107 protein-coding genes, 3 tRNA genes and 1 pseudogene (2 of these 111 cut by a window edge) are annotated in these 115,343 nt (G+C 65.8%); 48 read left to right on the top strand and 63 right to left on the bottom strand.

Translation table 11 applies throughout. The features are described 5' to 3' along the window. The 3 genes from OHB26_RS16345 to OHB26_RS16335 all read right to left on the bottom strand — a co-directional run. A protein-coding gene (locus OHB26_RS16345) for a Gp37-like protein (protein WP_330185008.1) crosses the window boundary here: on the bottom strand, positions 1-164 show its beginning. The gene continues 1,546 nt to the left of window position 1, outside the view; the window shows 164 of its 1,710 coding nt (coding positions 1-164); its start codon is at positions 162-164; its stop codon lies beyond the left edge, outside the window. Continuing rightward, complete coding sequence (locus tag OHB26_RS16340; protein ID WP_330185007.1) at positions 161-913, bottom strand: phage tail protein; 753 nt, start codon at positions 911-913, stop codon at positions 161-163. Before OHB26_RS16340 ends, OHB26_RS16345 begins: the two co-directional genes overlap by 4 nt. A gap of 862 nt (positions 914-1,775) precedes the next feature. After that, a complete protein-coding gene (locus OHB26_RS16335; RefSeq protein ID WP_330185006.1) occupies positions 1,776-3,278 on the bottom strand; it encodes a hypothetical protein in 1,503 nt (500 codons plus the stop codon). Positions 3,279-4,067: 789 nt separating this feature from the next. Here OHB26_RS16335 and OHB26_RS16330 point away from each other — a divergent pair. Next, positions 4,068-4,577: a WD40/YVTN/BNR-like repeat-containing protein gene (locus OHB26_RS16330; RefSeq protein WP_330185005.1), complete on the top strand. Its 510-nt coding sequence runs from the start codon at positions 4,068-4,070 to the stop codon at positions 4,575-4,577. A gap of 304 nt (positions 4,578-4,881) precedes the next feature. Here the strand turns inward: OHB26_RS16330 and OHB26_RS16325 are convergent, their stop codons facing one another. The 6 genes from OHB26_RS16325 to OHB26_RS16300 all read right to left on the bottom strand — a co-directional run bounded on the left by OHB26_RS16325 (position 4,882) and on the right by OHB26_RS16300 (position 8,350). Continuing rightward, positions 4,882-5,286, bottom strand: coding sequence for a hypothetical protein (locus OHB26_RS16325; protein ID WP_330185004.1), 405 nt, complete (start codon positions 5,284-5,286; stop codon positions 4,882-4,884). A gap of 113 nt (positions 5,287-5,399) precedes the next feature. Continuing rightward, positions 5,400-5,738, bottom strand: coding sequence for a hypothetical protein (locus OHB26_RS16320; protein WP_330185003.1), 339 nt, complete (start codon positions 5,736-5,738; stop codon positions 5,400-5,402). 38 nt (positions 5,739-5,776) lie between these two features. Beyond that, entirely contained in the window at positions 5,777-5,944 is a 168-nt protein-coding gene (locus tag OHB26_RS16315) for a hypothetical protein (protein WP_330185002.1), read from the bottom strand. A gap of 98 nt (positions 5,945-6,042) precedes the next feature. Then, positions 6,043-6,993: a hypothetical protein gene (locus OHB26_RS16310; RefSeq protein WP_330185001.1), complete on the bottom strand. Its 951-nt coding sequence runs from the start codon at positions 6,991-6,993 to the stop codon at positions 6,043-6,045. 178 nt (positions 6,994-7,171) lie between these two features. Then, positions 7,172-7,891, bottom strand: a complete 720-nt coding sequence (locus OHB26_RS16305; RefSeq protein ID WP_330185000.1) for a hypothetical protein — start codon at positions 7,889-7,891, stop codon at positions 7,172-7,174. 15 nt (positions 7,892-7,906) lie between these two features. Continuing rightward, on the bottom strand, positions 7,907-8,350 hold the full coding sequence (locus OHB26_RS16300; protein WP_330184999.1) for a hypothetical protein: 444 nt from the start codon (positions 8,348-8,350) through the stop codon (positions 7,907-7,909). Positions 8,351-8,895: 545 nt separating this feature from the next. On the opposite strand from OHB26_RS16300, the gene OHB26_RS16295 reads away from it, so the two are divergent. After that, on the top strand, positions 8,896-9,345 hold the full coding sequence (locus OHB26_RS16295) for a hypothetical protein (RefSeq protein WP_330184998.1): 450 nt from the start codon (positions 8,896-8,898) through the stop codon (positions 9,343-9,345). 26 nt (positions 9,346-9,371) lie between these two features. On the opposite strand, the gene OHB26_RS16290 is transcribed toward OHB26_RS16295, so the two are convergent. Then, positions 9,372-10,922 carry a DUF4185 domain-containing protein gene (locus OHB26_RS16290; protein ID WP_330184997.1) on the bottom strand — a complete coding sequence of 517 codons (1,551 nt, stop codon included), beginning with the start codon at positions 10,920-10,922 and terminating at the stop codon, positions 9,372-9,374. Positions 10,923-11,462: 540 nt separating this feature from the next. Between OHB26_RS16290 and OHB26_RS16285 the strand changes: the two genes are divergently transcribed. Continuing rightward, positions 11,463-11,705 (top strand): hypothetical protein, encoded by a 243-nt coding sequence (locus tag OHB26_RS16285; protein ID WP_330184996.1) that lies wholly within the window; start codon positions 11,463-11,465, stop codon positions 11,703-11,705. On the opposite strand, the gene OHB26_RS16280 is transcribed toward OHB26_RS16285, so the two are convergent. The 4 genes from OHB26_RS16280 to OHB26_RS16265 all read right to left on the bottom strand — a co-directional run bounded on the left by OHB26_RS16280 (position 11,673) and on the right by OHB26_RS16265 (position 14,268). Further along, positions 11,673-12,470, bottom strand: coding sequence for a PE-PPE domain-containing protein (locus tag OHB26_RS16280; protein WP_330184995.1), 798 nt, complete (start codon positions 12,468-12,470; stop codon positions 11,673-11,675). The two genes, OHB26_RS16285 and OHB26_RS16280, sit on opposite strands and share 33 nt — an antisense overlap. Before the next feature lie 124 nt (positions 12,471-12,594). Continuing rightward, positions 12,595-13,047 (bottom strand): hypothetical protein, encoded by a 453-nt coding sequence (locus OHB26_RS16275; protein ID WP_330184994.1) that lies wholly within the window; start codon positions 13,045-13,047, stop codon positions 12,595-12,597. Further along, positions 13,047-14,012: a hypothetical protein gene (locus OHB26_RS16270; protein ID WP_330184993.1), complete on the bottom strand. Its 966-nt coding sequence runs from the start codon at positions 14,010-14,012 to the stop codon at positions 13,047-13,049. The genes OHB26_RS16275 and OHB26_RS16270 overlap by 1 nt, the downstream gene beginning before the upstream one ends. Then, entirely contained in the window at positions 14,002-14,268 is a 267-nt protein-coding gene (locus OHB26_RS16265) for a hypothetical protein (protein WP_330184992.1), read from the bottom strand. The genes OHB26_RS16270 and OHB26_RS16265 overlap by 11 nt, the downstream gene beginning before the upstream one ends. 472 nt (positions 14,269-14,740) lie before the next feature. Between OHB26_RS16265 and OHB26_RS16260 the strand changes: the two genes are divergently transcribed. Then, on the top strand, positions 14,741-15,145 hold the full coding sequence (locus OHB26_RS16260) for a helix-turn-helix domain-containing protein (protein WP_330184991.1): 405 nt from the start codon (positions 14,741-14,743) through the stop codon (positions 15,143-15,145). A gap of 26 nt (positions 15,146-15,171) precedes the next feature. Here the strand turns inward: OHB26_RS16260 and OHB26_RS16255 are convergent, their stop codons facing one another. Beyond that, a complete protein-coding gene (locus OHB26_RS16255; protein WP_330184990.1) occupies positions 15,172-15,645 on the bottom strand; it encodes a hypothetical protein in 474 nt (157 codons plus the stop codon). A 290-nt stretch (positions 15,646-15,935) separates the two neighbouring features. Beyond that, complete coding sequence (locus OHB26_RS16250; protein ID WP_330184989.1) at positions 15,936-16,514, bottom strand: LppP/LprE family lipoprotein; 579 nt, start codon at positions 16,512-16,514, stop codon at positions 15,936-15,938. Between the two features lie 148 nt (positions 16,515-16,662). Between OHB26_RS16250 and OHB26_RS16245 the strand changes: the two genes are divergently transcribed. Then, the gene (locus OHB26_RS16245) at positions 16,663-17,415 is read left to right on the top strand and encodes an SDR family NAD(P)-dependent oxidoreductase (protein WP_330184988.1); all 753 of its coding nucleotides are present in this window, start codon (positions 16,663-16,665) and stop codon (positions 17,413-17,415) included. A 70-nt stretch (positions 17,416-17,485) separates the two neighbouring features. Here OHB26_RS16245 and OHB26_RS16240 read toward each other — a convergent pair whose 3' ends face one another. Together OHB26_RS16240 and OHB26_RS16235 are read right to left on the bottom strand one after the other, a co-directional pair. Beyond that, complete coding sequence (locus tag OHB26_RS16240) at positions 17,486-17,992, bottom strand: hypothetical protein (RefSeq protein WP_330184987.1); 507 nt, start codon at positions 17,990-17,992, stop codon at positions 17,486-17,488. A 178-nt stretch (positions 17,993-18,170) separates the two neighbouring features. After that, positions 18,171-19,568, bottom strand: coding sequence for an MFS transporter (locus tag OHB26_RS16235; protein WP_330184986.1), 1,398 nt, complete (start codon positions 19,566-19,568; stop codon positions 18,171-18,173). A 552-nt stretch (positions 19,569-20,120) separates the two neighbouring features. Between OHB26_RS16235 and OHB26_RS16230 the strand changes: the two genes are divergently transcribed. Together OHB26_RS16230 and OHB26_RS16225 are read left to right on the top strand one after the other, a co-directional pair. Then, the gene (locus OHB26_RS16230) at positions 20,121-20,768 is read left to right on the top strand and encodes a type IV toxin-antitoxin system AbiEi family antitoxin domain-containing protein (RefSeq protein ID WP_330184985.1); all 648 of its coding nucleotides are present in this window, start codon (positions 20,121-20,123) and stop codon (positions 20,766-20,768) included. Continuing rightward, the gene (locus tag OHB26_RS16225; protein ID WP_330184984.1) at positions 20,758-21,516 is read left to right on the top strand and encodes a nucleotidyl transferase AbiEii/AbiGii toxin family protein; all 759 of its coding nucleotides are present in this window, start codon (positions 20,758-20,760) and stop codon (positions 21,514-21,516) included. The genes OHB26_RS16230 and OHB26_RS16225 overlap by 11 nt, the downstream gene beginning before the upstream one ends. Before the next feature lie 290 nt (positions 21,517-21,806). On the opposite strand, the gene OHB26_RS16220 is transcribed toward OHB26_RS16225, so the two are convergent. Beyond that, positions 21,807-23,021 carry an alpha/beta hydrolase family protein gene (locus tag OHB26_RS16220; RefSeq protein WP_330184983.1) on the bottom strand — a complete coding sequence of 405 codons (1,215 nt, stop codon included), beginning with the start codon at positions 23,019-23,021 and terminating at the stop codon, positions 21,807-21,809. A 479-nt stretch (positions 23,022-23,500) separates the two neighbouring features. On the opposite strand from OHB26_RS16220, the gene OHB26_RS16215 reads away from it, so the two are divergent. Next, entirely contained in the window at positions 23,501-23,746 is a 246-nt protein-coding gene (locus tag OHB26_RS16215; protein ID WP_330184982.1) for a hypothetical protein, read from the top strand. Positions 23,747-23,843: 97 nt separating this feature from the next. Here the strand turns inward: OHB26_RS16215 and OHB26_RS16210 are convergent, their stop codons facing one another. The 8 genes from OHB26_RS16210 to OHB26_RS16175 form a co-directional block, all read right to left on the bottom strand. Beyond that, on the bottom strand, positions 23,844-24,245 hold the full coding sequence (locus tag OHB26_RS16210) for a VOC family protein (protein ID WP_330184981.1): 402 nt from the start codon (positions 24,243-24,245) through the stop codon (positions 23,844-23,846). Between the two features lie 1,416 nt (positions 24,246-25,661). Continuing rightward, positions 25,662-25,735: transfer RNA gene (locus OHB26_RS16205), tRNA-Leu, on the bottom strand. Between the two features lie 272 nt (positions 25,736-26,007). Further along, positions 26,008-27,474, bottom strand: coding sequence for a peptide MFS transporter (locus OHB26_RS16200; RefSeq protein WP_330184980.1), 1,467 nt, complete (start codon positions 27,472-27,474; stop codon positions 26,008-26,010). A gap of 140 nt (positions 27,475-27,614) precedes the next feature. Further along, a complete protein-coding gene (locus OHB26_RS16195; RefSeq protein ID WP_330184979.1) occupies positions 27,615-28,577 on the bottom strand; it encodes a Ppx/GppA phosphatase family protein in 963 nt (320 codons plus the stop codon). Between the two features lie 76 nt (positions 28,578-28,653). After that, the gene (locus tag OHB26_RS16190) at positions 28,654-29,205 is read right to left on the bottom strand and encodes a DUF501 domain-containing protein (protein ID WP_330184978.1); all 552 of its coding nucleotides are present in this window, start codon (positions 29,203-29,205) and stop codon (positions 28,654-28,656) included. Beyond that, positions 29,202-29,888 (bottom strand): FtsB family cell division protein, encoded by a 687-nt coding sequence (locus tag OHB26_RS16185; RefSeq protein WP_330184977.1) that lies wholly within the window; start codon positions 29,886-29,888, stop codon positions 29,202-29,204. Before OHB26_RS16185 ends, OHB26_RS16190 begins: the two co-directional genes overlap by 4 nt. Before the next feature lie 108 nt (positions 29,889-29,996). Continuing rightward, the gene (eno, locus tag OHB26_RS16180; RefSeq protein WP_330184976.1) at positions 29,997-31,283 is read right to left on the bottom strand and encodes a phosphopyruvate hydratase; all 1,287 of its coding nucleotides are present in this window, start codon (positions 31,281-31,283) and stop codon (positions 29,997-29,999) included. A gap of 229 nt (positions 31,284-31,512) precedes the next feature. Further along, on the bottom strand, positions 31,513-32,271 hold the full coding sequence (locus tag OHB26_RS16175) for a lytic transglycosylase domain-containing protein (protein ID WP_330185670.1): 759 nt from the start codon (positions 32,269-32,271) through the stop codon (positions 31,513-31,515). 225 nt (positions 32,272-32,496) lie between these two features. On the opposite strand from OHB26_RS16175, the gene OHB26_RS16170 reads away from it, so the two are divergent. The 6 genes and pseudogenes from OHB26_RS16170 to OHB26_RS16145 all read left to right on the top strand — a co-directional run bounded on the left by OHB26_RS16170 (position 32,497) and on the right by OHB26_RS16145 (position 39,947). Continuing rightward, positions 32,497-33,570: a TauD/TfdA family dioxygenase gene (locus tag OHB26_RS16170; protein WP_330185669.1), complete on the top strand. Its 1,074-nt coding sequence runs from the start codon at positions 32,497-32,499 to the stop codon at positions 33,568-33,570. 33 nt (positions 33,571-33,603) lie between these two features. After that, complete coding sequence (locus tag OHB26_RS16165; protein WP_330185668.1) at positions 33,604-34,566, top strand: ornithine cyclodeaminase family protein; 963 nt, start codon at positions 33,604-33,606, stop codon at positions 34,564-34,566. Between the two features lie 85 nt (positions 34,567-34,651). Beyond that, positions 34,652-36,046 carry an alanine racemase gene (locus OHB26_RS16160; RefSeq protein WP_330184975.1) on the top strand — a complete coding sequence of 465 codons (1,395 nt, stop codon included), beginning with the start codon at positions 34,652-34,654 and terminating at the stop codon, positions 36,044-36,046. A 71-nt stretch (positions 36,047-36,117) separates the two neighbouring features. Beyond that, positions 36,118-37,158: pseudogene (locus OHB26_RS16155) on the top strand (PLP-dependent cysteine synthase family protein); the annotation flags it as partial. A 299-nt stretch (positions 37,159-37,457) separates the two neighbouring features. Then, positions 37,458-38,876 (top strand): MATE family efflux transporter, encoded by a 1,419-nt coding sequence (locus tag OHB26_RS16150; protein WP_330184973.1) that lies wholly within the window; start codon positions 37,458-37,460, stop codon positions 38,874-38,876. A 132-nt stretch (positions 38,877-39,008) separates the two neighbouring features. Then, on the top strand, positions 39,009-39,947 hold the full coding sequence (locus OHB26_RS16145) for a phosphodiesterase (RefSeq protein ID WP_330184972.1): 939 nt from the start codon (positions 39,009-39,011) through the stop codon (positions 39,945-39,947). Between the two features lie 52 nt (positions 39,948-39,999). Here OHB26_RS16145 and OHB26_RS16140 read toward each other — a convergent pair whose 3' ends face one another. Next, a complete protein-coding gene (locus tag OHB26_RS16140) occupies positions 40,000-41,430 on the bottom strand; it encodes a stealth family protein (protein ID WP_330185667.1) in 1,431 nt (476 codons plus the stop codon). Positions 41,431-41,875: 445 nt separating this feature from the next. On the opposite strand from OHB26_RS16140, the gene OHB26_RS16135 reads away from it, so the two are divergent. Together OHB26_RS16135 and OHB26_RS16130 are read left to right on the top strand one after the other, a co-directional pair. After that, entirely contained in the window at positions 41,876-42,367 is a 492-nt protein-coding gene (locus OHB26_RS16135; protein ID WP_330184971.1) for a hypothetical protein, read from the top strand. Between the two features lie 146 nt (positions 42,368-42,513). Further along, positions 42,514-43,089, top strand: coding sequence for a TerD family protein (locus OHB26_RS16130; protein WP_330184970.1), 576 nt, complete (start codon positions 42,514-42,516; stop codon positions 43,087-43,089). 63 nt (positions 43,090-43,152) lie between these two features. Here the strand turns inward: OHB26_RS16130 and OHB26_RS16125 are convergent, their stop codons facing one another. From OHB26_RS16125 to mfd, 3 genes are all read right to left on the bottom strand, one after another. Further along, complete coding sequence (locus OHB26_RS16125; RefSeq protein WP_330184969.1) at positions 43,153-43,857, bottom strand: sensor domain-containing protein; 705 nt, start codon at positions 43,855-43,857, stop codon at positions 43,153-43,155. A 110-nt stretch (positions 43,858-43,967) separates the two neighbouring features. Continuing rightward, on the bottom strand, positions 43,968-44,636 hold the full coding sequence (locus tag OHB26_RS16120) for a MazG family protein (protein ID WP_330185666.1): 669 nt from the start codon (positions 44,634-44,636) through the stop codon (positions 43,968-43,970). Between the two features lie 65 nt (positions 44,637-44,701). Continuing rightward, positions 44,702-48,319, bottom strand: a complete 3,618-nt coding sequence (gene mfd, locus OHB26_RS16115; RefSeq protein WP_330184968.1) for a transcription-repair coupling factor — start codon at positions 48,317-48,319, stop codon at positions 44,702-44,704. Positions 48,320-48,427: 108 nt separating this feature from the next. Between mfd and OHB26_RS16110 the strand changes: the two genes are divergently transcribed. Further along, positions 48,428-48,838, top strand: a complete 411-nt coding sequence (locus OHB26_RS16110; protein WP_330184967.1) for a DUF1801 domain-containing protein — start codon at positions 48,428-48,430, stop codon at positions 48,836-48,838. A gap of 154 nt (positions 48,839-48,992) precedes the next feature. On the opposite strand, the gene OHB26_RS16105 is transcribed toward OHB26_RS16110, so the two are convergent. Both OHB26_RS16105 and OHB26_RS16100 read right to left on the bottom strand, forming a co-directional pair. Continuing rightward, positions 48,993-49,640: a TetR/AcrR family transcriptional regulator gene (locus OHB26_RS16105; protein WP_330184966.1), complete on the bottom strand. Its 648-nt coding sequence runs from the start codon at positions 49,638-49,640 to the stop codon at positions 48,993-48,995. 208 nt (positions 49,641-49,848) lie between these two features. Continuing rightward, on the bottom strand, positions 49,849-50,472 hold the full coding sequence (locus tag OHB26_RS16100; RefSeq protein WP_330185665.1) for a TetR/AcrR family transcriptional regulator: 624 nt from the start codon (positions 50,470-50,472) through the stop codon (positions 49,849-49,851). Positions 50,473-50,793: 321 nt separating this feature from the next. Between OHB26_RS16100 and OHB26_RS16095 the strand changes: the two genes are divergently transcribed. From OHB26_RS16095 to OHB26_RS16075, 5 genes are all read left to right on the top strand, one after another. Next, positions 50,794-50,864, top strand: a tRNA-Gln gene (locus OHB26_RS16095). A 108-nt stretch (positions 50,865-50,972) separates the two neighbouring features. Beyond that, a complete protein-coding gene (gene glmU / locus OHB26_RS16090) occupies positions 50,973-52,475 on the top strand; it encodes a bifunctional UDP-N-acetylglucosamine diphosphorylase/glucosamine-1-phosphate N-acetyltransferase GlmU (RefSeq protein ID WP_330184965.1) in 1,503 nt (500 codons plus the stop codon). Beyond that, the gene (locus tag OHB26_RS16085) at positions 52,472-53,452 is read left to right on the top strand and encodes a ribose-phosphate diphosphokinase (protein ID WP_067570015.1); all 981 of its coding nucleotides are present in this window, start codon (positions 52,472-52,474) and stop codon (positions 53,450-53,452) included. The genes glmU and OHB26_RS16085 overlap by 4 nt, the downstream gene beginning before the upstream one ends. A gap of 212 nt (positions 53,453-53,664) precedes the next feature. Continuing rightward, complete coding sequence (locus OHB26_RS16080; protein WP_330184964.1) at positions 53,665-53,982, top strand: hypothetical protein; 318 nt, start codon at positions 53,665-53,667, stop codon at positions 53,980-53,982. Positions 53,983-54,156: 174 nt separating this feature from the next. Further along, the gene (locus OHB26_RS16075) at positions 54,157-54,789 is read left to right on the top strand and encodes a DUF2461 domain-containing protein (protein WP_330184963.1); all 633 of its coding nucleotides are present in this window, start codon (positions 54,157-54,159) and stop codon (positions 54,787-54,789) included. Between the two features lie 61 nt (positions 54,790-54,850). On the opposite strand, the gene egtD is transcribed toward OHB26_RS16075, so the two are convergent. The 4 genes from egtD to OHB26_RS16055 form a co-directional block, all read right to left on the bottom strand. Then, a complete protein-coding gene (gene egtD, locus OHB26_RS16070; protein ID WP_330184962.1) occupies positions 54,851-55,822 on the bottom strand; it encodes an L-histidine N(alpha)-methyltransferase in 972 nt (323 codons plus the stop codon). Beyond that, complete coding sequence (locus OHB26_RS16065) at positions 55,819-56,733, bottom strand: class II glutamine amidotransferase (RefSeq protein WP_330184961.1); 915 nt, start codon at positions 56,731-56,733, stop codon at positions 55,819-55,821. The genes egtD and OHB26_RS16065 overlap by 4 nt, the downstream gene beginning before the upstream one ends. Further along, a complete protein-coding gene (egtB, locus tag OHB26_RS16060; RefSeq protein WP_330184960.1) occupies positions 56,733-58,073 on the bottom strand; it encodes an ergothioneine biosynthesis protein EgtB in 1,341 nt (446 codons plus the stop codon). The genes OHB26_RS16065 and egtB overlap by 1 nt, the downstream gene beginning before the upstream one ends. Before the next feature lie 402 nt (positions 58,074-58,475). Continuing rightward, entirely contained in the window at positions 58,476-60,062 is a 1,587-nt protein-coding gene (locus OHB26_RS16055; RefSeq protein WP_330184959.1) for a glutamate-cysteine ligase family protein, read from the bottom strand. Positions 60,063-60,185: 123 nt separating this feature from the next. Between OHB26_RS16055 and OHB26_RS16050 the strand changes: the two genes are divergently transcribed. Continuing rightward, positions 60,186-61,358 (top strand): aminotransferase class V-fold PLP-dependent enzyme, encoded by a 1,173-nt coding sequence (locus OHB26_RS16050; RefSeq protein ID WP_330184958.1) that lies wholly within the window; start codon positions 60,186-60,188, stop codon positions 61,356-61,358. Between the two features lie 109 nt (positions 61,359-61,467). Then, the gene (locus OHB26_RS16045) at positions 61,468-63,114 is read left to right on the top strand and encodes a fatty acyl-AMP ligase (RefSeq protein ID WP_330184957.1); all 1,647 of its coding nucleotides are present in this window, start codon (positions 61,468-61,470) and stop codon (positions 63,112-63,114) included. A 49-nt stretch (positions 63,115-63,163) separates the two neighbouring features. Here the strand turns inward: OHB26_RS16045 and pth are convergent, their stop codons facing one another. The 3 genes from pth to OHB26_RS16030 form a co-directional block, all read right to left on the bottom strand. Then, positions 63,164-63,745, bottom strand: a complete 582-nt coding sequence (gene pth / locus OHB26_RS16040; RefSeq protein ID WP_330184956.1) for an aminoacyl-tRNA hydrolase — start codon at positions 63,743-63,745, stop codon at positions 63,164-63,166. A 21-nt stretch (positions 63,746-63,766) separates the two neighbouring features. Beyond that, positions 63,767-64,375, bottom strand: a complete 609-nt coding sequence (locus OHB26_RS16035) for a 50S ribosomal protein L25/general stress protein Ctc (RefSeq protein ID WP_330184955.1) — start codon at positions 64,373-64,375, stop codon at positions 63,767-63,769. Positions 64,376-64,625: 250 nt separating this feature from the next. Continuing rightward, positions 64,626-65,294, bottom strand: coding sequence for a lysophospholipid acyltransferase family protein (locus tag OHB26_RS16030; RefSeq protein ID WP_330184954.1), 669 nt, complete (start codon positions 65,292-65,294; stop codon positions 64,626-64,628). A 108-nt stretch (positions 65,295-65,402) separates the two neighbouring features. Here OHB26_RS16030 and OHB26_RS16025 point away from each other — a divergent pair, with 108 nt between their 5' ends. Both OHB26_RS16025 and OHB26_RS16020 read left to right on the top strand, forming a co-directional pair. Then, positions 65,403-65,984: a TetR/AcrR family transcriptional regulator gene (locus OHB26_RS16025; protein WP_330184953.1), complete on the top strand. Its 582-nt coding sequence runs from the start codon at positions 65,403-65,405 to the stop codon at positions 65,982-65,984. 50 nt (positions 65,985-66,034) lie between these two features. Then, the gene (locus tag OHB26_RS16020) at positions 66,035-67,660 is read left to right on the top strand and encodes a peptide chain release factor 3 (protein ID WP_442942957.1); all 1,626 of its coding nucleotides are present in this window, start codon (positions 66,035-66,037) and stop codon (positions 67,658-67,660) included. Between the two features lie 111 nt (positions 67,661-67,771). Here the strand turns inward: OHB26_RS16020 and OHB26_RS16015 are convergent, their stop codons facing one another. Together OHB26_RS16015 and OHB26_RS16010 are read right to left on the bottom strand one after the other, a co-directional pair. Next, complete coding sequence (locus OHB26_RS16015) at positions 67,772-68,296, bottom strand: nuclear transport factor 2 family protein (protein ID WP_330184952.1); 525 nt, start codon at positions 68,294-68,296, stop codon at positions 67,772-67,774. Positions 68,297-68,411: 115 nt separating this feature from the next. Then, positions 68,412-69,239 (bottom strand): DUF4393 domain-containing protein, encoded by an 828-nt coding sequence (locus OHB26_RS16010; RefSeq protein WP_330184951.1) that lies wholly within the window; start codon positions 69,237-69,239, stop codon positions 68,412-68,414. A gap of 327 nt (positions 69,240-69,566) precedes the next feature. Here OHB26_RS16010 and OHB26_RS16005 point away from each other — a divergent pair, with 327 nt between their 5' ends. Both OHB26_RS16005 and OHB26_RS16000 read left to right on the top strand, forming a co-directional pair. After that, positions 69,567-70,889, top strand: a complete 1,323-nt coding sequence (locus OHB26_RS16005; RefSeq protein WP_442942955.1) for a hypothetical protein — start codon at positions 69,567-69,569, stop codon at positions 70,887-70,889. After that, positions 70,880-71,740: an Abi-alpha family protein gene (locus OHB26_RS16000; RefSeq protein ID WP_330184949.1), complete on the top strand. Its 861-nt coding sequence runs from the start codon at positions 70,880-70,882 to the stop codon at positions 71,738-71,740. Before OHB26_RS16005 ends, OHB26_RS16000 begins: the two co-directional genes overlap by 10 nt. Positions 71,741-71,852: 112 nt before the next feature. Here the strand turns inward: OHB26_RS16000 and OHB26_RS15995 are convergent, their stop codons facing one another. The 3 genes from OHB26_RS15995 to OHB26_RS15985 form a co-directional block, all read right to left on the bottom strand. Continuing rightward, positions 71,853-73,640, bottom strand: coding sequence for an ABC-F family ATP-binding cassette domain-containing protein (locus OHB26_RS15995; RefSeq protein ID WP_330184948.1), 1,788 nt, complete (start codon positions 73,638-73,640; stop codon positions 71,853-71,855). Positions 73,641-73,719: 79 nt separating this feature from the next. Beyond that, positions 73,720-74,655: a 4-(cytidine 5'-diphospho)-2-C-methyl-D-erythritol kinase gene (locus OHB26_RS15990; protein WP_330184947.1), complete on the bottom strand. Its 936-nt coding sequence runs from the start codon at positions 74,653-74,655 to the stop codon at positions 73,720-73,722. A 24-nt stretch (positions 74,656-74,679) separates the two neighbouring features. After that, positions 74,680-75,432 carry an SDR family oxidoreductase gene (locus OHB26_RS15985; protein ID WP_330184946.1) on the bottom strand — a complete coding sequence of 251 codons (753 nt, stop codon included), beginning with the start codon at positions 75,430-75,432 and terminating at the stop codon, positions 74,680-74,682. 81 nt (positions 75,433-75,513) lie between these two features. On the opposite strand from OHB26_RS15985, the gene OHB26_RS15980 reads away from it, so the two are divergent. From OHB26_RS15980 to OHB26_RS15960, 5 genes are all read left to right on the top strand, one after another. After that, complete coding sequence (locus tag OHB26_RS15980) at positions 75,514-76,125, top strand: TetR/AcrR family transcriptional regulator (protein WP_330184945.1); 612 nt, start codon at positions 75,514-75,516, stop codon at positions 76,123-76,125. A gap of 100 nt (positions 76,126-76,225) precedes the next feature. Next, positions 76,226-76,432, top strand: a complete 207-nt coding sequence (locus OHB26_RS15975) for a heavy-metal-associated domain-containing protein (RefSeq protein WP_330184944.1) — start codon at positions 76,226-76,228, stop codon at positions 76,430-76,432. Beyond that, positions 76,433-77,326: a hypothetical protein gene (locus OHB26_RS15970; protein ID WP_330184943.1), complete on the top strand. Its 894-nt coding sequence runs from the start codon at positions 76,433-76,435 to the stop codon at positions 77,324-77,326. Then, positions 77,326-79,581 carry a heavy metal translocating P-type ATPase gene (locus tag OHB26_RS15965; protein ID WP_330184942.1) on the top strand — a complete coding sequence of 752 codons (2,256 nt, stop codon included), beginning with the start codon at positions 77,326-77,328 and terminating at the stop codon, positions 79,579-79,581. The genes OHB26_RS15970 and OHB26_RS15965 overlap by 1 nt, the downstream gene beginning before the upstream one ends. 134 nt (positions 79,582-79,715) lie before the next feature. Then, entirely contained in the window at positions 79,716-80,213 is a 498-nt protein-coding gene (locus OHB26_RS15960; RefSeq protein ID WP_330184941.1) for an LpqN/LpqT family lipoprotein, read from the top strand. A 46-nt stretch (positions 80,214-80,259) separates the two neighbouring features. Here the strand turns inward: OHB26_RS15960 and rsmA are convergent, their stop codons facing one another. The 3 genes from rsmA to OHB26_RS15945 form a co-directional block, all read right to left on the bottom strand. After that, positions 80,260-81,141, bottom strand: coding sequence for a 16S rRNA (adenine(1518)-N(6)/adenine(1519)-N(6))-dimethyltransferase RsmA (gene rsmA, locus OHB26_RS15955; protein WP_330184940.1), 882 nt, complete (start codon positions 81,139-81,141; stop codon positions 80,260-80,262). A gap of 104 nt (positions 81,142-81,245) precedes the next feature. After that, on the bottom strand, positions 81,246-82,418 hold the full coding sequence (locus OHB26_RS15950) for a lipase family protein (RefSeq protein WP_442942954.1): 1,173 nt from the start codon (positions 82,416-82,418) through the stop codon (positions 81,246-81,248). Positions 82,419-82,519: 101 nt separating this feature from the next. Continuing rightward, entirely contained in the window at positions 82,520-83,680 is a 1,161-nt protein-coding gene (locus OHB26_RS15945) for an alpha/beta fold hydrolase (protein ID WP_330184938.1), read from the bottom strand. Between the two features lie 159 nt (positions 83,681-83,839). Here OHB26_RS15945 and OHB26_RS15940 point away from each other — a divergent pair, with 159 nt between their 5' ends. Then, the gene (locus tag OHB26_RS15940) at positions 83,840-84,607 is read left to right on the top strand and encodes an SDR family NAD(P)-dependent oxidoreductase (protein ID WP_330184937.1); all 768 of its coding nucleotides are present in this window, start codon (positions 83,840-83,842) and stop codon (positions 84,605-84,607) included. A gap of 88 nt (positions 84,608-84,695) precedes the next feature. Here the strand turns inward: OHB26_RS15940 and OHB26_RS15935 are convergent, their stop codons facing one another. Continuing rightward, entirely contained in the window at positions 84,696-85,823 is a 1,128-nt protein-coding gene (locus OHB26_RS15935; RefSeq protein WP_330184936.1) for a transglycosylase family protein, read from the bottom strand. 63 nt (positions 85,824-85,886) lie between these two features. Beyond that, positions 85,887-86,714, bottom strand: a complete 828-nt coding sequence (locus tag OHB26_RS15930; protein ID WP_330184935.1) for a TatD family hydrolase — start codon at positions 86,712-86,714, stop codon at positions 85,887-85,889. Between the two features lie 66 nt (positions 86,715-86,780). Between OHB26_RS15930 and metG the strand changes: the two genes are divergently transcribed. Further along, positions 86,781-88,340 (top strand): methionine--tRNA ligase, encoded by a 1,560-nt coding sequence (metG, locus tag OHB26_RS15925; protein ID WP_330184934.1) that lies wholly within the window; start codon positions 86,781-86,783, stop codon positions 88,338-88,340. A 6-nt stretch (positions 88,341-88,346) separates the two neighbouring features. Here metG and OHB26_RS15920 read toward each other — a convergent pair whose 3' ends face one another. Then, positions 88,347-89,276 (bottom strand): SMP-30/gluconolactonase/LRE family protein, encoded by a 930-nt coding sequence (locus OHB26_RS15920; protein ID WP_330184933.1) that lies wholly within the window; start codon positions 89,274-89,276, stop codon positions 88,347-88,349. Positions 89,277-89,573: 297 nt separating this feature from the next. Here OHB26_RS15920 and OHB26_RS15915 point away from each other — a divergent pair, with 297 nt between their 5' ends. The 7 genes from OHB26_RS15915 to OHB26_RS15885 all read left to right on the top strand — a co-directional run bounded on the left by OHB26_RS15915 (position 89,574) and on the right by OHB26_RS15885 (position 98,270). Further along, positions 89,574-90,623, top strand: a complete 1,050-nt coding sequence (locus OHB26_RS15915) for a 3-oxoacyl-ACP synthase III family protein (RefSeq protein WP_330184932.1) — start codon at positions 89,574-89,576, stop codon at positions 90,621-90,623. Between the two features lies 1 nt (position 90,624). Continuing rightward, entirely contained in the window at positions 90,625-91,536 is a 912-nt protein-coding gene (locus tag OHB26_RS15910) for a hypothetical protein (protein WP_330184931.1), read from the top strand. Continuing rightward, positions 91,533-93,446 carry an AMP-binding protein gene (locus tag OHB26_RS15905; protein ID WP_330184930.1) on the top strand — a complete coding sequence of 638 codons (1,914 nt, stop codon included), beginning with the start codon at positions 91,533-91,535 and terminating at the stop codon, positions 93,444-93,446. The genes OHB26_RS15910 and OHB26_RS15905 overlap by 4 nt, the downstream gene beginning before the upstream one ends. A gap of 5 nt (positions 93,447-93,451) precedes the next feature. Then, positions 93,452-93,727, top strand: coding sequence for a hypothetical protein (locus tag OHB26_RS15900; protein WP_330185663.1), 276 nt, complete (start codon positions 93,452-93,454; stop codon positions 93,725-93,727). Next, positions 93,727-94,785 (top strand): NAD-dependent epimerase/dehydratase family protein, encoded by a 1,059-nt coding sequence (locus tag OHB26_RS15895; RefSeq protein ID WP_330184929.1) that lies wholly within the window; start codon positions 93,727-93,729, stop codon positions 94,783-94,785. The genes OHB26_RS15900 and OHB26_RS15895 overlap by 1 nt, the downstream gene beginning before the upstream one ends. A gap of 28 nt (positions 94,786-94,813) precedes the next feature. Then, entirely contained in the window at positions 94,814-96,001 is a 1,188-nt protein-coding gene (locus OHB26_RS15890) for a peptide synthetase (protein WP_330184928.1), read from the top strand. A gap of 136 nt (positions 96,002-96,137) precedes the next feature. Next, positions 96,138-98,270, top strand: a complete 2,133-nt coding sequence (locus OHB26_RS15885) for an MMPL family transporter (protein WP_330185662.1) — start codon at positions 96,138-96,140, stop codon at positions 98,268-98,270. Between the two features lie 123 nt (positions 98,271-98,393). Here OHB26_RS15885 and rsmI read toward each other — a convergent pair whose 3' ends face one another. After that, a complete protein-coding gene (gene rsmI / locus OHB26_RS15880; RefSeq protein ID WP_330184927.1) occupies positions 98,394-99,251 on the bottom strand; it encodes a 16S rRNA (cytidine(1402)-2'-O)-methyltransferase in 858 nt (285 codons plus the stop codon). A 531-nt stretch (positions 99,252-99,782) separates the two neighbouring features. Here rsmI and OHB26_RS15875 point away from each other — a divergent pair. After that, on the top strand, positions 99,783-101,387 hold the full coding sequence (locus tag OHB26_RS15875) for a dolichyl-phosphate-mannose--protein mannosyltransferase (RefSeq protein ID WP_330184926.1): 1,605 nt from the start codon (positions 99,783-99,785) through the stop codon (positions 101,385-101,387). 133 nt (positions 101,388-101,520) lie between these two features. Here OHB26_RS15875 and OHB26_RS15870 read toward each other — a convergent pair whose 3' ends face one another. Together OHB26_RS15870 and arcA are read right to left on the bottom strand one after the other, a co-directional pair. Then, complete coding sequence (locus OHB26_RS15870; RefSeq protein ID WP_330184925.1) at positions 101,521-101,889, bottom strand: GntR family transcriptional regulator; 369 nt, start codon at positions 101,887-101,889, stop codon at positions 101,521-101,523. A gap of 6 nt (positions 101,890-101,895) precedes the next feature. Continuing rightward, positions 101,896-103,125 (bottom strand): arginine deiminase, encoded by a 1,230-nt coding sequence (arcA, locus tag OHB26_RS15865; protein WP_330184924.1) that lies wholly within the window; start codon positions 103,123-103,125, stop codon positions 101,896-101,898. 75 nt (positions 103,126-103,200) lie between these two features. Between arcA and soxR the strand changes: the two genes are divergently transcribed. After that, positions 103,201-103,716, top strand: a complete 516-nt coding sequence (gene soxR, locus OHB26_RS15860; RefSeq protein WP_330184923.1) for a redox-sensitive transcriptional activator SoxR — start codon at positions 103,201-103,203, stop codon at positions 103,714-103,716. Between the two features lie 111 nt (positions 103,717-103,827). On the opposite strand, the gene OHB26_RS15855 is transcribed toward soxR, so the two are convergent. The 7 genes from OHB26_RS15855 to OHB26_RS15825 all read right to left on the bottom strand — a co-directional run bounded on the left by OHB26_RS15855 (position 103,828) and on the right by OHB26_RS15825 (position 111,557). Next, entirely contained in the window at positions 103,828-104,778 is a 951-nt protein-coding gene (locus OHB26_RS15855; RefSeq protein WP_330184922.1) for an SDR family oxidoreductase, read from the bottom strand. A gap of 88 nt (positions 104,779-104,866) precedes the next feature. Beyond that, positions 104,867-106,732: a putative bifunctional diguanylate cyclase/phosphodiesterase gene (locus tag OHB26_RS15850; RefSeq protein ID WP_281180206.1), complete on the bottom strand. Its 1,866-nt coding sequence runs from the start codon at positions 106,730-106,732 to the stop codon at positions 104,867-104,869. Positions 106,733-106,748: 16 nt separating this feature from the next. Continuing rightward, the gene (locus OHB26_RS15845; protein WP_330184921.1) at positions 106,749-108,911 is read right to left on the bottom strand and encodes an Rv1355c family protein; all 2,163 of its coding nucleotides are present in this window, start codon (positions 108,909-108,911) and stop codon (positions 106,749-106,751) included. 2 nt (positions 108,912-108,913) lie between these two features. Further along, positions 108,914-109,669: a hypothetical protein gene (locus OHB26_RS15840; protein WP_330184920.1), complete on the bottom strand. Its 756-nt coding sequence runs from the start codon at positions 109,667-109,669 to the stop codon at positions 108,914-108,916. Between the two features lie 252 nt (positions 109,670-109,921). After that, entirely contained in the window at positions 109,922-110,353 is a 432-nt protein-coding gene (locus tag OHB26_RS15835; protein ID WP_330184919.1) for an effector binding domain-containing protein, read from the bottom strand. Then, the gene (locus OHB26_RS15830) at positions 110,350-110,793 is read right to left on the bottom strand and encodes a GyrI-like domain-containing protein (protein WP_067570090.1); all 444 of its coding nucleotides are present in this window, start codon (positions 110,791-110,793) and stop codon (positions 110,350-110,352) included. The genes OHB26_RS15835 and OHB26_RS15830 overlap by 4 nt, the downstream gene beginning before the upstream one ends. Before the next feature lie 101 nt (positions 110,794-110,894). Beyond that, positions 110,895-111,557, bottom strand: coding sequence for a trimeric intracellular cation channel family protein (locus OHB26_RS15825; protein ID WP_330184918.1), 663 nt, complete (start codon positions 111,555-111,557; stop codon positions 110,895-110,897). 113 nt (positions 111,558-111,670) lie between these two features. On the opposite strand from OHB26_RS15825, the gene OHB26_RS15820 reads away from it, so the two are divergent. Together OHB26_RS15820 and OHB26_RS15815 are read left to right on the top strand one after the other, a co-directional pair. After that, complete coding sequence (locus OHB26_RS15820) at positions 111,671-112,393, top strand: uracil-DNA glycosylase (RefSeq protein WP_330184917.1); 723 nt, start codon at positions 111,671-111,673, stop codon at positions 112,391-112,393. Between the two features lie 96 nt (positions 112,394-112,489). After that, positions 112,490-113,080 carry a TetR/AcrR family transcriptional regulator gene (locus OHB26_RS15815; RefSeq protein WP_330185661.1) on the top strand — a complete coding sequence of 197 codons (591 nt, stop codon included), beginning with the start codon at positions 112,490-112,492 and terminating at the stop codon, positions 113,078-113,080. On the opposite strand, the gene OHB26_RS15810 is transcribed toward OHB26_RS15815, so the two are convergent. Then, complete coding sequence (locus tag OHB26_RS15810; RefSeq protein WP_330184916.1) at positions 113,062-113,904, bottom strand: phosphotransferase; 843 nt, start codon at positions 113,902-113,904, stop codon at positions 113,062-113,064. The genes OHB26_RS15815 and OHB26_RS15810 overlap by 19 nt on opposite strands. Before the next feature lie 197 nt (positions 113,905-114,101). On the opposite strand from OHB26_RS15810, the gene OHB26_RS15805 reads away from it, so the two are divergent. Continuing rightward, positions 114,102-114,174: transfer RNA gene (locus OHB26_RS15805), tRNA-Ala, on the top strand. 258 nt (positions 114,175-114,432) lie between these two features. On the opposite strand, the gene OHB26_RS15800 is transcribed toward OHB26_RS15805, so the two are convergent. After that, positions 114,433-114,681 (bottom strand): hypothetical protein, encoded by a 249-nt coding sequence (locus tag OHB26_RS15800; protein ID WP_330184915.1) that lies wholly within the window; start codon positions 114,679-114,681, stop codon positions 114,433-114,435. A 316-nt stretch (positions 114,682-114,997) separates the two neighbouring features. On the opposite strand from OHB26_RS15800, the gene OHB26_RS15795 reads away from it, so the two are divergent. Further along, positions 114,998-115,343 carry the 5' portion of a DUF4232 domain-containing protein gene (locus OHB26_RS15795; protein ID WP_330184914.1) on the top strand. The gene runs 146 nt beyond the window's last position, so 346 of the gene's 492 nt are visible here — the first part of the coding sequence; the start codon lies at positions 114,998-115,000; its stop codon lies beyond the right edge, outside the window.

Below are 115,343 nucleotides of genomic sequence, written 5' to 3'. Positions count from 1 at the left end.
GTCCAGCGGAAGTCGGCGCTGACCTCCGCACCGCTGACCCCACGCAGCACCCAGTTGCCGTCCCATAGGCGGACCAGCGGGCGGGCGTACCGCTGTGTCTTGCGCTGAACCTTGGCCTTCTGTGCGGCGGAATAGATTTGGGGCAGGTCGGTCACATAGGTCACTGCAACCCCCACGGCCGCGACCAGTTACGCGCCTGCACGACCAGCACCGAAGCGCCCGCGGGCGCACCGTCCACCGTCACCGGCAGCGCGGTCGCCGGGGTGTACGGCGGCACCGGGTACATGAAGCTGACGCCGTTCATCTGCGCCCACACCGGAGTGTTGTCCCGCGCGACGATCATCTCCTCCATCGGATCGGTGTCGATGGTCAGATCCTGGCCCGAGTTCACCTGCGGCAGCACGACGGTGCGTGCGGCGAAAGCATCTGCGGCCCATGAGAAGTCGGGCAGAGTCCACTGCCCCGGCGCGGAGCAAACCCAGCGCAGCCACATGGGCTGATCGGTCGGGTTGGAGACCGTCACGGTGCCGGAGCGCGCGGGGTTGGCCCCGGTGGTGTCGGCGGGCGACACCCAGGTCGCCGTCGCATCGCTCTCCACCCACCACGGATTGCCCGCGGTACAGGTCATGACGACCTTGGCCAGTTGCTTGAGATGCGGATCCTTCACCGGCTTGAAGTCCGGCTGTTCCGACATCCGCAGTGCGAGCGACCGCGCACCGAAATCGGTTGTCACGGTGAGCACGCAGTCGCGGTCGTATGCCCACGCCTTGCGCCAGGCACTGTCCACAGCCTCCCAGCTGCGGCCCGCCGACTCGAAGATGTTCACCCCGAACACCAAGTCGCGCTTATTGGTTCGGTAGCCACCGAACGAAGATCCGGTCTGGAACGCCGACTGATTCCAAATGGTCGTCACGGGCGCGTCATACAAACCGCTGGGCGCGGTCCCGAGCTCGACCCCCTCGCGGCCGCGTCCCGGCCCGGCAAGAGTCCACGTCGACCCATCGACTCCCGTCAACGTAATCATGGCAGCATTGGGCGCCACAAGTTCACCTCTGTTTCTGTAGGAAATTCGACTGAAGTGCGACCAGTCGACCGATACGCGGAATCACGCGAAGTCGAAATGCGCCTCTACACATCGAAATCGACACGGCGGCAACATGACTCACTGGTACTGTAAGCCTATCCCGCAGGCCGCGACGAGCTCCGGATTTGCCCAACAGCCGGGTTGTCCGGCCGGGGAAGTGCGCGGCGATACATCCTCACCGCATAGCGATGCGGTGCCCGACATCGATAACGATGCGAGGACCGCAATAGTGTGTTCGCCTACCGCCCGGCGGTACCCGACTCAGCGATGATCGTCCAGCCGCACCTGCGGCGCGATGTTACGCAGGACCGCGGCCAGTTGAGCGGTATCGACTTTCCAGCCGTCGATACCCTTGGCGCACTGCATGAGTCGCTCATCGCGCGCGCTCGCCCGGTAACGCAGCACATTTCCGCCGAGAGTGATTCCGGATCGATCGACGCGCAGCGCAACCTTGTGGGACAGGAAGCCCGCGAGCGCCAGCAGGCCACCAGCCGAACAGGAGCAAAGTGCCGATACGCAACCCCGAGGACATGCCGGGCGTGAGGATCGCACCTGCCACGAACGCCACCGCGATGAGCAGTATGACAATCGTCTTCGGGTTGAAGCCGCAGCGCTCTTCGCAGATCATCCGCATACCCGGCACAGGACCGGACACTCCTGCGCCACAAGTTAACGCGGCCGGGTGACCAAATCAGTCCAGCAGAGCGTGCCGCTGCTCCCAGAGCTTGGCCTTCGCGAATGCCTCATGCACGTCATAGGTCGAAACCCGCACTGTCATGGAGCGATCCACATGCTCACCGCGACCATTCGGGGTGACGCGGACCTTGGTCAGCGCGGCGGCGACCATGGTCTCCATCTGCTGGGTGTACTTCTTCATGTACAGCGGATCGTCGTTGATCGCCTTCAGCAGCGGCCGGTTCACGGACGCCGAGGCAGCGTTGACGACGAATTCGCCATCGGACAGGTACGCGGGGATCTTGTCGCCGATCGACGAACCTGGCCCCCTCACCGCACCGGCTGATATGTCACCACCCGCGGCTCTGTTGAGTGGGTAGTGCTGCTGCATTGTCATCGCATGCGCGACATGATTCGGGTCATCTCGAAAGCTGTAGGACATATCAGTACTGCCGGCCACTCCGGTGACATCAACATCGCCAGTCGTCCCATAATCAATATAATTTCTGCCGACGCCAATCTGATGCGCCATGCGCATAAACTCAGCAGCAGTCAGATCCGCGAGATGCCCGATATTCACTTTTCCATTGAGCTTATAGGTCAGGGGCTGATCATCGAATTTATAGTGATCCCATTCCTTGGCCTGGAAATGAACCTCATAATTATCCGCACCCCCATCGGCACCGCGATGCACCACGATGTATCCGTCCGCGCCCTCATGAAAATGCCCCAGGGCGTGATTGACGTCCGGATTGTCCTCGTTAGCGGTGTCCGCAGGCGTACGGAGCCAATCGACACGCATCGGAATCTTCGTGTCGTATCCAGCCTTCTGATCATGAACGTCCTGTATTGCCCGGTTGACCTTATCGAGAATGCCGTCCTGATGGATCGTCGGATTATTCTGATTCTGCTGGTCCGGTCCGGTGAAATACTCCGGTTCATCCCGAGCATCATCGCCACGATGCGCCACCCAATGCAGGTCTTGGCCGTAGAACAGAGCGCTTCGCCCCCATATCGTGTTGAACACGGCCTCCTGCGTCTCCGCATTCGTCAACTGGAGGGACTTGGAGTTATTGTTCAGGAAGGAATTCATCAAGCGGGCCGACATATTCCAGCCGTGCGCCTTCATATCCGCCTGAATCGACCGACCAGCGATTTCCAACTCCGGTACATAATCCGTGTTCCACCATTGCGACCGATATTTCGGCTGCCCGTGTATGTAGTCGCCGCCGGGCTCCTTGAATCCCGGATGCAATCGATCGTCCTCGTGTGCGGCGTCATCCGGCGTCACGGGAAGACTGCCGAGAACGTTTTGATCGGCCAGGTCGGGAGAGTCTCCGGAATCATTGATGAATCGAATAGGCGATGAGGGCTTGCCGAGTAGCTGACCGAGGATGGCCGAGCCCGCCCCTCCCAGCGTGGACCACCAGTTCGACGGCGCGTGCCCAGCCGATGGTCGGATCGGCGCCGCCGCTTTGGGCGCCGAAGCGGTTACGCGGCGGATATCGCTGGGTGGCATGGTGATTCACTCTTTCGCTCGTCACATGCGCTGATGCATGTGATAACAGTGGGAGTCGAACCGCGAACCGCGAGCCGTTCGGCACGCGGTCACGGACACGGACACGGAGGGCGTTGCATGCGCAGATGGAGACTTGCGGGCCTCGCCGCGGCCTGCGCCACGGGAGTTGTCGCATGGGCGATCGTGACCCATCATCCGGCCGAAACAGCCCAAAGCTTTCAGCCGACATCGGTCACCTTCGTATCCAACGGCGAGGGGTGGTCGATCGGCACCACCACGTCACCATGCTCCGAAAAGCTCTGCGCGACAGTGGAGCACACCATCGATGGCGGCCGAACCTGGAGCGTGCTTCCCGCCCCGCAGCCAGTTGTGAACAACCACGATCGCCCACTCATCCGATTCGCGACCGCTGCCGACGGCTGGGCCACGATAGGTGCGACAAAGTGGGCCACCCATGACGGAGGGTCCACCTGGTCGCCGACCGACTACCCCGGTAACGGAGTAGACACGGTCCGGCCGCTTCCGGTGCCGGCCACTGATTCCGATCAGATCTTCGAAGTATCCGCCGCGACAGCGCCGGGTACCGTGGAAGTCCTCACGAGCCCTGTGACGCAACAACAGTGGACGTCTCGTTTCGCGCTGCACACCGACCTCGGAGGCGCCCGCGAAATTCGATCGTCGGCGAGTGTGGTGCGCAACGGAGACAGCGCCTGGGTGAATGTGGACCGTCAGATTTACATTTCCGGAGCAAACAACGACTCCGCTGGACCATCCACCGGCGCCCGCCTGATGGACGGGAGGTGGGCGGCCTGGACGACCCCGTGCGCCGATATCAATGGGCGATTCGCGGGTATGGCTGCTCCAACACCCCTCGACCTCGTACTGCTCTGCGGCACCCGAGCACCGGTCGACGGTGGCTACCGCCTGTACACGTCGAACGACGGTGGGCTGAGCTATGTCGACCGCGGCGTTGTCGGTGACGGTCACCCGGTTCGGCTCGTCGGCGCGGCCGACCCGAACCGCATAGTGATTTCTGTGAACAATCCGGGCAGCCGTACCCGCCTGCTCACTTCGCAGGATGGTGGTAAAACCTGGTCTCCATCATTCGAATCGTCTTCCGGGACAACCGACTTTCCCGGAATCGGTGATGCCGCCTTCACCAGCTCGACCGACGGCTACGTACTGCAGCTCCAAGAGGACGCGGCACCGATGGCTTCGGGGTTCGCGCCACATAGTCGGCTGCTATTGACCCATGATGCGGGCCGCACCTGGACACCGGCGAAATTCACACGCGGCTGAACCCGAGGATCGCCGCGCGGCTCGGCGTCAGCGCCGAGCCAGTGACGCGTGCATCAGGGCGGTGCGGGACTCGTCCCGAGATATTGTACGGGTGCGGGTCATCTGACTGAGCACGACATTGATCCTTTCATCTCGCAGTACTTGCCGATTCGAGCCGAATAGTCCTCGCGATCCGGCGAGCGGCTGGGTGGGGACGAGCATCGGGGCGGGCGGGAAGTCGGTCATCGGATTGCCTCCGAGCGTCTAGGTGGGAGCGAAACCCTTTGATGCACAGGGTGGTTCGTGGCCTGCCGGGGTTGAGCGGTCACCAGGACCAGTCCTCGTCGGCCTCGGTTACCAGTACTTCCGGGGTGTCCGGCACCGGTGGTGCGGTGAACATGTCGATCAGCGCCTGCATGGATCCGGCCCGGCGTTCCTCGCGGACGATCTCGACCGCGGACAGCGGCCGGGGCAGGGGTCTGACCGTGGGCGGGTCGGAGCCCGCGGCGGCGATGATGGTGGCCTGGACGCCATTGAGGGCATCGATGATCGCCATGAGCATATACGTGTCGAGGGTGTAGCCCTCCGGCCGAGGGCCGGACGGAACATCCTCTTCGTGGTCCTCGCCGAGTTGTTCCTCCGCGTCGAGTCGTTCCTCGGCGAGTTCGTAGTCCATCAGTACCGCGCTGCGGTAGTGGCTCCCGGTCGGCAGACGATCCTTGAACGCCATGATGGTGCGCCAATCGCGGTCGCGAATATCGTTGGGCCCGAAGCAGTCCCGGACGTCGATACCGCGCTCGAGTAGGTCGTAGTCGAGCGCGGCACCGAAACGTTCCCAGAACTCTACGAGCCCTCGGATCCCCCCGGCAGCTCCGCGGAGCCCTGGCCGAACAGGTGGGCGTAGAGATCACGCTGGAAGGCGTACCAGTCGTCGGAAGGGCGGTCCGCGAACAGCTCTTCCACGGCGTCGGCGTGCTCACCGAGGACGATCGTCATCTGCTCGTCGTCATCGCGGGTCGAGCGCAGGGCCTTGAGTTGGCCGCGGGTAACGGGCGGGATGGCGATGTCCGCGGTGAGCTGGTACGCGGCCCGGCGGCGGGCCGAAAGCTCCTGCTGGAGCTCATAGAACCTGCCGACGCCCTCGTTGTCGGCTGCGGGGGTTTGCTTCTCGGGTGTAGCCACTTTCACTTCTCTCCGGTTGTGTTGGGACTATTTGTGTTTCAGGAACGCTTGCGCGACTTCGCCGGGACGGCAGCGGTTTCCACAGCCTCGACCGGACGGTGACCGCGCGAGAAGACGGCATTCATGTAGGCCGTGGCGTTGGGTACGAGGTACTCGCGCTCGCCGTCGGTCATGGCGACGGGGAAATGGGCAGGAATGGCGGACATGGTGACCCGATTTCTTCTCCGGATGAAGGACGAAAGGAAGTGTGGACGCGTGCCGCGACCGGAGAAGCACGGCACGCGTCCACGTTTGGGGACCCTGGCTAGGCGACGGAGATGGTGCCGGTGGCGGTGGTCGCCGTGGAGGCGGGCCAGCCGGCCGGAGCGGTGAACGAGATGTCGATGACGCCGGAGCCCGTGGTGGAAGTCGGGGTGACGACACCGGTCGAGCTGATATTCACCGAGGTGGTCAGACCGGTGCCCTTGGTAAAGGTCAGCATGTTCGGAGCGATGACGCCACCGAACTGGTCGGTCACGACCAGCTGCAGCGCCTGGTTGCTGCCCATGGTCAGCGTCTGCGCGCCGGCCGGAGCGACATTCAGCGCCGAGACCAGGTACGGCATGCCGCTGGCCGCGACCAGCTTCTGCCAGCCCGCACCGGCGTAGGAATGCGCGACCGCGAAACCCGCGACATCATCCTTGAACGCGACCATGGTCAGCTTGTTCGACAGGACGCCGGTCGGAACCCACTGCTCCCCACCGAACTTCGAGACCGCGACCTTCGGCAGCACCTTGATGACGTAGGTCGGCAGCGCGTCGTTACCGTCCTTGCCGATCACGATGGCCGAGTAGTAGGTGATGTTCTCGGCGGACGGCTGGGCGAACCACACCTCACCATTGGTGGAACTCGGCGTCATCGCCGACAGGGCAGCGCTGGTGGTCAGCTGCAGGTTCAGCGCAGTGGCGTTCTGCTGCGGCTCGAATTCGAGAGTGGTGATGTCGCTGGTGATGTCGTTGCGGACAGCCTGGAGCTCACCGTAGGACTCGATCGGCGCGGCGGTGATGCCACGCGAGAACGCGATACCGGTCTTCTTGTCGATCAGGCCGATCGACTGGAAGGCGGCGGGCAGGGCCTGCAGATTGCCCGCGGCATCGGTGAATCCGCCGAGCGGGGCCTGGGTGCCGTAGGGCGCGAGGAACACGGCGGCATCGAGCGGCTTGAGCAGCAGCGAACGCTGGGCAGCCTTCAACGCCGTCAAGGTAGTGGCAGTCAATGTGTCTCCATTTCGAAGGCCCGGCGAGCCGGGCGGGATTGCGAAGAAGGCGCCCGTGGGTGGGCACCGTGAAACGGCCCCCGGCGGAAGGGGGACGACCGACACCTGCGCGGCAGGATCGGCGAGTATGCGGGCGATGCGCGGAGCGGTTACGAATCCCGCTGTGCGGTACCGGATTTCACTTGTACGGGAAGGCCAGGATGGCGTCGTTGCGCCGATCCCGCGCCAGGGTCTCGTACGGGGCCAGGTCCATCACAATGCTGAAAGCCTTGTTCACCTGGACGTTCTCACCCAGTGCCGTGGTCGGCACGGTGAGCATGGGCGTGGTGAACTTGGTGATGTCACGCCCGGCGTTCTGCAGGGCGTTCCAGGCCAGCTGGCTGATATCGGGCGGGTTCTGCTGACCGTTCGCGGGGCTGCCATCACCCGGGTTGTCACTATTCTGAGCGTCGGCATTGTTGTTGCCGGCCAAGGCTTTCTGCACCTGCTCGGAAACGGCGGAGAACACCTTGCCGCCGACATAACTCTTCAGCGGGTTCAAGAAGTTGAACAGCGTGCCGGTGCGAGTGGTAGACAGCGGTCCGTCATTGCCGTAAACGTGCGGATCGAGGTTCGGGATGCGGCCCTTGATCCGCAGAATCTTACCCGCGGTGCTGCCGAGGTTCTGAAATGGCGAGGCGACCTTCTTGAAGGTCTCCCATCCGACGAAGAGCTCGGGATTGAGTATTTCGACGGCCTTTTCGATGCCCTGGAAGGCGCTCTCACCGAGAGCCCTGGACATACCGTTCAAGAAGGACGAGCCGGATACACCGTCGAGGGCGAACATACCGTTGTACAGCGACTCACCGGGGCGCTCGGCGGATTGATCCTCGGCGGGATCCTCGGAGTGGTCTGACACGAGGCGATCTCGTTCCTACTGTCGCCGAGCTTCGATGCTGAAGGCGAGGTCGACCATCTGGTTGAGAGGGTCCAGGTCGGGGACCTCGGTCAGCCCGCGGCTGCGGCGCAGGATGGGGGCGTGGAATTTCGGCTCACTGGAGGTGATCTCCTCGACGTAGTCGATGAGAACACCGTCGGTGGTGGTGGCGGCCGGTGCGCACAGCACCGCGTCGCGCACCCTGATCGCCAGGTTTTGCGCCTGCAGGCGGTCGGTGCCGAAAACGACGATCTGCACCTGGGCCTTGTAGGTGATGGCGTTGACGTCGAGGACGCCGCCGGTCTTACGGACCCAGATCAGCGGCAGCACGATCTGGGCAGCGGTCTGCGGGAGAGCGGGCACGGTCGCCGCGATCGGGTTGAGCAGATCGCAGAGGAACTGTTCGAAGTCCGGGAACTCACCGCGCTGCAGGGTGGTCACTCCGCCTCCTCGGTTACGGATAGGACGCGCACCTCGCAGGTCAATGTACCTGTGGGCGTGGAGTTTTCGGACTCGCTGGCGTCATGGTGCGGCATGGATATCTCCGGTTCGGGGATGTGAGCGGACTACAGGCCCAGCAGCGGCAGAACCAGCGGAATGAGGTCGCCGATCAGCTTGACGATGTCTTCGATAACGGTGAGCACAGAGATCACCCCCTTCTAAATATTTGGTGTGGCACAACGCTTTTCGCTGCGCTCAGCGTATTCTCGGCACTGTGGCCGGCCCGCGGAAGTGACCAACTTTCTCACGGACCGATCCGATCAGGACTGGCCGGTCTCGTGCACACGCAGTACATCGCCTATGCGATAGACGGTTTCGGTGCAGCACGCGGGCAAGCGCGGCACGGGCGCGACACGGCAAGGCGGAAAACTAACATCGAAAACCTTATGTTGCAAGCAATCAGTTTGCCATTTCACCTGATTACGCACACTTACCGACCAATTTAATGTATGCAACTTGCTGAATCCGGTTGTAGCCTCTGGAGCGTGTCAACGTCACCGGCCAACGCAGCCAATTCCGTTCAGCCCCCTTGCCTCGGCCTGTCGGGCTTCGTCGAACCCGCGTACCCGCTCGACTGGGATCGACTGCCCGCCACGGCCGCGGCCCAGCGCGTGTGTCTTACCGAGTGCCCCCGCGAGCGTTTTCGCGCCTGCGCCCAGGACGCACTCCGCGCGGGCACCCTCATCGACGACGAAAACCCTTCCGTCGCCAACGGTGTGGTGATGGCCGGGGTGGTCTGCCGGGGCGACACCATTACCCGTCGCCGCCTGCAGCTGGCACTCGGCGAGGAGGTCAAGGTGCGAGTGCGTCCCGACCGCTGCCTGGGTTGCCGACGGCCCATGACAACGCGGCGACGCAAGCAACCCGGCTATGTGGTGCACGAATCCGACGGCCGCTGCGGTGGGTGCAAGCGCGCGGAGCAGCGCGCCGCCTGAGCTTAATCAGCGCGAATTACGTTGCGTCACTTCAAGGTCGCGTGCATGAGGTACACGTTGTAGCTGTTCCACGCCGACATCGTGAAATACAGATCCTTACCGGTCGACCACGGATGGATGAAGCCGCCGTACGCAGTCGGATAGTCCTGCGTACTGAGCAGCGGCACCGGCTCGGTCCACACGCCCTGCGGATCCACGGCGGTGCGCAGCACGATCTGCCCGCGCATCACATCGAGATACACCATCTGCCACTGCCCGGAGTCCTGGTCGTAGCGCACGGACAGCTCGCTCGCGGTCCCGGAAACCAAAGGGGTGGCAAGCAATTCGTTCGCGCCATCGGCGGGCACCCAGGTGCCGTCGACCCAGTACTGGTACGCGGACTTGTTGAGCACCTGCGCGGCCGGCACCCGCGCCAGGCCGATCACGCCGAGCCGGCCGTTGGGCGTGCCGAACATGTACACGTAATCACCGTGCGGCACCATGGTCGCGACCTGGAACCGCCCGACCCCGAAAAGGTTGTCCCAGCGCGCCCATTGCGATTTGGTCCAGGTACGGCCATCATCATCGGACCAGGCGATGCCGCCCAGATTCGTCCACCACATACCTGGGATACGACTCCAGTGGTTGATCGACATATAGGTCAGGTATTGCCGGTCGCCGATGGCGAATCCCGAAGTGGGAATGGTGGTGTGCTCGAAATTCTTGATCTTGCGGCTGTCCAGGATCTCCGCGGCATGACAGCGCCGGTCCTGCACGAAATCGTCCAGGACGAGTCCTTTGGAGAGATCCCGTTCGCTGCTGTAGGCGATGACATTGCTGCGCCATTCCTGCTCATCGGTTCCGGCACCGGTGGGCTTCCATCCCTTGCCGAAGGTGTCGCCGAAGACGACGGCTACTTGACCGGGCTTGCTCTCCCACATCAGGCCGAGGTCGGTACCATCGACGGACCAGCGCATATCTGTGCGATTGAGCGAGCCGTGCCCGGTCACCTGATCGACCAATTGGACCGAATCCACCTGTGGCGCCGCGATCGGCGCGGCGGCGGGCGCGGGTGCGGGCGGTTGCGGATCCGCACTCGGCGCGGGCTGCGGAACAGGACCGTCGCCGCCCGGAACCGGAATGGGAATCGGTTCGGATTCGGGCTGCACCTCGATACGCGGCAGTGACAACCCGCTACCGGTATCACCCGGCGGCGAGGCCGGATCCGGAGCCGGATTGTCCCGAACCTCCGGGCACGGATTGGCGCATGGGTCCGAGGGCAGTGCGGCGGAGTCGATTCGAGTGTTGTCAGGTTTGGGTCCGGGCACCTGAACGAAGACCACTTGCGGCACCGGAACCGGGATCTTGATGGTGGCGTCCTGCTGCGGCTGCACCGGGTCAGGATTCGGCTGCCGGGCCAACGGGTCGAATCCCGTTTCACCACAGCTGTTAACGGGTGGCGGCGCCCACGGATAGGCGGGGGCGGCGTGTGCGGGACTCGCGGGAAGCAATACGGCACCGAGCGTCAGGACACCCGAAATCGCCAGCGTGACAGAGATTTCAGAGTGCGCCAGCGCACGGCGATGCCGAAATCTCATGGTGATGATTCCCCCTCTTCCAGTACCGAACCGCATCACTGTAGCGGCCCGATGTCGAATCCGCTTGCCGCCGAACAGGAAAGAGAAATGCCCCGCCCTCGGACCGCTAGAAATCCGAGGGCGGGGCCGCGCCCTGCTACCGCGTCGCCTGCAACCGCACGGGGTGGCGTGAAAGGCGGGAGACGGAACGGGAGGGGCGAGTAACCGGTGAATATCGCTGCGGCCGAGGCCGTCTTGCGTATTTCCGACGATCACAGCCTATCCTCCGGCGCGTTCCGATCTTGTTCAGTTGACCAACACATTCACGCCCGTCCGCCGAGTGAATTCTCGGCGATGAACGGGTAAATAGGTCTTACAGACAAAACGGACAAAACGAACATTGAAGATTGTGTCGTACCTGATCAGACGGGCCGGCCTCGATGACCGGTACCCGCCACCGTCAATCGCAATAGGATCGTGAATGATGTTTGCATGTCCGGTGATTCGCGGCTGCCGCAATGGCGTTGTACGCGAGTTTCGAATCGAGAGACAGGAATCCGCGTGCCCGAGGAGTTCGACGAAGCACTGGAAGCGGCCCGGGCCGAATGGGCCACCGAACATGACGTTCCCCCCGAGTACCGCGGCGATCTCGCCGCGGCGACCACGGTGCTGCCGGGATACAGATGTGTCGATCTCTCGGATCTGTCGAGCCACGACCTCCGGCTGGTCGACGAAATACTCGGCAAATATCGGTCCAAGCGCCGCGCGTTGTCACGCTATCGCCGACGGCAGCCGCTCTGGTAGTTCCTCGTGGGCGTTGAGGATATCGGCGAGCCGCTCGCAGTAACCGTCCCGCTGATAGGCCAGGTTGTGTTGACCGCCGGATAGATAGCCCTCCATCGAAGCCGCGGCCGCTTCCCACATCCGCCAGGTTCGCACCGGACGCGTCCACCCGTCCCGCCGAGTCGGCTGCCAACGATTCACACGCAAACGATCGACCATTGCCCGAGTCCAGCCACCGAACTCCGCGAAACTGAAGGCGGACAACGTATCGGCGAGCGTACGCAACGGCGAATCCGCCGGGCATGAGGTGATGCAGTCGGCGGGATTGGCCACCTCCCAGGTCGGAATGCAGTCCGGCCACGGTTCACGCTGACCGTTGATGCCGAATCCCACCGGATTCGGGTCGATCGAATCACCCTCCCGGCGAAGCGGATTCGCGATATTGGCGGCCCACGCGATATCGCAGTCCGCGTATTCGCCGCGAGCCTTGGCCTCGAGGAATCGCGTGACGACCTCCGCGCCGAGGCTGTATCCGAGCAATCCGGCCCGGTTCGGGGTGGCGCGGACAGCCGCCGCCAGTGCCCGCACACCGGTGTCGATGGATTGTTCCTCCGAACAACCGTCCAGGCCGTACTGGGGATTGGCCGGACCGATGCTCGCGGGATAGTCGACCTCGGGGCCGATCGAATACTTGGCGGGGTCCAGTCGGCCGGTGACAGCGGTGAGCAGGTTGCCGGGCGCGCCCAGCCGCTCGCCGGTGCCCCGGCAGCTCAGAACGGTGATCATGCGAATCCCTCGGGTCGGTCGATGGCGTCGACCCGAGGGGCCGCGAATCTGTGAGTGGCAATGCGGCAAGGCTCGTCCCGCTGATCCTGCTGGTGAGCCGGGGGCGTGCCGCGATTACCACTCGTCAGCCGTTTCCCGTCAGCACGGATACACCGTGGTGATTGTTCGAATTCGACTGCGGCACAAGGCTATCAGCGATTTCCCGAGGATCTTCGAAACGCCCAACGGCGCCGAGTCGCGCGGCGAGATCGATGCGGACGCGCCGACGGTGTTCGGCGCTGGAGCCGGGGCCGCGGGTCGCCAGAATCTCGGCCGCGGGCAAAGGCCCGTGCCCGCCCGGGCGCGCGGTCCGGATCAGATAGGTGAGATGTCCGGGCGCGATACGGGGCAGGGTTTCGTCCGGGCGCAGCGGACGGTTGTAGTAGCGCCGGACCGCCGCGCAGGCCGCGTCGAAATTCCAGTGCGCGTCCCGGGCGGCGAAACCCCATGCGGCCCGGGTACATACGTCGTTCGCGAAGCGGTTGTCGTAGCCGGCAATCAGTGAGATGAGTGCAATGACCTCCGACTCCGCCAACATTAGGTGCCCCACTCCGCCGAAGTGGATTCGAATGGATTTCCCAACAGGGTCAGGGGCATTGCCTCGGAGTCGAGCAGGGCCACCCCGGCGGTCATCGCGATATCCCGGGTCTGCTCGCGGGTGCGGGCGATATGGAAGTCCGCGGCGGCCTGCTGGTGTTGTCGCTCCCGGGCCGTCATCCAGCCACCGGCCGGGCGCGTGCGCGACTCGGCGGAGCGGCGCATCCAATTACGCCAGGTGGCAGGCCAATCGACCATGGCGCGACCGGTGGCGCGGTAGTAGTCAGCGAATTTGCGGTGCTCGGCGGGTAGATCGATATCGGGACATTCGGCCCGCATGGTTTCCACCAGCGCGGTATCGGGCCGCCACCCGGAGGGAAGGACGGTGGCACGGCGGCGAGCGGGCGGCGGCCCGGGATTCTCGTCTGTTTCATCGAAAGCCGTTGCGGGCAGCACGGATTCGTCGAAGGGATTCGGCAGGGCGGCGGGATCGGCCGAGGGCCGCCGCAAGAGCGCCAGTACCCGATGCGCGCGAGGTTCGGCCACCGACCAGCAGGCCAATTCGGGCAAACGCGCACGCAGCCTGCGCAATTCGTGCACCACGACGGCCTGCAGCGTGGGCGAACTGATATCGGCGTAGTCATTGACCACCCCGATCGCGCCATTGACCGATCGCATGATGCCGTCATGCTTGATATGGGTGCGAACCAGGATCTCCTCGGTGTCGATATCGACCACGACGAACTGTCTCTCCACCAATTCCGCCGCGGCCGCGAGGACGTGCCGCGCGGTGGAGCCTCGCGTTTTCGAGGCCAATCGGGCGGGATGCCAGTCCGTCACACCGCATTTCGACAGCCGGGGATGCGCCAGCAGGCGCAGATAGAGATGCTGGGCGGACTCGCTGAGCTCACTCCAGTCCTCATCGGCCCAGATGTCGATACGAAGTTTGGCGTATTCACGCGGCATGGCCGAATCCCCGCGCGGCATCGGGATTGAACCGCACCAGCACCACCCCACCACGCACCTCGGCCTCGAATCCGGAGCCGAATGCTGCCGCGCGACCGGTTCGAATTCGATGCTTGGTCGAGTGCGGATAACGCGTGGGCCACGGATACCGCGCCCAGCGCCCCGGGTTGGCGCGCAGCACATCCGCGAACTCACGGTTCGCCCGTTCCCTGGCACGGGTTACTGGAGCGGGCACCTCGTCGACAAACACAACCATGGGATGACTTTCTGTGGAGGAACCGGTAAGCCCAGGGAAAAAGGCTGTCCCACAAGCAGACTCGGTAGGTAGAGCGTTTCGAGAACGGTGCAGACGCTACACATCGTTACAAGTCGTTGCAACCAATAGAAGGAGAAAGTAGTGCGCATGCGTGCGTAAACGAGAATTGGGTGGTGGAATTTGCATACATCGGTACACATCCGGAGCCTCGACAGAGGCTCCGGGTTTTCGTTGTACGGCTTATGTATACGGAAGGGGGTGATGTAGGGACTGCCCCCAGCCCCTACGGAAGCTTCCCCGGTAGGGCTATGGGTAGGGGGTGACGAAGGCGCTGCCCACTCCCAGCGAACCGCACGAATCACCTGCTACCGGCGAGTTGCCCAGACAACCAAGGGCTGGCCGGTGATGAGACCAATCGTGTTATAGTGCGTGCAGAAGGGGCTAATTACAACCAACTACCTAGCATCGGATCATGCCCATGAGCAGACGACGGAGCGCGCCGGTTCCACCGGAGGTCAGCGAGGCCCTGCGCGAGGCCCGGGAACGCCGGATCCTGTCCCGGGAGAAGGCAGCCCAACTCGCCAACATCAGTACCAGCCTCTGGACTCAGATCGAGAACGGCGTCCAGTACAAGAACGACCGCAAGGTGCAGACGAGCACGACGGCCGATACGTTGCAATCAATGGCGGAGGCGGTCGGGCTCGACCCACAGGTAGTACTGGTTCAGGTCGGGCTGGAGGCTCCTCGGGAAACCACACCCACCCCACCTGCTCCGGCACCCAAGGGCGGCATCGTCGACCTTTCCGGTTTGTCCGAGTACGACCTGCATCTCGTGGCGGGCTACGTCGCCGGACTCAAGGCCCGATACACACGATGACGGATTCGAAGCTCCGTCTCGCAAACTCAGCCGCGAGGTCGGAGCCGTGGCAGCAGTGGCGCGGGCGGTGCTTCGACCCATACGCAGGTGATATCGGACGGAATCGTCTCAGAGCTCGCCCAGGACATGCGGTCCAGATGACTGGGGTGAATCAACCGGCGCTCGGACTGTTTGAGATTGAGCAGGCGATGCGTCAGCATCGGCACACTGACACCCAGCCTGGTCGCACAGAGTTCGATCGACCGAAATCGGGCCACCGCCTCCTGCAGATTCTCGATGGGAATCGAGCGACGAGCGACGAGATCGTGCACGGCCTGCTCCACCTTGATCCGCGGCATGCGGCCCAATCTGGTCCGTCGGACCAGCCAACTGTTCTCGAGAATGGCGTGGGCGAGACCGTGCGCGACCGCCTCGTTGTGCTTGATCGGCGGCAAGTCCGCCTGCACGATCACCGATCGAATATCGGGCACCCACATCACAATCGGCTCGATCGACGGCAAGGTGCGAACGTGAATACCGAGGTCGATGGCTTCTTCGCTAGCGTCATAACCTAACGGCTGGGACATCCCCGCATTCCACCCTGTTCATTCACCGCGCTCCTGCCTTCGTCGATCGGTCTCTGCTCCTCCTTGGAGAGCGCAACTGCCCGATATCGCGGACATCGCCATGTGCCCAGCTGTCTGGCCACAGAGAAACCGTACAGGCGATCAGCTCCCGGCATCCAAACGGGGCGGCCTTACCACACCCTGCCCTACCCACCGGTACCCCCTGCGACACAGCCGGATTCGGCTCAGGAGTGCGGCGGGAACTGGCCGTTGGCGGTGATGGTAGTGCCGTTGAGGGTGAAGGTGACGACGCTGGGGCCGCCCTGCGGGCAGCACATCGGGTCGTTGCCGACGGTCCAGCGATAGGTGAGGGAGATGCTGGTGCGGGTGTGCGCGGTCAACATGGTGAACATGTAGGGGTCGGAGGTGGTGGTGCCGAGGTAGGTGCCGCCGGTGAAGAACAGGACCTGGGTATAAGGGTGATTGGTGTTGGTATCGGCCATCATCCAGGACAGCAGGCCGTCGCAGCCCGCGCTGATCGGATCGTTGCTGGTCTGCCCGACGGACCAGGTGCCGATGGGGGCGGCGGGGAGTTTGGCCAGGGCGGATTGCGCGAGGACGGAATTCGGATCGAAGCACAGGCCGTTGCCGCTGCCGTTCGGGGCGCCGCGCTGCTCGGCGACGGGGACCACGGCGCTCGTCGGGGTGGCCTGCGGGGTCGACGAGGTTGCCGTGCAACCCGTCGAGATCATCCCGAGAGTCGCCGCGAGGACGCCCGCTGCGGTGAGCCGGGCCGTACCGAAGATGCTTCGAGTTCGCGCCACGTGGTAGAGATCGTGAGCGCTTTCGATTGTGTTAACGCAGGTAGGCGGGGGTGCGGATGTCCGAGGTCGCGGATACGGGTGCGGTGTCGTTGAATCGTCTGCGCGGACGGTGGTTTCGTCGCCGTCCCGCGAATGAACGGAGACGGGTATGACGGGCGAGGGTGCCGGACGTTTCGATGGCCGGGTCGCGGTGGTGACCGGAGCGTCGTCGGGGCTGGGACAGGCCGTGGCGCGGTCACTGCGGGCGGGCGGGGCGAAGGTATTCGGTGTCGGGCGGGACAAGGACCGGCTCAACGCCACCCTCGATGGCCCCGAAACCGATTGGCTGGCAGCTGATCTCACCGATCCGGCCGCGAGCACGCTGGTGATCGACGCCTGCGTCGAGCGGTTCGGCGGCATCGACATCCTGGTGAACGCGGCCGGTGCGCACACCATGCGGCACACCGCGCAGACCACCGACGCCGACTGGCAGCACGACCTCGCCGTCAACCTGAACGCGCCATTCTTCCTCTCCCGCGCCGCCCTCCCCCACCTGCTCGAACGACAGGGCAACATAGTCAATGTCGCCTCCATCGCGGGCCTCGAAGGCCAGGCCTACTCGGCCGCCTACTGCGCCGCCAAGCACGGCCTCATCGGCCTCACCCGCGCCATGGCCCTGGAATTCGACAGTCGCGGCATCCGCATCAACGCCGTCTGCCCCGGCGGTATGACCACCCCACTGCTACAGAACTTCACCTTCCCCGAGGACCCCGACTACACCCTCATCATGAAGACCGCCGCCGCCCGCGGCCTCATGGATCCCATCCAGGTAGCCAACGTCATCACCTTCCTGTGCTCCCCCGAAGCCTCCGCCGTCCACGGCGCCGTCTACACCGTCGACAACGGCAAAATGGCCCTCTGAACCGGCGGTCACCGGCCCGCTTCGAAACAGCGAAAGCCCCGACAGGGCAGGGGCTTTCGACAGGGTGCCGCTACTTCTGAGCCGAAAGGCCGCTCAGCAGACCACCGATCACCGGAATCGAATTCGCGCTACCCGTGCCACCCGTGGCCGCGCCACACGTAGTTCCGGAGGGAGCGGTCTGGACGACGTTGACCGTCGGCCCGTTCTCACCGAAATACGCCGGACCCGTAGTCGTATTGTTGGGCCACGCGCTGACCATCACCTGCCCCGGCGCGGTCGGCGTCCAGGACGCGACGACATCCTTGCCCGCGACGTACGGCACCGTCGTGAAGGTGGTGAACGTCGAGCCCCCCACCGCCGAAGTCCGGAACACGAACTCGGTGTCCAGGGGAACATTCCCGATCAACACCGCGGCGTCGGAGGCCGGCAGTGTCACGGTGTAGGTCGACCCCACACAGTAGGCCGAGGACGACCTAATGCTCATATCCGCCGATGCGGTCGTAGCCGAGACGATGGTGGCCACCCCCATCGCCGCCACCGCGGCGATACCGACGGTCGAACGAGCAAAGACTGGCATTTTCATGCTCCACTCCCCAATTTTCCGAAAGTCCCTCTGCAGCAAGGGGACTCACGCGGCCTATCGCAAGTGACCGACACGCATTTCAGAGTGATGTCGGGCAGCTCTATCCGGGGTGCGGTGCGTTGGCGATCCGGCTGTCAGATTTCGTTGATGAGTCCGGCAACGAAAGAACACTTCAGGCTTCGCCCGCGGTGCCGACGAGTTTGGGCCAGTTGCGGTGGTTGGGGTCGATGACGATGGAGTGGGCGTGGACGTGGCCGCCGCCTGGTAGCGGTCGCGCGTCGGTGAGGTGGTTGGGGTCGGTGCCGGGTTCGTGGATGTGTAGGAGCGGTTCGTTGTCGCGGCGCGGCCAGCAGACCAGTGCGATCACGATGCCCAGCGCGGCCAGGACCGCGAGAACTGCCCAGGTGGTGGTGAATCCGGTGGTGGTGGCCAGCCAGCCGGTGATCGGATAGACCAGCAGCCAGCAGGCATGGGACAGCGAGAATTGCGCGGCGAACAGGGCGGGCCGATCCTCGGCACTGCTGGAGCGGCGCAACACCCGCCCGGTGGGGGTCAGGACCAGACCGGTGCCCATACCGATGGTCGCCCAGATCGGGAACAGGACCGGCCAACGCCAATCTCCGGTCACGGCGGTCGATGACGTCAGTGCGGCCACGATCGCGGTGAGCAGTACGCCCGCCCCGGTGAGCATGAGGGTGCGTTCACCGATTCGTTCCAGCAGCCGTGGCACCGACAGCGCCACCGTGATCACGCCGAGTCCGTTGGCGGCCAGCAGCCACGCCACATCGGATTCGGAACGGCCCAGGGTCTGCTGAACCAGGTTGACCGTATTGACCATGACAATCGAACCAACCGCTGCCACAACAAGATTCAGCCCCTGCAAGCCGCGCAGGCGTGGGGTCGCGGCGAAGATCCGCACCCCCGACAGGATCCGGTCGAGCACGACCGGATTCCCGGCCCGCCGCACGGCGTCGGGAATCCGACTCGATACCACCAGCGCCGCGGAGACCAGGAAACCCGCCGCGGTGCCGGTGAACAACCAGTGAAAGGACACGACCCCGATCAGCACGGCCGCCAGCAGCGGGCTCAGCAGCGATTCCAGGCTGGAAGCCAGTTGCGAGTACGACAGCGCCCGGGTGTAATCGCGTTCGTCAGGCAGGATATCGGGCAACACCGCCTGGAAAGTCGGGGTGAACGCCGCCGAGGCGGACTGCAGGATCGCGATCAGCACATAGATCTGCCAGATCTGGTCGATGAACGGCAGCATCAACACGATCGAGGCGCGCACCAGATCGAGCCCGACCAGCGCCTGCCGCCGGGGCACCCGGTCGGCCCAGGCACCGGCCAAAGGCGCGATGAGGACATAGGCGACCATCTTGATCGTCAGCGCCGTGCCCAGCACCGCGCCCGCGCGGGGGCCCGCCAGCTGATAGGCGAGGAGACCGAGCGCGACGGTGGTCAACCCGTTGCCGAACAGTGCCACCAGCTGCGCACCGAACAGATGCCGGTAGTCACGGTGGGCGAACAGCGCCACCGGCGATACCGGGGGCGCGGATTGCGGAGAGGTCACCCCCCGATAATACGTGCACAAGTGCGCACACAAAGGCGGGAGGTCGTGGGCCAGCCAGCACAGCTCGAGGCGCCGGTGGCGAGCCGCCGCAGCACGAGACCCGTTGCCACGCAGCGCGAATTGTTGTGGGCGTACTGAATCCGCGCCGGGTCTCGGCGCGCCGAATTCGAATCCGACCTGGACGTTTACCGGAGCCGTCGGTGCCCCCGGGGTGGCACGGACAGCATCGACAACCACCCGGCCCCGTGGTGAGCTGCGGATTTCCGCAGATATCGCAGTAGTGCGGCGTATCCGTCGCCGGTCCGGCAGTTGAGGAACAGCGGACGGCCCGATCCCCTCCGCGCGGCGAAGGCCTCGCTGGCTGTCAGGGCATCGACACGCCAATCAGCAAGTGGCTGTGGCCCCTTAGTCGAGGAAGCCGCGACTTCGCAGTGCGATGATCCCCGTATCCGTGGATAGCCGATCGGCTCGATTCGCAGCCAGTGCTCCGGTAGTATGCATTTCGTTGGCTAATAGCCAATAAAATGCATACTCCCCGAGAGAGTGGTGCTAGTGGCTGAGCGTCGCAGTACCTTGCTGCCCAGTGAACTCTGGCGGGCACCGCTTCGAACCGTGCGGCCGCAGGACCTCGCTGATGTCTACGCTCAACCGCCGTCCGAGGTCGCGCGGCTCGTCGATCGGGGCGTGCTGCACCGTGTTGCGCACGGCTACTACATCATCATCCCGCCGGACTACATCGGCCGGACCTGGCTCCCCGTCCTCGAGGCGGCCGCTGCGGGAATTGCGTCTTCGATTTATGGTGCGGATCAGGCCATTGTCATGGGCATCAGTGCGGCACGCATGCTGGGAGCCGTACCTCGCGCACTGGCGACCGCGGTGGTTGCGGTTCCGAGCCAGCACCGGCCGATCGCGCTGACCGACCGCGCGGCGCAGGTTCGGTTCGTCCGTCGTGATACCGACGCACTCGATGCCGAGCGCGTCGAAACGCCACTGGGCCCGACACTTGTCACTACTCCGGAACAGACCCTGCTCGATCTAGCCCGGCGCCCAGAGCTGGGCAACGCCGAAGCGGAGGTTCGTTCAGCGATCAGGACGCTGTACCAACGTAGCGATTCGTCGAGACTTACGCAGCTCGCTGCGGATCAGCGTTTGGGCGCGGCGCTTCGACGTGCGAAAGGCTGGGCGAGCCATGAGCATTGACGAACGTGACAGTGTCGCAATTCAATTCGGCGTCGCCCCGGAGCAGGTCGAGCGCGACCACCTGATCTCCCATCTGCTGGCGGCACTCAGCCGAGGGTTCGGCGACCGGCTGCACTTCATCGGCGGAACCGCTCTTGCCCGTACGCATCTGGTGAACGGCAGGCTCAGCGAAGACATCGATCTGGTTGCACTGGACAACAGGACGGTACTGGCGGCCGAACTCGACGCCGCTCTGCCGCGATCGGCCGCGCGGACATATGGTCGGCTGGAATGGGCACCGCCGCTGAGCGAGGTCCCGGACACCGAGGCCGCTAATCTTCGCTCCGCATCCGGTGCGTCTGTCAAGATCCAGTTGCTGTCGGCCCAGGGCCGAACGGTGTGGCCAACCGAACTCCGCAGTCTCGAACAGCGATACAGCGACGCGCCACCGGCCGAGTTGTTCGTGCCTACATTGCCGGCCTTTGCGGCAGGGAAGACCGCGACGTGGCACGACCGACGCGCACCACGCGACCTTTGGGATCTTTGGGCGCTGAACGGCATGGGCGCGATCGACGACGCCGCAGGAGCGTTGTATCGCAAGCACGGTCCGACCAACCGGCTTCCCACCCCGCAATTGTTCGATCATGCGCCCGATGACGACGACTGGAATACACAATTGGCCGGGCAGACACGGTTGACGATCAGCGCCGAGAACGCGCTGGCCACGGTTCGAGATTCATGGGCGCGTATCGCGGAGCGACTCGAGTAGCCGCGCATGCATTGGCGACGACCTCGACGATCTCCTCGTCACTCAACCCGGCTTCCCGTGCGGCGGCGGACTGCGCGTCGTCGACGCTGGTTCCACCGACGCAGAGTCGACGCGCAGTTCGACGGAACGCACTGATCTACCGCTGAGCGCGCTATTCGAACCGCCCACGCGCCACGCCCGAAGATCTACGGGCCGAGCCATCACGGGCAGCCAACAATGCGCGCTCATGGCGAGTTCCGGATGCATGGTCGGCCTGCATGCGTGGGAGGGGGTCAGGAGCTGATTTCGCGCTACCAGGGAAGCAAGATTTCGGGTTGGGCCAGGGTGGTGATCGCCTCGATGACACCGGTGCCGTTCCGATTGAACGCAGAGTCGAAGAAGGTACGCAAGTAGATTCGTTGCAGTTCGACCGAGCGCTGGGGGTCGATCCTGCCGACCGCTTTGGTATTGGTGTCAGCCGGAAGCAGTCCGGCAGCAGCCAGTTGCGGCAGGATCGTCTGCTGGTCGCAGAATGACATGTGCTCTGTGCCCGATACTCGCAGGGGCAGCTTCATACCGGTGTTGCTGGGCCAGTACGGTTCCCAGCCGGGTTTGCCGTACCACGGCGAGGCACCACCGGCAAGCATGAGCAGTGGCTTGTCGGTCCCCTCGGTAGCAACCGATCCCAGGATCGGCCCGTCCAGATTGACGCCGACACGGATCCTGGGCTCATCGTGCAAGGCTTGGACGGTAGTCGAGCCGCCGAGCGAGTGTCCGAACATCCCCACCTTCGCCATGTCCAGACTCCCCGCCAATCCTGCGGGCAGTCTCCCAGCGGTCTGTGATCCCTGCCCGGTGGTGGCCGCTGAGAGTTCGTCGAGCACGAAGCGCGTATCGGCCACTCGGGTGGGCAGCAGTACATCCCGCAACACCTCTTGCGGCGAATCGAGCGGGACAACCGTGCGTTCGACCTGTCCGTCCGGGAAGTGGACCGAGAAGGCCTCGTGCGTGTGGTTGATCGCGACCACAACATAGCCGTGGCTGGCGAGATCCTCGGCTTGAGCGGTACTCCATCCGGTTGTGTCACCCATGCCTGGGGAGTTCAGCAACACCGGGAACCGGCTATCTCCTTCGCGCGCCGGCCGGTTCACGTAGCTGTGGCTGGAACCGAGAGTCCAACTGTCTGGGCGTACACCGAGTTCGGTGAGGTAAGCGGCTTGCTCCTCCCGCCCGCCCGCGGGCATCCACGCTGCAGAGGCGGCAGCGCCCGCGTCCTGAGCTGGATACCAGATCTGAACCAGCAGTTCCCGAGGACCGTCGTCCCACGGGTCGTTTCGATCCGGATCTGTGAGGTGAAGTTCGGTCATACCGACTGGGTTCTCGCCGGTAGGGGCGGGCAGGGACACGACCGCAGTATCGGCTGATGCCGGTGCTGGCGCAGCATGCGCCGCGACGGCGCCGGTGGAGGTCATCCACACCGCCGCGACAATGATCGCAATCCGTCGTAGATCCTTGCGCGCCAACACAACCCCCGAGTTCATCCCCGCCAACGAACAGCCACCCTACAGAACCACCATCGCGGCTGGTTGTCGACCTGAGACCGACCACCTCGCTTCACTAAAACGGCGAACCGAAGTTGCATAGCGGCCATCACAGTGGAGCCACTTCACTACACAGGCGCATACCGCGCTGATCAGAGCGGTATGCGCCTGTGTAGTGCGCGATTCCAGCACCTGAGAGGCGGCGCGCCTACGTATCGCGGCAGCAGGGATTCCGACCTACCGTTTGCAGCCGCAGTGGGAACACATATCAGCTTGGGCTCTGAAACATTGGACCGGAAGGCGTTGATATGAAGAGGAGTCCTCTAGCCGTTGCGGTAGCGACCGGAATCGCCTTGGCGCTCAGTGTGACCGCATGCGCCAGCGATTCCCACGAGGTAGGTGGCCAGCCGGCGGACGTGCGTCAAGCTGTCGGAAAGAGCTTTGTTGGCCGAACCGTACTTTCAGTGCGAACGTCGGACAAGATCGTGATCGACGGGCGCGACGTTGCCGCGCAGCTCAAACTGACAGACGAGCAACCCGCAAGGCCGGTAGGCGATGACTGGAACATCGTCGCGAACTGCACAGATGTCGTCAACGGAACGCTGGTCGCCGCTGTCGTGACCGGAGCCGAATGGGAACGGCTTGTCAATCGCGATGGCGTCGCAGCAGTGATGGAAAATCCACCCATGCAACTCCTCGACTGCCCATAGGCCCGAAGGACTTGCGCCACGAACATCCTGATCTGCCTGCGGGCTCAGGCGGTCATAGAACCGGCCAGCGGGGAGACCGGAGGCGGGGCAGTCACAGTTATGCGGATTCATGCGGACCGAGTAGGTCCCATCGATTTCCCGCGATGTCGTTGAATACGGCGACCTGGCCGTAGGGCTCGGTGCGAGGCTCGGTTACGAACTTCACCCCGGCTTCGGCCATCCGCCGGTAGGCCGCCACGAAGTCGGTAACTCGTAGAAAGAAGCCGACCCGGCCAGCGAACTGGTCACCGATAACGAGGCGTTGCTTTTCTCCGTCTGCTTGTGCGAGCAGAATTCCCGTTGCCGTGCCGGGTGGGCGAACGACAACCCACCGTTTGGGACGTCCGTCGTTGGTGAGTGACGGCGAGTCTTCGATGAGATCGAAACCGAGTGTCTCAACGAAGAATTCGATGGCCGAGTCGTACTCCTCGACGATGATCGCAATCAGCTCTAGATGCACTGAGGGAGCCTATGGCCTGGCCTCCCCGAGTGTCCGGATATGCCGCTTACGGGTCGGTTCGCAATGGTGGATCGTCCGGCTGGAAGGTCAACGCCCCGAGATGATCTCGGGGCGTTGGTGTGTCCGGAGCGTCCGCAACTGCTTGCGGGTTCAGGCGGCCTGGTTGTGTTGCGAGACCGTCCAATTCGCTGGTAACACATGCCGCCGCAAGTCACCTGGACATCAGAATCGCACCTCTAACGACGATGGCTGTGTGAGCATCTACCGCTCAGCGGACGTCCTGTATGCCGAGTTGAGCGCATTCGTCGAGTTTTGACCTGCCCCGAGCATTCGAAGACTCCGACGTGGGAGTCATCGACGTGGACATGTAATCGACGTGATCGTTGCGAATTATTCGCTAGTAGAAGGCTTCCCGTCCTGACACGGCGAGCAAACCCAGAACCAGGACTCTCTTGCAAGGGCGAATACGTGTCAGTGCCCCGACGTACGATGGCGTCGCTCGGAGGTTGCCGGGCAAGACACCTTGGTGCGAGGAGCCATTCGTTGAGCGCGAACCAGTATCGAAGCCAGCTGACGAACAAGCGCAAGCAGCGCGTCGACGCCGAGAAGAAGGCCGGTGAGTTCCGGACCAAGGAGTCGAAGAAGCGCGCAGAAGCCGCAGCGGCGCGACTGGCAGCCTCGAAGACCAAGAGCGAGTCGACCGTGAAATCCAAACTCCGCGAGGCTGAGCGCAAGGACAAAGAGACCGAAACCGCTGGGAAGGAAGCTGGCCGGTGGCAGCTGAGGGCCAGCGGCTATGCCAAGAGCGAGGCCGAGCTCCAGGGGAAGCTCGCCAAGGCGGAGAAGTCCGAAGCCGACGCCGCCGAGGTCAAGCGCAAACGAGAGGAGCAGCGGGCTCAGCGTCTCGCCGCCGGCCAGCGGGCGGAGCTCGAGTCCCGGGTGGCGACTACTGAATCCGCGGTTGAGCATGTGCTTCGCCAGCTGCCGGCACCCCAGCCCGAGAAGCTGCGAGTGTTGATCCTCGGGGCCGCGGGAGAGGGCGATCTCCGAGTGGGCCGCGAGCAGAAGCGGATCCGTGCGGCCGTCGAGTCAGCTCTTAATCGCTATCAGATCGAGTTCGATGTTCGTCCAGCGGCAACTCCAGCGGACCTGCTCGACGGGATCACCAAGTTCCGTCCTCATGTGGTTCACTTCTCCGGTCATAGCGATGACGATTTTCTTGTGTTCGAACAGGACACTGACGATCCCAATTCGGGCATGGATGTCTCCGCTGGTGCGTTCGCCCGTGCGATCCAGGCGACCGACACTCCGCCGCTGCTGGTGTTGCTGAACTCGTGCAACTCCGCAGCGCAGATCGATGACCTTGTGGCCGGGGTGGTGCCGAGCGCAACTAATCAAGGGGAGCTCTGTCGGTTGTGCCCCCGGTGGGGTTCGAACCCACACTGTGCGGATTTTAAGTCCGCTGCCTCTGCCAATTGGGCTACGGGGGCGTTGGGTCAGACTACCGAGCCGTACGGTCGTGCCGTAATCAACCCGAGGGTGAATTTCTCGGGGATGGCAGGCGGGCGTCGCTGAGCAGCGGATTTCGACTTGGATTATCGATTGAAATCATGTGCGGGCGGCGGATGAGCTGGCCGCGAACGCCATTGCGGGGAATGTGGATGTGGGGATTCTTTCGCGAGCTGAGTTAACCGCTCCCCCAGCAGAATTCGAAAGCGGCCCGTCCCCCACCGGAGACGGGCCGCGTTTGCCGATCAGGGGGTCAGTGCACGCCCTCCATATGACGGCTCACCCAGGGGGCGATGGCCCAGACCACGGCGCCCACCGCGATGGTGACCAGGCCGGTGATACCGAAGTAGGCGAGTTCGTGGGAGGGGTCGTAGAACTTGGACAGCACGCCGGACATGGAGGTGCCGATGCCGACCGAGAAGAAGTACAGGGCCATCATCTGGGCGCGGAAGGCGTTGGGGGCCAGCTTGGTGGTGACCGCCAGGCCGATCGGCGAGAGCAGCAACTCGGAGATGGCGAAGCCGCCCAGTACCGCGAAGACGAACAGGATCGGGACCGTCTTGCCCTCGGTGCCGGAGAAGAGCGCGAAGAGCATGAAGGCCGCACCCATGCCGAGCACGCCGAGCGCGAACTTGCGCGGGGTGCTCGGGGCGCGATTGCCCAGGCGCGTCCACATGATCGCGAAGAGCGGGGAGAGCGCGATGATCCACACCGGCTCCATCGAACCGATCCAGTTAGAGGGCGCGGTCCAGCCGAAGACATCCCAGTTGATGCGCTCATCGGAGTAGACCGCGAGCACGGTGAAGATCTGCTGGAACAGCGACCAGAACACCGCGTTGGCGATGAACAGCGGAATGAAGGCGCGCACCCGAACGCGTTCGACGGCATCGACTTTCGGGCTGGTGAGCATGATGTAGAAGTAGGCGATCGAGGCCACCGCGATGACGCCGGTGGTGACGTCGGGCAGATTCGACAGGGTGAGCAGACCGGTCAGCGCCGCCACCGCGACCAGCACCGCGAAAGCGCCGACGAACGCCACGGTCTTGGGAATCGCGGTGCGCGGCAGCGGATTCGGCACCTCGCGGCCGTGCCCGCCGAGATTGCGGCGGAATACCACGTACTGGGTCAGGCCCAAAGCCATACCGATGGCGGCCGCGCCGAAGCCGTAATGGAAGCCGACATGATCCTGCAGCAGACCGGTGATCAGCGGACCCGCGAACGCGCCGAGATTGATGCCCAGATAGAACAGCGTGAAGCCGCCGTCCGCGCGAGCATCACCCTTCGAGTAGAGCGTGCCCAGCAGCGAGGACGCATTGGCCTTGAGCGCGCCCGAGCCCAGCGCGACGAGCACCAGACCCACACCCACACCGGGCAGCCCGGGAATCACGGCCAGCGCGATATGGCCCGCCATGACGACCACGCCACCGTAGAAGACGGTGCGCTCCATACCCAGCACCCGGTCCGCGATCCAGCCGCCGAGCACGGTGGAGAGGTACACCAGACCGCCGTACGCGCCGACAATGCCGGTCGCGGTGGACTTCTCCAGTCCCAGACCGCCCTCGGAGGCGGTGTAGTAGAGGTAGTAGCCCAGGATCGTGAGCATGCCGTAGAACGAGAAACGTTCCCACAACTCGACGCCGAAAAGATTCGCGAGACCGATGGGATGTCCGAACAAGGTCCGTTCGGAGACCGGTTTCGCATGCTGGGCTACTTCTGACATAGAGCAGACCTTCCCATATGGGGCAATCTGACAGCAACCTCAACTGTTGACCTGCGTCACAAATTCGAGGCGAACGCACTGGTAGAAGCGCGCTCCACAAGAACCTTCAGTTTGCCAGGGAATCACCCCGAGCCGACGGATCAGGCGATGGAGAGGGCGATTCCATCCAGGATGTCGTGCTCACTGACGATCAACTCGGAGATTCCGGCGCGGCGGGCCAGCTCGTCGGCGAGCACCTCGGCGATCACCGCACCACCGCCGATGACATCGACCCGGCCGGGATGCATGGGACCCAGCGCGGCCCGCTCATCGTGATCCATATTGATGAGACGATCGCAGACCTTGCGCAGCTCGGTCAGCGACAGGCGGGTGAGATGCACTCGCTCCGAATCGTATTCGGGCAGGTCCAGGGCTACCGCCGCGAGCGTTGTCATGGTTCCGGCGACACCGACCCAGGTCTGCGCGCGCTCGACCGGTACCACGCCGAAAGCCTGCGCCAGGCGCTCGGAGGCGAAGAAGCGGGCCGAGGCGACCTCTTCGCGGGTGGGCGGATTGCCATGCAGGCAGCGCTCGGTAATGCGCACGCAGCCGATATCGGCGGAGTACGCCGACTGCACGCCAGCACTGTCCCCGAGCACCACTTCGGTGGAACCGCCACCCAGGTCCACGACCACGAAAGGTCCTGCCTCACTGGACAATTCGCCGACAGCGCCGGCGAAGGAGAGGCGTGCCTCCTCGTCACCGGTAATGACCTCGGCCCGCGCGCCCTCGACCGCGCGGCCCAATTCGGCCGCGGTCATGGTGAAGAAATCCTCGCGATTGCTCGCGTCGCGGGCGGCGGAGGTGGCGGTCATGCGCACCCGAGTCACCCCGGCCTCGATCATGAGATCCACGTAGTCGGCCAGTGCGACCCGCGTCCGCTCGATGGCTTCCGGAGCGAACGCACCGGTGGCGTCGACGCCCTGCCCGAGACGCACAATGCGCATCTCGCGGTGCACGTCGGTCAGCCGCGGCGCCGCTTCGGTCCCGTCCCGAACGACATCGGCGATCAGTAGTCGAATGGAATTCGTACCGCAGTCGACCGCGGCAATCCGGTCACTCATGCTGTTTCCTCTCGGCACCAGCTGGGACGCTGGGCGGTGACGCGGGCGCAGTGCGACGCCTCCCGGGCCCGCACCCTCACGCCTCGCCCGCCGAACGCGGCTCATGCTGCTCGTATTTCGGCCAGTCTGCCGGAATCGCGGTGCCGCGCAAGCCATGCTCCGCGGCCAGCGCGACCGCCTCATCGCCCAGCGGATTCACCCCGGGCCCCTTGGCCAGCGAATGCGCGATCAGCACATGCAGGCACTTCACTCGATCCGGCATACCACCACCGGCGAAATCGGTACCCAGATCCTCGATGGCATTGCGCTCGGCCAGATAGCTGTCGTACGCCGCGCGGTACCCGGCCGCCAATTCGGCGTCCCGGGTGAGCCGTTCGGTCATCTCGCGCATGATGCCGGTGGTCTCCAACCGGCTGGCCTCGGCGGTCAGCCGCGGATCGGTCAGGTAGTAGAGCGTCGGAAACGGGGTGCCGTCGGGCAGTTTCGGCTGCGTCTTCACCACGGCGGGCAACCCGTCCGGGGTGTGGTACGCGATCTCCAGTACGCCGCGCGGCTCACGCCCCAGTTGTTTGGCGACGATCTCGAGATCCCGCTCGCTGGGTGTGCGGTGGCTCTCGAACGCTGTCACCTGGGTTGTCCTTCCTCGACTGGGGCGGGCGGATTCGATGCGGGCGGCACCGGATTCGCGGGTGGGGCGGTACTGGGCTGCGGCAGCGAGATACTGCGCCACAGCTCGGTGTACCAGGGGTCCGGTTCGCGCGTCTTGACGGGCGCGGCCGGTACCGCGGGCTGTTCGATACCGGGCACCTGCACGATGTACGGGGTTTCACCGGGCATCACCACGCGCAACCGGTCCCGGGCCTCAGCCTTGATATAGGCCGGATCCTGTTGTTGCACACGACGATCGCGCAGGCGGGCGACATCGTCCTGGAGTTGTTCGCGCTGGGCGGCGAGGGAGGCGGCCTCGGCGCGCTGGCTGAAGTAGGTGCGCAGCGGTACCGCCAGGGTGAGCGCCAATCCGCAGAGCACCGCGGCCAGCAGGATCGCGCGACCGGTGGACAGGCCCAGGATCTTGCGTTCATGCCGATCGGATTTGGCCCGCGCGGAACGCTTGGCGGTGGCGGCGCCGGCGGCCGAACGGCGTTTGCCGCTTCCGCTCGCCGAGCGCGATTCGGTGCGCTTGGCCGTGGTGCGCGGTTTCGCCGCACCGGACCTCGACTTCGCCGCACCCGCCCGAGGTTTGGCGGTACGCGACGGGCGGCGGTCACCGCGTCCTGCCGGACTGGTTCCGCGCGCCCGTCGCTCCGTCATCTCACACCTCGAAACTCAGCTGTTGGAATGCCCAACTCTCGGGGGCTCTCAGGGGCTTCGCCCCTGAAACCCCTACCCCCGTCCGTCAGGGCCGGAGGTACCGATTATTCAGCCTTCGAACGCGAAACGCGGGAAGGCGACATCACCGGCGTAGCGCGCCGAGTCGCCGAGCGCGTCTTCGATGCGCAGCAGCTGGTTGTACTTGGCAACCCGCTCCGAGCGAGCCGGGGCGCCGGTCTTGATCTGACCGGAGCCGACGGCCACCGCGAGATCGGCGATGGTGGTGTCCTCGGTCTCGCCGGACCGATGGCTCATCATCGTCTTGTAGCCGTTGCGGTGCGCCAGGTCGACCGCGTCCAGGGTCTCGGTCAGGGTGCCGATCTGGTTGACCTTCACCAGGAGTGCGTTGGCCGCGCCCTTGGCGATGCCCTCCTCCAAGCGCTCCGGGTTGGTGACGAACAGGTCGTCGCCGACCAGCTGCACCTTGTCACCGATGGAATCGGTGAGCGCGACCCAGCCGTCCCAGTCGTCCTCGGACAGCGGATCCTCGATCGAGACGATCGGGTACGCCGAGAGCAGTTCGGCGTAGAAGTCGTTCATTTCGGCGGCGCTGCGGACACTGCCCTCGAACTTGTAACCCGAACCGGTGGTGTAGAACTCGGTCGCGGCGACATCGAGCGCGAGCGCCACATCGGTGCCGAGCTTGTAGCCCGCCTTGTCGATGGCGATGGCGATCAGATCCAGCGCGGCCTTGGTGCCGGCGACATCGGGGGCGAAGCCGCCCTCATCACCGAGACCGGTGGACAGGCCCTGGGCCTTGAGCACCGACTTGAGCGAGTGGTAGACCTCGGTACCCCAGCGCAGCGCCTCCTTGAAGGTGGGCGCGCCGATGGGGGCGATCATGAACTCCTGGACATCGACACCGGTATCGGCGTGCGCGCCACCATTGAGGATGTTCATCATGGGGACCGGCAGCACATGGGCGTTCGGGCCGCCCACGTAGCGGAACAGCTCCAGGCCCGAGGATTCGGCGGCGGCGCGGGCCACGGCCAGCGAAACACCCAGCAGCGCATTGGCTCCCAGACGCGACTTGTCCGGGGTGCCGTCCAGATCCAGCAGGGTCTGGTCGACGGTGCGCTGCTCGACGGCGTCGAGACCGATCACGGCCGGTGCGATCTCGTCGAGGACACCCTCGACGGCCTTCTGCACGCCCTTGCCGTTGTAACGGTCGCCGCCATCACGCAGTTCGACGGCCTCATGCTCACCGGTGGAGGCGCCGGACGGCACGGCCGCGCGAGTGAGGGTGCCGTCGTCGAGAGCGATCTCGACCTCGACAGTGGGGTTGCCACGCGAATCCAGGATCTCGCGAGCTCCGACCTGTTCGATGATGGCCACGAAACGACACTCCTTCGGCTGCTGACACGGCAGGTCGCACGGCATTCCCGTGCTGAGGCGAGCCTACTGGGTCTTTTGCCCTCCGCTTCGCTCCGGGCGGGTTCGCGGCCTTGAAGTCCCGGTTCTTCCCTCCCTCCGCTCCTCCGCTGCGCTCCCCCGCTCCACTCAGTCCAGAACCGGGACCGGCCGCGAACCTCGCAGGTTGGGCGGGTGGACTCGGGGCTTGGAATCAGGCCTCGCGGCCGACGCTGTAGGCGGCGGCTCGGTAGCGGACCTTGTTCATGTAGGCAGCGGATTGGTTGTAGGTCATCAGGGCCTGTTGCCAGCCGGGGGCGCCGGTGAGGTCGCCGCCGCTGGCACAGAGGTAACGGGCGGCGGTGAGGGCGGCGTCGTCGATATTGTCCGAATCGGCTATGCCGTCGCCGTTGGCATCCACGCCCCAGTGCTGCCAGGTTTCGGGGATGAATTGGAAGGGGCCCATGGCTCGGTCGTAGACCGGATCGCCGTCGTATTTACCTTGATCGGTGTCCGGAATGTGCGCGACATCCGGACCGCCGTCCAGCGCGATACCGCGGATCGGCGGTGAAACCTTGCCGTCGGCGGCCACTTTCGCACCGTGATAGGTGCCGTGCCGGCTCTCGACGCTGGCGATGCCCGCGATGGTGGTCCAGCCGATACCGCACTCGGGGCGGGAACGGGCCAGGACCGCGGCGGCATACCCGTACGCCTCCAGGGCCACCTGGGAGATGCCCAGTACGTCCGATTGCTCCTTCGCCCAGGTACTGAGCTGAATCGCACTGCGCCCCGGGGCATCCAGATCGATGACCGGGAGCGGTGCACCGGCGCCGGGCGGCATGGAGTCCGGTACAGGGGTGAGATTCGTTGTGCCGCAACCGGTCAGCAGTACGAGAGCGATCGCCGTGCCCAATAGGCCGACGCGGGTCACGGTGGAGCCGACATCGGCTTTGCGGGGACGCACCCTTCTCATCATCCAGATAGTTCGCTGTTCCAGCCATGAACGTGAACGGCCGCTTGCTCGAGTCGCTCGGATCGATACGCGTCGGTTACCCTCGCCGCTGACCTTTGATACCTCTCAGCTATCTTCGCAACACGCCCTTTAGGTAAGCCTTGCCAAATTTAGCGCTGCCCACTAACTTCCCACGGGTATCAAGAAACACCACGTCACCTCAGAGGCCAGGAAGGCACCCCCTTGGTGAAAAGCGTTCTCTCCGAACGTAAGACGTTTCACCCTTCAGAACTCGAACGACGCGAACTGCCACCGGAGGCCGGAGCCGCGGTTCGCGCCCTGGCAAATGAGATCGCCGTCACAGTCGGACCTAGCCAGGCGATTGCCACCACTCTCGGCGATCCGACCCTGCTGGACCACATCGACACCCGCTACATCGAATTACCCGAGGCAGTGCACCAGGCCATGCGCGCACCCGGCACCGTCGCGGGGGTGACGGTCATCGGACAGCTACCGCTCAGCGATGCCGAACTCGGACAGACACCGGTCGACTGGCGACAGGCCGCGGCATGGGCAGGAGACCCCGGGCGTGCATCGTCCAGCTTCGCCCTCGACATCACCATGCTGCTGCTCGCACGTTGCGCCGGAGAGCCTTTCGGATGGGAAGGCCAGCAGGGCGGGCGGCTCGTCAACAATATTGTCCCCACACCCGGACACGAGCAGGAACAATCCGGCGCCAGCAGCACCGTACTGCTGTGCCCGCATACCGAGGATGCCTTCCACCCCGGACGAGCCAACCTCCTGATGCTCGGATGTCTGCGCAATCCGAACCGGGTCGGCACCACCGTCTCATCGGTGCGGCGAGTGGAACTCGATGCGGCACAGCGGAATCTACTCAGCGTGCGGCGCCTGCCCATCCTGCCGGACGTCTCCTACGGCACCGACTTCCCCCGGGACCCCGCTCCCCCGGTCGCCACGCTCGGCGACGACGACGGACAGCTCACCCTGCGCTTCGATCCCGCGTACACCCCCCTCGACACCGCGGATCACGAATACCGCGCCGCCTATGACCATTTGGCCACGGAACTCGAAAGGGTTTGCATCACCGCCGCTTTGGGTCCCGGAGAACTACTACTGGTGGACAATGACGTTGTGGTGCACGGACGAGTGCCGTTCACCCCCCGCTACGACGGCACCGACCGCTGGCTCAAGCGCGTGAACATCAGGCTGCCCCGGCGCAGTCGTGCCGCGACCGAAGCCGAGGAGAACGGGTACGGCCAGCGGGTGGTGACGCCTTTCCGCACGATCGATCCGAGGTAGCCACAAGTGAGTGCCCGACCGACCCCGCTGCGTGTGCTCAGTCGCAGTGACCTGGCCAGTGTCCCGATCAGCCCCGCCGAAGTGGTGCGCGCCGTCGAGGACGCGTATCTCGCCTTCGCGGCGGGAGATTCGGACAATCCGCGCAAGCTCAGCGTCGCTCACCCCGACGGCTGGTCGGTGGCCTACGCCATGCTCGGCCGGGACGGGCGACGGCGCGTGGTGGCCATGAAGACCTCGTACAAATTCGATCCACATCACGATCGATCCACCAAGCGGTATTACACCACCATCACGCTGTACGACGACGCCACCGGTATGCCGCTGGCCATGATGGACTGCGCGCGCGTCGGCGCGCTGCGCACGCCGGCGGTCTCGGCACTGCTGGTGCGCGAGACCGCGCGGCCCGGCGCGCGCAGCGTGCTACTCATCGGCACCGGCACCCAGGGGCGAAATGCCCTGCCGCACTTGCTCGCCGCGAATCCGTATCTGAATCGGCTGATGCTCTACGGCACCCATCCCGAGGGTTTGGCGGCGGTGCGTCAGCAACTGCTGCACCATCATCCGCAGGCCGAACTGGAGTTGGTCAGCGATCCCGGCGCCGCCGCCCGCGGCGCCGACATCATTCTGGCTACCGCTGGACCCGGCACCAAGGTGGCGATCGAGGCCGATGATCTCGCACCCGGCACTACCGTGGTGCTGGTCGGATACGGCCTGGCCCCCTCCACTCTCGCCGATGCCGATCGCGTAATCGCAACCAGCGCCGAGCAAATGGCGCTCACCGGCACCGATATGGCGGGTCCCGACGGTCGACTACGCAGGGTCGACGCCGAACTGCCACAAATTCTCAACCGCCGCGCCGTCGGCCGAACATCCGACGACGAACGCATCTTCGTCTACAACAGCGGCCTGGTTCTCACCGACATCGCCGTCGCACATGCCCTGGCCACCAGGGCTATCGCCGAGGGTCGTGGGACAGAGGTACCGCTATGGGACTGAACATCGATGAAGGGACATCGCACTGACTCCCACCACGAAATCCCTGACCTTGCCGCCCGGTCTATCCGAGATCACCGCCACTCCTATGCCCGCCTACCGCGACGACTGGGAAGAGCGCCTGCTGGCGGACCCGGAACTCCTGCTTCGCATGTCCGAGGCCATCGACGGGCCATTCCACATCCTCTATCCGGCCCGGGTGGCCGAAAACATCGAGGGATTCCGAAGCGTATTCACGCGCAAGGGCGTGGACGGCGTCATCTATTACGGCAAGAAGGCCAACAAATCCGCGAGCGTGGTGCAGGCATGCGCGAGCACCGGCGTCGGTGTCGACGTCTCCAGCGTTGGCGAATTCGACGCCACACTGCACGAAGGGATCCGCGGCGAGCACATCGTGGTGACCGGTCCGGCCAAATCCGAGGCCTTACTGACGCTGGCCGCACGCCACCGGGCACTCATCGCGATCGACGAACTCGCCGAACTGAGCCGCCTGACCGCCATCGGCATTCCCGCTCGGGTGCTACTACGTGTGCTCCCGACCGGAAGCAACAGTCGGTTCGGGATGACGAGGGAAGAACTGAACGAGGCGCTGGATCGTATCGATGCCGAGTTGATCCGGTTGGAAGGCTTCAGCTTTCACCTGAGCGGCTACCGGATCGAGCCGCGCGCGGAGCTGGCGGCCGACCTGATCGGATGGTGCGGACGAGCGCGCGCACTGGGCCTTCCCGCGAATACGATCTCCATCGGCGGCGGCTTCGGCGTGGACTACGTGCCCGCCGAGGCTTGGAAAACCTTCCTGGGTGGCGTCAATCCGCGCTGGTTCCATGGCGATCAAGCGCCCACGACCGACTACTACCCCTACCACTTCCCGCACGCCGGTCCCGCGATGCTCGCAGCCGTACTCGAGCACCAAGGGTTGGCGGATAGCCTGCGCACCAATAACATCCGGCTCGTGATCGAACCCGGTCGGGCGCTGCTGGACCAGGCCGGATGCACGGTGTTCCAGGTTCAGGGTGCGAAAACCCGTCAGGCGCACGGCCTTCCCTACCGATTGCTGACGGTGAACGGCACCAGCTTCAGCCTCTCCGAACAGTGGTTCGACAGCGAATTCCTGCCGGATCCGGCGCTCTGGCCGAACCTGCCCGGTGACCTCACCCCGACCTGTGTGGGCAGTTCATCCTGCCTCGACGACGATATGCTCAGCCGGCGTCGCATCCCACTTCCACGCGCCGCGCTATTGGGCGATCTCCTCGTCTACCCCAATACGGCCGGTTATCAAATGGACAGCAATGAGTCGTCGTTCCATCAGCTACCGCTCCCGCCGAAGGTCATCGCGGTCCGGTCGGACGACGGCCGCTACCGGTTTGCCATCGATGGAAGGTACTTCGAGTGGAGCCTCGACTCGCCGTCTCCACCTAACACGCGCATGACGTATCAGCGCATTTCAGCCATTGTGAAGAGGCTGGGAATTTCCCGGTATTAGAGTACCTCTGAGTTCTGCTCCAGGGCACGGAACAGGACAAATAAACCTTCCCTCAACAAGGAGATCCTTAAATGCCGGGTGTCACGAACCGCGTGACAGACCTTATTGGCAGCACCCCCCTCTTCGAGCTGGCAGCCACGGACACCGGCACACGGCTGTTCCTGAAGCTCGAGAACATGAATCCCACGGGTGCCGCGAAAATTCGAATGGCCAGGGCCATGGTCGATGATGCCGAGGCGCGTGGAGTGCTTCGGCCCGGCGGGCACATCATCGAATCCACCTCCGGGAATACCGGTTTGGGGCTGGCGGTTATCGCGGCCGAACGCGGGTATCGCTTCACCGCGGTGGTCGATCACCATGCCTGCCGCGACAAACTTCGGACAATGAAGGCAATGGGCGCGGAACTGGTATTCGCATCCAAGGACGATGACGAAACGCTCTCCACCTCGGCCCGCGAGGAACTGGCCGAGAAATTGGCGCGCGTGGAATGCGAGGCGGCGCGGAGCGCGGGGCTCGAGCCGAACACGTACTTCACCGAACAGCACAATAATGACGCGAATCCGCTGGGTTACTACGCCCTCGCCGATGAATTGCTTGCCGATCTCGGACGGGTCGACGTGCTGATCTCCGCCGTCGGCACCGGTGGTTCACTCTTCGGCACCGGCCGACGACTGCGCGACCGCGGAGTCGAACTGCTCATGTATGGAGTGGAACCGGTGGGATCCATAGCCTTCGGTGGTCCGGCGGGTCCGTACTGGCAGTCGGGCACCGGTACCCCGGAGGGCGCTGATCCCGGCAAAACGGTGGACGAGGATCTGAGCCTGCTCGAGGACGGTGTGAAGGTCTCCGATGTGGAGGCCTTCGCCACCGCACGCGTGGTCGCCGCGAAGCTGGGGCTGATGATCGGCGGCTCCGCGGGCGGGTCCGTCTTCGCGGCGCTGCGGCGGATGGACGAATTCCCGGCCGGATCCACGGTGGTCACCATTATCGGCGACGGCGGCGAGAAGTACCTCGACACCGTCTTCGACGACGAATGGATGAGCGACCGGGATCTCCTCGATGCGGAGACCGAGAGTGCGGTCGCCGAAATGCTGGACCGCTACTCACCGGCGCGCTGCGCCACACCGGAATCCGACGAACTCTCGCGCGGCGCGGAGACGCACACCATCCTGCTGGCGTCGGACGGGCAGCCGGACACCGAACCCACGACCGGCACCCAAGCCGCCGAATTCGCCGAAAGTTCGGCGATCACCGAGCTCCCCGCGGCGAACCCGAGTTCGCTGGAGGCTGCCGAGCTGTCCGGCATCACCGAATACCGGACTCCTATCGAATCGTCCGACGTCACCGACAACTTCTTCGAAGATCACGAATTCGGAACGGCCACCGCAGTTTCCGCCGGGGCCGCGGGCAAATGAGTCTCGGCCACCGGCGATCCGATGTTGGGCGGCAAGCGCCGAGAGGGGGAGCGCTTTATTCGCTGGCCACGCCCATCGCGCTGACTCAACTCGCGCAGGTGGCGGTGTCCACCACCAATATCGCGTTGATGGGGACGCTCGGGGTGCGGCAGGTGGCGGCGGGTGGGCTGGCGCTGGTGTTGTTCAACCAGATTCGGACCATGTGCGTCGGGCTGATCACCGGGACCGGTAATCAGGTGGCGACCGTGGTCAGTCGCGGCCAGCGCGGTGGGGTGGGCGTCGAGCGGGAAGTTCGGGAGGTGGTGCGGGGCAGTTTCCTGATCGCGACCATTGCCGGATTACTCGGGGGCGCACTGCTTATCGGGCTCGGGTGGGCCCTGCGGTGGCTCGGGCAGGATGCGGCGGTGTTGGCGGAGGCACGGCCGATGATGGTCGCGCTCGCCCCCGGGCTGTTGCCCTGCTTGTGGTTTCAGGTGTTGCGGCAGTATTCGGTGGGGATGCAACGGCCGCAGGCGCTATTGCTGGTGACGCTGGGGTCGGTGGCCTTGAATGCCGGGCTGGCGCTGACGTTCATGCACGGCTGGCTGTTCCTGCCGGAGCTGGGGCTGACCGGGATCGGCGTGGCCGCCTCGCTGGTCTTCCTGATCACCTTCGGGGTGTTCTGGGCCATGGTGCGCCGGGATACGAAACTCGGTGCGACACTGCCGGTTCGGATGTGGCCGGTGCAGTGGGCCACGGTGCGCGACGAGCTGCGGCTGGGAACGCCGATCGCGCTCACCTACGGGTCCGAGGCGGGCATGTTCTCGGTGTTGGCGCTGGTCATGGGCAGTCTCGGGGCGGCGGCGCTGGCGGCGCACAATGTCGTCTATCAGATCGTGTACATCGTGTTCCAAGTGGCGATCGGGCTCTCGCACGGTGCGTCGATCCTGGTGAGCAAGGCCGTCGCGCGCGAGGAGTATCAGCACGCGCGGTCGGTGGCGTGGCTGGCGCTGCGCTTCGCGGGCATCATCGCGGCGGTCACCGGCATCGTCTATGTGGCCGCACCGGATTGGGTGCTGCACCCCTTCCTGAACGACGCCGATGCCGCCACCGTCGCACTCGCGCACACCCTGCTGTTGATCGCGATCGTGCTGCAATTCTTCGACGCCGCGCAGAATATCGGCGTCGGCCTGCTGCGCGGGCTCAAGGACACCGGGGCAGGTTTCCGACTGTCCCTGGTGGGGTATTGGATTGTGGGATTGCCCACGGCATTACTGCTCGCCTTCCCCTTGCATCTCGGGGCGGCGGGTGTCTGGTGGGGGCTGACCGCCGGTCTCGCCACCACAGCTGCCCTGATGCTGCGGCGCTACTTCACGCTGCTGCACGCGCGTGAGCAGGAACATCCACGGGTGCTGGCCGGTAGCCTCGGGCACTGAGCCGACACATAAATCTCACCTACTCGCAAGCATGCCGTCACTGGCCGCGGGCAAGCTGGAGGAAACGGCTTCGCTAGTCTGGCGGACGGAAATCGGCAAGCCGAGGGCACACACCATCCGGGGAGGATGTCCGTGTACATCGCGAGAGTCGCTGAGTACCCGAGGGCAGACCATGTGCTGTTCCACTTCAGTGATACCCATCTGATCGCCGCGGACGCCGATCTCTACGGGGACGTCGACGCGGAGGCCCGACTCGGCCAATTGCTCGGCGAGGCCGAGGCGAGTCATATCAGACCGACCGCCATTGTCTTCACCGGCGATCTCACCGACCAGGGCGAGCCAGGCGCGTACCGCAAGCTACGCGCGCTGGTCCAACCGTGGGCGGACCGCATCGGCGCACCGGTGGTCTGGGTGGCGGGCAATCATGACGATCGCGCCGCGCTACGCGTACACATGCTCGATGAAAAGGGTTCGGCCGCACCGCTGGACGCGGTGCATATGTTCGACGGACTGCGCATCATCGCCCTCGACACCACCGTGCCGGGGCACCACTACGGCGAGATCACCGACGACCAACTGGCTTGGCTGCGTCAGGTGCTGGCCGAGCCCGCGCCGTTCGGGACCATTCTGGCCATGCACCATCCGCCCATCCCCTGCGTGCTGGATCCGGCCGTGACGGTGGAGCTGCGCGATCAGCGCCGCCTCGCCGATGTGCTGGACGGTACCGATGTGCGCGCCATTCTGGCCGGGCATCTGCACTTCTCGACCAGCGCGACCTTCGCCGGTATTCCGGTCTCGGTGGCCTCGGCTACCTGCTACAGCCAGGATCTGGCGGTACGCCAGGGTGGGATTCGCGGACGAGACGGGGCACAGGCGTTCAACTATGTGCACATCTATCCAGACACGGTGGTGCACTCGGTGGTGCCCATCGGCACGGGACCCACCGTCGGCGAACCGCAGACCCCGGAGCAGGCGGCCCAGCGGCTCACCGACGCCGGGATCGTGATTCCGCCCGCCGGGGGGATTCCGCATGTGCTGCGGCGCCGGGATACCGCCACCGAATCCGGCTGAACTGGTTCCCACGTCATCCCGGCATGCTTTTGGGCGGGATGACGAGAAGGGGTCAGGCGGCGCCGGATTCGAAGGCGGCCAGTCCGCTGGTGATCGTCTCCGGCTTCTCCCACGGCGCGGGCTCCGGGAAGTAGGTCTCCAGGAACTCCGAGACAGCGCGCACCCGTTCGGCCTCGGGCACCTCCGGGAAACTGCCGTCATTGAGGCAGAAGAAATCCACATTGCGCCGCCGCAACAGACCGTCCAGCAGCGCCAGTCCGGTGTACAGCGTGGTGTCCACGTACCGCACCTTCGCCGACTCCTGCGGCACCGCGCGACCGGTGAGCAGCGCGTAGTAGTGGTACAGCGAATTGGTCACCGAGATATCGGTGGCCGCGCGGAAGCGACTGGTGCGGGTGCGCGCGAAATCCTCCGGGAACGCCTGCTCCATTTCATGAAGCACACTGCGCCGCAACGGAACCGGCGTGTGCTCCAGATGCCGGGTGATGATATGCCCGAACCTGCGCGTCAACAGCTGCCGATTCATGCGCGCGGCATTCTCGAACCCGCTGCGGCGTTCGTTATTGGCACCCGGTCCGATTCGCGTCCCCGCCTCGATATAGCGGCTGATGCCCGCCGGGGTGAAGAACATGGACGGGCGTACCGGGCGCGCGAAGAACATATCGTCATTGGAGTATAGGAAATGCTCTGATAACCCCTCGATATGCTGCAATTGGCTCTCCACCGCATGGGAATTGAAGACCGGCAGCCCGCTCGCATCGGCGAAGTGATCGATGGCGCGCACGATCGTCACCCTGGGATCGGCTGCGAGCCAATCGGGTACGCGCGAATCGGTGGCGATGAAGACGCGCCGAATCCACGGCGCGTTCTTGTACACCGAGCGCAGTGCGTACCGCAGTTCGTCGATCTGGCGGATACGGGCGTCGGCCTCATCGCCCTCGCCGACCACCACCTGCGCCATCATTCCCGCACGGCGCGCCCGGAATTCGGGATCGGTACCGTCCACCCAGGAGAAGACGATATCGATATCGAAGCCGACATCGGTGGGGTGCGGGGCGAACATGCCCTCCAGGGTCGGCCAGCTGGTGTCGTACAGCAGTACCGTGCCGTGTTCGACATCGGCGAGGTCGAAGACATTGCGGGTCAGGGCGTTCGGGCGCGGGCATTCGACGGTATCGCCGTGGTACTCCCACAGTTCGATATCCACGTGATGGGCGGTGTCCATATCGCGGCCGAGCCGGAAGACATTGTGCTGCTTCTCATTGCAGGAGAACCCGGCGACCACGGCGGCCCCGAGCACCCGCCGGAGCGCACCCCGGTGCGAGGTGTCCACCGCCAGCACCAGCCGATGATCGGAGTCACGCACCAGCAGATACGGCACCTCCGCGGCGCTGAGCTCCCCGCGCAGATAGCGCAGATCGTCGATCACCGCATCGGAGGCCACGAGATTCGCCACGCTCGCGCCTCCCACCATCGCCACCATGTCCGGCTGCTGCCCCGAACCAATTTCCACCATCACCGGTCTCCGCTCTCTCGCGCTATCACCTCACACCTGTCACCCCTGCACCGCCGCAGCACGCCCAGCTGTCGCCGGGGGCGCGAAATCCGTTGCGCGCCAGGTTTTCGTTGCTGTTGCGTTCGTCTACGCCGATCGGCGGACGATCCTTCACCGGACGGTCATCGGCCGGTTACTCGCAAGACCCCGTTTGGACGAGGGACTGTAACGAATGATGCAACCGTTATCGCTGCTAGTCAATCCATCACCCCGCAGGTCCGGAGGTATTTTCACAGCTGTAACCGACAAGAGTGACCGAAAGTTCGTTCCGGGTGGGCGTTTCGGACGCGAGCGCGTAACGGCGGCAACGGCATACACTTGCTGGCAGCACAGTCCAGCCCGCTGTGTGGTACCCGATCGTGAGGTGGGACGGATGGTAGCCGAGGCGCGGGAGCGGCAAGAGTCCTCGACGGAGGAACCGGAGACGGAACACCCCGAATTGAGCGTCCTGCCCGAGTGGCCGCTCGACACCATCGCGGTCCTGGTGACCACCGATCCGAGCCCGCACGCCATTCCGGTCTCCTGGCCGGTGCGTGCCGGGGATCGGCGGATCCTGCTGAGCCTCAAGTCCGATCGCGGTTCACTGGCGCGGCTGCGGGAGCGCCCGGCGGTGGCGCTGCTGATTCTGGGCGGCGGGAATGTCGCGCTGTGCGCGCGGGGGAACGCGGAGATCCTCGCGGACCCGATGCCCGGCGCGGACGACTACACGGCGGTGGCGATCGAGGTCGAGGTGATCGACGATCATCGGCAGTCCGCGTTCGCGGTGGCCGCCGGAATCCAGCGCGATGTGATCGATCCGACAGAATTGCGGTATCTGGAGAAACGCGTCGCGACGCTGAAATCGATGGTGTCCGAACGTAACTGAACGGTTTCCACACCCATTAATTAGGACATTTCCGACATGGTTTCGTAACCGCAACCCCGGCGCCGAAATGAACGCGCACAGCGGGTCCCCGGATCGACCATAATCGGGAAGGGATGCGGTGTGAATGCGCCGCGGGGAAGGAGATCATGTCTGTCAGCTTGGCCAAGGGTGGAAACGTTTCGCTCTCCAAACAGGCCCCGAACCTCACCAAGGTCGCCGTCTGCCTGGGTTGGGACGTTCGCACGACCACCGGCGCGGACTACGACCTGGATGCCAGCGCGATGGCCTGCGGACCGAACCAGCGGGTGCTGTCGGATGCGCATTTCGTCTTCTACAACAATCTGCGCTCGCCGGAGGGCACCATCGAGCACACCGGTGACAATCTCACCGGCGCCGGTGACGGTGACGACGAGGTGATCAATGTCGACCTGGCAGCCATGCCCCCGACGATCACCAATATCTTCTTCCCCGTATCGATCCACGAGGCCGATATCCGCAGCCAGTCCTTCGGACAGGTCCGCAACGCCTACATCCGCGTTGTCGATGCCATGACCAGCTCCGAACTGGCCCGCTTCGACCTCACCGAAGACGCCTCCACCGAAACCGCCATGGTCTTCGGCGAGCTCTACCGGCACGGCCCGGAGTGGAAGTTCCGCGCCATCGGCCAGGGCTACGCCTCCGGTCTGGCCGGTATCGCCCGCGACTACGGCGTCAACGTCTGACCGACTCCGTCGCACCGAAAAGCGCTATCCGGCCGAATCACCCGGCCGGATAGCGCTTTCTGTTCAGTTGAGCTGGCGGATTTTGGCGGCGATCCGATCGGCGACGATCGCCGAGGTGCGGGCGTCGGCGTAGGAGCAGCTCGACACCTCGATCAGGGCGTTGCCCTGGGTGCGCATGGTGTCCGAACAGACCCAGGTGCTGCCGCTGGAGGAGACCGTCCAATCGACCGAGACCGCGCCGGGGTCGGTGTTGTGCGAAACCGCCGTCACCCGCAGGACGCTCGCCTTGTCCTTGGAATCCTTGGGCGTATTGGTCACGTCCTTGTCCTTGCACTGCGCGAGGACGTCCCGGTAATGGCCGACCATGGACTCGGCCACCAGGAAGTTCTTGTACGTGGAGACGGTTTGGTAGACCGCGTGCTGGTAATTGTCGTCCGCCTCACGGAATGAGCGCAGCCGGAAGCCATTCCACTTCTCGCCGTAGGTATCCAGATCGGCGGTGTACATCATGGGCGCGCACTCGGCGGGCGAGTAGGTGAAGTTCGGAACCGTGGGAACCGTGTTCTCGAACCGCTGGGTGAGGGTGGTGGAGGCGACGATCTTGCCCACATCGTCGAGGGAGAGCATGACATCGGAGATCTTGTCCGGCGTCAGGCGGGCCATCTTCACCACCACCGGATCGGGGGACGCGACACCGCTCACAACCTTGCCGCAGCCCGTCACCGTGAACAACAGCGCCAGACATATGGCTACCGTGCGCCCCCGCATTACCCCTCCTCTGAACCCGAAACAGCAGAAGCATAGCGGGCAGGGACCGCGAACCGCCCGGCCGACGGGCAGCGATCGGATTACATCGCGATGCCGGGCGGTCGGTGCGGTCAGGCCACCGGCCAGAACGTGCGCCAATCCGCGGCCGTGAGAGGAAGCCGTTCCGCGCGAGCCACTTCCGCCGCATCCTCAGCGGCGCGAATAGCCGCGGCGAAGGCGAGTGTGGCCTTGCGCAAGCGCTCCTCCGCGCTCTCCGGACCGCCGAGTTCGACCACGCGCAGCGCCGCCGGAATCAGCTCGTCCGGCAGCCCGGCCTTACCGCTGCGCGAGCGCACCTTCTCCGCCAGCGCCAACGCGGGCTGGGCCATGGCGATACCGTCCAGACAGGAGCGGCGTGATTTCTCCGCGGTCTTGCGCTCCTCCCACGCCGCCTCCTGCGCGGCGATCTTGGATTCGATATCGGCGGCCGCGTCGATACCGTCGTCGAGCAGATGCGGACTGCGATGCGTCAGCTTGGCGACCAGCGCGGCCGCCACCTCCGCGACGGTGAATTCCCCTGCGGCCTCGGCGATTCGGGAGTGGAACAGCACCTGTAGGAGTAGATCGCCGAGCTCCTCGCGAATGGTTTCGGCATCACCGGCCTGGATCGCGTCGAGGAGTTCGTAGGTCTCCTCCAGCAGATACGGCCGCAGTGAATCGTGGGTCTGGGTGACCTCCCAGCCGCCGAAATTCCACAGCCGATCCATGACCTCGGCGGCTTCCCCGAGCGCCTCCGACATACGAGCGGCATCGGCCACCAGATCCCCACCCGAGAACGGGCCACTGCCGCTGCTGTCCGACGGGCTCATCGGGCCGCGGCCGCCTCGGGCGCGATCCTGACATCGACCGCGCCGGGTGCTTTCCCATCCAGGGCCAGTAGCAGATCGGCGACGAACTGGAGGACCTGGACGTCACGCACGCGGGCCGCGCCGACACTGTCCTCCACCCGGGGCAGCGGCAACTGCACGATGCCGGTGGCCGGACGGTAGGTCGCGTTCGGGTAGAGCCGCTTGAGCCGCAACTGTTTCGAGTCCGGCAGTTGCAGCGGCGCGACCTTCAGTGTGGTGCCGGTGACACCGATCTCGGCGATCTTGTACTCGCGTGCCAGCAGTCGCAGTTTGGCGACCGAGACCAGGCGGCCGACCTCAACCGGCAGCGGGCCATAGCGGTCGACTAGCTCCTCGACCACGGCGGCCAGGCCCGAATCATCCTGGGCTGCGGCCAATTTGCGGTAACCCTCCAGGCGCAGCCGGTCCGAGGCGATGTAGTCCGGCGGGATATGCGCGTCCACCGGGAGGTCGATCCGCACCTCGCGGATCTCCTCATCGACGGTGATCGGGCGGCCGTCGGCGGCGGCGCGATACGCCTCCACCGCCTCACCGACCAGGCGCACGTACAGATCGAAGCCGACACCCGCGACATGTCCGGACTGCTCCGCGCCGAGCACATTGCCCGCACCGCGAATCTCCAAGTCCTTCATGGCGACCGCCATACCGGCACCCAGATCCGAGTTCTGCGAAATGGTGGCGAGCCGGTCGTAGGCGGTCTCGGTGAGCGGCTTCTCCGGCGGGTACAGGAAGTACGCGTAACCGCGCTCCCGACTGCGGCCGACGCGACCGCGCAGCTGATGCAGCTGCGAAAGACCCAGCGCGTCAGCGCGTTCCACGATCAGCGTATTGGCATTGGAGATATCCAAACCGGTTTCGATGATGGTGGTCGAGATCAGCACGTCGAATTCGCGCTCCCAGAAACCCTGCACGGTCTTCTCGAGCGTGTCCTCGTTCATCTGCCCGTGCGCGATCGCCACCCGCGCCTCCGGCACCAGATCGCGAATCCGCTTGGCGGCCTTCTCGATCGAGGACACCCGATTGTGGACATAGAAAACCTGGCCGTCACGCAGCAGCTCACGGCGAATGGCGGCGGCGACCTGCTTGTCGTTGTACGCGCCCACATAGGTGAGCACCGGATGCCGCTCCTCGGGCGGGGTGAGAATGGTCGACATCTCGCGAATACCGGCCAGGCTCATTTCCAGGGTGCGCGGAATCGGCGTCGCGGACATGGTGAGCATATCCACGTGCGTGCGCAGCGCCTTGATGTGCTCCTTGTGCTCGACGCCGAAACGCTGTTCCTCGTCGATAATGGTGAGGCCCAGGTCTTTCCAGCGAATACCGGTCTGCAACAGCCGGTGCGTGCCGACCACGATATCGACCTCGCCTGAGGCCATACCCTCGGTGATCTCGCGCGATTCGGCGGCATCGGTGAAGCGGGACAGGCCCTTCACCGTGACCGGGAAACCGGCCAGCCGATCATGGAAGGTCTGCAGATGCTGTTGCGCCAGTAGCGTTGTCGGCACCAGCACCGCCACCTGCTTACCGTCCTGCACCGCCTTGAACGCGGCGCGTACCGCGATCTCGGTCTTGCCGTAACCGACATCGCCGCAGATGACGCGGTCCATCGGAACGGCCTTCTCCATATCGGCCTTCACCTCGGCGATGGCGGTGAGCTGATCGACCGTCTCGGTGAAGGCGAAGGCGTCCTCCATCTCCACCTGCCACGGGGTGTCCGGGCCGAAGGCGTGACCGGGCGCGGCCTGGCGGGCGGCGTAGAGCTGGACCAGTTCGGTGGCGATCTCGCGAACGGCCTTGCGCGCCTTGCGTTTGGTGTTCTGCCAATCCGAACCGCCCATCTTGGACAGGCTCGGCATCTCACCGCCGACATAGCGGGAGAGCTGATCGAGCGAATCCATCGGAACGAAGAGGCGATCGCCCGGCTGACCGCGCTTACTCGGCGCGTACTCGATGACCAGGTACTCGCGGCGCGCGCCGCCGACCGTGCGCTCGATCATCTCGACGAAGCGGCCGATGCCGTGCTGATCGTGCACAACCATATCCCCGGCGCGCAGTGCCAGCGGATCGACCTGATTGCGGCGCTTGGCGGCGAGCTTCTTACCCTCGCCGGGTGCGGTGACCCGGTTACCGGTGAGATCGGATTCGGCGATCACCACCAGCCCGGCATCGTCGAACATGATGCCGTCGTGCAGCGAACCGCAGAGCACCCCGACCAGTCCGCGCACCGGTTCGGCCCCGGCCTCCAGCGCGGCCGCGGGCACCTCGGCATCGGCCAGGCGCTCCAGAATGCGTTGTGCCGTACCGTGTCCCGCCACCACGATGACCGCCCGGCCACCGGTCGAGACATGTGCGCGCAGCGAGGCGAAGATGGTGGCGACCAACTCCTCCGAGCCGCGCGCCGACGGCGCGGACTGCACCGGCAGCACGATCTCGTCCGGATGATCGGCGATCAGCGGGCTCAGCGTCCACCAGGGCAGCCCGCGCTGCTCGGCATCGGCGTGCACCACATCCAGACCACGATAGGCCGAGGCCGCCAGATCCAGACCGTGCGCGCCCAGCGGCGCGGCCCCGCCGAACGACGCCGCGGTCCAGGACGCCTCCAGGAACTCCTGTCCGGTGCGCACCAGATCGGCGGCGCGGGTGCGGACCTTCTCCGGATCACACAGCAGCACATGGGTTTGCGCGGGCAGCACCTCGGTGAGCAGCTGTAGCTCACCCGGTTGCAGCACCGGCAGCAGCGCCTCCATACCCTCCACCGGAATGCCCTGGGCGATCTTCTCCAGCATCTCCACCAGGGCGGCATCGGCGGGATTCTCGGCGGCGACCTCGGCGGCGCGCTCACGAAGGGCATTGGTGAGCAACAGTTCCCGGCAGGGCTGGGCCACCGCCAGCTCGATCGGCACATCCTGGATGGAGCGCTGGTCGGCGACGGCGAAGGCACGCAGTTCGCTGATCTCGTCACCCCAGAACTCCACGCGTACCGGATGATCCGCGGTGGGCGGGAAGAGATCGAGGATGCCGCCGCGCACCGCGAACTCACCGCGCTTGCCGACCATATCGACGCGCTCGTACGCGAATTCCACCAGCCGCGCGAGCAATTCGTCGAAGTCGAACTCCGCGCCTACGCGCAGCACAATGGGTTCGAGATCGCCGAGCCCGCGCGCCATCGGCTGCATGAGTGAGCGCACCGTGGTCACCACCACGCGCAGCGGCTCCGCGTACACCGGGTCCTCGGGATGAGTCAGCCGCCGCAAGACCTGCAACCGCTTGCCGACCGTATCCGCGCCCGGAGACAACCGCTCATGCGGCAGCGTCTCCCAGGACGGGAACACCGCTACACCCGCCCCGAGCATCTCGGTGAGCTCCGCCGTCAGATCATCGGCCTCGCGCCCGGTGGCGGTCACCACCACCAGCGGCCGCTGCTCTGCAATGGTCGCGGCCACGAACGGCCGGACGGCCGACGGGGCGACCAGCATTGCCGACGCCCGCCCGATCAGGCTTTTGACCTGCTGCAACGAGGTATCGGCACCGGCCACCGCGGCCAGTCCCGCGAGAGGTGGACGTTGGCTCGACATGAGGCGGACTCCTGGGCGCAGATCAGCGGTTCGGACAACCATCCGAGTCTAATCACGGGGACTGACAGCTTTCACACAGACGCTGTCTCCGCGTGCTTTCATGGCTATATGTCCTATGTGGTCGATCCTCGGGTGGACACCTATATCGAGGGGCTACCCGAATGGCAGCGCAAGATCTGCCATCAGGTGCGCGAGATCGTGCACGCGGCGGACCCCGCGGTCCAGGAGACGATCAAGCGGACGGTCCAGCCGTACTTCGTCCTCGACGGAAATATCTGCGCCCTATTGGGCACCAAGAAGGCCCTGGACGTCTTTCTCTACGACGGCGGGATAGTCCCCGACCCGCACGGCATCATCACCGGCGGCCACGACAACAAAACCGCCCGCATGATCGCCGTGCACGAGGGCGAAACCCTCAACGCCCCAGCCCTTCTCGCCATGTTCAAACAGATCGTCGCCAACAACCGCGCGGGCGGCTGGCGCAGACTCAAACGCGAGAATCCGGACATGCCCCGGTAGTCACGCGAACCTCCCAACGCGACAACTGATCTCGCGAGTTCGGGGTAACTCCGGGGGCACCCCCAAAATGGGTGACGGCACCCACCCGCACCACGCGTCCCCAACGGTTCACGGCTCCCAAGCCGTGCGCCGAAGTCGCGGAGAGGCGGGACAGCTACTGCACGTAGCGGCGCAGGCGGCGGGCCGCGAATTCCCTGAAGTACGCGACCTTTTCGTCCGGAACGATCGACGGGAGCAGGAAGTACCAGGCCCGCTCCATCCGCGTCGCCATCTGATCGATGGTCTCGGTGCTGACCGCGACCATATGGACGCCGGTCGTCACCTCCTGCAGCAGCAGGCCGATGGTCTCCGGATCCAGATCGGGCTCCAGATCCCCTTGTGCGATAGCGCGTTCCGCGAGCAGCCGATGCGTCTCACCCCAGGTCTTGGCGATGTTCTCACCCGTCGCGCCGCGGTAGTCGCCGATCTGATGGGTCAGCTTGAGCATCGCCCCGACCATCGGATCGTTCATCGTCAGATCGGCCACCACATAGGTGATTCCGATACACGCCTCCAGCGCGGGCACGCGCGGATCGAAGAAGCCCTGACACGCGCTGATCAGTCGCTCATTGCCCTGATCGACCACGGCGCGCGCCAGCTCCTCCTTGGAGCCGAAGTGAAAGTACAAGGCGCCCTTGGTCACATTCGATTGTGCGATGATCTCGGACAGGGACGCGTTCGCGTACCCCAATCGCAGAAAGACATCGGCCGCGCCCGCGAGCACGGAATCGCGAGTGATCTCCGCACGCGCTTGCCTAGCCATCAGATCCGCCTGTCATCAAACCAGCCATCCTGAAGTAGACCGACATCCCGAAGTTGACCGACATCACAGTTCGAACAGCACTCGAAGGATGGGTGAACCGTACCACCCGGCTGCCGTATGCCAGTCGATTCGAGCATTCGACCCGTCCTCCTTCGCAATTCGCTGGTTAACTGTCCAGTTCCGCCGCTGTGCCATACCGATTTCAGACCTATAGGTCTCGTACCCCTTTGCCGCTGGGCCATTCCGACGCCAGCTTGGGGTCGGCCTCCAGATGCGTGAGACCGTTCCAGCACAGATTCACCAGGTGCGCGGCGACCACTTCCTTCGAGGGTGATCGCACGTCCAGCCACCACGTCGCCGCCGTTGCGACCATGCCCACCAGCGCTTGTGCGTACAGCGTCGCCAAACTCATATCCAAACCGCGGCGCTCGAAATCACCGGCGAGTATGTGCGCCACCTGATTTACGGCTTCATTCAACAGGCTCGAGTAGGTGCCCTCCGCGGCGGAGGCCGGTTGGTCGCGCACCAGAATGCGGAACCCGTCCGTGCGCTCCTCCATGTAGGTGAGCAACGCCAGCGCCACCTGCTCCAGGCGCACCCGCGACCGGTTCTGCGCCAGCGACGCGGTGATCATCTCCAGCAGCGCGGACATCTCCCGATCCACCACGACGGCATACAAACCCTCCTTGCCGCCGAAGTGTTCGTACACCACGGGTTTGGACACCTGCGCCCGCTGCGCGATCTCCTCCACCGAAGTCGCGTCGTACCCCCGCTCGGCGAAGAGCGCCCGCCCGATCTCGATGAGTTGCTGCCGCCGCTGCGTCCCCGTCATACGCGGCCGCGACACCCGGTTGCCATCACCCGAAGTCATCGCCCCGCCTCCCGTGTATGCCGTACGAACGTCCTACAACCATTGCATATCCCGCCTCCCCGAACCTTTAGCCGGCCGCAAGGCGCGCCAACCGTCGCCCACCGGGCCTGCGGTTGGGCGAGTGGCCAAGTTCTGGACGTACCCGGCGAGCTACCCCGATCTCACGAAATCAGTTGTCGCTTTCACAAGCAAAAATCGCGGAATTGGCACGCCATGTGCGAGTATCTACGCGCGTGCCATAGAACAGCCACGCGGCGAACCAAACGGTCCGCCGGGTTGCAATCCGCCGTAGTGTAATGGCAGCACCACTGATTTTGGTTCAGTTAGTTCAGGTTCGAGTCCTGGCGGCGGAGCTCGCGAACGGGGTCACTATGGTTGGCCCCGCACATCGCTGACGCAGCACAACTGTGGCCCAGCGCAACAAAGAACTCAGCACGATGACGCGCAGCCGAGGGAGATCCATGCCACAGCAGACCGCCGTCGTCGTTCTCGCCGCCGGAGCCGGAACCCGAATGCGGTCCAAGACCCCCAAGGTGTTGCACCGGATGTCCGGCCGCAGCATGCTCGCGCACGCGCTGCATGCGGCGAACGAGATCGACCCGACGTACCTCATCACCGTGATCGGCCATGACCGCGAACAGGTCGGCGACGCGGTGGGCAAGGTGGGAGCAGAGCTCGGCCGCCAGATCATCCTGGCGGTACAGGAAGAACAGCGCGGCACCGGGCACGCGGTGCAGTGCGCGCTCACCGCACTGCCCGATGATTTCACCGGTGACGTCCTGGTCACCTACGCGGATGTGCCACTGCTGGACGGGCACACACTGAACGCGCTGCTGGACGAGCACCGCAGTTATACCGAGAGCTCCGCGGTCACGGTGCTCACCTTCGCACCCGACGATCCGAACGGCTACGGCCGCATCGTCCGCGACGCCGAGGGTCATCTGCTCGAGATCGTCGAGCATGCCGACGCCACCCCGGCGCAGGCCGCCATCGGCGAGGTCAATTCCGGCGTATACGTTTTCGACGCCGCGGTGCTGCGCGTGATGATCACCCGCATCGACACCGACAACGCGCGCTACGAGCTGTACCTCACCGATGTGCTGAAACTCGCTCGCGAGGCCGGACATCCGGTGCACGGTGCGCGACTTCTGGACTCCGCCAAGGTGACCGGGGTCAATGACCGCGTGCAATTGGCCGATGCCGCGCGCACGCTGAACCGGTACATCGTGGAGCGCCATATGCGCGCCGGGGTCACCATCATCGATCCGGCCACCACCTGGATCGACGGCAGCGTGGTCATCGGCCGCGACGCGGTGATCAAACCGGGCGTACAACTGCTGGGCGACACCATCATCGGTGAGGACGCCGAAGTCGGACCCGACTCCACGCTCACCGATGTGGTCGTCGGTGAGGGCGCGAAGGTGGTGCGCACGCACGGCGAGAAGGCCAATATCGGCCCGCGCGCGAATATCGGCCCCTTCGCCTATCTGCGCCCCGGCACCTCGGTCGGCGAGGCCGGCAAGCTGGGCGCGTTCGTGGAGACCAAGAACGCGAATATCGGCGCGCACTCCAAAGTTCCGCACCTGACCTATGTGGGCGACGCCACCATCGGCGAGCACAGCAACATCGGTGCGTCCAGTGTCTTCGTCAATTACGACGGGGTGCGCAAGCATCACACCGTGGTCGGGTCGCATGTCCGCACGGGCAGCGACACCATGTTCGTCGCACCTATCACCGTGGGTGACGGCTCCTATACGGCGGCAGGTACTGTACTGCGCAGAAGCGTTCCACCGGGGGCTCTGGCGGTGTCGGGTGGAGCACAACGCAATATCGACGGCTGGGTGCAGCGCAATCGCCCCGGCACCGATGCCGCCCGCGCGGCCGAATCGGCTCTCGCGGGCAACTCGGACGAACCGAGCAAGACCGAGATATCCAACGAGCAAAAGGATGGCGAACGTCCGTGACCGCGTTCTCTACCGAAAACCACAAGAACCTGATGCTGTTCTCGGGACGCGCTCATCCTGAGCTCGCCGAGGCGGTGGCCAAGGAACTCAACGTCCACGTCACCCCGCAGACCGCGCGCGACTTCGCGAACGGCGAGACCTTCGTCCGGTTCGAGGAATCGGTTCGCGGCTCCGACGCGTTCGTGCTGCAGAGCTTCCCCGCCCCGCTGAACCAGTGGGTCATGGAGCACCTGATCATGATCGACGCCCTCAAGCGCGGTTCGGCCAAGCGCATCACCTCGGTGCTGCCGTTCTACCCGTACGCCCGACAGGACAAGAAGCACCGCGGTCGTGAGCCCATCTCGGCTCGCCTGATCGCCGATCTGCTCAAGACCGCGGGCGTCGACCGCATCATCACCGTCGACCTGCACACCGATCAGATCCAGGGCTTCTTCGACGGCCCGGTCGATCACATGCACGCGCAGGTGCAGCTGGCCGAGCACATCCGGAACAACTACGCGCTGGACAATATCGCCGTGGTCTCCCCGGACGCGGGCCGCGTGAAGGTCGCCGAGAAGTGGGCCAACTCGCTGTCGGACGCGCCGCTGGCGTTCATCCACAAGACCCGTGATCCGCTGGTGGCCAACCAGGTCGTGGCCAACCGCGTGGTCGGTGAGGTCGAGGGCCGTACCTGCATCCTGATCGACGACATGATCGATACCGGTGGCACCATCGCCGGCGCGGTCAAGGTGCTCAAGGAGGCGGGCGCGGGCGATGTCGTCATCGCCGCCACGCACGGCATCCTCAGCCACCCGGCCGCCGAGCGGCTGGCGAACTGTGGCGCCAAGGAGGTCGTGGTCACCAATACGCTGCCCATCGACGAGGACAAGAAGTTCCCGACGCTGACCGTACTGTCGATCGCGCCGCTGCTGGCGCAGACCATCCGTGAGGTCTTCGAAAACGGTTCCGTCACCGGCCTTTTCAACGGCAACGCTTAACCGCCTCCCCGAAACTTCAGCGCACGGCCTGAGAGCCCCCTCCAGTACCATTCGCGTACTGACGGTCGGGTGCGCCCCAAGTTCTGGGCGTACCCGACGAGTTACCCCAACCTCACGAGATCAGTTGTCGCGTTCCCAGACTCCTCAGCGGTAGCGTTGCACCCGTACTTCAGTTCGCTACGGGTGCGCTGACGCGCAGAGGGTGGTGCTGCATGGACGACCGGCGCAATGATGACGAGGATCAGCTCATCGACGAGGTACTCGACAAGGAGGACGTCGAAGACCTCGACTACGACATGGGCGATGACGACCAGGCCGACGAGGTGCGCGAGTACGAGCGCTATATCGCCGACCCGCCCGATGAACTCGTCATCCGCAACCGCGAGAACGACGATAACGGCCGACTCGGTATCGAGGCCGAACTCGACCAGGAGTGGACCCGTCGCCGCCAGCGCGACGAGAACAAGGCCGAGGACGATCGGCCCGCCGAGCTCGCCGCCATGGAAATCGTCGACGAACCGGGCGATTAACGCATTTCGCGAGGCCGCGCTGTTACGCGAGGCGGTCCGCATTGTGATACCCATGGAAAGCCACACGACCTCCAAGGAAGGCGCGACATGAGCACGCCGCCGCACGAACCCCAGTCCAATCCGGGCGACATGTTCAAGAAGCCCATCTACGGCTCCAGCCTGACGAACTGACCGATGACGCAGTTCACCGGATTCCCGCTCGCCGGACTCGACTTCTACGAAGACCTCGAGGCCGATAACTCCAAAGCCTTCTGGGCCGCCAACAAGAAGGTGTGGGAGACGGCGGTGCGGGATCCCATGCAGGCCCTGCTCGCCGAGCTGGAACCGGACTTCGGGACGGCCAAATTCTTTCGGCCGTATCGCGATATCCGGTTCTCCAAGGATAAGACGCCCTATAAGGATCATCAGGGCGCGACGGTGCACGCCACCTCCGGGGGTGGGTGGTATGTGCAGATCGGGGCGGCCGGGCTGTTCGTCGCCGCCGGGATCTACGGGCCCTCACCCGCCCAGCTCGCCCAATTGCGCAGCACCATCGACAATGAGGTGCGCGGGGCCGAGCTGGAGCGACTGCTGGCGGGAATGGTCAAGGCGGGGTACACCATCGGCGGCGACAAACTCGCCACCAAACCCAAGGGGTACGCCGCCGACCACCCGCGTATCGAACTGCTCCGGCACAAATCCATCGTCATCAGCAAGGATTTCGGGGCACCGGCCTGGTTGGAGACTCCTCGGGCCGCCAAGGAAATCCGTGCGGCCTGGGAAACCATGCGCCCCACCATGGAATGGCTTGCGGCAGTGACAGGTTGAGGGGGCTACCCCTCAACCCGCCAACAACCCCTCGTCATCCCGGCACGCTTTTGGCCGGGATCTACCTCCGCTCAGCCAATACCAACGCGAACCGATCATCCGGATCGGTCCAGATCCGTTCGGTCGTGAATCCCGCTGCGTCCAACTCGGATTCGAGACCCTCGGGGCGGAATTTGGCGGAGATCTCGGTGCGTAGCTGCTCACCCTTCGCGAAATCGACGGTCAGATCGAGCTCGGCGATCGAGACGGTGACCGCTTCGGTTGCCTCCAAACGCATTTCGATCCACTCGTGCTCGGCATCCCACAGCGCGATATGGGCGAACTTCTCCGGTTCGAAATTCGCGTCCAACCGAGCATTGAGCACATGCAGCACATTGCGATTGAATTCGGCGGTCACCCCGGCGACATCATCGTAGGCGGGCACCAGAATCGCCGGATCGATCACCAATCCCGCACCGAGCAGCAGCTGCTCCCCCGGCTCCAGCACATCGTGCACACCGGCCAGGAACTCCGCGCGCTCCTTCGGCACCAGATTGCCGATGGTGCCCCCCAGAAAGGCGATCATGCGCCGCCCACCGCGCGGCAGATTGTCCAGCGTGGCGGTGAAGTCACTGACCACGCCGTGCACGCTCAGCCCCGGGAACTCTGCCGACACCTGATCCGCCGCGGCGGTCAGTGCCGAGACCGAGACATCCTGCGGCACATAGGTCTTCAACGGTCCCCCGGCGCTGAGCGCCTCGAGCAGCAGCCGGGTCTTGGCCGCCGAACCCGCACCGAGCTCCACCAGCACCTCGGCCTGCGCCAACTCGGCGATCTCCCCGACCACCCGCTCCAGCAGGGCCCGCTCGGTGCGGGTCGGATAGTACTCGGGGAGTTCGGTAATGAGCTCGAACAGCTCACTACCGCGCGCATCATAGAACCACTTGGGCGGCAACCACTTCGGCTCCGCCGCCAGCCCCTCGCGCACATCGGTGCGCAAGGCGGCGGTCAAATCCTCATCCGTCAAATGAATGTCCAGCGATGCGGCACTCATGAACCAGCCCTTCCGATTTCGATATCCAGGTCCTGCACCGACAGCCACCCCGGCCGCGCCACGACGAGTTGCCGATCCGCGATGGCCTGCCACCGCGGATCGTCGTCATAGGGCTCCGAGGCGACCACCACGAACTCCTCCCCCACCAACACCGACAGCGCATGCCGCCATGCGGTGGCCCACACCGTCTCCCCATCGCCCACCAGCAGATTCAGCCGAGCCGACGGCGACAACTCCGCCACCGCCCGAACAACCTCGCGCAATGCGACATCCGGCGTTGCCTCGCTCTCCATCCGGCCGCGCAGGATCACCCAGAGGGCGGCGGAATCGGTCATCGACTCGGCCTCCAGCAGCGAGGGCGAGTCGAACTTCGCGGCGACGGCGGTGAGGGTGCCGCGCCAGTCGGGAATCACGCCGTTATGGCTGAAAGCCCAGCGGCCGTGCGTGAATGGGGCACAGGCGGTGCGCTCCACCGGCATCCCGACGGTGGCCGAGCGGATGGCGGCCAGCACCGCGCGTGAATAGATCTGCGGGAGAACCTCATCCACGGCCGGATCCGTCCAGATGGGAGCCGCATTGCGGTAGCGGCTCGGCCCGGCCTCCCGTGTGCCGAGGTTCGATGCGGGATCTCGCCTGTCGTCATCGCGGTGTGCTGTCGGCCGAGATCCAGCGCCACCTGTTGGACCATCCCCGGTGTGGATCCCGGCCAAGAGCATGCCGGGATGACGTGGCTCGGTTGATGCCGGTTGGGTGGGAGTCCACCACGCTATGCCGAAGCCGTCGGCGTTGATGGTGCCGCCGCCGCGCATATCGCGCGGGGCCCAGGATTGGGTGCGCAGCGAGTGCGGGCCCCGGGTCAGGAGGTCGCCCACGGGGACCGGTGGGCCGAGGTAGGCGAGGTGGCGGCACATCAGAGGTCCGCCGGGGTGAGGTCGCGGGCCAGGCGGAAGCCGGAGAAGATCTGGCGGCGGATGGGGTGGTCCCAGTTACGGAAGGTGCCGCGGACGGCGACCTCGTCCGCGCCGAAGGAGCCGCCGCGCAGGACTCGGTAGTCGCCGCCGAAGAAGACCTCGGAGTATTCGCGGTAGGGGAAGGGGCGGAAACCCGGGTAGGGGGTGAAATCCGAGGAGGTCCACTCCCAGACATCGCCGATCAACTGGTGTACGCCGTGCGGAGACGCACCTGCCGGATAGGCTCCGGCATCGGCCGGTTCCAGATGGCGCTGACCGAGATTCGCGGTTTCGGGGGTGGGGCCGGCATCGCCCCAGGGGTAGCGGCGGGAGCGGCCGGTGGCGGGATCGAAGCGGGCGGCCTTCTCCCACTCCGCCTCGGTGGGAAGGCGTTTGCCCGCCCAGGCGGCGTACGCCTCGGCCTCGAAATAGCAGACGTGCAGGACCGGCTGGTGTGGACGCAGCGGTCGCATGGCGCCGAAAACCCTGCGCCACCACCGGCCGCCGCCGTCCCGCTCCCAGAATTGCGGGGAGACCAGACCTGCCTCGACGCGATGCGCCCAACCGCGTTCGGACCAGAGCTCCGGGCGGTCGTAGCCGCCATCGGCCATGAACTCCAGATACTGCTCATTGGTGACGGGCGCGGCATCGATGGCATAACCCGGCACGTACACCGGATGCGCGGGCCGCTCATTGTCCAGCGCCCACGGATCGGTATCGGTGCCCATGGCGAATTCGCCCGCGGGAATGACGACTTCGCCGCGCACCGGATGCGTCGCGGCCGACGGGGCGGATGCGGCCAACACCGCCTGCCCCTCGCGTAGTTGGTGGGTGGCGAGCATGGTCTCGTCATGCTGCTGCTCATGCTGGGCGATCATCCCGAAGGCGAATCCGTCGGCGACCAGCTCCGTCCCGCGTAATGGACTGTGCTCCAGCACATCCCACACCTTGCCGCGCACCTGGCCGACGTACTCCCGCGCCTGCCCCGGAGTCAACAGCGGCAGCGCGGGCCGATTCGCCCGCGCGTGTTTGAACGCGTCATACAGCTCGTCGATATCCGAGCGCACGGCCTCCCGCCCGCCCACATCGCGCACCAGCCACAGCTCTTCCTGATTCCCGATATGCGCGAGATCCCACACCAGCGGACTCATGATCCGCGAATGCTGCGCGACCAACTCCGCCTCATCCAGGCAGTCGGTCAACCCGGCGGTCCGCCCCCGCGCCCGCTCCAATACCCGCGCAATCCGCTCCCGCAGCTGTTCCGTCTCGCCCCGATCAGTTCCCGGTAGCTGAATGGTCATGAGAAAACTCCGAATTCGATTCGAGAATGAAAAGCGCCCAACCATCGACACCGCGCGCCGAACCGCGGCGGCCAGCTGCCGCCGCGTCCGCGGTCATACGCCCGCTCCCGGAGACGGGAGGGACCGTGGGCATGGATCCTCGGCCACAACGCCGCGCGGCGGCCGCTGATTCCGCAGCGGCGGAAAGGAATATCGATCGCACCCGGCGGACGCTGACGAGTGCCGCCGTGGTCGTGCTCATTAGCCCCTGCGAGCAGGACAGATTCCCAGTCGCAAGCGTTTGCGAAATCGATGCGAAGCAGCCGCCAATTCCGCTGCGGCGGTAAGGGATGTCGCGTGGACGATCGTCCCGACCACGCCCCGAAGCCCGGCGGCCACCGACGCGTGCCGCCGTGGGGGCGCTCATACGCCGCGCCCGGATTCGGGATCGCTTGCCGGTGGCAAGCCTTGGCGACATCGGTGCGACGCGGCCGCCAATTCCGCTGCGGCGGAAGGGGATGCCGCGTGGGCGGTGGCCAGGTCCAGGAGAGCTACCGCGGCGGCGCGAATTTCGGGGTCGGCGAGGCCGTAACGGGCAGCTTCGGACCAAAGGGCAGCCGTCGAGCCGGCCAGCGCGGTCGCCTCCGCCACCACGGCGGGTGTGGAGACCAGAGCGTCGATGGCGTGCACCGGGACGGTCCAGCTGTCGCCGGGCTGGGCGTCCAGGTAGCGGACCTCCAGGTGGCCGGAGGCGCGGACCGGCGGGAAGACCGTGGTCAGGTGGTAGTCCAGGTCGGAATGGTCGGGGCGGCGGCCGATTTCGTCGTCGAGCGCGCCGCACAACCAGTCCGCGAAGGTCGCGCCCGGTGGGGCCGACCAATCCGCTGCGACGGAGCTGGGCCGACGGGCAGCACCCGCGCCGAATGGCCCAGCAGCGCCGGTCGGCCTCGAGAAGCCTTGCGAGCCAGCGGCGTTCCCGGATCCCGCCCCGGCGGAGCCGGTCAAGCCGACGGGATTCCCGGATCCATCCATGGCGGAGCCGGTCGATCCGCTGCCCGATGCGGAGCCGTTCGAGCCATTGGCCGATATGGAGCTATCCGGGCCTTCGGCGGAGACATTGCCACCCGCATCCGCGCTCAGCGAGCTGGTCGGGCGGACGCACAGGAGAGGGACGTCCAGGGCCCAGCGAGCGTAACCGGCGACCGGATCGGGCCAATTGTGGACGGGTGGGCGGGTGCGCAGATGGTCCAGGCGGAGCCAGGTGCGCATGCGCTGGGAGGCCCAGGTACCCGGGGGTGCACCGCTCAGGGTCGGTGAACAGGCGAAAGCGGCCAGCAGGGCCGGGCCGATGGCGTAGAGGGCGGTGAGGCGGGCGGTGATATCCGCTTCGTCCGCTCCGGCGTCGACGCTGACCTGGGTGGCCGCCGTATTGCACATCATGAGGGCCCCGAAGGGGCCGATTCCGGCGAAGGAGCGCTCCATGGCGCGATAGCGCGGGAGTTGGAGCAGGCGCTGTGGTCCGCGGGCCGGATCCGCGGAGGCGGAGAAGGTGTGGATATCGCGGGCTTCCAGGAGTTCCCGCAGGCGCACCGTATCGGTGCGCAGGCGCTCACACAGTTCGGCGGCGGTGCCGAACGGGGCGCTGGAGAGTTCGATCTGGCCACCGGGTTCGATGGTGACCCGGCTGCCTCCCGGCAGTGGATGTGCCGGGGAATCCGGCGAAATGGACTGCGGCGCATGGGGCCCCAGTGCGTCCGCCAGCACAGTCAACTGCGGACGCGGGGCCGACGCCGAAGGCTCCCCCTGCGCGGTGAGCCACTCCAATTCGGCGCCGATGAGCGCGGGTGGGCCCTGCTTGAAACAGACCTTGCCGATATAAGCCTCCGCCGCGGCCCGGCTGGAGAACTCGCTCCCCGGAGCCCGCTCGACCCGCCCGGTCTGCACGGCGGTGGTCTGCCCCGCATGCCCGACAACTCGCGGCAAATCGGTGAGGGATGTCGAAACCGCCATGCCAACCTCCGCTCGAGTGAACTTCGACCGTCCGGCGCACCGGACGATCAATCCAGGGTAGCGAGGAACACCGACAACAAAACTTACGAATTGGGGAACAGCCCAACCGATATGGTCGATCCCATGGTGAATATTGCCCGTTTGCGTGCCGATACCCCAGGTTGCGAGGGCCAGGTCTTCCTGGACAGCGCCGGTTCCTCACTGCCCCCGAGTATCGTCGTGGAGACCGCGATCGCGCACCTGCGCCGCGAAGCCGAGATCGGTGGCTATCGCGCCGCCAACGAACGCCTCGATGATCTGTACGCCGTCAAGACCGCGATCGGACAGCTCATCAATGCCCCCGCCGCGGCCATCGCGCTCAGTGACAGCGCCAGCCGTTCGTGGAGCGACTTCTTCTACTCGGTCCCGCTGCGCCCCGGCGACCGCATTCTCATCTCCGGCGCGGACTACGCCAGCAATGCCATCGCCGCCCTGCAGCGCGCCCGCCGGACCGGGGCCGTGGTGGAGACGATTCCCAGCGACAGCAGCGGGCAGATCGATCTCGACGCCCTGGAATCCATGGTCGATGAACGCGTGAAACTGGTTTCGCTGGTTCATGTTCCGACCAATGGCGGCCTGGTGAATCCGGTGGCGGAGGCCGCCCGGATCGCCCGCCGCGCCGGAGCGCTGGTGCTTCTGGACGCCTGCCAATCCGCGGGCCAGCTACCCCTGGATATCGCCGAATTGGGTGTGGACGCGCTCTCGGCTACCGGCCGCAAATGGCTACGCGGTCCGCGCGGCACCGGCTTCCTCTACGTGCGCCCCGAACTGGCCGCGACCATGGAGCCGACCCGACTGGATCTGCACAGCGCCGCCTGGACCGGTCCCACCGAATACACCCTCGCCCCCGATGCCGGGCGCTTCGAATTCTGGGAGTGCGATATCGCGGGCCGTCTCGGCCTGGGCGCGGCCGTCCGGTATCTGCTGGAGCAGGGCCCCGCCGAGATCTATCGGGCCATCGCCGAGCGCGCCGAGTACCTCCGCAAAACCCTCCAGGAGATCCCCCGGGTGACCGTCCGCGATCGCGGCACCCAGCACGCGGGCATCGTCTCGTTCACCGTCGACGGCCTCGCCCCCGTGGACGTCCGCGACCGCCTCGCCCGCGACCACATCACGGTGACCGTGAGCCACCGCTCCTCCACCCTGCTCGATATGACCGATCGCGACCTCGACTCGGTCGTCCGCGCCTCCCCGCACGCCTTCATCACCTTCGAGGATCTCGACCGCTTCGCCGCCGCGGTTATCGCGCTGCCCTGACGATCTTGTTGCGAAGGTTGTGCACGCCGGCAACTATTCCGAAACGGTTAACGCCGGATGGGTGGCGGCGGGATAGTTGAGGTGTTGGCCAGCGTTTGAGGAGTCGATCGTGAGCCGCTTCACCGAGGAAATGTATGCCACCGCGCGCACGTCCACGCACGGGTTGGTGACGGGGGAACCCGAAGCCCCCCTGCGGCAGTCGTGGGGCGAGATCCATCGCATCGCAAGGGAAATGGCCGGTGGCCTCGCCGACGCCGGAATCGGGCACGGCGATGCCGTGGGCGTATTGGCGGGTATGCCGGTCGATATCGCTCCGGCCTGCCAAGCCGTATGGATGCGCGGTGCGTCGATCACCATGCTGCATCAGCCCACACCGCGCACCGATCTACAGATGTGGGCGCACGACACCGAGACCGTACTGCGCATGATCGAGGCGCGCGCAGTGGTTTTGGGCGCACCCTTCGAGGCCGCCGCTCCCCTGCTCGCCGAGCGCGGGATCGCCGTGGTGACCATCGATCAGATGCGCCGAGGCAACGAGATCGATCCGCTGCCGACGGGTGAGAACGATATCGCCTTGCAGCAGTTGACATCCGGCTCCACCGGTTCACCGAAGGCGGTGCGGATCACGCACGGCAACTTCTTCGTGAACGCCTACGCCATGTTCGATCGGGTGAAATTCCACCTCGACGACGATGTGATGGTGAGCTGGCTGCCGCTCTTCCACGATATGGGCATGGTCGGATTCCTGAGCGTCCCAATGCAGTTCGGCGCCGAGGTGGTCTGCGTGACCCCGCTGGACTTCCTGGTCCGCCCGATCCTGTGGGCCGAGCTCATCTCCAAATATCGTGGAACCGTCACCGCCGCACCGAACTTCGCGTATTCGCTGCTGGCTCGCAGACTTCGCAATGCCGATGACGGCGCCTTCGATCTGAGCAGCGTCCGTTATATGTGGAATGGCGCGGAACCGGTCGACGCCGACACCATGGACGCACTCGCCGAGGCCGGAAAGCGCTTCGGGCTCAACCCGATGGCGCTCACACCCGTATACGGCATGGCCGAAACCACCCTCGCCGTCTCCATTCCCGATCCCGGACTCGGGCAGATCCTCGATGTGGTCGATGCCGATCTGCTGGAGGCGATCGGCAAGGCGGTACCGGTGCGCGATCCCGAACACCATCACAGCGCGGTGCGCCGACTGCCCACCCTCGGCTATCTGGTCGACAATCTGGAGGGGCGGGTGGTGGACACGGATCGGCAGCCGCTGCCGACGCGCAGTGTCGGTGTGATCGAATTGCGCGGCCCCGCCGTGACTTCCGGCTATGTGACGGTGGAGGGCTTCCGCCCCGCTCAGGATGCCGACGGCTGGCTGGACACCGGCGATATCGGCTACTTCACCGAGGACGGGCTGGTAGTGGTCTGCGGGCGCATCAAGGACGTCATCATCATGGGCGGCCGCAATATCTTCCCGACCGATATCGAGCGAGCGGCCCTGCGTATCAAGGGGGTTCGCCCCGGCAATGCGGTGGCGGTGCGGCTGGACGCGGGCCAGAAGCGGGAAAGCTTCGCGGTTGTGGTGGAGAGCAACGACTTTCAGAATCCGGCCGAGGTCAAGCGCATAGAACACGACATAGTCCACGCCGTCTTCTCCGAGGTGGGCGTCCGCCCCCGCAGCGTGACCATTCTCGGTCCGGGGGCGCTGCCCAAGACCTCGTCGGGAAAGCTCCGCCGCTCGGCGACTACAGCCCAACTGGGCTGACGAAAGCGCCCCGTCCGGATTCCGGACGGGGCGCGAAGTTCTCTGTTACTCAGTGCAACTGGTTCTGGGCGGCTTCCAGGCCGACCCGCAGCAGCATTTCCACCGCGTCCGCGGCCTGCTCCACAATCACCGGAACCTCTTTGCGCTCGGCCGCCGAGAACGGCTTGAGCACATAGTCGGCGGGATCCTGACGCCCCGGCGGCCGGCCGATGCCGAACCGCACGCGCAGGTAGTCCTTGGTGGTCAGGGCCTGCGACATCGAGCGCAGCCCATTGTGACCACCTTCGCCGCCACCCTGCTTCAACCGGATCACACCGAACGGCAGATCCAGTTCGTCATGGATGGCGATCACCTCGGTGGCGGGCACCGAGAAGAATTTCGCCAGCGCAGCGACCGGGCGGCCGGAGAGGTTCATGAAGCTGCGCGGTTTCGCGATCAGCACCTTGCGCCCGTCCAGACGTGCCTCGAGCAGATCCGCGCCCGATTTCTTGTGCACGGTGAAACGGCCGCCGACGCGCTCCGCGAGCACATCGGCGACCATGAATCCGACATTGTGCCGGGTGCGCTCGTATTCGGTTCCGGGATTACCCAGTCCGACAACGAGCGCGGGCCCGGCCGACGCCTCGGTCACGAGAACCGTTGGGAGGCAGTATTACTCGGCGGCGGCTTCGCCGGCGGCAGCAGCCTCGGCGGCCTCTTCGGTCTCCTGAGCGGAGGCCGGGGCGGCGATGATGTTGACGATCAGCGCCTCCGGGTCGCCGGCCAGGGTGACGCCCTCGGGCAGGGTGATGTCGCCCGCGTTGATCTGGGTGCCGGCCTCGACGCCCTCGATGGAGACATCGATGGACTCGGGCAGCTTCATGACGTCGGCCTCGATGGAGAGCACGGTGACGTCGGAGGTGACCAGGGTGCCGGAGGCGGCCTCGCCGACCAGGTTCACGTGCACATCGGCGACGACGCGCTCACCGCGACGGATGACCAGCAGGTCGGCGTGCTCGATGTAGCGACGGATCGGGTGCACGACAACCGATTTGGTGAGCGCCAGGTGCTTCTGGCCCGCGATGTCCAGGTTCAGCACGGCGTTGGTGCCGTGCTCACGCAGGATGGCGGCGAAGTCACGCGCGTTCACGGCGAGGTGCTGCGGCTCGGTGTTGTGGCCGTAGAGCACGGCGGGAACGTTGCCGTCGCGGCGGGTGCGGCGGGCCGCGCCCTTGCCGAACTCGGTGCGTACAGTGGCTTCGAGAAGGTTGGCGTCGGACATGACTGTCTACTCCTACGGCTCGTCCGGGCTGATGTCAGCGTGCTGGCCAGGGGAACTTGCCGCCCTGGCGCGATGTTGGTCTATTCGTCTGGCGAAGACCAACAGGGACGGCCGGAAGCCGAAACCCGTCGATCACGGTGGACATTTTTGGGGTGTCGCACCCTCGCCGAGACAACCTGAAGACTCTAACACGCGGTCATAGATGCTCCACACCGCCCCCACCTCGAGCTATACGCGCGTCGCGGGCGAACTAGGCGGCCTCGGCCCGCTCGGTGAATGTGGCCGCGTAGCAATCCACATAGGGGCGGCCGGAGCGGCGCACCAGATCGGCCATGAGCTCATCGGTCGCCTGTCGCACACCGCACCGGTCGGCCGGGACGAAGTAACGCGGGCGACCGATGGAGATGCGCACCTTCGCCGGGCGCAGTAGGCGGCGGTGACGCGGATTCATCCGATCGGTGCCGGAGAGCACCACCGGGATCACGGGAGCACCGGTCTGCATGGCGACTCGGATCACGCCGGTACGACCGCGATAGATGCGACCGTCCGGCGAGCGGGTGCCCTCGGGGTGGATGCCCCAGACACCGCCCCGCTCCAGAATTCGCACGGCCGCCGCGAGTGAATCACCCCCGGCCCGGCCGCCGGTGCGATCCACCGACACCTGCCCGGTGGCGTTCATGACCCAGCGATTCACCCGCCCCCGGAACCCACCGGTGGTGAAGTACTCCTGTTTGGCGATGAAGGTGACCTTGCGGGGCAGCACCAGGCACAGATACAGCGAATCCACCACCGCCAGATGGTTGGCCGCGATGATCACCGGGCCGCCGGCCGGAACATGCCGCAGTCCTTCGATTTCCGGTCTGCCCAGGAGTTTGAGCAGCGGTCCGACGAACACATGCTTCAACAGCCAGTACCACATGAAGTTCTCCCCGTTACGAGTTCCGTAGACACTGTCTACAACGTCTACACCACCTGGTAGACAATGTCTACGGCGAATCGCCCCGGAAGACTTGGGAGGATGTCCGACATGAATGTGGTTGAGCCACTGCGCGAGCGACTGGTCAGCGCCGGAGTCGACATGCTCGAACAGGTCGGCGCGGGCCAACTCGGGCTGCGCGCCATCGCCCGCGAGGCGGGCGTCTCGCACGGTGCGCCCCGCCGCTGGTTCCCCACCCATAATTCGCTGCTGGCCGCCATCGCCGCCCGGGGTTACGCCGATCTCGGCGCGAGACTCGAAGCGATACAGGGTGATTCACCCCGCGAACGCCTCGACCGCACCTGCCGGACCTATGTGGAGTTCGCCGTCGAACGCCCGGAGATGTTCACTCTCATGTTCCGCCACGACCTCCTGGAGGGCGCGGGCGAGAACCTGCGGGCCACCACCACGCTGCCGATGTTCCGCCGCTGGCGCGATCTCGTCGCCACCGCCAGCGCTCCCCCGACCACCGATGGCAACCCCCCTGACACCGACGAAATCGCCCTCGGCCTCTGGACCAACCTGCACGGGGTGGCGACCCTGGTCGCCAATCGCAGCCTCGAGGCCATGGCCCCGGGCTTCGACCCCGACCGACTGGTCACCTCCGCCATCACCCGCCACCTGCCCAGGTGAGGGTGTTCGCGTACCCTGGTTCGGTTGCCTCGTCTGTGAAGGAGTCCCCCGTGAGTTCCCCGACTACCAGTGCGACCACGCCCCAAAAAGGGCGGTTGGCCGACGAGGTGGCCCGGCGGCGCACCTTCGCGGTGATCTCCCATCCCGACGCAGGTAAGTCGACGCTGACCGAGGCGCTGGCGCTGCACGCCAAGGTGATCTCCGAGGCGGGCGCGATCCACGGCAAGGCCGGACGCAAATCGACGGTCTCGGACTGGATGGAGATGGAGAAGGCGCGCGGTATCTCCGTCAGCTCCACGGCCCTGCAGTTCGAATACGGCGAGTGCGTGATCAATCTCGTCGACACCCCCGGTCACTCCGACTTCTCGGAGGACACCTACCGCGTGCTCACCGCGGTCGACGCGGCCGTCATGCTCATCGACGCGGCCAAGGGCCTGGAACCGCAGACGCTCAAGCTCTTCCAGGTCGCGCGCGATCGCGGGATTCCCGTCATCACCGTCATCAACAAGTGGGACCGGCCGGGTCAGGCGCCCCTGGAACTCCTGGACGAGATCACCGATCGGATCGGTCTCACCCCGACTCCACTGTTCCTGCCCGTCGGTATCGCCGGTGATTTCCGCGGTCTGCTGCGGCGCGGCGAAGAGGGCGCACCGGCCGAGTACATCCACTTCACCCGTACCGCGGGCGGCGCGACCATCGCGCCCGAGGAGCACCTCACCCCGGAAGAGGCCGCCGAACGCGAGGGCGAAGCCTGGATCACCGCCGTCGAGGAGAGCGAACTGCTCTCGGCCGCAGGCCAGGATCACGATCAGGAACTGTTCCTGGCGGGGCACACCTCACCGGTGATCTACGGCTCCGCCATGCTGAATTTCGGTGTGCGCCAACTCCTCGAGACGCTCATCGAGCTCGCGCCCGCACCCCGCGCACGCATCGATATCAATGAGCAGCCGCGCGAGACCGACGCGCCGTTCAGCGCGGTCATCTTCAAGGTGCAGGCCGGTATGGATACCGCGCACCGCGACCGGCTCGCGTTCATGCGCATCGTCTCCGGCGAATTCGAGCGCGGCATGGTGGTCACGCACGCGCAGACCGGTCGCCCGTTCGCCACCAAGTACGCGCTCACCATCTTCGGCCGCGAGCGCACCACCGTCGATACCGCGTACCCGGGTGATGTGGTGGGTCTGGTCAACGCGACCGCGCTGGCCCCCGGGCACACCCTGTACGCGGACAAGAAAGTGCAGTTCCCGCCGATCCCGTCGTTCGCGCCGGAGCATTTCGCCACCCTGCGCGCGCAGAGCGCGGGCAAGTACAAGCAGTTCCGCAAGGCCATCGATCAGCTCGACTCCGAAGGCGTGGTTCAGGTGCTGCGCAACGACATTCGCGGCGACGCGTCACCGGTACTCGCCGCTGTCGGACCCATGCAGTTCGAGGTGGTCACCGCACGCATGCTCGGCGAGTACAACGTCGAGACCCAGCTCGATTTCCTCCCGTACCAGTTGGCCCGCCGCACCGACGCCGAATCGGCGGTCGAGCTCGGCCGCCAGCGCGGCGTGGAGGTCTTCACCCGCACCGACGGCGTCATGCTCGCCCTCTTCGGTGACAAATGGAAACTGGCCTACATCCAGAAGGAACACCCCACCCTGACTCTCGAACCGCTGGTAGCCACCGCGGACTAGCGGTCTCCCCGTCATCCCGGCGCGTTTTTGGCGGGGATCCACCGATGTCGGCTGCCAACTGGGCGGTGTGGATGCCGGCCAGAAGCATGCCTGGATGACGAGCGGGGTGAGTCAGCCCATGGTGCCCGTGGCATCCGGCGGCATGGGATCGGTGCGGGGAGTATCGGCCGGATCGCGGGCGATGAGTCCCCAGCGGCTGGAGGTCAGGCGCAGGCTCGGCAGATCCGAGAGCGACAGGACCACCTCGTAGGTGCGTTCATAACCGGTGTGCGCGATGCGCCAGTTGCCGTCATCGCACTTGACGTACTGGTCGGTGTAGAAGGCCGCGCCGCGCAGCAGCATATTGTGGCCCGGAATCAGCACCGTATCGGCGAGGTACCAGGTGCCGACGGCGGTATCGCCGGTGACATCGATCTCCGGGTGGTCGCAGCGGTGTTCGGTGATGACGTGCGGGCCGAGGGTGTTGCGCATGAAGGCCAGGAACGCGTCGCGGGACTCGAATTGGAGGTACTCGCTGTAGGTGGCGGTCGCCTCCGGGATCATGGTGTCGGCGAACTCCTCCCACGACTTGGTGTCGAGGGCACGCAGATACCGGAACTTCAACCGGCTGATCGCGGCTACCGCATCGGAATCCATAACACCCACAATCCCATCAGAGGTGCGGGATACCGCTGCATTTGGAGCAGATCTGTACCGGATCGCTACCGGGCAGATACCGCACACCCCGATTCAAATCGGGGTGCGGGGCATCTCAGTTGCCGATGCTGAAGCAGGTGGTGCAGAAGTCTTCGCCGAATTCGGTCAGGCGCAGACTCTTTCGGACGATCTTGGGGGCGCGGCCCGCCTTCTTGAGGGCCGACTCCACCACCGGCTGCACCTCCAGCACCATGTAGCGCGAGAGCACCACCGGATCATCGGAGGTGGTGGTCAGACCGAGGCGGTTGAGGTTGATCAGATAGTGGCGGGAGCGGTCCGGGTAGCGCACGCCCGCCTGCTCCGGTACCGAGGTGAGATCGCCCTGGACCAGTTCCGAACCGATGCCGAGCGGGCGGTTGGTCCGCACATCGACGGTCGGCTGCGGTCCGTTCAGGGCCATGAAACGCAGAATGCGCGCCTCATCGGGTGCGAGCTGATCGAGGATGCGGTCGTAGGCCGGGTGCACATCCTCGTTGAAGTAGACATCGGCCGAGCGCGCGAGCAGAGCGTCACCGCGGCGGCGCAGCTCCTCGCTGGAGGCCGAGCGCAGCAGACCCCCGACGCCGATGGCCGTCTGGCTCGGCCCACCCACGGGAGTCGGTACATAGCTGACGATTTCGCGCACCGAACCCTCGGTGACGCCGAGTGCGCTGCGCGCGATGGACCGCAGCGCCGCACCCGTGCGCTCGGCGATATCGGCCGAGGATTCCCCGTCCAAGGCCGCCTGCGTCAACTGCTTGGTGATATCGAAGCTCGTCTCGACCGCCCACTGGCCCGAGCGCGCCGCGGTGCCGACCGCGAGCCCCGCCGCCCGGAAGACACCGCGAATCAGTCGCGCCTCATTGCTGATCTGGCGCTGCTCGACGTCCGAACTGCGTTCCACGGCACGGGGACCCGGACGGACCACCTCGCCTGCACCCCCCTGCGACTGCCCGGTCCTGTCGTCTGTCACGTCCATCTCCGAATATTGCCAGGTGAACTGATTCGTCCACAGATTATTGCCCCCGACAGACCTACAGGTTCGGTGAACCCCCGTCATTCTCGTTGGTGAACTCGAATGAGTGGAACACCGGGGCAACCACTGTGACACAGATCTCCGACCCAGACACTCTCTCACTGGACTCACTTCCTGAATCCGAAGTAAGGTCCGGTACGCCGATGGGGTTGACGCCGGCGGTGGTACCGGTGCGTGGTCGGCAGGAGGGTGACGTTGCTAGAGAGTGTCTTCGGAGTCCACCCGACAATTTTGCTGGAACTGATCACGATTCCGTTGTTCACCGGCGTTATCGGTTACATCACCAACTGGACCGGCGTGCTGATGCTGTTCAAGCCGGTCGCCTTCCACGGCTTTCGGATGCCCGGCCTTGCGGCCCTGTTTCCCTTCCTGCCCAAGCGGATTCAGGTGCTGCCGCTGCTGCAGTACGACGGGCGGATGGGCTGGCAGGGCATCGTTCCCTCGCGGGCGGACAAGATGGCGAGTATCGCCGTCGACAAAGGGCTGGCGAAACTCGGGAATGTCGGCGACTTCTATCGAGAACTCGAGCCCGACAAGCTCGCGGAACATTTTGTTGAAACAGCGGAACTCCAGATTCGCGACATCGTGGAAGAGATCCTGCGACGCGAACATCCGCAACTTTGGTACAACCTGCCCAATGGCGTTCGCGAGATGGTGCACACGCGCGTTCGGGAGCAGCTACCCGAAATCCTGCACGCACTCACCGAAGAACTCGGCAACAACATCGATCAACTGCTGGACGTCAAGCAGATGGTGATTCGGTACTTCCAGGCGCGACCACAGTTGCTCAACAGTCTCTTCCAGGTGCTGGGCGCGAAGGAACTGCGATTCATGCAGAACTTCGGCTTCTACTTCGGCGCTCCCATGGGTCTGGTGCTGGTCGGCATTCTGCATGGGACCGGATGGTCCGCGCTGGCCGTACTGCCGATCGGCGGGATCATCATCGGCTGGGTGGTCAACTGGGTCGGCATCAATATGATCTTCGCGCCCGCCTACCCCAAGTGGTGGTGCCCGTGGCGGCAGGGGCTGCTGATCAAGCGGCAGCCCGAGATCACCGAGGGCTATGCGGACATGGTCGCCAGCCAGATCATGACCGTCGCCAATATCGGTGACGAGCTGCTCAACGGACCACGCTCGGATCGCACCATGCAGATGCTCACCGACACCCTCAAGCCCGCGGCCGATCATGCGCTCGGCCCCGCCCGCGGTGCGGTGAAGTTCTTCCTGGGCAATCGCGAATACGACTCGCTGCAGGACAGTTTCACCGCCGAGTCCATGAAGATCGCCCCGATCGCCTTCGCGGACCCGGAGTTCAACGTGCGCCAGGGCAAGCAGGTGCAGGAGTACATCGCCAAACAAATGTCGGCGCTGCCGCCGCCGGAGTTCGTGGACATGCTGCGTTCGGCCATCAAACAAGATGAATGGCTCTTGTTTGTCCATGGCGGTGTGCTGGGGCTCATAGCCGGTTACGCTCACCTCCTGATCTTCGGAACAGGAGTGGCTACCTCATGGATATGACCGAAACCGATTCGGGCGAAGGGGAACCCGCCGATACCTCCGCCGAACTGGTGCTGCGCCCCGCCGCGCCGCTGCCGGTTCACCTCGCGCCGACGGCCGCGGCCGGGCCGGTGCGAGCGGCGACAGGTGTGGTGCGCGTTGCCATGTCGGCCGCGGTCGAGGCCGGGGTATGGGGTTTGAGCACCGCGTTCGGAGTCACCTCGGTGGTGTTGCGCGGCAGTATGGCCGGTCAGGCCCCGCGTGAGATTCTCTCCGAAGCCGGTGCGCAGGTACGGCATTCGGTACGGCAGGCACTGGGCGTGACCGCTCCGGAGGCCGCCTCGATCACCGCCACCGAGCCCTCCTCCAGCAGTGCACTGCGCGCTCGAGGCGCCGAATTACTACGCCGCTCAGCCGAATTCCATGATGACGACGATGCGCATCGGCATCCCGCCTACGCCCGTATTCTCGGCGAGCTGGCCCCCGATGAGGCCCGCATCGTGAGGTACCTCTACCTCGACGGACCGCAGCCGCTGCTCGAGGTGCGCGGCGGCCGCAATGCCAATGGCGGCCAGTTCAACCTGCTCGGTGAGGACGCCGGTCTGCGCTACCCGAATCGGGTCGAGGAGTACCTCACCAATCTGGACCGGCTCGGTCTGGTCGATATCACCCGCGAACCCCTCGGCAACCCCAACCGCTATCAGCTGTTGGAGGCGCAGCCCGAGGTGCGCCGCCTGCTGAAGCGAGCGGGGTTCGGCACCAAAGTCCTCTATCGCACAATCGAACTCACCTCATTCGGTGCGGGCTTCGTGCGCACCTGCCTGCCGATCCCGAGTCTGGATCAGCCAGCGCGCATAGAGCAGCACGGGTAAGCACTTTCCCGTCATCCCGGCATGTTTTTGGCCGGGATCCACCTGACTCAGCGAGATCCCGGCCAAAACGCGCCGGGATGACGAGGGGTGGCGCGCCGGAATAGCGACCGCGTCAGAGGTCGGCGAGTTCGAGCCAGCGCTCTTCGGCGGCTTCCTTTTCGGTTTGGACCTGCTTCAGTTCGGTTCCCAGGGCGATGAGTTTGTCCGGGGTGGTGGCCGCGTCCGCCAGGGCGGCGTGCAGCTTCGCCTCGCGCTCGTCCAGTTTCTGAATCGAGCGCTCCAGCTTGGAGAGCTCCTTGCGGGCCGCGCGGTAGGTGGCCGAATCCGTCGCTGCCGCTGAGGAATTCGCGGCGACCGGCTTCGGTGAAGCAGCGGCCGCGATGACCGCGCGCTTCTTCAGATACTCGGTGATACCGCCGGGCAGGTTGGTGAGCTTCCCATCGCCGAACAGCGCCCAGGTGGTGTCGCAGATGCGCTCCACCAGGTACCGGTCGTGCGAGATGACGACCATGGTGCCCGCCCAGTTGTCCAGGAGGTCTTCCAGCTGCTGGAGGGTGTCGATATCCAGATCGTTGGTGGGCTCGTCCAGGAGCAGCACATTGGGCTCGCTCATCAGGATTCGGGTGAGCTGCAGACGGCGGCGCTCACCACCGGAGAGATCACCGACGGGGGTGCGCTGTTTGGCGGGGGTGAAGCCCAGACGCTCGGCGAGCTGGCTGGCGCTGATCTCCTTATCGCCCAGCATGGTTCGCATGGCGACATCCTGAACCGCCTCCAGCACCCGCATATCCAGCGGCAGATCGTCGAGTTCCTGGCGCAGCCAGCCGATCTGGATGGTCTTGCCCTCGATCCGCTTACCGGACTTCAACTCCTGCTCACCCGCGAGGGCACGCAGTAGCGTGGTCTTACCGGAGCCGTTCACCCCGACCAGACCGACGCGTTCGCCCGGCGCGAGTCGCCAGGTCAAGTCCTGCACCAGTTCCCGGCCGTCCGGGGTGGCGAGGGTGGCGTCCTCGAGCTCGATCACCACGCGGCCCAGCCGTTTACGCGCGAAGGACGCCAGGGCGACACTGTCGCGCGGGGCTGGCACATTCGCGATGAGCGCTTCGGCGGCCTCGATTCGGTAGCGCGGCTTGGAGGTTCGCGCGGGCGCGCCGCGACGCAGCCAGGCGAGCTCCTTGCGGGCCAGGTTCTGGCGGCGCGCCTCACTGGCGTCGGCCTGCCGGGAGCGCTCGGCGCGGGCGAAGATCCAATCGTTGTAGCCGCCCTCGTAGGTCTCCACCTTGCCGCCCTGCACCTCCCAGGTGCGGGACGCGACGGTATCGAGGAACCAGCGATCGTGAGTGACGACAATCAGCGCGCTGCGACGGGACACCAGGTGTTCGGCGAGCCACTGCACGCCCTCGACATCGAGGTGGTTGGTGGGCTCGTCCAGGACCAGCAGATCCAGATCTCGGACCAGGGCGGCGGCCAATGCGGTACGACGGCGCTCGCCACCGGAGAGATTGCCGACGAGCGAATCCATCCCGAGGTCGGCGATGCCGATGCCCTCGACGACATTGCGAATGCGGGTATTGGAGGCCCATTCGTGCTCGGCGACGCCATCGGTCATCTGGTCCTCGGCGAGTCCGGCGAGCACCACTTCACCGACGGTCGCGCCCTCGGGCAGCACACCACGCTGAGTGACCACGGCCATCCGCAGGCCGCCCACTCGGCTTACCCGCCCGCTGTCCGGCGGCTCGAGCCCCGTCAATACCTCGAGCAGCGTGGTCTTACCGCCGCCGTTCAGACCCACGACCCCGATCCGCTCCCCCTCCTGCACGCCAAGGGAGACGTTCTCGAGCAGAGGCTTGATCCCGAAACTCTTGTTGACCTGTTCCAGGTTGATCAGGTTGGCCATGAATCCTTCTGTCGCATCGACGGCGCAAACGGTGATTGCCCCTCGCCCAGCCTACCGAGGGGCGGAGATCACGCTGAAGTCAGCGCTTCGGGTCGACGGGACTGCTGAGGATGCGAGCGCCGGGGACCGGGCCGTAGGCGGTGCGGACGCTGCGGCAGACGCCCGCGCCGGAGAGTTCGGCGGCGACCGCGACGGCGGCGTCCTCGGATTCGCAGAGGAACGCGCAGGTCGGGCCGGAGCCGGAGACTATGCCCGCCAGGGCACCCGCGGTGACGCCCGCGCGCAGGGTCCGGCGGAGTTCGGGCTTCAGGGACAGGGCCGCGATTTGCAGGTCGTTGCCGAGTAGCGGCGCGAGCTGCTGGGGGTCGCCGGAGGCCAGCGCCTGCAGCAGGGCTTCGGGGCTGCCGAGGCGGGGCGGTTCGCCGATTTCGCGCAGGCGGTCGAGTTCGTGGAAGACCGCCGGGGTGGAGAGCCCGCCCTTGGCCAGGGCGAGGACCCAGTGGAAGGTGTTGCGGCACAACACCGGAAGGAGTTCCTCACCGCGGCCACGCCCCAGCGCGGTCTGACCGTGCAGGGAGAAGGGGACATCACTGCCGAGCTCCGCTGCGATAGCGGACAATTCGCCGCGTGAGAGGCCGAGCTCCCACAGGTCGTTCAGGCCGAGCAGGGCGGCGGCGGCATCGGCGCTACCACCGGCCATACCGCCCGCCACCGGAATGCCCTTGGCAATGGCGATCTCGACCAGTGGCGCGCAGCCGCCCAGCGGTGCCAGGCGGACGGCGGCCTGCCACACCAGGTTTCCGCGATCGGTGGGCACCTGATCGGCGCTCTCGCCCGTGACCCGCACGGTGAGGGCGGCGGCGGGCGAGATCTCCAGATCGTCACTCAGCGACAGGGCTTGGAAAACCGTGGTGAGGTCGTGGTATCCGTCCTCGCGAAGATCGCCCACCCCGAGGTGCAGGTTCACCTTCGAGGGCGCGCGCACGACGACGGGGCTGGGCACAACAGACAGCACGCCGGACAGCCTAGTTGCAGTTCCCTACAGGAGCGCGCCACCGGTGGCATCGATCCACTGGCCGGTCACCCAGCGGGAATCCTCGGATGCCAGGAAGCCCACGATGTCCGCCACATCGGCGGGCTGGCCGACCCGATGCAGCGGGGAGCGGGCGGCGGTGGCGGCCTGCCCCTCGGGCGTGCGGAGCCAATCGGCGTTCATATCGGTATCGATCGCGCCGGGGGCGACGGCGTTCACCGTAATCCCCCGGGAGGCAAGGTCTTTGGCGAGGATGCTGGTCAGGGCATCGATGGCGGCCTTGGTCATGGTGTAGGCGAGCAACTGCGGCTGGTAGGCGCCACGGGTGAGCCCGGTGGAGACATTGACGATGCGGCCGTTGTCCCGCAGCCGATCCAGGCCCAGCTTGGTGACGAAGAACGGCGATTTGGTGTTGATCGCGAAGACGCGGTCGAAGGATGCCTCATCGGTGCCGGTGATGGGTTCGCGGATGCCGTCGGTGCCCGCGTTGTTGACCAGGATGTCGAGCCCGTCCGCGTGCGCGTCGAACGCGCTCCACAGGGTTTGCGCATCGCCGGGCACGCCGAGGGTGGCCTGGATGGCGAAGGCCGAACCGCCCGCGTTCTCGATCGCGGCGACGGTCTCCTTGGCGGCGGCGACATTGCCGTTGTAGTGCACGGCCACCCGGGCGCCGTCCTTCGCCAACCGAAGTGCGATGGCGCGTCCGATACCGCGTCCGCTGCCGGTGACCAGTGCCGTCTTGCCTGCGAGGGTGCTCATGAGCTGCGCTCCTTTTATCTAGCGATCGTTACAGAATGGGACCGTAGCACATTATCTAGCGAGCGCTATAAAATGTGCGGCATGGCCACTCCCACCCGGGGCCGACCCCGGAAATTCGACCGCGACGCCGCGCTGGACAAAGCGCTGCGACTGTTCTGGCGACAGGGCTACGAGGCCACCTCGATCAGCGATCTCACCGGCGAACTCGGCATCGGCGCACCCAGCCTCTACGCCGCGTTCGGCGATAAACAGCAGCTGTTCAACGAGTCCATCGAGGTGTACGTGAACCAGTACGCGGGCTTCGCGGCGCGTGCGCTCGCCGAGGAGCCGACGGCCTGGGACGCGGTCGCCCGCACCCTGCGCGAGGCGGCCCTGGAGTACACCGAACCGGGACTTCCGAACGGCTGCATGGTGATCAGCGCCGGGATCAACACCACGAACCCCGAGGTCGCGGCCATGCTCGAGGCCATGCGCACCGCGAACGTGACTGCCTTCGCCGAGCGCATCGGAGTCGATATCACCGCGGGGCGACTACCGGCGGATACCGATGCACGGGTGCTGGCCCGCTATATCGGCGTGGTCATGCAGGGCATGTCGCAGTCCGCGCGCGATGGTGCGAGCCGCGACGAGCTGCGACAGGTCGCTGAGCTGGCACTACAGGTGTGGCCGAAATCCGGGGCCGCCGAGCGCTGAATTTTCCGGCCAACCGCTTGCGCCAGGTACCCATGGGGGGTATGTTTCAGAGGTGTTCGGGGATACCCCCACACCGTATAGCGCGAGTCGAGGAGTCGAAATGGCCACCAGCACCTACACCGTCACCGGCATGACCTGCGGCCACTGCGTCGGGTCGGTTCAGCAGGAGATCGGCAAGATCGACGGTGTCACCAGTGTCGATGTCGATCTGGCCTCCGGCCTGGTCAAGGTCGAGTCCGCCGCTCCGATCGCCGCTGCCGCTGTCGTGGCCGCCGTCGACGAAGCCGGGTACGAGGTGGCGAGCTGAATGAACGATCGACTGAAGTTCGCCGCCTTCGGCGGTGGACTGGTCGTACTGTTCGGGGCCGCACTCGGTATCGGCGCCCTGGTGGGTGATCCGACCGAGTCGGCCTCCGGCACGACCTCCGCGCACTCCGAACATCAGACCGAAGCGGCCCCCGGGCTCGCGAACAGCGAGCAGGGTTACGCCCTCACCGATGTCACCGCCCCCACCGTCGCGAATCAGCAAGGGGCCCTGCGTTTCCGGATCACCGGACCGCAGGGCACCGTCACCAAGTACAACACCCTGCACGAGCAGAACCTGCATCTGATCGTGGTGCGGTCGGATGCGAGCCAGTTCCGGCACGTCCATCCCGCACTCACCGCGGACGGCACCTGGTCCATCGACTGGAACTGGGCCGAGCCCGGTAACTATCGGGTCTTCACCGACTTCTCCCCCGCCGGCGGCCCGGGCGAACTGACGCTCAGCCGGACCGTTCAGGTGGACGGGAACGCGGTGACCAAGCCACTGCCGCCGGTATCGAAGACGGCACAGGTGGACGGCTACCAGGTCACCCTGACCGGTGATTTGTCCACCGCCGGAAGCGAATTGAAGTTCGACGTCACCCGCGACGGTAAGCCCGTCACCGATCTGCAGCCCTACCTGGGCGCGTACGCGCACCTGGTCGCACTGCGGGCCAGTGACCTCGCCTACCTGCATGTGCACCCCGAGGGCGAGGTCGGGAAGACCGCTCCCGGACCGGAGGTCGCCTTCCACGCCCAGGCGCCGAGCGATGGCGTCTACCGCCTGTACCTGGACTTCCGGCACGGCGGCAAGGTCCACACCGCCGAATTCACCGATGAGACAACCACCGCCGCATCCGCTTCGGACGCGCACTCGCAGCACGGAGGAGGTCACTGATGAGCGCCCCAACGCAGGAGCGGTCCATCGAGCTGGAAATCGGCGGTATGACCTGCGCCTCCTGCGCCTCCCGCATCGAGAAGAAGCTCAATCGGATCGACGGCGTCACCGCCACGGTGAACTACGCCACCGAGAAGGCGAAGGTCAGCTTCCCGGAGTCGGTGACCACCGATGAGCTGATCGCCAAGGTCGTCGATACCGGATACACGGCCGCCGTACACAATACCGAACCGGTGAAATCGGCTGATACCGAAGATAATTCGGCTCCGAGCGCGACCCGACTGCTGCGGCATCGACTGCTGGTGACGCTAGCGCTGGCCGTGCCCGTGGTCGCCATGGCCATGATTCCGGCGCTGCAATTCACCAACTGGCAGTGGCTTTCGCTGACGCTGACCGCACCCATCGTGGTGTGGGGCGGCGCGCAATTCCACCGGGCCGCCTGGGTGAACGCCAAACACGGTGCGGCGACGATGGATACGCTCATCTCGCTGGGCACCCTGGCCGCCTTCGGGTGGTCGGTGTACGCGCTGTTCTTCGGCGATGCCGGTATGGCGGGTATGAAACACCCCTTCAGCCTTGCCATTTCGCGCGGCGACTCGTCCTCGGCGCTCTACTTCGAGGTGGCGGCGACGCTGATCACCGCGATTCTGGCGGGTCGCTACTTCGAGACCCGATCCAAGGAGAAGGCCGGATCCGCGCTGCGGGCCCTGCTGGAACTGGGCGCGAAGGATGTGGCGGTCCTGCGCGGCGGTGTCGAAACCCGTATCCCCGTGGGTGAACTGCGGGTCGACGAGGAATTCCTGGTCCGGCCCGGCGAGAAGATCGCCACCGACGGTGTTGTGGTCAAGGGCAGTTCGGCCCTGGATATGAGCATGCTGACCGGCGAATCGGTGCCGGTCGAGGTGGCGCCCGGCGATGCCGTGGTCGGCGCGACGGTGAACGCGGGTGGTCTGCTGACCGTGCGCGCCACCCGGGTCGGCGCGGATACCCAACTGGCGCAGATGGCCGCGCTGGTCGAGGAGGCGCAGAACGGGAAAGCGCCGGTGCAGCGGCTCGCCGACAAGGTGGCCGGGATCTTCGTGCCGATTGTCATCGCGATCGCCGTCGCGGCGCTGGGCTTCTGGCTCGGCACCGGTGTCGCCGTCGCGACCGCCTTCGGCGCGGCGGTGGCCGTGCTGATCATCGCCTGCCCGTGTGCCCTCGGATTGGCCACGCCCACAGCGCTATTGGTGGGCACCGGCCGCGGCGCGCAGCTGGGCATCCTGATCAAGGGCCCGCAGGTGCTGGAGTCGACGCGGCGCATCGACACCGTGGTGCTGGATAAGACCGGTACCGTCACCACCGGCAGAATGACTCTCGCCGAGGCGATTCCGGCCGCGAACGTGGATCCGGACGAGCTGCTCGCGGTGGCGGCGGCGGTGGAGCACGGCTCCGAACACCCGGTCGCCAAAGCCGTGGTCAAGGGTGCCGTCGATCGCGGCCTCACTGCGCCTTCGAAGTACGCCGAGCAGGTGGAGCAGTTCGTCAGCCACGGCGGCAAGGGCGTGCAGGGCCTGGTCGGTGAGCGGGCGGTCGTCATCGGACGCACCGAACTGCTCGAAGACTGGTCGATCACCCTGCCGGAGGTATTGGCGGACGCCAAGATTCGGGCCGAACAGGCCGGAAAGACCGCCATCGTGGTGGCTTGGGACGGTGTGGCTCGCGGCGTGCTCGTCATCGCCGATGCCGTCAAACCCACCAGTGCACAGGCGATCTCGGAGATGCGGGCACTCGGACTCACCCCCGTCCTGCTCACCGGTGACAATGCGGCCACCGCCCGCACCGTGGCGGATCAGGTCGGTATCGACCAGGTCATCGCCGAGGTGCTGCCCAGCGACAAGCTCGATGTGGTGAAGCAGTTGCAGGCTCAGGGCAAGGTGGTCGCCATGGTCGGCGACGGCGTCAATGACGCGGCCGCCCTCGCCCAGGCCGATCTCGGCCTGGCCATGGGCACCGGCACCGATGTCGCCATTCAGGCCGCGGACCTCACCCTGGTCCGGGACGACCTGCGCTCGGTCCCCACCGCGATCAAACTGTCGCGGGCCACCCTGCGCACCATCAAGAGCAATCTGTTCTGGGCCTTCGGCTACAACGTGGCGGCCATTCCGCTGGCCGCCGCGGGCCTGCTGAACCCCATGCTCGCCGGTGCGGCCATGGCCCTGTCCAGCGTATTCGTGGTCAGCAACAGCCTCCGGCTGCGTCGCTTCCGGGGCTGAGGCACCGGCTCGAAGGATCCGCGCTCCGACCGCACCCCGACGGGGTGCGGTCGGTCGTCGTAGCGGCGGATCGTGTTCAATGGCTGGCGAGCGGTGGGGACCGCCTCGCCCGCTATGCCCGAGGAGCAGAGTTCGTGACGACTATTGCCGAGTACCTGGTCGCGGCGGAGATCGAGATCGCGCCGGTGCAGCCGGGAGAGGCCGGTGCGCCCGAGGTTTCGCTGCCGTTGGCCGAGGGGTGGACGGCGGTGGACGCCGCCATGTTCCCCGGCGCGTACGGCGTCTTCACCCGCCCGCCCGAGAACGGCTGGGCCGATAATGTGGTCCTGCTCGTCGGCCGCCTCTCCAAGCCGTCGAACCCGGCCGAACTGCTGGAGTCCGCGTTCGCGGATGCCCGGCAGCTCCCCGACTGGCGCGAACTGAACGCGGAAATCGGTGACTACCAAGGCTTTCCGTCGGCGGCCGTGACCGGCACCTACTCCGTCGATGCCCTGATCCTGTGGGTGCACACCCGCTATGTGATCGTCGCCGTCGGCAATTACGAGTACCTGGTCCAGCTCACCGTGACCGCGCGCGCCGATGGCGACGGCATCGAAGCCGGGCTGCTGGAGGGTCTGGAAATCCGCGTCTGAGTCGAACGTGTCCGGGGGCGGCGAATGCCCGCCCCCGGTCAATCGGTCAGGCTTGCGCGGCGAGGCGGACGAAGGCGGCGGTGTCGAGGGTTTCGCCGCGGGCCGTCGGGGCGATTCCGGCTGCCACCAAACGCCTTTCGGCTTCGACCGGGGAACCGGCCCAACCGGACAGGGCCGCGCGCAGGGTCTTGCGGCGCTGGGCGAAGGCCGCGTCGATGACCTCGAATACCTTCTTGCGATGGTCTTCATCCATGGACCACGGCGCTTCTTCATAGCGGTCGATACGAACCAGACCGGATTCGACCTGCGGTACGGGCCAGAAGATTTGGCGACCGACGGTGCCGGTGCGGCGAACGGTGCCGAAGAAGCCCGCCTTGACGCTGGGGACACCGTAGATGCGCCCGCCCGGGGTGGCGGCGAGCCGGTCGGCGACCTCCAACTGCACCATGACGAGAGTTGTTCGGATGCTCGGCAATTCGGCCAGCAGGTGCAACAGCACGGGCACGGCCACGTTGTAGGGCAGGTTCGCGACCAGCGCCGTCGGGGCGGCTGGCAGGTCCGCGGCCTGGACGCGCAGGGCATCGGCGAGCACGACGGTGAGACGGTCGGCCAGGCCGGGTGCGCGGTCCTGCACCGTATTCGGCAGGTGTCCGGCCAGATTCGGATCGATCTCGACCGCGATGGTCCGATCGGCCACATCGAGAATGGCCAGGGTCAGTGAACCGAGACCGGGGCCGACCTCGAGCACCACATCATCGCGGGTGACGCCCGCCGCCGCGACAATGCGCCGCACGGTATTGGCGTCGTGGACGAAGTTCTGTCCGAGCTGCTTGGTCGGGCGCACCCCGAACCGCTCGGCGAGCACCCGCACTTCGGCGGGGCCCAGCAGGGCGGCTTCTCCACGACCAGCGTTTTCAGGTTCGGACACCCTGCGAAACCTATCAACTCGTGCTTGCCGGTCCGGCCTCGCCCCGCGCCCGACACGCGTCCGCCCGGTGCGATCCCGTCGGGGCCGCACCGGACGGAGGACGGTCAGGACTGGACCGGGGTGGCCAGGACGCGGTTGAGGAAAGCGTCCATGGCGGACCACATCCGTGGATTGACATTGCCGTGCGAGCCGGTACCGACGGTGGCCTGGAAGTCGACGCCGTTGGCGGCGAACTGGGTGGCCAGGGCGGCGTGTAGCGGGGACGGCACGGTGGTGTCGGTCGCGTTGAGCAGCAACAGAATCGGCGCGTCGTAGCCGCGGGTCGGCACGGTCATGTAGTCGCGCAGCACGGGGCTGAGCGGGCCCTCGGTGAGCGGACGGGTGAGCAGTTCACCGATGGTGAGCCCCCGCATGCGCTTGATGGTCTCGGGCAGGCAGGTGTCGCCGACGCCGTCCAGCAGCGCACGGCCCTGTTCGGTCAGATAGGTGTCGACCTGCGCTTCGGGCCGGGCCGCGCGAAGTCCGGCCAGAATGCTGACGACGAAGCCGTTCACACCGTCACCGATCTTGCCCGGGAGTTCGGGGACCCACGGCCCCGCGATGGGCAGCACCTTCTCCACATCCGAGGCCGGATCGATGGCGACGGTGCCGCGGAAGTCGAGATCGGGGGCCGCGGCCACCTGCACGCTCGCGGTGCCGAGCGCCGCGTGACCGCCCTGCGAGGTGCCGGTCACCGCCCAGGTGCGGGACAGCTCCGGGTTGGCCGAACGGGCCGCGCGCACCAGATCGATGGTGGCGGTGGCTTCGGTGCGCAGCTCCAGATACGGATGCGGTCCGGTGTCGAACAGGCCGAGCCCCAGGTAGTCCGGTGCGACGACCGCGAAACCCTTGGACGCGAAGTACCGCATGAGGATGTCCTCATCGGCCATCACACCGGGCAGCGGCGCGCGTTCGGGAGCGGTCTGGCCGCCGCAGTTCGCGCCGAGTCCGGTGGTGCCGTGGTCGTAGGCCATGATCGGCCAGCCACCCGCGGGCGCGGGCCCGGCGGGAACGAACATGGTGCCGCTGGCCCGGACCTGTTCACCATTGGAGCGGGTGGTCCAGTACTGCACGATCGAACCGTTCACCTGCCCGTGCCAGCCGTCGGGCTGCATGGTTGCCGAAATCAGTGTTCCGGCGGGGTCGGCCTGCGCCGAGCTCATTGGAAGAGCGAGCAACGCGCTCGCAGCCACTGCGCCAACGGTCGCAATTCGCGTAAAAGTACTGGTAAATCCCATAATTCCTCCACCGGCTCCGCTCCGGAAGCCAACTCGGCTTCCGGAGTGCGTCCCCGACAATCTATTTGCCAATGGATTGCCGATGGGCCACCGCCCCTCGGTTAGGACTTGGTCGGAGTGGCGAGCACGCGTGCGGTGAAGGCGTCGATGGCCGACCACATCTGCGGATTGAGATCGGTGTGCTGCCCGGTGCCGGTGACCGTGCTGAAGTCCACGCCGTTGGCCGCGAACTGGGCCGCGAGCGCGGCGTGCAGCGGTGAGGGCACGACCATATCGGTCACATTGAGCAGCAACAGGATCGGCGCGTTGTAGCCGCTGGTCGGCACGGTCATGTACTCGTTGATCGCGGCGCGGAAGCGCTCGTCGCCGAGCGGCCGGGCGAGCATCTCACCGACCGAGACGCCGTCGACGGCCTTCATGATGTCGTTGAAGCAGAGGCCGCCCGCCTGATCGAAGATCTCCCGGCCGCGCGGGGTCAGGTAGCTGTTCAGATCGAGTTCGGGATGGGTTTCGCGCAGCCCGACCAGCATGCTGACGACGAATCCGTCGATGGCGTTACCGTTCTGGCCCGGAATCTCGGGCACGTACGGTCCGGCCAGGGGGACGAACTTCTCCACATCCGAGGCCGGGTCGACCGCGATGGTGCCGCGGAAATCCAGATCCGGCGCGGTGCTCGCCTGTAGGTTGGCCGCGCCGAGCGCCGCGTGCCCGCCCTGCGAAAAGCCGGTCAACGCCCAGGTTTTCGACAATTCCGGATGTGCCTCGCGGGCGGCCTTCACCAGATCGACGGTGGCGCTCGCCTCGCTGCGGGTCTCCAGGTACGGGTGCGGGCCGGTGTCGAATTTGCCGAGTCCGAGGTAGTCCGGTGCGACGACCGCGAAGCCCTTATCGACGAAGTACTGCAGGATCTTGTCTTCCTTGGGGCGGCTGAAGACGCTGGTATCGCTCTGTCCGCCGCATCCGGGGCCGAGCCCGGAGGTGCCGTGGTCATACGCCATGATCGGCCAGCCGCCGACGGGTGCGGGTCCGGGCGGAATGATCAGCGCGCCGCTGGCCTGGACGGGTTCGCCATTGGAGCGAGTGGTCCAGTAGTCGATGGCCGAGCCGTTGGACATACCGCGCCAGCCGTCGGGCCGGGCGGTCGTATCGATCACGGCGCCCGCCTCCGCCGCCTGCGCCGGGGCTCCGGGAACCATGAGCAATGAACCCGCCGAAGCGACCGCGGCGGTGAAAATCCGCGTGCGCCAACCGAACAACCGCATTTATCCTCCATCAGGCCCCGACCCGTGAACAATTCAGGTGCGGAATGAGCTTAGCTATTCGGACGACCGTCCAGTATGAGAAAACTCTGTGACCGTTTTGCCGTAATCCGATTTCGTCCGACCATTGACGCCCAGTGAAACTTGTTCTAATTTCTCGCCATGTTGAGATACGACGGACGCCGCGTAATCGTCACCGGAGCGGGCTCCGGAATCGGCCAGGGCATTGCCCTGCGCCTGCTCGCCGAAGGAGCCCAACTGGTCGCCGCGGATATCAGCGAAACCGGCCTGGCCGCCACCCGCGAAGCCGCACCCGCCGACCAGCGGGACCGACTGCACACCATGGTCCTGAATGTGGCCGACCAGGACTCGGTGCGCACCGTCAGCGCCCAAGCCTTCGAAACCCTCGGCGGCCTGGACGTTCTCGTGAACGCCGCGGGCATCATGCGTGCCGGGCACACCCACGAGATGCCCCTGGAGACCTGGAACGAGGTGCTCGCGGTGAACCTCACCGGCACCTTCCTGATGATCCAGTCCGCCGTTCCACAGCTGATCGAATCCACGCACGGCGGCGTCATCGTGAACTTCTCCTCCACCGCCGCGTTCGGCTCCAACCCCTACATGGCCGCCTATGCCGCGTCCAAGGCCGGGGTCAACGCGCTCACCCACTCCATCGCCCTGGAATACGTGAAAAAGGGTCTGCGCGCGGTGAATATCGTGCCCGGCGGTATCAGCACGGGCATTACCTCGGGCCTGTCGCTGCCCGCCGATGCCGACTGGTCACTGATGGCCCGGCTGCCCGGCTGGATCGACGGCGGTGCGCTCGGTAAGCCGGAGGACATCGCGGGCGTGGTCGCCATGGCCGCCTCCGACGACGGCCGCTATATGACCGGCACCGAACTCCGCGTCGACGGCGGAGCCCTCATGTAGGTCCCGAAAAGACCTGTCGCGCACCCGGTCTGGAAATCGCGCACCCATCCGCATGGGGTACGCGATCACCACACCGGGTGCTCGTTCTTCAGCCGATGCCCAGGCGGCTGGTGCAGGCGGGCCAGGCGCCCCAGCCCTGGCGGGCGCGGGTCACCTCGGCGATGGCGATCTGCTCCTCGCGGGTGGCCAGGTCCGCGCGCGGGGCATAGCGGGTGCCGCCCTGGCGCTCCCAGGTGCCGGCGTCGAATTGGATGCCGCCGTAGTAACCGTTGCCGGTATTGATGGCCCAGTTACCGCCGGATTCGCATTTGGCGAGCGCGTCCCAGGTACTGCCGTCCTTGACCGGGGGCACTTCGGTTCCGGGCTTGGCACCCTTGCGGACGGTTTTGGGTGCGGCGGGCACGATGACGGTCGAGTGGATCGGATCCTTGCCCGCCTCTCGACCATTGACGATCGACACCGCGTAGGTGACATCCTGGGTGCCCGGGACACCGGGGTTCTCGACAATGGTCCGGCTCATATTGAGCGAGGTGTCCTCGATGATGTTCTCCGGCGGATCCAGCGGTATCCGCTCGGTGCGCTGCTCGACGATCTTGCGGGTGACGACGATCTTCATACCGTCGCGCAACGGGGTTCCGGCGGCCGGTTCCACGGTGTCCTGATTGATCAGCGGGCGACCCTGCACCTGTAGCAGTTCCCCGACCGTCGGCGCGGCCAACCGGACCAGTGCGGGCGCGCCGCCGTTGTCGGCGAGCTCAACGGTGCGCGGATTGGTGATGAGCAGCGTCGCGCCCTCGAGTGGGAGCGGGGAGGGCCGCGCGGGCGAGGTATACACATCGCTCGGCAGATTCAGTTTCACCAGGGCTTCGGCCACGGTCAGCGCCGTGGTCCACGCCTTGGACGGTGATCCGTCCACCACCAGCGAGACCTCACGCGCGCGATTCAGCGTGATGGTGGCGCCGTCGCTGATTCGTGAACTGGGCGAAGGGGATACGTCATCGCGGGAGCCGATGGTGAACCCGGCGTCCTTGAGCACGCCGCGCACATCCAGATACATGCTGTCGCGCACCATCTTCTGGCCGTCGACCACGACGGTGATGGTCTTCTTGTTCATAATCGCCAGGCCCGCGCCGACAATGAGCGTGACGAGCATCGCCGCGATGGCGCCGTACAGCAGCGGCGACCGCGACGAGTTGATCTTCGTCATGGCTTTCATCGGATATCCCGGCATGGTCACAGTACGATAACGAGGGGGTCTGGGAATGACAACCGCTACGCATCAAATTCCGTAGACGCGCCGCGCATTCGCCGTGGTGATCTTGGCCAGGGTCACCGGATCCGTTTCCCGGAGATCGGCCAATGCTCGCAAAGTGTAAGGCAGCATGTAGGACTCGTTCGGCGCACCTCGGAACGGATGCGGTGTGAGGAACGGTGCGTCGGTCTCGACCAGAATCTGATCCTGCGGAACGAGTTTCGCGGCCTCACGCAATTCATGGGCATTCTTGAAGCTCACGGTTCCGGAGAAACTCAGCACATAGCCCTCGTCCACGCACGCCTGCGCCATATTGGCGTCGGAGGAGAAGCAGTGGAAGATCACGGTCTCCGGTGCGCCCTCGTCCAGCAGCACGGCCAGCAGATCGTGATCGGCCTCGCGATTGTGGATCATGAGCGGTTTGCCGAGCCGCTTCGCCAGATCGATATGCCAGCGGAAACCCTCCACCTGCTCCTCGATATCGGCGCAGCCATCGAGTTTGCCGGGCCAGTAGTAGTCGAGTCCGGTCTCGCCGACCGCGACCACGCGCGGGTCCGCGGCGAGCTGCTCCAACTCGGCCTTGGCGGCATCGTCGAGGGCATTGGCACGCGTCGGATGCAGCGCGACCGCCGCGTACACCCGGTGATCCCAGTTCGCGGCCCGCACGGCGAAGCGCGCGGCGGCCAGATCGTCGGCGACCGTCACCACCTCGCGCACGCCCACCGCGGCGGCCCGATCCACAATGGCGGCAACCGATTCCGCGTCGGTGGCACCGCACGCGTCCAGATGGGTGTGCGCGTCGATGAGCGGGAACAGCGGCTCCGGCGGTTCGGGCGCGGGTCGGCGGCTACCCATGAGCGAGCACTGCCACGGGGATATTCACGCGAGCTTGTTCAGGCACGCAGATAGAGTAGACACACCATGAGCGCATCCGACCGCCCCGCCTTCTATGTCACCACGGCCATCGCGTACCCGAATGGTGTCCCGCACATCGGGCACGCCTACGAGTACATCTCCACCGATGCGCTGGCCCGCTTCAAGCGGCTCGACGGATTCGACGTGTTCTTCATGACGGGCACCGATGAGCACGGCCAGAAGGTGCAGCAGGCCGCCAAGGCCGCCGGGGAGCCCGAGGCCGAGTACGCGGCCCGCAACTCGGACGTGTTCGAGACCATGGACAAGGCCCTCGACGTCTCCTTCGACCGGTTCATCCGGACCACCGATGCGGATCATCACGCCGCGTCCATCGCCATCTGGGAGCGGATGGCAGCCAATGACGACATCTACCTGGACACCTACGCCGGGTGGTACTCGGTGCGCGACGAGGCGTTCTACAACGAGGACGAGACCACGGTCCTCGAGGACGGCACTCGCGTCTCCACCGATACCAAGACCCCGGTCGAGTGGACCGAGGAGTCCAACTACTTCTTCCGGCTGTCCAAGTACCAGGACAAGCTGCTCGACCTGTATGAGAGCAAGCCGGAATTCATGGCCCCGGCGACCCGGCGCAATGAGATCGTCTCGTACGTCAAGGCCGGGCTGAAGGATCTGTCCATCTCCCGCACCACCTTCGACTGGGGCGTTCCGGTGCCGGGCGATCCCGCCCATGTCATGTACGTGTGGGTGGACGCGCTCACCAACTACCTCACCGGTGTGGGCTTCCCGAATACCGATTCGGCCGCCTTCCAGAAGTTCTGGCCCGCCGACGTGCACATCATCGGCAAGGACATCACGCGCTTCCACGCGGTGTACTGGCCCGCGTTCCTGATGTCCGCCGGAATCGAGCTGCCCAAGCGGGTTTTCGCGCACGGCTTCGTGTTCAACAAGGGCGAGAAGATGTCCAAGTCGACCGGCAATGTGGTGTCGCCGACCGAACTGGTGGACACCTACGGACTCGACGCGGTGCGGTTCTTCCTGCTGCGGGAGATCTCCTACGGGCAGGACGGGGCATACAGCCACGAGGGCATCGTCAGCCGGATCAATACCGATCTGGCCAACGAGTACGGCAATCTCGCACAGCGCTGCCTGAAGATGGTCGCGCGCGATTTCGGCAGCACGGTCCCGACGCCCGGTGACTTCACCGACGAGGACAAGGCCATGCTGGAGCTCGCCCGCGCGCTCCCCGAGCAGGTCCGCGCCGAATTCGACCAGCAGCAAATCCATTTGGGCCTCGAGCACCTCTGGAACACGCTGCGCGAGGCGAACCGCTACTTCTCGGCGCAGGCGCCGTGGACCCTGGCGAAGTCGGGCACGCCCGAGGATGTGGCCCGTGAGGGCACCATCCTCTACGTGACCATGGAGGTCGTGCGGATCGTGACGCTGCTCGTGCAGCCGGTCATCCCGGGCTCCGCCGCCAAGATCCTGGACCTGCTGGGCCAGACCGATCGCGACTTCGCCGCCATCGCCACCCCGATCGCCCCGGGCACCGCACTGCCCGAGCCCGAGGTCGTATTCCCGAAGTACGTGGAGCCCAAGGCTTAGCGGGTGCTATCGCGTCAGACGCGTCACCGTGCCGAGAAAGCCGGTGGCGTACAGGGAATTCGGATCCCAGCCGGGTCCGGCGCCGAAACGCACCGAGGTCACGAACGGCAGACCGTCGGCAATGGTGCACCAGGCGCCGGTATCCGGCTCGACCCGAACCACGCGACCGGCGGCATTGAGCGCGACGTAGACCGCGCCATCCGGGCCGACGGTCAGATCGTCCGCGGAATTGAGCGGACCGAAACCGGGCAGGGTAATGCGCTGCGGTGCGGCATCGGGGTGATCGATATCGATCGCCCCGATTGTCGTGGTGGCGTCAAAAGTGGTGGAGACGAATAGTTTTCGTCGCGCGGGGTCATAGGCGACCCCATTGGTGAGAGTGAATTCCGGAGCGAGGGAATGCGCACCGGAGCCGTCGGCCGCTACCCGGGTGAGCACCGCATCGGGGCCGAGGTCGCGGCTGACCACGAAGCCGCCGTCGGGCAGCTGCGCCAGACCATTGGGCATATGCAGACCGGAAACGACGGTCGTCATCGCGCCGGTGGCCAGATCGACCGAGACAATCTTGCCGTCCGGAGAGTTCGAAACGCCGCTGGCGAATGTATTACCGGAGTTCACATACGCGTTACTGCCGTTGATGACGATTCCACCGGGTGATTCCACCGGCGCGGCGAGCTCGCGCGCGCCGTCGGCGGCGAGCCGTCGCAGACCACCACCGCTGCCGGTGAGCGAGATCTCGGACAGCAGCAGACCGCCGCGGCCGTCGAAGGCGAGGTTCTCCAGACTGCCGAAGCCGGAGGCGACGGCGGCCTTCGCCCAGTTGCCACAGGACGTGGAATCCGGTGCGGCGGTTGCCATTCCGGGCACACCGAGGACCGCCCCGGCACCGAGTTGTGCGGTAGCGAGACCGCCGACCAGGGCTTTCCTTATGCGCATGGGGCTAACCTAGCGGTAGTCCCCCCACGAAATCCACTGTCGCTCAGACAGTTTCATCTGGAAATATGTGTTACTTCGGGTTACATCACGGCGTCGCAGCACCCGGCGTGAAGTCCCTCACAGCCCGGATTCGCGATCATTCATAGGACGATGCTCTCACCGGCGAAAACCTTTGCCGAACACCATGTCTCAGACAGTTTTCCGGGACCCGGTCCGGTCGCCGCACTAGTTACCGTCGGGTAGCGTCAGGCCCGTCACCGATTCAGATTGCATTTCATCGTACTTTCAGGAGTCCCCGTGCCGCATTCTCGATTCGAGTCGATAGGCGCCTATCTGCCATCCAAACGCGTCACCACCGAAGAGCTCCTCGCGCAATTGAAGGAGACTCCGGGATTCGATCTCGAAAAAATCACGGGCGTCAAGGAACGACGCTTCCGCGACACTGCCACCGAAAACCCTGAAGATTCATACATTCTCGCAATGAACGCGGCGCAGGACTGTCTGTCCAGGTCACAGTATGCGGCCTCGGATCTCGATGTGATCATCTCCACCTCGATCACGCGCAGCAAGGGCAGCCGGATGTATATGGAGCCCTCTTTCGCGGGCTCCCTCGCGCGTGAACTCGGCGCGCGGCCGGACACCATTTCCTTCGATCTCTCCAATGCCTGCGCCGGAATGATGACCGGCACATACATTCTCGATCGAATGATTCGATCGGGCGCTGTGAAGCGCGGCATGGTGGTCAGCGGCGAAGCCATTACTCCCATTGCCGAAACCGCGGTGAACGAGATCACCGAGAAATACGATCTGCAATTCGCGTCGCTCACCGTGGGCGATTCCGGCGCGGCCGTGATTCTCGATGAATCCGTCGATGAGGACGACCGGATCCACTACATCGAACTGGTCACCGCGTCGGAGTTCTCGCACCTGTGCCTGGGCATGCCCAGTGAGAAGTCACAGGGCGTATCGCTGTACACCGACAACCGCAAGATGCACAACGAGTCCCGCTTCCTGCTCTGGACCGACACCCAGGGCAACTTCATGGCCGATCGCGGCATCACGTTCGAGGACGAGGGCTTCGACTACATCATTCATCACCAGTTCGGCGCGGGCGCGATTCCGTTCATGAACGCCATTGCCGCACGCGAGTTCGGCAGCCCTATGCCGCCGGACCTGAATGTCATCGAGAAGTACGGAAATACTTCCACCACTTCACATTTCATCGTGCTGCACGATCAGCTCAGCCAGCAGAACATCGCATCGGGATCCAAGGTCCTGATGGTCCCGGCCGCCTCGGGCGTCGTCGGGGGCTTCCTGTCCACCACGATTTCATCCCTGAAGGTCTGACATGGGCGTGCGTATCAAATCCACCGGAATCAGCCGGGCCGGAGACACTTTCAGCATTGTCGAGCTCAGCGGCGCGGCCGCGCGGCACGCCATGGAGCGGGCGCAGGTGCGACCCGATCAGGTCGGTGTGCTCATCAACGCGGGCATCTTCCGCGACTCCAATACCGTGGAACCCGCGGTGTCGGCACTGATCCAGAAGGAAGCCGGGATCGGTCTGGACTACACCAAGGAGGATCCGCGATCGTTCTCCTTCGACCTGATGAACGCCGCGGTAGGCGTGCTGAACGCGGTGCAGGTGGCACAGTCCGTCCTCGTGACCGGCAGCGCCGAGCATGTGGTCATCGTCTCCGGTGACACCCACCCGTCACTGAAGCGCGGCACCGCCGATGCCGAATTCCCCTATGCCACTTCGGGTGCCGCGCTGCTGCTGGAGCACACGGACGAGGATGAGGGCTTCGGCCGAGTGCACACCGTCTCCGGCGGCGGCACCCCCGGCATCGAATCGTATGTGGATGTCGCGACGATGGGCACGCGCGGTCGCGAGCTCATGACCGTCATTCGCGAACCCGATGCCGAGCAGCGACTGCTCGAACTCGCCGCCGATGCCGCCCGGATGGCGCTCTCGGAGGCCGATCCCGAGCAGGCCACCACCGCGCTCATCGCCTCCACCCCGTCCGCGGAGTTCCCGGAACAGCTCGCCGCCGCCCTGGGCATCGCGCCCAACGCGGTCTTCACCCCCGATCTGTCGCAGGGTGATCCGCATACCGCGGCGTTGCCGCTCGCCTATGACGCGGCCGTGGCGAATCGGGCGCTGGACGCCTTCACGCATGTGCTGTTCGTCGCCGCCGGCGCCGGTCCCTCGGCCGCCGCGGTCCTCTACCGGCTCCCCGCCGCCGTCGGAGCCGCGGCGTGAGGACCGCTACCTACTGGCAGGCCATCGACCGCTTCCGCGCGGTCGTGGCCGACCAGCCCGATCGGGAGGCCGTCATCTTCCCGCACGGGCAGACCGACGCCGGGCTCCCGGAGTATCGGCATCTGACCTACCGGGAGCTCGACGCCTGGTCCGACACCATTGCCGCGCATCTCGCCGCGGCCGGTGTCGGCCGCGGCACCCGCACCATCGTGCTGGTGCTTCCCAGCCCGGAGCTGTACGCGATCATGCTGGGGCTCTTGAAGATCGGAGCGGTGCCGGTCGTCATCGACCCCGGTATGGGACTGCGCAAGATGCTCAACTGCCTGCGCGCGGCCGACGCCCAGGCGTTCATCGGCATTCCGCAGGCGCATGCCGCACGGGTGTTGTTCCGCCAGTACTTCCGCGATGTGCGCGTGAAGATCACCGTGGGGCCGCGCTGGCTCTGGGGCGGACAGACGCTGCAGAGCTGGGGCACCCCGGCCGCGGCGGCCCGGCCGGTCGGCAACGCCGCACACGGTGCGAGCGCGCGACTGAACGAATTGATTGCCGCACTGGAGAATTCGCGGTCCAAGGGCGGCGTCTCGGCGGCGAAGGCCGTTGCCACGGCCGAGCGGATGCGGCCGATCGTGAGTTCGCGGTTGCGTTCACTGCGGGATACCGTGGTCGGCGCGCGCGGGCGGTGTGAGCAGGTCGCCGGGGGATCTGCTGTCGCCGTTGACGATTCGGCGTTGCTGGCCGATCGGGTGCCCGCACCCGCGGATGAGCTGCTGCTGATCGCGTACACCACGGGTAGCACCGGTCCGGCCAAGGCCGTGGAGATGACGCACGGAAATCTGTCGTCCATGGTCGATCAGGTGGATGCGGCCCGGGGACGGATCGCTCCCGACACCTCGCTGATCACCCTGCCGCTGGTCGGGATTCTGGACATGCTGCTCGGGGCGCGCTGCGTACTGCCGCCGCTGGTGCCCAGCCAGGTCGGCTCCACCGATCCGGCCTTCGTCGCCGATGCGGTGAATCGATTCGGGGTGCGGACCATGTTCGCCTCACCCGCCGTATTGATCCCGCTACTACGGCATCTGGAGCAGACCGGGACGAAAGTTCCTACGCTGCACAGCATTTACTCCGGCGGCGCACCGGTGCCGGACTGGTGTATCGCCGGTCTGCGCGAGGTGCTCGCCGCCGACGCCGAGGTGCACGCGGGGTACGGGTCGACCGAGGCGCTGCCCATGTCGACCATCGAATCCCGGGAGCTGCTGGGCGGACTCGTGGAGCGGGCGCATCACGGTGAGGGCACCTGTATCGGACGCCCGGCCGAGAATGTGCGCGCCCGGCTCGTCGCCATTACCGATGACCCGCTGCCGACCTGGCACGACGCGCAGGCGCGCGAAGCGGAACTGGTGAGCACGCGCGGTATCGGTGAGCTGGTGGTCGCGGGGCCGAATGTGAGCACCCGCTACTACTGGCCGCGCGAAGCCAATCTGGCGGGCAAGATCGCCGACGGCGACACCGTCTGGCATCGCACCGGCGATCTGGCCTGGATCGACGAACAGGGTCGAATCTGGTTCTGCGGGCGCAAGAGTCAGCGCGTGCACACCGCGGACGGTCCCATGTTCTCGGTGCAGGTCGAGCAGGTCTTCAATACCCTGCCCGGGGTGGTCCGCACCGCCCTCGTCGGCGTCGGTGACCGCGGGGCGCAGCAACCGGTGCTCTGCGTGGAAGCCGAACCCGGAACCGACACAGTGCTGCTGGCGGCGCAGTTGCGCAGCCGGGCGGTCGAATTCGAGGTCACCTCGACGGTCTCGACCTTCCTGTTCCATCCGAAGTTCCCCGTCGACATTCGGCACAATGCCAAGATCGGCCGCGAGCAGCTCGCCGTCTGGGCGGCACAGCGGCTCGGAGAGGACAAGTGAACGATATGTCGTTGAAAACCGCTGCCCTGCGGTCGATTCCGATTCTCGGCTGGCTGTACCTGGTCGTCGGACTGCTGGCCGCCCTGGTGGACCGCGCGCCGCACAATCGCATCCTGCGGGCCATCTGGTGGATCGACGCCTTCCTGAGCATCGTGGTGCACGCGGCGCAGATCCCGGCCGCACTGCGCGCAGCCGAGTCCAGTGACCGCTCCCCGGTCGAAACCGCCGTGCTGACCCAGGTTTTCGGCGCCACCTGGTGGAAGACGCAGGAGGCGGCCTGATGACCGAAGGCATGAAGAAGGCGCTGGTCACCGGCGCGTCCGGCTTCCTGGGCGGCGCCATCGCGCGCCGCCTGGTCCGCGAGGGCGGCTATGACGTCGCGATTCTGGTGCGCCCCACCAGTAATCTGCGCGATCTGGCCGACGTCATCGACCAGGTCGAGGTGCTGCACGGCGACCTCACCGATCGGGTCTCCCTGGAGCGCGCCACCAAGGGCATCGATGTGGTCTTCCACAGCGCCGCCCGGGTCGACGAGCGAGGCACGCGCGACCAGTTCGTAGCCGAGAACCTCACCGCCACAGAGCGTCTGCTGCGGTCGGCGCGGCGCAACGGCGCACAGCGGTTCGTCTTCATCTCCAGCCCCAGCGCGCTCATGGACCGCGACGGCGGCGATCAGATCGAGATCGACGAATCGGTGCCGTACCCGCGCCGGTACCTGAACCTGTACTCCGAGACCAAGGCCGCCGCCGAACGCGCCGTACTGGCCGCGAACGGTGCCGGGTTCAGCACGTGTGCGCTGCGGCCCCGGGCCATCTGGGGTGCGGGCGACCGCTCCGGGCCGATCGTACGGCTGTTGAGCCGGGCCGCGGCGGGCACCCTGCCGGATCTGTCGTTCGGCAAACAGGTGTACGCCTCGCTCTGCCACGTGGAGAATATCGCCGACGCCTGCGTACAGGCCGCAAGCTCCGAAAAGGTCGGCGGCAAAGCGTATTTCGTGGCCGACGCGGAGCAGACCGATGTGTGGGGCTTCCTCGGCGAGGTCGCCACCGGACTCGGTTACGCCGCACCCAGCCGTCAGCCGAATCAGCGGGTCTTGAACGCCGCGGTCGCGGTCATCGACACCGTATGGCGGATTCCGTTCATCGCCACCCGCTGGTCACCGCCGCTGTCCCGGTATGTGGTGGCACTGATGACCCGCACCGCTACCTATGACACCGGTGCCGCCGCAAGGGATTTCGGCTATCGGCCGGTCGTCGGACGCGATACCGGACTCATCGAATTCCTGGCCTGGCTGCAAACCCAGGGCGGCATTGTCGAATTGACCAAAGACCTGCGATAACGCAGTCCCCCGCGCATAAGAGGCAGGCATGAGCACCTTCCGCCGACCCATCTCCCCCACCGAATTCATGTACTTCCCGATGCGGGATCTGGCTCCGCCGTTCCTCATGCAGCTGGCCGTCGAGGGCGTCGGAAGCATCGACGCCGAGGAGCTGCGGCGCGCGGTAACCGTTGCGGCCGAGGCGAATCCGGGTGCTCGTCTGGTCCGTGACGGTAAGTACTGGGTGGACAGCGGGGTCGCACCCGCCGTGCGGGTGGTGGAGCACGCGCTGCGCTACCCGGAACTGGAATCGGATCCGGTGCTCACCAGCCCGATCGGGCCGACCCCCGAATCCACCCTCGAGGTGCTCATGCTCACCGCCACACCGTTCACCCTGGTCTTCCGGGTGTTCCACGGTGTCATGGACGGTATGGGCATGGTCATGTGGGCCACCGATGTGCTGCGGGTACTGCGCGGGCAGGAGCCGATCGGCGCCGCGGACCCGATCGCCGATGAGGAGCTGGTGCGCAAGGTCGGCGCGCCCGGCCGCCCGGCGCTCATGGTGCCGCGCTTCCGCTCCGCCCTCGGCCCCGGCCGCCAGGATCCGGGTGAGCCGCGACATCTGCTGCGCCACCGCACCATTCATGCCACCGGACCCGGCGCCATGGTGCGGGTCGCCGCCATTCTCGCCGATGAGGGCGGACCGCTCTCACGCATCATGATCCCGGTGGACCTGCGCCGCCACGATCCGGAACTGCGCTCGACCGCCAACCTCGCCCTCCCGCTCTTCCTGGACGCGCACCCCGGCGTCGACTGGCAGCAGCTCAACGCGGACAAGCGCATCGGCCTCCAGGAGCGCCGCGAACTCAACCAGATGCAGGCCGCCCGCATGTCCAACCTCCCGCAGGCGCCCGGCCGTGTCCTGCTCCGCTCCCTCAACTGGGCGGGCTCGCGACTGGGGCGAAACCTGGCCTCCGCCACCGTCTCCCATATGGGCCGGTACAACTTCGACGAACTCGCGGTCCCCGGCTTCACCCCCACCTCCATCCGCGTCCTGCCCCAGCACAGCGTCGCCATGCCCCTGCTCATGGGCCTCACCGAAGGCGGCGGCCGCACCGAACTCACGGTCTCCGCCCGCAGCGGCCGCGGCATTCCGGACCGCCTCGAAGCCCTGCTGGATCGCATTGTGAAGACCCTGGAAAGCGAACTACCCCGGACGGATTCGGTCGATCGATGAATGCCGCCGCCACCCGCACCCGAGGCTGGGCCCACGACCGAGTCCGGGCGCAGTCCTGCGCCCGGGACGGGGCCGACAATCCCGCCACCCAACCTCCCGGACTTCCGACGGTGCTCACGGACGGGGTCGGGCGATGATGAAGGCTTGGGCGCGAATCATCGTCGCGCGGCCGAAGACCGTTCTGGTGGTGGCGGTGTTGTTCGCGCTGGCGTGCGGGTTGTTCGCGACCGGGCTGGCCGAAAAGGTCAGTGCGGCCGGGTATACCGATCCGGGGAGTGAATCCAGCACGGTCGATCAGTGGGTGCGTGATCAGCTGGGGTCGCAGAACCCGGATGTGATCGCGATCTATACCGCGCCGGAAGGGCGGTCGCTGGCCGATATCGGGCCGCAGGTGCTGACGGCCGTGGGGAAAATCGATCCGGCGTTGCTGGACCGACCGGTCGAAAGTTATTGGAACAGTGCGCGATCGCAGTATCTGAGGTCGGCGGACGGCCGGTCGGCGGTCGCCGTGGTATTCGCGGCCGGGGATGACAATCGGCGTATCGCCGTGTATCCCGAGCTGGCGCAGGCATTGCGGGTGCCGGGGGTCGAGACCGGACTCACCGGGTACAGCGCGCTGGCCCAGGAGATCAGCGCCCAATCGCGGCACGATCTCGTTGTGGCCGAGTCGATTTCGATACCGCTCACCGCTCTCGTGCTGGTGCTGGTCTTCGGTGGCGTAGTGGCCGCGTCACTGCCCGTGCTCGTCGGCAGCCTCGCGGTGGTCGGCGCGCTGGGAGCGGTCGGCATTATCGCGCGGTTCACCGAGGTGAGCGTGTTCGCCATGAATGTGGTGTCACTGCTCGGGCTCGGATTGGCCATCGACTACGGGCTTTTCGTGGTCGGCCGCTTCCGTGAGGAACTCGCCGCGGGGCGATCCACCGCCGCCGCGATCACCCGCGCGCTCGACACCGCCGGACGTACCGTGCTGTTCTCCGCGCTATTGCTCATGTGCGCGTTCGCGGGCACCTTCGTATTCCCGCAGCCCGTGCTCCGATCACTCGGCTTCGGCTCCATCGCGGCGGTCGGTCTGGCAGCGCTGCTGTCGATGACCGCGCTCCCCGCCGCGCTCACCCTGCTCGGTCCGCGCATCGGCAAATGGAGCTGGCGGGCAAACGCTTTCGAACGTTCCGAGGCGCGGGCGCAGCGATTCTGGGGCCGCGTGGTCACCGCCGTCATGCGCCGTCCGGGTGCGGTCGCGATCGCCGTGGGCACACTGCTGCTGGTGCTGGCCGCGCCGCTCACCGGTGTGCGGCTCGGCGATATCGACCACACCGCACTCCCCGTGGGCAATGAGATCCGTTCGACCGTAGACGAATTGGCGATACGCTTCCCCGCAGCCAACAGTGGCGCGACGGTGCTGGTTCGCGAATCCGATGGCAGCGCACCGACTTCCGCCCAAGTCGGCACCGCACTGCGGGAACTCGGCGCGGTGCACGGTGTCAAACAGGCCCTGCAACTGGACACCCGGGACAACACCGCCATCATCCACACCGTGTTGACCGCGCCGGATCGCTCCCCCGCCGCCCAGGAAATTGTGCGTGACCTGCGCGACCTGCGGCTCGACGGCCTCAGCCTGGAAGTGGGCGGGCAGAGCGCCGCCACCGCCGACAGCGTCACCGCGGTCCTGCGCGAACTCCCGCTCATGCTCACCGTCATGGTGCTGGCCACCCTGCTCATGCTGGGCCTGGCCTTCCGCTCGGTGGTGCTCCCGCTCAAAGCGGTATTCATGGCCTTCCTCAGCCTGGCCGCCACTTTCGGCATCCTCACCTGGATCTTCGACAAGGGCCATCTGGCAAGCGTTTTGAGCGTGAGCGTAGGCCCGATCTCCGCCAGCATGATGGTGCTCATCATCGCGGTGGTCTTCGGCCTCTCCACCGACTACGAGGTCTTCCTGCTCTCCCGCATGGTCGAGGCGCACGAGGCCGGAGCCGATACCGAGGAGTCCGTCCGCACCGGAACGGTGCAGACGGCACGCGTAATCACCGCCGCCGCAGCACTTCTCGTGCTGATCACCGGGGCGTTCACGCTCTCCCCGCTGACCCCGATGCGTTTCCTGGGCTTGGGCATGGTGATCGCCTTGATCATCGATGCCACCCTGGTCCGCATGCTGCTGGTCCCGGCGCTGGTGAAACTCATGGGCCCTGCCAACTGGTGGACACCCCGCCGCCGATCCCCCGTCCACACCGAGCCGGTGGTCCAGATCCCCGAGGGCGCGCACGGCGCATAGCTCCCCCGCACACGAATTGTGCTGCGGTGCAAGGAATCCCCCGATCTTCCGAGCGGTGGCATACGCCCTGTGCGCGCGGCCGAAGGGGGTGGCTCCCGGCCACGAACACGCCGGGATGACGGTTCAGTTGTCGGCGGCGCGGGCGGCCAGGACCGCATCGTAGAGTTCGCGACGGGAAACGCCGCTGGTGGAGGCGACCTCGGCACACGCGTCCTTGAGGCGGAGGCCCGCGGCGGCCAGGCCCTCCACGCGGTCGACCAGGTCGGCCGGATCCGCCGAAACCTTCTGCGCGCCTTCGAGAACCACGGTGATCTCACCGCGCGCGCCTTCGACCGCCCACGCGGCGACCTCGGCGAGGGTGCCTCGGATGACTTCCTCGTAAGTCTTGGTGAGTTCGCGACAGACCGCTGCCCGGCGATTAGGGCCGAGTATTTCCACGGCGTCGGCCAGACAGTCGGCGAGCCGGTGCGGGGCTTCGAAGAACGCCACCGCGCGCGGTTCGGTGGCCAGGGTGCGGAACCACTCCTTGCGCTGACCGGATTTGCGCGGGGCGAAACCGTCGAAGCAGAAACGCTCGACGGGCAGCCCGGATAGTGCCAGCGCGGTGGTCACGGCGGACGGTCCGGGCAGACAGGTGATGGGCAGACCCCGCTCCACACAGGCCGCGACCATGCGATAGCCGGGATCACTCACCGACGGCATACCGGCATCGGTGACCAGCAGTACCGTGCGCCCGCCCTCGATCTCCTCCAGCAGCATGGGAATTCGCGCCGTCTCGACGTGATCGTAGAAGCTCACCACCCGCCCGGTGATCTCCACCTCCAGGGCCTTGGCCAGCGAACGCGTCCGCCGCGTGTCCTCCGCCGCGACGATATCGGCCGATCCGAGCGCATCGCGCAACCGCTGCGAAGCGTCCCCGATATCGCCCATCGGCGTAGCCGCGAGCACCAATCGTCCGATCGACCCCGGCTCGCCGCTCATTCCACTCCTTGTCGTCGCCACACTCCGCCCGCGGCATCGGCCCCCGCACGTTTCACGCTGGTCGCCACCGCACCATGGGACGGTCCGGCACGCGTGCCAGCATACGGGCGCGCCGAATCCCGCCGCCGCCCACGATGCTCGTCCTCCGGCGCGGGTTCGACCGGGGTCTACCGAAATCAGGTGGGCCGTCGCCGGTGTGGATCCCGGCCACAAGCATGCCCGGCTGACGGAGGTGGCAACACCGCGATGACAAAGGCGGTGAGACCGCGACGCTGACGGCGGCAACGTCAGGTCGGGGTGCCAGGACCCGCGTGGGCGCGGCAGCAACGGCCAAGGCGACGAGGAGTAGCAACACCCAAGTGGATGCCCGGAACAACGGGCAGCGGGAACCCCCGGCTCGACAGGGGGCAGTGGCATCTGGGTCAGCGGGGACCGGCAATGCGCGGGATGACGGAGGTCGAGCGTGCTGCGCGGCGGCCGCCGGTCAACCGGGGCGGGACGTACGAGGCCGCACCGCATAACATCGGGGGCGTGACCCAGGTGACCGAGACGCGACCGCCGGCTGTGGGGGCGGAGGTGGCGCTGTCCAGTCCCGCGCCCCTGCGGCCCTCACCGGATTTCGGGCCCACCGACTGGGCGCGCGGGTGGGTGGTCACGCTGTTCCTGACGCTGGTGGCCGGGTTGACCCGATTCATTCGGCTCGGCTACCCGACCGATGGGCATACCCCGGTCTTCGACGAGAAGCATTACGCACCTCAGGCTTGGCAGGCCCTCACCAACGGTGGGGTCGAGGACAATCCGGGCTACGGGCTGGTGGTGCATCCACCGATCGGCAAGCAGATGATCGCGATCGGCGAGGCCATCTTCGGTTATGGGCCGTGGGGGTGGCGGTTCATGGCCGCCGTCTCCGGAACCCTGCTGGTGCTCTTGGTGATTCGGATAACCCGGCGTATGGCCAGATCCACGCTGATCGGGGCCTTCGCGGGCATTCTGCTCATCGCGGACGGACTCACCTTCGTCTCGTCCCGGCTCGGCATGCTCGATATCTTCCAGGCGCTGTTCGTGGTCGCCGCGTTCGGCTGCCTCATTGTCGACCGCGATGAGATGCGGGCACGCATAGCCCTCGTCGCCGCCGAGGGCCGACTCGACGACAGCGAATACGGGCCACGTTTCGGGGTGCGCTGGTGGCGGTTCGGCGCGGGCATACTGCTCGGCCTCGCCTGCGGAACCAAATGGTCCGGACTGTATTTCGTGGTCGCCTTCGCGGCGCTGTCCCTCGGCTTCGACCTCGCCGCGCGGCGCGGATACCGGGTGCGGCGGCCGTGGGCGGGCACCGCGGTCCGCGATCTCGGACCCACCGCGTGGACACTTGGCGTCCTGCCGGTCTTCGTCTATCTGGCCAGCTTCTGGGCCTGGTTCTCCGCGGAGACCAGCTACGACCGGTACGCGGTCGGCGTGCGGATCGGGCGCGGGGGCGACTTCTCCTGGGTGCCGGACGCGCTGCGCTCACTCTGGTATTACGGCGGTGAGGTGCTCACCTTCCACGAGGGGCTCACCAATTCGGCCGGTAATCACCATCCCTGGGAATCCAAGCCGTGGACCTGGCCGATGGGGTTGCGGCCCATGCTCTACTACTACTCCGACAGCGGCACCGGGGATTGCGGACAGAACCAGTGCGTGAAGGCGGTCATGCTGATCGGCACGCCCGCCATCTGGTGGCTGGCGCTACCGGTCTTCGGCTGGGCGCTGTGGCGCAGCTTCGTGCGCCGCGACTGGCGGTACGCGGCCGTGCTGGTGGCGTACGGGGCCGGGCTGCTGCCCTGGTTCCTGCAGTTGGATCGGCAGATGTACTACTTCTACGCGGTACCGCTCGCGCCCTTCCTGATGATGGCGGTGGCGCTGGTGCTCGGCGATGTGCTCGGGCACGCACCGGCGATCGGGCGGCGACTATCGGGGGCGCCGGGGTGGCAGCATCTCGCGCCGCCGAGCGAACGCCAGGGTCTGGGTCTGATGCTGGTCTGCCTCTACCTGGCCTTGGTGATCGCCAACTTCATCTGGCTGTGGCCGATTCTGACGGGGATGCCCATCACGCCGGGCAGTTGGCACGACCACCTCTGGTTGCCCAGCTGGAGATAGGGGTCCGCTGACGTGAGGTCTTGGGTGCTACGCCCCCAAACCTCCGAAGGGAAGGCGAGGCGGGAGCCGAACCCTCAGGGCGCAGCCGGGATTCGCCGAGGGACACCCTCGCTCACCATGCCACGCGCGGATTTCAGGGTCGCGCTTCGCCCAGCGCGGCGCGTAGATAGCGCACGGCGGTTTCGTCGTCGAGTCCCAGTCGCCTGATCACCGCCACGTACTCCGTGGCGGCACGGCCGGCCACGTCGCGGGTCGGATCGCCGGAGGAGGCTATGAAGGAGCCCAGGCGGCCTCGGGTTTCGAGGACGCCGTCCTGTTCGAGTTCACGGTAGGCCCGGGCCACCGTATTGGGTGCGAGTTTGAGTTGGGCGGCGAGAGCTCGGACGGTGGGGATCTTGGTTCCGGCGGCCAGTTCACCGGAGCGCACGCGCGCCACGATGCCCTGCCGCAACTGTTCGTAGGGCGGCACCGCCGAGTGGTGGTCGACCGGTATGTCGAGCATGATTTTTCACACCTCGTCACGCGACAGCGGGCAGGACAGGCAGCGCGGACCGCCTCGGCCGGAACCCAATTCGGAACCGGGGATGGGTAGCACCTCGATTCCGGCGTCGACGAGCCGCGCGTTGGTCATCTCATTGCGTTCGTAGGCGACGACCACGCCCGGCGCGAGCGCCAGCGTGTTGTTGCCATCGTCCCACTGCTCCCGCTCGGCGGCCACACCGTCCAGTCCGGTATCGATGACGCGGAGCTCACCGATGCCCATGGCCTTCGCCGCCGCGGGCAGGAACGGATCCGGACCGAGCATGGTCACCGTGCCGTCCACCTCTTTGCGAATGGTGAACGCGCACAGTGAATCCTGCATATTCGGGTACATCACCATGGCATCGACGTCGACCATGGTGCAGACGGTGTCCAGATGCATGGTGGCGCGGTTCTGCGCGATCGGCACCGCCAGCACGGTATGCGCCAGATCATCCTCGAAGAGACTGCGCGCCAACGCTTCCGCGCCCGCCGGCGTGGTGCGCTCACCGACCCCGACCGCCACCACCCCCTTGGCCAGCAGCAGCACATCCCCGCCCTCGATCGGCGCGGTGTGCGATTCGTACGCCCGCCGCACGCCCAGGAAACGCGGATGGAAGGCGTAGATGAGATCGGTCAGCGAGGTCTCGCGCGCCCGCGCGGGCAGAGCCAGCGAGGTGATCGCCACCCGCGGTCCGACCCAGAACGACGAATCCCTGGTGAACAGCAGATTCGGCAGCGGATCGATGACGAAGTCGTGCCCGTGATGCATGCGCACCACCAGCGAGGTGTGATCCGGTCCGAACGGCAGTTCGTCGAAGGTCATGCCCGCCATGAGAATCTGCGCCAGCTCGGCGGGGGGCACCGTGCGCAGATAGGCGGCCAGCTCATCGGCGAGCGCGTGCCCGAGCCTGCGCGCGTCCACCGCACCGGAGATGCCCTGTATCCGCGCCGCCCCGCTCACTCCGATGGTCTCGGTGAGCAGATCCGACAGCAGCAACACCTCCACCCCGCGCTCGCGCAACACTCCGGCGAAGTGATCGTGCTCCTGCTGGGCACGCTCCACCCACGGGATGGCGTCGAAGAGCAGTTGGTCATTGTTGCGCGGGGTCAACCGGCGCAGTTCGTCGCCCGGGCGGTGCAGCAGCACCGTGCGCAATGCGCCGACTTCCGACGTGACGGAGAACGGTCGCGCCGGTGGCGCAGCCTTGATTCCCATATCCTGACGGTAGTTCCCCGCAGCGGAGATGGCATGCAATTCGCGCCCGGGAAAAACCTCGACTAACCTTCAGGTATGCAGACCGCGCCCTGGCAGGCCAAGGAACTGACACCCGGCCAGCTGGCACAACGTGCCGGAGTTTCGGTGTCCGCCTTGCATTTCTACGAACGTGAGGGCTTGATCACAGCCCGCCGAACCAGCGGCAACCAGCGCCGCTACCCCCGGGAAACCCTGCGCCGAGTGGCCTTCATCCGCATCTCACAGCGTGTCGGAATTCCGCTCGGCGAGATCCGCCAGGCCCTGGACAATCTCCCCGACGGCCGCAACCCCACCCGCCGAGATTGGGAGGCGCTGTCCACCGCCTGGCGCTCGGACCTGGACGAGCGCATAGAACAGCTGATTCGCCTGCGCGACAGCCTGACCGGATGTATCGGCTGCGGCTGCTTGTCCCTGGGCACCTGCAAAATCGTGAACGCGCACGACCATCTCGGCGATGAGGGACCGGGCGCACGCGTCCTGGACGTGCACGCCGCGGAGAACTGCGGCAAAACCGAGACCGGCTGCGCTATACCTCTGGCCGAGACGTCTTGAGCTCCAGTCCCCTTCGTCATCCCGGCATGCTTTTGGCCGGGATCCACCCGATCAGCCGATCCGCGGCGGCGTATGGATCCCGGCCGAAAACGCGCCGGGATGACGGGGCGGTCAGGCGTCCGGCAGGACACGTTCCGGCGCGGATGTCTCCGAGGTGGCCACCGGCGTAACCGCGCCGCCGGCCTTCAGCGCGGCGGGCGATTGCCGCTGCTCACGGGGCAGGAATGTGGTGAACAGGGCATTGGCGCGGCGCATGGCGAACTCGTACGGCCAGGCGAACTTGCGCACCCACCAGTAGCCGAAGCGGATATCGAACTGGGTGTGAATCAGGTAGCGCCCCTTCTCGACCCCGCGCAGGATCGACTCCGCCACCTCCTCCGGCTTCTTGGCATGCCGCCGGAATCGCTTGATCCACGCCTGAATTCGCGGATCGTCACGATCCACGCCGACCACATCCACGGTCTGCACCAGCGGTGTGTCCACCGCACCCGGCACCACCAGATGCACCGTGATCCGGTGCCGCTCCAGATCGAACCGCAGCACCTCGGAGACTCCGCGCAGCCCGAACTTGCTGGCGCTGTAGGCCGCATGCCACGGGAAGGCCATCAGCCCGGCCGCCGACGAGACATTCACCAGCGCGCCACCGTTTCCGGCGGCGATCATCGGCGGGATGAAGTTCTCGATGATGTGGATGGGCCCCATCAGGTTCACATCCACCAGGCGCTTCCAGTGCTTGTGCTCCAGATTCTCGACCGTGCCCCAGGTGGAGATCCCGGCCACGTTCATCACCACATCGAGCGAACCGACCTGCTCGTGCACCTTTTCGGCGAAGGCGGTGACGGCGTCGTAATCGCTGACATCCATGGCCTGGGCGTAGTCCACCACCCCGCCCGCGGCACGGATATCGGCGACCGTCGCATCGAGGCCGTCGGAGTTCACATCGGTGAGCACCAGTCGCGCGCCTCTACGGGCGGCGGCCAGTGCGGTGGCGCGCCCGATCCCGCTGGCGGCTCCGGTGATCAGAGTCTTCCTACTGCTGAAGGTTCGCACGCCGGTCCACATCCCTTTGATTGCCCCATTTGTCCACCGAACCTACTACGCGGTCAAACTCCATCGCGAGCAATGCAACCCCCCAATCGGCCCCATACTTCTAGGGGGTTACAGACCGCCCGGTTCCGGGTAGGTCCAGGTCGAGGGCTATCCGCCCGGCCGCCAGATGCGTCTCCACCTCTTCGGCGGGCATCGGCCGCGCGATCAGGAAACCCTGTGCGCGATAGCAGCCCAGCGCCACCAGGGTACGGGCTGCGACGGTGGTCTCCACACCCTCGCCGACCACCCCGAGACCGAATGAACCGGCCAGTCCCACAATGGATTTCACAATCGCGAGATCATCGGCACTGGCGCCCAGGCGCTGTACGAAACCGCGGTCGATCTTCACCGCGTCCACCGGCAGCGCCTTCAGATGCGATAGCGAGGAGTAACCGGTACCGAAATCGTCGATGGCGATCTGCACACCCATGCGCTTGAGCCCACGCAGCGTCACCTGGGTCCGCGCCAGATCCTGCACCACCACATGCTCGGTGATTTCCAGACAGACCGAGGAGCCGTCGATACCGAAACGGCGCAGAATCCCCTCCATGGTCTCCACGAAGTCCAGGCTGACCAGCTGCACCGGGGACACATTGATCCGGATCACCACACTGGAGGCCAGTCCGCGCCTGCGCCACTGCGCGAACTGCTCACACGCCGAGCGAATCACCCAGCGGCCCAGTTCACCCGCGAGATTGGTGGCCTCCGCGACACCCACGAAGGCACCGGGCGGTAGCAATCCGCGCGTCGGATGCTGCCAGCGCACCAGCGCTTCCAGGGCCACGACCCGGCCGGTGCGCAGATCCACCTCCGGCTGATAGTGCAGCAGCAGTGAACCATCGGAGACCGCGCCGCGCAGATTCAGCTCGACATCGTCCTGAAGTTCGAATTGCGCGCGCATGGCATCGGTGAAGACCGCGACCCCATTGCCGCCGCTCGACTTCGCCGACAGCAGCGCGTGATCGGCCCTGCGTAGTACATCGGCGACCGTCGTCTCACCCGGAATGCCAACGGCCACACCGACACTCGCGCCACGGCTGACGGTCTCGCCGCCGACGGTGACCCGCCGCGCGATGAGCTGTTGAATCCGGGTCGCCTCGAGATCGGCCGCGCTGGCATCCATCGGCTTGGCCGGAACGATGACGAACTCGTCGCCGCCGAGCCGGGCGATCACATCATTGGGATCGAGGTGATCGCGCAAGCGGGTGGCCAGTGTGCGAATGAAGTTGTCCCCGGCGGTATGCCCGAGGAAGTCATTGAGCGCCTTGAGCCGATCCAGATCCAGGAAGAACGCCGCCACCGGCCCCGGACTGCCCGCCCGCAGCCGCTCCTCCATATGCTCGAGCAGTGCGCGACGGTTCGCCAGGCCGGTCAGATCGTCATGCATGGCGATATAGCGCAGCCGCTCCTCGGCCACCACGCGCGCCTGCAACTGGGCGAAGAGCGCGGCAATCGCCTTGAGCACGTTCAATTCCCGGGTACTCCACTCACGATCGCCCTCTTTGACGAAGCCGAGCACCCCGGTCGACTCGCCGCGCGACACCAGCGGCACCGCCGCCATGGAGACCGTCGGAATCCCGGAGGACAGGTGAATCGTGTGCTGATAATCCGCGTGCTCGGGAATCGGGCGCACGATGAGCGGTTCGGTGGCGTTCTCCAGTTTGGCGAAGACCGAATCCGCGCGATCGAAGTAGGTGACCCGCAGCGGATCCGGTGCGATGGTGACCGCGCGCCGCGGCCACTCCGCGATGAGCACCGAGGCGCGCCGCTCCCTATCGGTATGCCGCAGATAGCTGAAGTCCACGTCGAAGTGGTCGACGAGCCAGGACAGCACGCGCTCACTCGCCGCCACCATCGTGGTGGCGTCGACACCCATCAACTCGGAGGCAACCTGGGTTACCAGTGAGTCGAGCGTCTGCCGAGGCACCTTGTCTCCGATCCCATCAGCGAGTTCCCGCACCCGGTATCGGAAGCCGCCGACTTCTCGCCGTGACCTCCGCCGCATAGCTCAGGCGAAGTACCAACGCCACGGTCTCGTGCTCGGGCACTCCCAACAGGTCCAGGAAACGGCCTTGAAGTGACGTTAGTGTATCGGCGAACTCCGGGGAAACCGTGCTCAAGTCCCCGGTCTGTCGGGCGTACAGGAACACCGGAGACACCGGCTGCACCGCGAGGCCGTGCCGCTGCGCCTCGATCCACACCCGCTGCAGGGTCTCACCGCCGCGGGCGTAGGCGGCCAGCTCCTCGGCGTCGCCGATGGGCGGGGCGGGGAAGGTCACCGCGACCACCGCGGAGGCGGACAGCACGCGATCGCGGGTGTACTCGCCGAGCGCGACACCGCCGTTCCACTCCCGGATTCGGTCCATGACATCGGCACGGCCGCCGATATCGAGCTTGGCCAGCTCGTCCGGGGCCAGCTCCATGGTGCGCAGATCCAGGCCGGCGCGCAGATCATCGGTGGGCCAGCGCAATTCGGAGAACATCTCCGCGTGCAACACCGGGGTCAGATAGCGGGCGGTATCGGAGGCGGCCAGCAGCGTCGCGGCGGTCGCGAGATCATCGGCGTCGGTGATCCAGCGCAGGCCACCGCCGGCCTTGGCCGCGGTGGTGGCGAGGGTGTCCAGCACGGCCGGGTCGATGGGTTCACCGGTGCCGAGATTGCGGTTGGTGACGCGGTCGAGCAGATCAGGGTAGTCGCGGGCCAATTCCGGCTCGCTCCAATCACTCAACTGCAGGACGGCGGTGAGGGGTGCGGTGCGACTGTGCCGTCCGGTGCCACCGGTATAGAGGTCGGCCTCGCCGAGCACCCCGTGTGCGGCCGCGGCGGCCCGCGCGTTGTACAGCGCCGCGCCGACGGCCACCGCGCTACCGCGGAAGCCGATATCCATTCCGGAGCTGCGCTCGATATCCAGCTCGATGACGACTGCCGCGTTCTCCTCGCGCAGCGACCAGGGCTGCACATTGCCGCCCGAGGGCGCGAGCTGCGCGGCGGCCATAACCGCCCGCGCCTCGGTGCTCGGCTCCGGCTCGATCGCGAGATCGGCGGGCCACCGCAGTTCGTCGACCGGGTCAGGTTCGACGATCGCGTCCAGGCAGGCGGTCAGATCGACGCGGGTGCGGCCGGAGGGCAGTTCGCCGCCGAGGCCGATGCGGCGCACCGCGGCGGCCACCGTCGCACCGCCGAGCTGTACGTCACCGGCGAGCTGCGGCCAGCTGTCCAGGGTCTGATCGATCTCCACCAGGCTGGCGGCGAAGCGATCGGAGAGGCCGTGCGCGTCCAGGATTCGGACCACATAGGGCGCCTTCTCACGGGTGGTGAGGCCGCGTAGGTCGGCGCGCGTGGCCCCGCCTAGTAGGCCGTGGAAGGGCTCCCGCTCCGGTTCCAGGTCGTAGCGTTCGATATCGAGCAGGCCGCGATCGCTGGTCTCCATGAGCAGCGGGATGCCGTACTTCTTGGCGGCTTCGCGCACGGCGAGTTTGATATCGAGGGAGTCGCACTCCTCGACCACCAGGGTGAGGTCCGCGAAGAAGTCGTCGACGTTCTCGTCGGTGAGTCCGGCGGTGTAGATCTCCACCGGGAGGTATGGGTCGATCTCGGCAATGCGGCGGGCGGTGACCACGGCCTTGTTGACGCCGATATCGAAGAGTGAGCCGGGAATGCGATTGAGGTTGGCGAGTTCGATGGTGTCGAAATCAGCGAGCTTTATCCGCCCGCAGATGCCCTCCATCGCGAGGGTGTGCGCGATGGCGTGGCCGACGCTCTGCCCAACCACCCCAATTGTCTGATTTGTCAGTTTTTCTTGTTCGGCGCGGGTGAGCTTGTTGCGATTGCGGTCCAGCCGGACAGTTCGCAGCAATTCCGGTCCGGGTAGCGCTACCGCGGATTTCCGCCACGGATAATATATCCAGCGATCGGATTCCGGTCCTTCGGACAATTCCGGCGGGGCTACAAGATCATTGAATTCGGCACGCAGCAAATCCCGAAGATCAGTGAATTCGATGCCATTCTGCGCGCGTAATTCTGATAACCGGCGCGCATCCTCCGGATCGGATTCATCGAGAAACAGCGGTCGATATTCTCCGGCCGCGTTATTGTCGGAATTCATTGTCAGCCGAGTCCTCCGGTGCCGGTCAGGTCGGCCGACAGCATGCTGCGACCGTCCGAGAGTGCAATCTGTTCCGCATCGATCAAGGCCAGCTGCGACTCGGCGGCGACCGATCGATAGGTCCGCATATCCCACCAGAGCGGGACGGTCCGGTAGCGATCATCGGGGTACGGCACGGCCGGAATCCACCAATCCGAGCGCGCGCCACTGGTGCGATAACCCTCCGCGGCATGCTCACCGGCGGTGACGAAACCGTAGCGAGCGCCGAGCAGGGTGGTGACATGAACGACGCAGCGATCCAGGGCCGCGCCCAGCGCACGGCGTTGCGCACGGTCCAGACCGCGATCGGCCCAGACCGCCTTGACCTCGACGACACCCTCGGGAATCCGGTCGGCGACCCGCTTACGCAGGGCCGATTCACCCGGACGACCGCCCCAGGCGTGCAATGCGTTGACCTCGTCGACATGCGCGTAGGGACCCTGCACGCGCAGACCCGCCACCACATCACCGAAGGGATCGATGGCGGCCACGAACAGCGCGCTCGAATGTCCGTCCACCGTCTTGTCGTATTCCAGAGCGGGATCCACGCCATAACGTCGATACGCACGCAACGCGCCCATGATGTTCCGGCGCCACAGGCCCGGGTGCGCATGCGGCGTGCCGACCCAGAAGGTGCACCCCGACGACGCATCCTGGAATCGCAGTAAGTCCTCATCAGCCGAATCCGACGGGACGACTGCGACTACTTCCACAGCCATACAGTTCCTACTCCGTTGCTGCGCGTGATCCGCGCGACTACCGAGCCCCCGTCCGATACGGTCGTGTATCAACCGCGCCCGGTACAGGCACCTAGGGGAGTATCCGCCAGCCGTGAGAAATTGTCCAGGCGTCCGGCAAATCTTCCGAAACCCGAATGAACGTCTAGAAATTCCCCCTGGTCAAACCATTGCTATCAGTCATGAAACACAACCACAAGACTGGTTGGTTCTCATTTAGTTAACAGTTGGCTATCAGATGAGGATGGAGATGAAAAGTTCCAGTTCCGACGGTCCGGACCAGATCTCGATCTCCTCGCGATACGCGCGGGTGATCTCGGCCGAGGCGGTCGCATCGTCCACCTGCGCCCACACATCCTCCGCGGGATCGTGATAGTCGCCATTGGGCTGGAAGCGCGCGTACACACCCTTGGGAACACGGATCAGCACATCGCCGACCGGGGCGTCATAGGGCGAGGAGTACTCGTAGGAGACCAGCACGTTGTAGTTGCCCGCCGGATCGGGGACATACACCGTGGCCAGCGGTTTGTCCGCACCACGATCACGCAGCCGATCGCGCAGGAACTCGATCAGCTCGCTATTGGAGACCTTGAAGCTGGGCCGCACCCGCGGCACCACGAGACCGCCGTACACGCCACCCGGGCGCACCACAATCGAGTAGGTCATGAGGCCTCGACCGCCAGGTACAGCTCGATCTTGTAGGCGTGTGGGTAGCACTCGAAATCACCGCTGTGCGTGCGCTTGATCTGGTTGTGCTCCTCCGCGTACGCGATCTGTGTCCACAGGTCGGTCATCACCTGTGGAAAGCTGCCGACCGAGGAGAATCTGGCGTAGGTCCCGCGGGGTAGCCGGGCCACGATATGGCCGCGGGTGACCTCGTCGAAGGACTCGCACTGGTATCCGACGATCTGGGTGTTGAAGGTGCCGAGCTCGGCCGAGAAATCGGTATAGGCCGAGGCGAGCGGACCGCCGAGCTCCTGATGCAGGACGGCGGCCCAGGCCACCTCCAGATCATGGTCGCGCAGTTCCCCGAGAGCGCGTTTCGGGCTCCGCACCGGCAGCCCGGCGACCCACGTCTCGTCCCGCTCGACGATCTCAAACTGCATTGGTAGGAACTCTCTCTGGGTGTGACGCACAGCCCGCTGGCCAACCTTCGCCATGCTATCAACCAAGCTAGACGTGCCCGGGCAACACGACTGAGGTTTGGCTAAGTCTGATCTCTGCGGCGGTGCGATCGCGCCAGGGGTGCGCGCCAATGCCGCCACAGCGCGAGGAAGCGGAGGGCCACCGCGCCGGCACCCGCCAAACCACCCGTCCAGTAGGTGTATTGGCCGTGATAGAGCAGCGTCGCGGTCGCCGCCGAACCCAATAGCGCCGGGACGGCATAGAGTTCGCCGTCACTCAGCACGCTCGGTGTGATTCCGGCGAGCACATCCCGGACCACGCCGCCGCCGACCGCGGTGACCACGCCGAGCGCCGCCGACGAGGTCGCCGAGAGCCCGTGCTGGAACGCGGTAACCGTGCCGGTGACACAGAAGATGCCCAGGCCCACACCGTCCGCGAGCAGCAGCGGCGTGCGGATAACGCGATTCGGCGGATGCCAGAAGAAGATGAGGGCGGCGGCCAGCAGTGCCGTGCCCGCGTAGCTCACATGAACGAAGGCCGTCGGGGGTGTCTGACCGATGATCAGGTCGCGCATGATGCCGCCACCGGTGGCGGTGCACACGGCCAGGACCGCGATGCCGACCACGTCGAAGTCGCGCCGCACCGCGAGCAGCGCCCCGGAGACACCGAATGCGAACACGCCCACCATGTTTCCGACTTTTTGGGCGGTGCCGACCGCGTTGCCGAGCTCGACGAGATTACTCATTGGCCGGTTCACCTCTCTGTCGCAAACACTCGGCTACCGGGGCACTGTATGCCCCGCCGCCACGCCGCGCCGACGCGCCCCGGTCGTGCCCCGGATACGGTTGAATCACCCTTGTGTGCCGCACAATTGCTGAGCTGGATGCGCAGCTCACGGGGTGTAGAGCGTGCCCGCGACTGGTCGCCTGGCGGGAACAGGTCGCTCATGACAGGCGGGCCGCGTTTCGTGACGAAAATTACTGGGGGAAACCGGTTCCCGGATTGGGTCCGGACGACGCCCGAGTGCTCATCGTCGGCCTCGCCCCGGCCGCGCACGGCGGCAACAGAACCGGTCGAATGTTCACCGGAGACCGTGCGGGAGATGTGCTGATCGCCTGCATGTACGCCGCCGGGCTGACAAACCAACCGACCAGCACGCACCCCGGAGATGGTCTGCGCCTCATCAACTCCCGCCTCACCGCCCCCGTGCACTGCGCCCCACCCGACAACAAACCCACCCCCGGCGAACGCGACAACTGCCGCCACTGGCTCACCACCGAGTTGGCGCTGCTCTCCCCCACCCTCCGCTCGATAGTCGTCCTGGGCGGCTGGGGCTGGCAGGCCCTACTCCCCGCCCTGGCCGAATCCGGCTGGGCCATACCGAAACCCAAACCCCACTTCACCCACGCCGCCCACTACGAACTGGCCCCCACCCACCCCGACCGCGCACCCCTGCACCTGTTCGGAAGCTATCACCCCAGCCAGCAGAACACCTTCACCGGCCGCCTCACCCCCGACATGCTCACGCGGGTACTCCGCGACGCCGCGACCACAGCCGGGCCGGAACCGCGGACGAACTGACGGGAGCGCCACCGTGGCGCACTACCGGCCCGGGATACGATGCGGGGCGTGAGCAGGGCCGATAGCGCTTCGGAGAGCGCCGAGACCACGCAGCCGATGAAGCGGCGGCGGGCACAGACGCGGGCGCGGCTGTTGGACGCGGCGTTCGAGGCGTTCGCCGAGGACGGGCTGGGGCGGTGCACGGTCGAGCAGATCTGCGAGCGGGCCGGTTTCACTCGCGGGGCCTTCTATTCGAACTTCACCTCACTGGAGGAGTTGTTCCTGGCCATGTGGGAGCAGCGGTCCGCGGCCATGCTGGCGCAGGTGTCGGCGGTGCTGGAGAACGAGGTCGCGATTCCCGATCAGCGCGAGGCCGTTGAGTTCGTGCTGAGCGCGGTTCCGGTGGACGACAAATGGTTTCGCATCACCTCGGAGTTCACCGCGCACGCCCTGCGCAATCCGGAGCTGCGCCGAATGATGGTGGCGCGCGAGGAGGCGATTCGCGCGGCACTCACCCCGGTATTGCTGCGCCTGCTGGCGCGGGTGGGTCGCGGTGTCCCCGATCCGGTGGGGCTGGGCCGAGCTTTGATCGCGGCGCACGACGGGACCATGGCGCAATGTCTACTCGAACCCGACAGTGCCGCCGTGCGCGAATACCGCGTCGATCTGTTTATGCGAGTGCTCGAGTCCTATACCGAACCGGCGTGATCGAACTCCGCCAGGGCGTCGCGCAACCGGCGCAGTCGGTCGTCCCGGAATTGCGGCATGTCATGTTCGATGGCGTGCAGTACATCTATGGCGGCATCGGATACCGCCCAGAAATTCAGTTTCCCAGTCAACCTTTCGTCGAAGGGTAGTCCGCGGCAGTTCTGTACGCGCCGAACGAATTCCGGCCCCGCCTCCGGCCATAGGTAGCAGAGGTCGTAGTCCGGATCGCCGATCTGCGCGTCACCGAAGTCGATGACGCCGGTGATCCGATCCCCCGTCACAAGCAGATGATCGAGACTCACATCGGCGTGAATCAACACCGGCGAATACTCGAAGTTGCCGTCCCGACCCAGATATCCCTCCCAGCGCCGCACCAACTCGCGCCCGTCGGCCGCGGACAGCAATGGAATCACCTGCGCCCGAACCAGTTCCAAGTCCGCCGCGAAATCCGCCCGAAAGTCCGGCTCCTCGATCCCGAACTCCCGCGCCCGATCCACCGAAAACCGCTGCACCCCATCGATGAATTCGGCGATCACCGTCGCCGTCTCATCCTTCTCGAGCAGGCCCCGCGCATGCCATTCCTCGGCCCGCAACACCTCCCCCGGCACCACCGGATACACAGCGCACTCCCCCGGCCCGAGCGGATTCGGCATCGTGAACTCATACCGAGGCACCCTGATCATCAAGGTCCCCGCCAGCTCCGCGAGCAACCGCCCCTCCCGCGCGACCCCCTCGGCCCCGTCCTCATCCTTGGGCAGTCGCACGACATAGGTGTCCCCCACCAAAACGGCGACATTCTCCTGCCCCTCCCCCAACACCCGCATGGGTTGCTCCCCCAGCTCCGGCCGAGGCGACAGCCGAAGATCCCCTCGAACCCGCCCCTCCCAATCCGACACCAAGTCCGAATGCGCACTCATATCCACTCCCCCACCCTACAAAACCACCTCTAACCAGCCGATTCGGCGACTCCCCACCCCACCTGCTAAAGTTTTCCACCGCAGGCCGGAAACGGTCAGCGGCTGGGGCTATAGCGCAGTTGGTAGCGCGTCTCGTTCGCATCGAGAAGGTCAGGGGTTCGATTCCCCTTAGCTCCACAACCAGCAGAAAGGCCCGTGACCTCAAAAAGGTCACGGGCCTTTCTTGATTTCAGGACAACTAGTGATCTTGGTTATCGGCGCCCGTCCGCAGTTCGTCCGCAGCGGCTGCGCTGATCGCCAGGGACACAGCAGCGTGCCGGAGGTCGTGCGGCCGGACATACGGAAACTGTGCCGCGCCAGCGTCTCCGCTCCTATTGCCTGCTCGACGTTTCGGATCCCGAAGACATGTGAGGGCCGCATTGATCGCGCGGGCGACTACCCGGCTTGGTTCGAGGTGGCGCACGCGCCCGCACTCGCGGGAATCGTGTCCCCGATGGCGCACCACAGCGTGCGGAACCAATCTTTGGTGCCCGAACCGGCATTGAGGATACTGCTTCCGAACTGCGTGCTGCCGGTATCACTGCTTCCGGTTTCGGCGAAGCCGGCGGTGGCGGGGCCGGCCAGTGCGGTCAACGCGGTGGCGACGGCCAGGGCGGCGAAAGCGGTGCGCAAAGGTGTTCTCATGTGCGGAATGCTACTGAAACGAATGGATTTCAGATTTCGAATCGCTGCCCCTGAAATCAGGGGCTGGCAAGCATGGACGCTCATCATTGGAATTCCGCCTCCTCCACAGTGTTTCGGAGAACGTGCGCAGCCAGCCGGGACCGACGCGGTCAGGTCGAAACCGCCATCTGTTCCACCGGACGCTCACAACGTAAACCGGCTGGATTTCGCCCGTCAGGTGGACTGGCGGCTGGCGGTGTTCAGCGGATCATTAGTCGTCCATAAGGTTCCTTCCGCAAGATCACTGTCGATCACGATGACGCGGGAGGATCAGCAAATGCGTTTCAGGACAGTGGCTTCGGCAGTGCTGGTGGCGGCCGGGGCGGTAGTCCCCTGTATGGCGGTGGGACAGGCGCAGGCCCAAGAGCCGTGGTGTGGGGCCTCCTGGCTGGGGCTCACCGTGGAGCCCGTCGGACAGTCCAGCGGCAGTCAGCGTACCGCGAGTATCGTGCTGACGAATTTGTCCCGGGAATCCTGCGTCCTGCAAGGCTTCCCGGGCGTCGACCTGGCTGCGGTGGGCGACAATGGCCGCGCCGCGCTGCCCCGAACCAACGAACAGGGCCAACCGGTCCTGCTGCCCCCGGGCGGTCAGGCCAAGAGCACCCTGACATACGCAACCGGCA

The organism is Nocardia sp. NBC_01503 (assembly GCF_036327755.1).
In the GTDB taxonomy this organism is placed as follows: Bacteria; Actinomycetota; Actinomycetes; order Mycobacteriales; family Mycobacteriaceae; genus Nocardia.
This window is presented reverse-complemented; position numbering and strand designations above follow the sequence as displayed.

Excerpts from the sequence above, each read along its gene's own strand:
- OHB26_RS16195 (WP_330184979.1), bottom strand. The coding sequence starts at position 28,577 with ATGAGTGACCGGATTGCCGCGGTCGACTGCGGTACGAATTCCATTCGA.
- OHB26_RS16030 (WP_330184954.1), bottom strand. The coding sequence starts at position 65,294 with ATGTGGTACTGGCTGTTGAAGCATGTGTTCGTCGGACCGCTGCTCAAA.
- metG (WP_330184934.1), top strand. The coding sequence starts at position 86,781 with ATGAGCGCATCCGACCGCCCCGCCTTCTATGTCACCACGGCCATCGCG.
- arcA (WP_330184924.1), bottom strand. The coding sequence starts at position 103,125 with ATGGGAATCAAGGCTGCGCCACCGGCGCGACCGTTCTCCGTCACGTCG.
- OHB26_RS16140 (WP_330185667.1), bottom strand. The coding sequence starts at position 41,430 with ATGGTGGCGATGGTGGGAGGCGCGAGCGTGGCGAATCTCGTGGCCTCC.
- egtB (WP_330184960.1), bottom strand. The coding sequence starts at position 58,073 with ATGACCATTCAGCTACCGGGAACTGATCGGGGCGAGACGGAACAGCTG.
- OHB26_RS16120 (WP_330185666.1), bottom strand. The coding sequence starts at position 44,636 with ATGTCGGAGGCGCTCGGGGAAGCCGCCGAGGTCATGGATCGGCTGTGG.
- OHB26_RS15950 (WP_442942954.1), bottom strand. The coding sequence starts at position 82,418 with ATGGGATTTACCAGTACTTTTACGCGAATTGCGACCGTTGGCGCAGTG.
- OHB26_RS15920 (WP_330184933.1), bottom strand. The coding sequence starts at position 89,276 with ATGCGCATAAGGAAAGCCCTGGTCGGCGGTCTCGCTACCGCACAACTC.
- OHB26_RS16015 (WP_330184952.1), bottom strand. The coding sequence starts at position 68,296 with ATGGATTCCGATGCGGTAGCCGCGATCAGCCGGTTGAAGTTCCGGTAT.
- OHB26_RS15840 (WP_330184920.1), bottom strand. The coding sequence starts at position 109,669 with ATGGCTGTGGAAGTAGTCGCAGTCGTCCCGTCGGATTCGGCTGATGAG.
- OHB26_RS15870 (WP_330184925.1), bottom strand. The coding sequence starts at position 101,889 with ATGCTCGACATACCGGTCGACCACCACTCGGCGGTGCCGCCCTACGAA.
- OHB26_RS16245 (WP_330184988.1), top strand. The coding sequence starts at position 16,663 with ATGACGGGCGAGGGTGCCGGACGTTTCGATGGCCGGGTCGCGGTGGTG.
- OHB26_RS15830 (WP_067570090.1), bottom strand. The coding sequence starts at position 110,793 with ATGCAGTTTGAGATCGTCGAGCGGGACGAGACGTGGGTCGCCGGGCTG.
- OHB26_RS16200 (WP_330184980.1), bottom strand. The coding sequence starts at position 27,474 with ATGTCAGAAGTAGCCCAGCATGCGAAACCGGTCTCCGAACGGACCTTG.
- OHB26_RS15815 (WP_330185661.1), top strand. The coding sequence starts at position 112,490 with ATGAAGCGGCGGCGGGCACAGACGCGGGCGCGGCTGTTGGACGCGGCG.
- OHB26_RS16260 (WP_330184991.1), top strand. The coding sequence starts at position 14,741 with ATGCCCATGAGCAGACGACGGAGCGCGCCGGTTCCACCGGAGGTCAGC.
- OHB26_RS16240 (WP_330184987.1), bottom strand. The coding sequence starts at position 17,992 with ATGCCAGTCTTTGCTCGTTCGACCGTCGGTATCGCCGCGGTGGCGGCG.
- OHB26_RS15810 (WP_330184916.1), bottom strand. The coding sequence starts at position 113,904 with ATGCGGGTGTTGGGGGAGGGGCAGGAGAATGTCGCCGTTTTGGTGGGG.
- OHB26_RS15965 (WP_330184942.1), top strand. The coding sequence starts at position 77,326 with ATGAGCGCCCCAACGCAGGAGCGGTCCATCGAGCTGGAAATCGGCGGT.
- OHB26_RS16275 (WP_330184994.1), bottom strand. The coding sequence starts at position 13,047 with ATGTTGGCGGAGTCGGAGGTCATTGCACTCATCTCACTGATTGCCGGC.
- rsmI (WP_330184927.1), bottom strand. The coding sequence starts at position 99,251 with ATGAGCGGCGAGCCGGGGTCGATCGGACGATTGGTGCTCGCGGCTACG.
- glmU (WP_330184965.1), top strand. The coding sequence starts at position 50,973 with ATGCCACAGCAGACCGCCGTCGTCGTTCTCGCCGCCGGAGCCGGAACC.
- OHB26_RS15930 (WP_330184935.1), bottom strand. The coding sequence starts at position 86,714 with ATGGGTAGCCGCCGACCCGCGCCCGAACCGCCGGAGCCGCTGTTCCCG.
- OHB26_RS15980 (WP_330184945.1), top strand. The coding sequence starts at position 75,514 with ATGGCCACTCCCACCCGGGGCCGACCCCGGAAATTCGACCGCGACGCC.
- OHB26_RS15935 (WP_330184936.1), bottom strand. The coding sequence starts at position 85,823 with ATGAAAGCCATGACGAAGATCAACTCGTCGCGGTCGCCGCTGCTGTAC.
- OHB26_RS16185 (WP_330184977.1), bottom strand. The coding sequence starts at position 29,888 with ATGACGGAGCGACGGGCGCGCGGAACCAGTCCGGCAGGACGCGGTGAC.
- OHB26_RS16325 (WP_330185004.1), bottom strand. The coding sequence starts at position 5,286 with ATGGCGTTCAAGGATCGTCTGCCGACCGGGAGCCACTACCGCAGCGCG.
- OHB26_RS16100 (WP_330185665.1), bottom strand. The coding sequence starts at position 50,472 with ATGACGGGGACGCAGCGGCGGCAGCAACTCATCGAGATCGGGCGGGCG.
- OHB26_RS16265 (WP_330184992.1), bottom strand. The coding sequence starts at position 14,268 with ATGGTTGTGTTTGTCGACGAGGTGCCCGCTCCAGTAACCCGTGCCAGG.
- OHB26_RS15855 (WP_330184922.1), bottom strand. The coding sequence starts at position 104,778 with ATGTGGACCGGCGTGCGAACCTTCAGCAGTAGGAAGACTCTGATCACC.
- OHB26_RS15890 (WP_330184928.1), top strand. The coding sequence starts at position 94,814 with ATGAGCACCTTCCGCCGACCCATCTCCCCCACCGAATTCATGTACTTC.
- OHB26_RS15845 (WP_330184921.1), bottom strand. The coding sequence starts at position 108,911 with ATGAATTCCGACAATAACGCGGCCGGAGAATATCGACCGCTGTTTCTC.
- OHB26_RS15895 (WP_330184929.1), top strand. The coding sequence starts at position 93,727 with ATGACCGAAGGCATGAAGAAGGCGCTGGTCACCGGCGCGTCCGGCTTC.
- OHB26_RS16335 (WP_330185006.1), bottom strand. The coding sequence starts at position 3,278 with ATGCCACCCAGCGATATCCGCCGCGTAACCGCTTCGGCGCCCAAAGCG.
- OHB26_RS15975 (WP_330184944.1), top strand. The coding sequence starts at position 76,226 with ATGGCCACCAGCACCTACACCGTCACCGGCATGACCTGCGGCCACTGC.
- OHB26_RS16065 (WP_330184961.1), bottom strand. The coding sequence starts at position 56,733 with ATGTGCCGCCACCTCGCCTACCTCGGCCCACCGGTCCCCGTGGGCGAC.
- OHB26_RS16280 (WP_330184995.1), bottom strand. The coding sequence starts at position 12,470 with ATGATCACCGTTCTGAGCTGCCGGGGCACCGGCGAGCGGCTGGGCGCG.
- OHB26_RS16025 (WP_330184953.1), top strand. The coding sequence starts at position 65,403 with ATGAATGTGGTTGAGCCACTGCGCGAGCGACTGGTCAGCGCCGGAGTC.
- OHB26_RS15995 (WP_330184948.1), bottom strand. The coding sequence starts at position 73,640 with ATGGCCAACCTGATCAACCTGGAACAGGTCAACAAGAGTTTCGGGATC.
- OHB26_RS16315 (WP_330185002.1), bottom strand. The coding sequence starts at position 5,944 with ATGTCCGCCATTCCTGCCCATTTCCCCGTCGCCATGACCGACGGCGAG.
- OHB26_RS16050 (WP_330184958.1), top strand. The coding sequence starts at position 60,186 with ATGGTGAATATTGCCCGTTTGCGTGCCGATACCCCAGGTTGCGAGGGC.
- OHB26_RS16150 (WP_330184973.1), top strand. The coding sequence starts at position 37,458 with ATGAGTCTCGGCCACCGGCGATCCGATGTTGGGCGGCAAGCGCCGAGA.
- OHB26_RS16080 (WP_330184964.1), top strand. The coding sequence starts at position 53,665 with ATGGACGACCGGCGCAATGATGACGAGGATCAGCTCATCGACGAGGTA.
- OHB26_RS16125 (WP_330184969.1), bottom strand. The coding sequence starts at position 43,857 with ATGCGGGGGCGCACGGTAGCCATATGTCTGGCGCTGTTGTTCACGGTG.
- OHB26_RS15985 (WP_330184946.1), bottom strand. The coding sequence starts at position 75,432 with ATGAGCACCCTCGCAGGCAAGACGGCACTGGTCACCGGCAGCGGACGC.
- OHB26_RS16055 (WP_330184959.1), bottom strand. The coding sequence starts at position 60,062 with ATGGCGGTTTCGACATCCCTCACCGATTTGCCGCGAGTTGTCGGGCAT.
- OHB26_RS15940 (WP_330184937.1), top strand. The coding sequence starts at position 83,840 with ATGTTGAGATACGACGGACGCCGCGTAATCGTCACCGGAGCGGGCTCC.
- OHB26_RS15910 (WP_330184931.1), top strand. The coding sequence starts at position 90,625 with ATGGGCGTGCGTATCAAATCCACCGGAATCAGCCGGGCCGGAGACACT.
- OHB26_RS15970 (WP_330184943.1), top strand. The coding sequence starts at position 76,433 with ATGAACGATCGACTGAAGTTCGCCGCCTTCGGCGGTGGACTGGTCGTA.
- OHB26_RS15835 (WP_330184919.1), bottom strand. The coding sequence starts at position 110,353 with ATGACCTACTCGATTGTGGTGCGCCCGGGTGGCGTGTACGGCGGTCTC.
- OHB26_RS15900 (WP_330185663.1), top strand. The coding sequence starts at position 93,452 with ATGTCGTTGAAAACCGCTGCCCTGCGGTCGATTCCGATTCTCGGCTGG.
- OHB26_RS16290 (WP_330184997.1), bottom strand. The coding sequence starts at position 10,922 with ATGAGATTTCGGCATCGCCGTGCGCTGGCGCACTCTGAAATCTCTGTC.
- OHB26_RS16330 (WP_330185005.1), top strand. The coding sequence starts at position 4,068 with ATGGACGGGAGGTGGGCGGCCTGGACGACCCCGTGCGCCGATATCAAT.
- OHB26_RS15825 (WP_330184918.1), bottom strand. The coding sequence starts at position 111,557 with ATGAGTAATCTCGTCGAGCTCGGCAACGCGGTCGGCACCGCCCAAAAA.
- OHB26_RS16110 (WP_330184967.1), top strand. The coding sequence starts at position 48,428 with ATGTCCTATGTGGTCGATCCTCGGGTGGACACCTATATCGAGGGGCTA.
- OHB26_RS16130 (WP_330184970.1), top strand. The coding sequence starts at position 42,514 with ATGTCTGTCAGCTTGGCCAAGGGTGGAAACGTTTCGCTCTCCAAACAG.
- mfd (WP_330184968.1), bottom strand. The coding sequence starts at position 48,319 with ATGTCGAGCCAACGTCCACCTCTCGCGGGACTGGCCGCGGTGGCCGGT.
- OHB26_RS16075 (WP_330184963.1), top strand. The coding sequence starts at position 54,157 with ATGACGCAGTTCACCGGATTCCCGCTCGCCGGACTCGACTTCTACGAA.
- OHB26_RS16000 (WP_330184949.1), top strand. The coding sequence starts at position 70,880 with ATGGATATGACCGAAACCGATTCGGGCGAAGGGGAACCCGCCGATACC.
- OHB26_RS16135 (WP_330184971.1), top strand. The coding sequence starts at position 41,876 with ATGGTAGCCGAGGCGCGGGAGCGGCAAGAGTCCTCGACGGAGGAACCG.
- egtD (WP_330184962.1), bottom strand. The coding sequence starts at position 55,822 with ATGAGTGCCGCATCGCTGGACATTCATTTGACGGATGAGGATTTGACC.
- OHB26_RS15885 (WP_330185662.1), top strand. The coding sequence starts at position 96,138 with ATGAAGGCTTGGGCGCGAATCATCGTCGCGCGGCCGAAGACCGTTCTG.
- OHB26_RS15800 (WP_330184915.1), bottom strand. The coding sequence starts at position 114,681 with ATGAGAACACCTTTGCGCACCGCTTTCGCCGCCCTGGCCGTCGCCACC.
- OHB26_RS16225 (WP_330184984.1), top strand. The coding sequence starts at position 20,758 with ATGAGCATTGACGAACGTGACAGTGTCGCAATTCAATTCGGCGTCGCC.
- OHB26_RS16035 (WP_330184955.1), bottom strand. The coding sequence starts at position 64,375 with ATGTCCGACGCCAACCTTCTCGAAGCCACTGTACGCACCGAGTTCGGC.
- soxR (WP_330184923.1), top strand. The coding sequence starts at position 103,201 with ATGCAGACCGCGCCCTGGCAGGCCAAGGAACTGACACCCGGCCAGCTG.
- OHB26_RS15945 (WP_330184938.1), bottom strand. The coding sequence starts at position 83,680 with ATGCGGTTGTTCGGTTGGCGCACGCGGATTTTCACCGCCGCGGTCGCT.
- OHB26_RS16160 (WP_330184975.1), top strand. The coding sequence starts at position 34,652 with ATGCCCGCCTACCGCGACGACTGGGAAGAGCGCCTGCTGGCGGACCCG.
- OHB26_RS16105 (WP_330184966.1), bottom strand. The coding sequence starts at position 49,640 with ATGGCTAGGCAAGCGCGTGCGGAGATCACTCGCGATTCCGTGCTCGCG.
- OHB26_RS16175 (WP_330185670.1), bottom strand. The coding sequence starts at position 32,271 with ATGAGAAGGGTGCGTCCCCGCAAAGCCGATGTCGGCTCCACCGTGACC.
- OHB26_RS16270 (WP_330184993.1), bottom strand. The coding sequence starts at position 14,012 with ATGCCGCGTGAATACGCCAAACTTCGTATCGACATCTGGGCCGATGAG.